This is a genomic window from Hymenobacter piscis, assembly GCF_018760735.1.
Lineage (GTDB): Bacteria > Bacteroidota > Bacteroidia > Cytophagales > Hymenobacteraceae > Hymenobacter > Hymenobacter piscis.
The window spans coordinates 56,453-171,795 of the sequence record NZ_JAHHZN010000010.1 but is presented as its reverse complement, the minus strand read 5'-3'; the positions used below and the strand labels follow the sequence as shown (position 1 = coordinate 171,795).

Here is a 115,343-nt window from a genome sequence, read left to right as displayed (position 1 = left end):
CCGGCTGCTGAACTCCTATCAAGCCATGCTCGACGCGCGGCGGCAGTACCAGCGCCAGCAGCAGGAGTGGCAGCACAACCTAGGCACCCTCGAACAGGAGGCCCGCGCCGCCACCGATACGGCCCAGCGGCTGAGCGCCACGCTATCCCCCGCCGCCCGCGCCACCCAGGCTGCCCGCGCCCAGTTGCGCCAGCAACAGTACCTGAGCTACCGCCAGGCCATCGAGCAGCAGGCCCCCCAAGAGATGCAGCGCCTCACCCAGCCCGTGCTGCTGCACGTCAACAAGTACCTGCGCCAGTACGGCGAGCAGCACGGCTACGCCCTCATCTTCGCCACCGGCGAGGCCGGCACGCTCGTCTACGGCCAACCCGGCCTTATGCCCATTGATCTGGCCGCTAGGCATAACCACATAGTTCAACAGACCTGAGAGTTGGGCTGGCCTAGCGGGCGCAGGCAAAGTGCTCCTACGCCGTAACCGGGTTGCGCTTGAGCAAGCGGCGCTTGTCCCAGCGGTCCAGCAGGGGGTGAATGAGGACGCTAACCAGGATGATAAGCGTGCCGGCGTAGAAGCCGGGGGAGAGTTTTTCTTCCTCAAAGCCCGATACGTGGAGCGTGTACATGAGCACGGCCAGCAGGATGCCGTACACGGGCTCCAGGTTGATGGTGAGGTTGACTACGAAGGCCGAAATGCGCTTCATCAGCTCCACCGAGGCCGAGAAGGCGTACACCGTGCACACGCCGGCCAACAGCAGCAGCCAGAGCCAGTCGTAGCCCGAAAGCGCCAGCTGCAGGCCCCGGCCGCCGGTGAAGTAGCGGCTGTACACCGGCAGAAACAGCGCGATGCTCAGACAGGCGCCCACCATTTCGTAGAGCGTGAGCCGCAGGGGCGGGTGCTGCTTCACGAGCTTGGAGTTGAGTACGCTGAACAGCGCCGACAGTCCCGCCGAAATAATGGCCACGCCCAGGCCCAGCAGTTGGTCAAGCTCGGCCTGCGAAACGATGTAGAGCCCCACCATGGTAAGCAGACCCAGCCCCACCTCGTAGCCGCGCACCTTGCGCCAGAGCACCAGCGGCTCCAGCAGGGAAGTCCAGAGGGCTAGCGTGGCCATGCCCGCCAGACTCACGCTCACCGACGAGAGGCGGGCCGAGAGGAAGAACGTAATCCAGTGCACGGCCACCAGCGCGCCCACGCCCAGCAGGCGCACCACGTCGGCCGCCGGAATGCGCCAGGGGCGCCGCCGGCCCACCAGCAGGGCCAGCAGCCCCAGGCTGGCCAGGGCCGTGCGCCAGAACACCAGCTCCACCGGCGGCACCGAAATCAGCTTGCCCAGAATGGCCGTAAAACCCCAGAGCAACACAATGAAATGCAGGCGTAAGTAGTCTTTCAAACGGTGAGATGGTGAGGTGGTGAAATGGGGAGTTTGACGTTTGGGCAGTCCTGGCGGCGCGACTGGCGCTGGTGTGCGGAGGTAGCAGGGAGGACAGATGTGCGCAACGGCTGGTTTGATGAAGACGGAAGTGTTGCAGTTGAAGCCCCGCGCATCAGGCGCCACCAGGCTTCTAAAACATCAACTCACTATTTCACCAGCTCACCACCTCACCTACTGCGGTATCACGCGGTACAGGATGCCGCCGATGAGGGTGAACACGATGCTCGGGACCCAGGCGGCGAGCAGGGGTGAGAGGGTGCCCACGGCGGCCAGGTTGCGGCTCAGAATCACGAAGATGATGAACACGAAGGCCAGCACGAAGCCCAGGGCAATCTGCCCGCCCACGCCGGCGCGGCTCTTGCGGGCGCTCATAATCACCCCAATCACCGTCAGGATAAACATGGCGTAGGGGTAGGCGAACCGCTCGTACTTCTCGCTCAGGTACACCTGGGTATCATCGGCGCCGCGGGCTACTTTCTGGTCGATGTAGCGGTTGAGCTCCGGCAAAGTCAGGGTTTCGGCCAGGCGGTAGGTGCTGGCGAAGTCCTTGGGGAAGAGGTTGAGGGTGGTGTCGCGGGCGGGCAGGCTCTTGAGGGTTTCCTTTTCGCCGGCAAACGTGCGCAGCAGCTGGGGCGTGAGGCGCCAGGCCTGCTTGGTCGAATCCCAGGTAATGGCTTCGGCCGTGAGGCGACGCTTGAGCAGGGTGCCCTCAATGGTTTCGAGCGCGAACTTGTAACCCACGTTGTTCACGTTGTCGTAGCTCTCCATGAACGCGTACTGCCGGGGCCCGATTTTAATGTGCACGTTGCGCCCGCTGTAGCGGTAGGGGTTCTTGATGTAGGCCTTCTCGAACTCGACCCGCGTTTTGTTGGCCATCGGAATCAGCCAGCCGGTCATGGCCATCGTGAGGGCGCCCAGAATGGCGCTGCCCATGATGTAGGGCAGCAGAAAACGCTTGAAGCTGATGCCCGAGGCCAGCATGGCCACCACCTCGGTGCGCGAGGCCAGCTGGGCCGTCACGAATACCACCGCAATGAACACGGTGATAGGGGAGAGCAGGTTGGCGAAGTACGGAAACAGGTTCAGGTAGTACTCCGAGATGATCTGCCAGGCCCCCAGATCGTGCTGAATGAAGTCGTCGTTTTTCTCCGTGAAGTCAATCACGCAGATAACCGACACGAGCAGCACCACCGTGAAGAAAAACGCGGTGAGAAACTTCCGGAGGATGTACTTATCGAGGATCTTCAATGGAGTTGTTAGTTGTTAGTTGTTAGTTGCCAGGCTGTTCTAGAAGCATCCGCGAAAACGGCCTGACAACTAACAACCAGCAACTGACAACTCATTACAGCCGCGTCATCAGCTTTTTCACCATCACGTCCTTCCACTCCCGGAAGGTGCCGGCCAGGATGTGCTGGCGGGCCTGTTTCACCAGCCAGAGGTAGAAGGTCAGGTTGTGAATGGAGGCAATCTGGGGGCCGAGCATTTCCTTGCTGTGGAAGAGGTGGCGCACGTAGCTGCGCGAGTAAAAGGTGCTCACGTAGCCGCCCAGCTCCGCGTCAATCGGCTCGAAGTCGTCGGCCCACTTGCGGGCGGCAATATTCATAATGCCCTGGGTGGTGAACAGCATGCCGTTGCGCGCGTTGCGGGTCGGCATCACGCAGTCGAACATGTCCACGCCCAACGCAATATTCTCCAGAATATTGGCCGGCGTGCCCACGCCCATCAGGTAGCGGGGCTTGTCCTGGGGCAGAATGTCGCAGACCAGCTCGGTCATTTCGTACATGAGCTCGGCCGGCTCGCCCACGCTCAGCCCCCCGATGGCGTTGCCCTCGCGGCCCTGCTCGGCAATGAATTCGGCCGACTTGATGCGCAGGTCCCGGAAGGTGGAGCCCTGCACAATCGGGAACAGGGTCTGGGAGTAGCCGTAGTGGCCCTCGGTGCTGTCGAAGCGGGCAATGCAGCGCTTGAGCCAGCGGTGGGTCATGTCAAGGGAGCGGGCGGCGTAGTCGTACTCGCAGGGCCAGGGCGTGCACTCATCGAAGGCCATGATGATGTCGGCCCCGATGGTACGCTGAATGTCCATCACGCCCTCGGGCGAGAACAAATGCTGGGAGCCATCAATGTGGGAGCGGAATTTTACGCCTTCCTCCTTGATTTTGCGCGTGCCCGAGAGCGAGTACACCTGGTAGCCGCCCGAGTCGGTGAGGATGGGCCGGTCCCAGCCGTTGAACTTATGCAGGCCGCCGGCTTTGCTGATGATGTCGAGGCCGGGGCGCAGGTAGAGGTGGTAGGTGTTGCCGAGGATAATCTGGGCGTTGATGTCGTCCTTCAGGTCGCGCTGCTGCACGGCTTTCACGGTGCCGGCCGTGCCCACGGGCATAAAAATGGGCGTTTCAATGGGGCCGTGGTCGGTGTGCACCACGCCGGCGCGGGCTTTGGAGTGCGGGTCAGTCGTGAGCAGGTCGAAGGTCATGCGGGGAGGCTAAGTTGTCAGTTGCCAGTTATCAGTTGTTGGTAGTCGGTTGGCAGATACCAAGGCAGTACCTGACAACGGACAACCAACAACTGACAACCGACAACTAATCCGGCTGCAAAGGTACTCCGAATGCCTACTTTTGCAGTCTGAAATACCCGCTGCCTTTGTCTTTCCCGCTTTCCCCGGCCATCTGGCTGCTGCTGGCCGCCGTGCTGGTGCAGCTCTGTTACGCGGCCTACTATTTTCTGCCCTTCGCCCGCCGCCCCGCGGAGCCCGCCGGGTCCGAGGCGGCCGGGCTCGACGGCGAGCCGGTGTCGGTGCTGGTGTGCGCCCACAACGAGCTGGACAACCTGCGCCAGCTGCTGCCCCTGCTGCTCCAGCAGGACTACCCGGCCGGCTTCGAAATCGTACTCATCGACGACCGTTCCACCGACGACACTTATCTGTACGCCCAGCAGCTGGTGCAGTATTATCCGCATGTGCGGCTGGTTTCCGTCACGCACACCCCAGAAGGGCTGGCCCCGAAGAAATACGCCCTCACCCTGGGTATCAAAACGGCCCGCCACGCCCGCCTGCTCTTCACCGACGCCGACTGCATCCCGGCCACCAATCAGTGGCTCCGGTACATGCAGCGCGGCTTTGCCCGGCCCGCCGACCTGGTGCTGGGCTACTCCGCCTACGCCGAGGAACCGGGCTTTCTGAATAAGTTGATCCGGTTTGAAACCTTACTTACGGGGGCACAGTATCTGTCTTTCGCCTGGCGCGGCCGGCCTTATATGGGCGTGGGCCGCAACCTGGCCTACACCCGGGCGGTCTTTCAGTCGACCAAGGGCTTTGCCTCCCATATCCGCAGCCTCAGCGGCGACGACGACCTGCTGGTGCAGGATGCCGTGGCGGCCGGGGCCCGGACGGCCGTGGTGGCCGAGCCGGGGGCGCATACGCTCAGCCAGCCGGCCACCAGCTGGGGCCAGTGGTGGCGGCAGAAACGCCGGCATCTCTCGGCCGGCCGCCAGTACCGCTTCACCGACCGGGTGCGCATCGGAACCTTCGTGGGGGCCAACCTTGTCTTTTACGCTACGGCCTGCGGGCTGCTGTTTTTTCGCGCCGATTGGATACCTTTGGCTACGGTCTGCCTCGTGCGTACCGGCGCTATGCTGGCCGTTTACCAGCAGCTCAACCGGCGGTTGGGCGAGCAGCTGCCCGCTGTCTGGCTCCCCGTTCTCGACGCGGTGTATTTTTTTTATTATCTCGCTCTGGGAATCTCCTTGTTCCTCTACCGTACGCTCCGATGGAAGTAAATAATCAGGAAAAACAGTTCTCCGCCAAAGCCAAGCACGACTTCAAGCTGATTCGTGCCGCCGTGGAGAACAACGACGAAAAAGCGTATGCCGAGCTGATGCACATCTACAAGAAGCCCGTGTATCACGTGGTGCTCAAGATGGTGCGTAACCCCGACGACGCCGAGGACCTCACCATCGAGGCCTTCGCCAAAGCCTTCCGCAACCTGCACAAGTTCAACCCCGAATTCGCCTTCAGTACCTGGCTCTTCCGCATCGCCACCAACAACTGCATTGACTTTATTCGCAAGAATAAAATCAAGACGATGTCGATTGACTCGGCCATCAAGATTGACAACGGCGACGAAATCACCATCGACTTCCGCGACCAGAACCTGAACCCGCAGGAGACGACCATCAAGAACCAGAAAATCGAAATCATGCAGCACGTGGTATCGCGGCTGCCCGACAAGTACCAGCGCCTCGTGACGCTGCGCTACTTCGATGAGCTGAGCTACGAGGAAATTGCCACCGAGCTCAAAGCCCCCCTCGGCACCGTGAAAGCCCAGCTGCACCGCGCCCGCGAGCTGCTCTATGACATGGTGAAAGGCAAAAAAGAAATTATTTAAGGTAAGGAGTTAACCATAAGTAGAACGTCATTCTGAGCAAAGCGAAGAATCTCGCGTGCTGGTGTTGCGCCAATAGCCCAATGTCAGCACGCGAGATTCTTCGCTTTGCTCAGAATGACGTTCTCTCCTCTTCTGTCCACCCCCATGAACCTGCTCGACCACTACTTCCCCCACCTCACCGACCACCAGCGCCAGCAGTTCCGGCAGCTTGAAACCGAGTTCCGGGGCTGGAACGAGCGCCTCAACCTCGTGGCCCGCACCGACGTGGACAACCTGGAGGAGCGCCACATCCTGCACTCCCTGGGCATTGCCAAGGTGGTGGAGTTTGCGCCCGGCTCCTCGGTGCTCGATGTGGGCACGGGGGGCGGGCTGCCGGGCCTGCCGCTGGCCATTCTGTTCCCGGAGGTGAAGTTTCACCTCGTGGACAGCATCGGCAAAAAGATTAAAGCCGTGCAGGAAATGGCCCAGGCCCTGCACCTGACCAACGTGACGGCCGAGCAGACCCGCGCCGAGCAGCTGCGCCCCAAGTACGACTACGTGGTGAGCCGCGCCGTGGCCCGCCTGGCCACCTTCCACACCTGGATTGCCCACCGCTACAAGCCCCGCGCCGAAGCTGCCCCCCACAGCGGCCTCTACTACCTCAAAGGCGGCGACCTGACTGAAGAAATTGCCGAATCCGGCCTCAAAGCCCAAGTTATAGATTTAAGCAGCTTTTTCGCGGAGGAATTCTTCGAGACGAAGAAGGTGGTGGTAGTGACGGTGTAGGAATTAAAGCGCTTTCTAAAGGACCGTTTATAAAGCGTTATAAGGGAATTGCTGACCTTCGCGGGCATGAAGCTTACCCGCTACTTGTTAATGTTGCCGCTGCTTGCCTGTACAGCCACCGACACTTGGCAGTCCTTCGCAATAGATAAACGACTTACCGTAGAGCTGCCGGTTCAGGCCACAGAGCTAAATGTGGCCCAGATGCTCCCCGCTGGCCAAGCTCCCACACACACCCAGACATGGGTGGCGCGGGCGTCGGAAGGACTATGCGTAGTAATGCGAATTCCTTTCGTGAATGTCGAAGTAATTAGACAAGGTGACACAACGCAGCATCGGCTTTTTTATGATAGTGTAGTCAAGGGGGCATTGGCAGATGAAAACCAGGCTCACCTACTCAAGCGCACTTCCTTCCAAATAGCTGGTGGCATTGGCATCGAGATTAAGTATACAGCATTAGATGCGCACACAGGCCATCGTAGAGTGCGTTACATGCGCAGTCTTGTTTTGGATTCTATCGGCTATAATCTTCTTTTCCGGCCTGCTAACCTCTCCGACAGTTTAGGCTTAGTTGACCACGCCCAGCGCCGACGCTTCTTCAATTCCATCACGATAAATCCATAGCCTTTTTATTCGCTCCTCTATCGATGCGGAAGTGAGAAAGGCCCTTAATAGACTTGGCTGTCCACTCTAACAAACGTTCAGTGAAAGGGTGATTTAAACAGCCCCCATATTCTACATATGGTACGATAAGGGTCCGGTTATCAGACCCTAACCGGCCTCTGAACACCACTTTCACAGTGGTTCTGCCAGCTACTGACATTGCATTGGAGGCCGCTGGCCCTTCCAACTTAGAAAAACTGCAGTTCCCCCCTCACCCCGGCACCTCGCTCGTGAGGAACTCCACGGCGCGGCGCTCCGAGTAGTATTCCCCGTCCGGGGCGCCCTCGGCGAAGCCCACGTGGCCGCCGTCGGTGGGGGTTTCCAGGAACACGTAGGGGCTGGCGGCGGCCACGTCGCGGGGGAAGCAGCTGGCGGGCAGGAAGGGGTCGTTCTGGGCGTTGACCAGCAGCGTGGGCACCCGGATGCCGCTCAGGTACTGGCCGGAGCTGGCGTGGGCGTAATAGGCATCGGCCGATTCGAAGCCGTGCATGGGGGCCGTGAACCGGTCGTCGAACTCCGGAAAGCCCGTGAGCTCGTCGAGGTTGGTGAGGTCAACCTGGCCGGGGAGGAGGGCGGCTTTCTGGCGCATCTTCTCCCGCAGCGTTTTCATGAAGCGGTTGAGGTAGAGGCGGTTTTCGAGGCGGGCAATGTGGTGGGAGCTGGCCCGCAGGTCGGTGGGCACGGAGAACACGGCGGCGCGCTGCACCTGCGGGGGTACCCGGGCGGCGTTTTCGCCCAGGTACTTGAGCGTCACGTTGCCGCCGGCCGAAAAGCCCGTCAGGAAGACCCGCCGGTAGCGGCCCGGGCCCAGGGCGTAGCGCACCACAAAATCGAGGTCGGCGGTGTCGCCGAGGTGGTAGGAGCGGAGCAGGCGGTTCATTTCGCCGCTGCAGCTGCGGTAGTTCCAGGCCAGGGCATCGAGGCCGGCCTGGTTGAGGGCCCGCACCATGCCCCGCACGTAGGGCCGGCCGGCGTCGCCCTCCAGTCCGTGCGAGACGATGGCCAGCGTATCGGTGGGCTGCCCGTCGGGCCGCGCCGACCAGTCGAGGTCGAGGAAGTCGCCGTCTTCGGTTTCCACCCGTTCGCGCCGGTAAAGCACGTCGGGCACGGTGCGCCAGAGGCTGGGCACGATGGTTTGCAGGTGGCCGTTGAAAAGGTAGAACGGCGGCTGGTAGGCGGAAGCGGCAACGAGGGGCATGGCAGAGGCAGCAAAAGCGGGGCCGCGGGCGAAACAAACGGCCGGTAAGCAAATTACGGCAAAAAATGGTAGGCATGCCGAGCGAATTGACCCGCGCCTGGGCACCGCAGTGGCGGTCCGGGCCAGGACGAACCACCCCCGCGGCGCCGGGGAAGGCCGTTTTCGCGGGTTATTCCACCCGGCGCGGGCTCATTGCTGAAAAGCGTTTGCGAATTAGCGGCAAAGCCTTACCTTTGCACTCCCCAATTGAACTGAATTCGAGCAGAAGACCATTTTCATACCCCATGGCAAACCATAAATCGGCCCTCAAGCGCATCCGTTCCAACGAAGCTAAGCGCGTACTGAACCGTTACCAGGCAAAATCTACCCGCACCGCTATCAAGAAGCTGCGCGCCACCACCGATGCTTCGGCCGCTCAGGAGCTGCTCCAGAAAGTGTCGTCGATGCTGGACCGTCTGGCCAAGAAGAACATCATCCACAAGAACAAAGCCGCTAACAACAAGTCGAAGCTGGCCAAGTTCGTGAAGTCGCTGGCTGCGTAAGTAGCTAACCGGCTATCTGCTCTTGTATAAGGTGAGGCCCGGTGCGCAAGCATCGGGCCTTGCTGCGTTCCGGCCCGGGCAGCGCGCACACCAGCAAACCGGATAATGCGCCGGAGCGCTTGACTTATTGCTCGGGGCTGGTATCTTGGCCGGCAGTAGCCCGCTATTTCCTTCGTATTCTATTCCCGCCTATGAGACACCGTTACGCCTTGTTAACGAGCCTGCTGCTGACGGGCGCGTATGCCGCAACCGGCCAGGACTGGCGGCCTTTCCGCGCCAACGGCGACGTGCACGCCTTCACCCTGCAACGCGCCGCGGCAATGACCGACACCGTGCTGACGCTCCGCCTCGACTCGGCCGGGGTGCGGGGGGCGGATTCGGTGTACTTTTTCAACCGCGTGATGCGGCCCGCGGCGGGCCCGGGGGAGCGGTGGCGCAAGTCGCGCAACAACCAGTTTGGGGCCCACCTGCGCTACGAGGCCGCGACGAGGGTCTATTGGCTGGAATGGGCGGCCGAAGCCGGCGCCCCGGCCCGGAGCGTACCGTTGCCCGTTTTTCAGAAAACCGGCACCACCTTCACCGGCAGCACCGGTCCAACGGCCACCGTGGTCAGCCGGGCCACGCGCCTGCTTGACGGGCAGCCGGATTCGGTGGTAACGCTGCGCGCCGGTGCGGAAACCTACGAGGTGAGTAAGAGCTACGGGCTGGTGGCCGGCCCGGGCGGTGCGGGCGCGAACCTGACTCTGGCCCGGCAGCCCGCGGCGGCGGGCCAGAGCTACTACAACCCCCTGCTGGTAGCCGATTTCCGGCCCGGCGACGAATTCGGCTACTACGGCGAAACGGCTATTTATCCCAACACGCTGGTCTGCGAAACCACCCACCTGCTCCAGCGCGTGGTCAGCCGCCAGGAAACGCCCGATAGCCTGATTTTGGTGGTGCGCTACCAGGTGCGTACGCAGGCTTCGGGGGCGCCGGGCTGCCCGCCGGCGGGTGTGCGGTGGTCGGTGCCGACTACGGCGCGGCTGGCGGCTTCGCGGCGCACCGGGCAGTGGGCGCCGGGCTCCGGCGGGGCAGTGGGGCCCGCGCCGGAAGTGCCGCTGCTGGCCTACGAGTGGGCCGCAACCGGCGGCCCGGCCGGCAGCGTGCGCATGGGGCATCCCGTCGTGGCCGGTCGCCAGAGTAGCGGGGGCTGTGGCGCTACTGTGCCACTGCGCACCCAAACCCTGTGGCCGGCGCGCACCGGCAGCTCCGATACCTACCTGCCCTACGCGCTCGACCAGCCGCCGGTGAATGAGCTACTCGGCTCCGGCACGGGCGTAGTGCAGAATCAGCAGCTGGAGCTGGTGTATTTCCGCCGGAGCAATGGCGTTACCACCCTCAGCTGCGGCACCCGGCAACCTTTCGATCTGCTGCTATCGGCCCCGGGCAGCCAGGCGGCGGGCGGTGCCCGGCTCTACCCGAATCCGGCCGCGGCTACTACTACCCTGGAACTGCCGGCGCCAACCGGCGCGGCCGGGCGGCTGGTGCTGCTCACGGCTACCGGGCAAACCCTCAGGACCCGGTTGTTGCCCGTGGGCACGGCCCGCCTGGCAGTGGAGCTGGCGGGGCTGCCGGCTGGCCTGTACCTGGTGCGGGTGGAGCAGCCCGGCCGCCCGGCCGTGCTGCTGCGGCTGCACCACGCGGAGTAGGCGCAAAAAAAGGCCCGCCGGAACCTGGTTCCGGCGGGCCTTTTTAGCGGTTGGTAAGGGGCGGGTTAGGCCACGCTCACTTTCACCATGTTGGTTTTGCCTTTCTCGTTGATGGGCATGGAGGCCGTGTTGATAAACACGTCGCCCTTCTTGAGGTGGCCGGAGGCGGTGAGGGCGTACTTGATGTCCGACACGGTGCTGTCGGTGCTCACCATGCGGTCGTAGTAGAAGCCGCGCACGCCCCAGATCAGGCTCAGGGCCGTGAGCAGGGGGCGGTTGTCGGTGAAGATAAAGATGTCGGCCTTGGGGCGGTACTTGGCAATCTGGAAGGCCGTGTAGCCGCGGTGGGTCATACCGGTAATGGCCCGGGCCTTGGTGTTTTTGGCCAGGTGGCAGGCCGCCGACAGCACGCTGTCGACCATGAAGGTGGGGGCTTCGGGGTCGATGGGGAACCAGTGGTTGTAGAGGCTCGGCAGCTGGGTTTCCACGCTGCGGATGGTGGCCACCATGGAGCGGATCACCTCGGCGGGGTAGGCCCCCACGGCGGTTTCGGCGGACAGCATCACGGCATCGGCCCCGTCGATGACGGCGTTGGCCACGTCGCTGGTTTCGGCGCGGGTGGGGCGGGGAGCGGTAATCATGCTCTCCATCATCTGGGTGGCCACAATCACCGGGGTCCCGATCTTGTTGCACTTCTCCACGATGCGCTTCTGGGCCATGGGCACCTGCTCCATCGAGACTTCCACGCCCAGATCACCCCGGGCCACCATTACGGCGTCGGTGAGGGCAATGATTTCGTCGAGGTTTTTGAGGCCCTCGGGCGTTTCGATTTTGGCGATAACGCGGGTGGTTTTGCCGCTTTCGGCAATCAGGCTCTTGATGAAGCGGATGTCCTCGGCGCGGCGGGCGAAGGAAAGGGCAATCCAGTCCACGTCGTTTTCGAGGCCGAACTTGAGGTCCTCAATGTCCTTCTCCGTCATCGACGGGGCCGATACTTCGGAATCGGGCAGGTTGATGCCCTTGCGGGGCTTCACGGTGCCGCCGTAAATCACTTCCACGTCCACTTCCTGCTCGCGGTCGGTGGCCAGCACGCGCAGCTCAATCTTGCCGTCGTCGATCAGGATCATGTCGCCGGGCTTCACGTCGCGGGCCAGACCCATATAAATGGTGCTCAGGCGGGTGGCGGTGCTGGTTTCCTTTTCCCCGCACACGAGCTTGATTTTGTCGCCGGCCTTGATTTCGACCTGGCCGCCTTCCACCTCGCCGAGGCGGATTTTGGGGCCCTGCAGATCCTGGAGCAGGCCCACGTTCATGCGCAGGTCCTTGTTGAGGCGGCGCACGGTGTGAATCACGGAGAGGTGGTCTTCGTGGGAGCCGTGGGAGAAGTTGAGGCGGAACACGTCCACGCCTTCGCGCATGAGCATACCCAGCTTCTCGTAGGTGTTGGAGGCGGGCCCCACGGTGGCAATGATTTTGGTTTTATTGAAATGCGGAGTGGCTTCCATGTTGGGGTAGTAGGGTCAGAAATTTCGTGAGCAAGGAGTTCAGCAAAAAGCATCCTGAGCGGGCCGGGCCCTTCAAACGGCCCCTCAGTAGCGGGCCGGAGCCAACAATACGGGGAACGGCAGGGACACGACGCTCAGGATAGCGGCTGGTTTACGGTTTCAAAAGAGCAGATTTTCTTTGAATTTAAGGTCATTGGGGTCGAATTGACTCACCAGCTGCACCTGGGGCAGGGCCGTGAGCTGCTGGATAAGCTCCTCGGCGGGGGGCAGGCCGGCCCCGTTGTTGATTTGCAGCAGGTAGTCGTACTCCTTGATGTCGGGGGCCAGGAAGGGTTTCTTCAGAGCCGAGGGGTCGACGCTGCGGTTGCGCAGCAGGCGCAGGGTGTGGTACTCGGTGGCGTGCAGGTAGTTGCTGATGACGAGGCGGCCCTTGTGCAGCAGGTCGTACATCAGGTCGGGCTGCTTTACCAGGCGCAGGTGCAGGGCCCGGTTCAGCACCCAGGCCAGGGTATGCTCCCGGGTGGAGGAAACGAGCCCGAACAGGTCGAAGTCGCAGCTGTAGTCCACGTCCAGGGTGAAGGTTTTCATGGGCGGCGCAGAAGGAGGGAAAACGCAAAAATAGAACCTGGGCCGGCCCCGCGAAACCGACCGGGTCATAATATTGTACCCGGAAGAATAGGACTGGGAAGTTTGACAATGTTAGCGAAGATGGTGTTATTTGTGCCGAGTTTTCCTTAAACCCCCACGGAAATGTCTGAAATTGCAGAGAAAGTAAAAGCCATCATCATTGATAAACTCGGCGTTGAGGCTTCGGAAGTAACGCCGGAGGCGTCGTTCACCAACGACCTGGGTGCCGACTCGCTCGATACCGTTGAGCTGATCATGGAGTTCGAAAAAGAGTTCAACGTGTCTATCCCCGACGACCAGGCTGAGAACATCGGCACCGTGGGTCAGGCTATCAGCTACCTCGAAGAGCACGCCAAATAGTTGTTAGTGTTTGGTTGTCAGTTGTTAGTGTTTGGCCGTTACAGCCTTGTAACGGCTGACAACTACCCCCTGACAACTGACAACTAAACCCTAAAACTGCTTACCGGCCGGCCTGCCGCCGGCCGTTTTGCTTTTCTACCCTTTCCATTTTTTCGCTTCTCGAGCCAGCCTATGTCTCTTCGGAGAGTTGTCGTGACCGGCCTGGGTGCCATTACCCCCGTCGGCAAAACCGCCCCCGCCTATTGGGAGGGCCTCGCCGCCGGCCGCAGTGGCGCCGCGCCCATCACCCGTTTCGATGCCAGCAAGTTTAAAACCCGCTTTGCCTGCGAAGTAAAGGACTACAATCCCGATGACTACTTCGACCGCAAGGAGGGCCGGAAAATGGACATCTTCACCCAGTTCGCCCTTATTGCCGCCAACGAGGCCATCGAGGACGCCCGCCTCAACGAGGAAGGCATCGACAAGGACCGGGTGGGCGTTATCTGGGGCTCCGGCATCGGGGGACTGACCTCCCTGCAGGCCGAGTGCATTGCCTTCGCCAACGGCGACGGTACGCCCCGCTTCAACCCCTTCTTTATTCCGAAAATGATTGCCGACAGCGCGTCGGGCAACATTTCCATTCGCCACAAATTCCGTGGCCCGAATTTCGTGACGACCTCGGCCTGCGCCTCCTCGTCCGACTCCATCATTTCCGCCTTCAACTACATCCGCCTCAACATGGCCGATGTGATGGTAACCGGCGGCTCCGAAGCGGCCATCACCGAGTCGGGCGTGGGCGGCTTCAACGCCCTCAAGGCCATGAGTGAGCGCAACGACGCGCCCGAGCTGGCCTCCCGCCCCTACGACAAGGAGCGCGACGGTTTCGTGCTGGGCGAAGGCGCGGCCTCCCTCATTCTGGAGGAGTACGAGCACGCCAAGGCCCGGGGCGCCAAAATCTACGCCGAGCTGATCGGCGGGGGCATGTCGGCCGATGCCTACCACATCACGGCCCCCGACCCCGAGGGCAACGGCGTGGTGCTGGTGATGCAGAACGCTTTGCGCGACGCCGGCATTTCGCCCGCCGACGTGGACTACATCAACACCCACGGCACCAGCACTCCGCTGGGCGACGGGGCCGAGGTGAAAGCCATCCAGAAAGTGTTCGGGGAGCACGCCTACGACCTGAACATCAGCTCCACTAAAAGCATGACCGGCCACCTGCTGGGCGCTGCCGGCGCCATTGAGGCCGTGGCCTGCATCATGGCCATGCAGCACGGCGTGGTGCCGCCCACCATCAACCACGTCACCGACGACCCCGAGCTGGACCCCAAGCTGAACTTCACGTTCAACGAGGCCCAGCCGCGCGAAGTGAACGTGGCCATGAGCAATACCTTCGGGTTCGGCGGCCACAACACGTCGGTCATTTTCCGTAAAATCGACTCGTAATGTGGAAAATGTGAGTGAATGGGAGCAATGTGAAAAAACGGCTAATTCGTCACTGCTGATAGTCCGGTAACCACATTTCTCCCATTCAGCATATTCAAACACATTTCTCCCATTTTGAAAAAAATGCCCAAGCCCGGTCAGCCCCTGCCGTTATTCGGTTTTTTCCGCCGTCTGCTGGGCCGGGACCGGGCTTTCCGGCAAGCCATTACCACCCTCACGGGCCGCGGCCCCGACAACGTGTACCTGTACCGGCTGGCTTTCACCCATTCCTCGGTGGTGCGCCAGCAGGGCGAGCAGGCCCGCCACCAGAGCAACGAGCGGCTGGAATTCCTCGGCGACGCGGTGCTGGGCACGGCCGTGGCCGAGTACCTGTTCCGCAAGTTCCCCTACGAGCAGGAGGGCTTCCTGACGGAGATGCGCAGCCGCATCGTGAACCGGGAAAGCCTCAACGCCATTGCCCTCAAAATCGGGCTCGATAAGCTGGTGCAGCTGGATGCGGCCCAGGGCCGGGCGGCCCGGTCGCGCTCCGTCAACGGCAACGCCCTGGAGGCGTTGGTGGGGGCCGTCTACCTCGACCACGGCTACAAAACGGCCCGCAAGTTCGTGCTCAGCCGCCTGCTCAAGCCCTACGTGGACGTGAAGGCCATGACCCAGACGACCACCAACTTCAAGAGCAAGCTCATTGAATGGGCCCAGCGCAACGGCAAAAACCTGCGCTACGAGCTCACCGGCGAAGCCCGCCCCGGCGGCGTGATGGAATTCTCCGCCACCGTAATCGTGGATGAAAGCGCCGTGGCCACCGGCATGGGCCTCTCGAAAAAGCAAGCCGAGCAGCTGGCCGCCGAACGGGCGCTGGAGGTGCTGGGGGTGTAGGAGCGACACTGCGAAACTACTGCGTCCTCCGCGCGCTACCATCGTCTCAACGATGGTAGCGCGCGGAGGACGCAGTAGTTTCGCAGAAGTAACCCAATCCGGGGAAATGGAGTTGTTTTGCAGAACGAACCCTTCCTGATCTGAACCCATGCGAATAGCCGGCGCCGCCCTCAACCAGATTCCCTTCGACTGGACCCACAACCTGCGCACGATTCAGACGGCCATCGAGCAGGCCAAAGCCGCCGGCGTAGAGCTGCTGTGTCTGCCGGAGCTGTGCCTGACCGGCTACGGCTGCGAAGACCTGTTTCTGAGCGACTGGCTGCCCGAAGCGGCCCTGGCCCACCTGCAAACCATCCGGCCCTGGACCCAGGGCATCTGCGTGGTGGTGGGGTTGCCGGTGCGCCTGAGCGGGCGCACCTACAACACGGCCGCCGTGCTGCGCGACGGGCAGATTCTGGGCTTCGCGGCCAAGCAGTTTCTGGCCAACGACGGGGTGCATTACGAGCCCCGCTTCTTCCACCCCTGGCCGGCCGGCGAAACCACCACGGTGCAGTGGGAAGGGGAGGAGTGGACCCTGGGGGATATGATTTTCGAGCACCAGGGCGTGAAGTTCGGGTTTGAAATCTGCGAGGACGCCTGGCGGCCCGACGACGTGCGGCCCGCCTGCCGCCTCGTGGGCCGGGTAGATCTGATTGTGAACCCTTCGGCCTCGCACTTCGCCATGAGCAAGACCGACGTGCGCTACCACCTCGTTACGGAGGCCTCGCGCACGTTTCGCTGCACCTACCTCTACGCCAACCTGCTGGGCAACGAGGCCGGCCGCATCATCTACGACGGCGAAATTCTGGTGGCCCGCAACGGTCACCTGCTGCTGCGCAACCAGCTCATGAGCTTCAAGGAAGTGGACCTGGAATACGTGGACGTGGATTTCGGTATTGAGCTGGTCCCCGCTGAAACCATTGCCACCCTGCCCGCGCCCGACGAATATCTGGAGCTGAACCAGGCCCTGAGTCTGGCCCTGTTCGACTACCTGCGCAAGGCCCGCAGCCGGGGCTTCGTGCTCAGCCTCAGCGGCGGGGCCGACTCCTGCATGTGCGCCGTGGCGGTGGCCGAAATGGTGCGCCTGGGCACCGCCGAGCTGGGCACGGCCGAGTTCATGCGCCGCGCCGGGTGCTTCACGGCCGCCGACATCGGGGAAATAACCGGCGCGCCCGAAACTGCACCGGAGCACCGTGAACTGGTAGCGGCCGACGGCTCACCCAGCCCGGCGCCGGCCGGCAATCTGCCCGGGGCCAGCACCGAAGCGGTTTCCGGAAACCAGCGCGCGGTGAACCGCCGCCTCACCGGCCGACTGCTGACCTGCGCCTACCAGGGCACCGTGAACTCCTCCGACGATACGTTTAACTCGGCCCGGGAGCTGGCCGACGACCTCGGGGCGGTGTTTCACAGCTGGGACATCAACGAGGAAGTGAGCGGCTACGTGGGCAAGATCGAGCACGCCCTGGGCCGGGAGCTGGCCTGGCAGACCGACGACCTGGCCCTCCAGAACATTCAGGCCCGGGTGCGCGCTCCGGCCATCTGGATGCTGGCCAACGTGCAGAACTGCCTGCTGATGACCACCTCCAACCGCTCGGAGGCCAGCGTGGGCTACTGCACCATGGACGGCGACACGGCCGGCTCCATTTCGCCCATTGCCGGCGTAGACAAGTTTTTCGTGAAGCAGTGGCTGCGCTGGGCCGAACACGAGCGGCACTACCCCGGTCTGCACCGGGTAAATGCCCTGCAGCCCACCGCCGAGCTGCGCCCCCTTGCAGACAAGCAGACCGATGAGCGGGATCTGATGCCCTACGAGCTGCTCAACCGCATCGAGCGCCTGGCCTTCTACGACCGGCTGGCCCCCGCCCAGGTGCTGGCCACCCTGCGCCACCAGGACCCCGCTGCCGACCCCGAGCAGCTCAAGGCCTACGTGAAGCGCTTTTTCAGCCTCTGGAGCCGCAACCAGTGGAAGCGCGAACGGTACGCCCCCGCCTTCCACCTCGACGACTACAACGTGGACCCCCGCTCCTGGCTGCGTTTCCCCATCCTGAGCGGCGGCTACACCCAAGAGCTGGCGACGTTGTAAGGTGACGTTCTGACGGGTGCCTCACCCCCCGGCCCCCTCTCCAGGGAGAGAGGGGGAGCCTGACGAGTTGTCGGCTAACAAACGCAAGGTGCGGAGTGGCCGCATAGCGGCTTTCGGTTCGTAGGAGAAAAAGTAACGGGGTGTAAGCGCCGCGTAGCGGTGCCTGAATCATTGGCCATTGCGGGCACCGCTACGCGGCGCATCCGTTTAGAAAGCCTGGTTGCTACAGACCGAAGGCTGCTACGCGGCCACTCCGCAACTTGTATGAGCGAATAACTCTGGTAGTGGCTCCCCCTCTCCCCCTGGAGAGGGGGCCGGGGGGGGAGGCACCCCTGTAGCGCCGCCAACAGCTAAAATCCGGTACTTTCGTGGTCTAACTTTGATGAATCCGTGACGGCAACCAGTCTCAATCAGCTATACCAGGAGCGCGAGGCCTACCGGCTGCCGCTGTACTCGGCCCGGCAGGTGGCCCGCCTGACGGGGCTTTCGGCCTCCACGGTGCAGGCCTGGACCCACGCCGACGACCACGAAGCCCTGGTACAGGCGGCCAGTCCGGAGGGGTTGTCGTTTCTGAATCTGGTGGAAGTACACGTGCTGGCCGCCATCCGCCACCAGCACGGCATTCCGCTCCAGCGGGTGCGCCACGCCGTGCAGTTCGTGCGCCAGGAACTGCAGGCTGAATTTCCGCTGGCCCAGCACCAGTTTGAAACCGACGGCGTGGACCTGTTCGTGCGGGCGCTGGAAGACGACAATCTGCTCATCAACGCCTCCCGCCGGGGCCAGATTACCATCCGCCAGCTGGTGGAAGCTTACCTGCGCCGCATTGAGCGGGCCGCCGACGGCTTCCCGCTGCGCCTGTTTCCGGTGTACGCCAGCAACCCCGGTTTCGTGCCCAGCGGGTTGCCCGCCCACATCGTGGTGGACCCCACCGTGGCCTTCGGGCGGCCGGTGCTCACCGAAACCTACGTGCCCGTGGACGTGGTGGTGGACCAGTACCGGGCCGGCGACGCGGTGCGCGACATTGCCCGTAATTTCAACCTCCCGGCCCCGGCCGTGGAAGAAGCCATCCGGTATGAACTCGGCGCCTGAGCCCGTATTTTTCCTCGACCGCACCCTCGACACCACTTTAGTGCGCGAGGCCCTGCAAGCCCAGCCCGACACGTTTCTGCGCCACGCCGACCTGTTCGAGCCTACCACCCCCGATGCCGAGTGGCTGCCGGCCGTTACGGCCCGCGCCGGCTTCGTGCTGACCCAGGAGCGGCGCCTGCACTACAACCCTCTGGAGCTGCGGGCCCTGCTGGCCAGCGGCAGCGGCACCTTCATTCTCGTAGCCAAGGGCCTGACCGGGACCGGCGTGGCCGAGTGCCTGGTGAGGGCTCTGCCCCGGCTGCGCCGCTTCGTGGGCCGGCACCCGCGGCCTTTCGTAGCCAAAGTGTACGTGGACGGCAGCGTACAGCTGGTCAGCCCCCCCTCGTCCGAGGCAAAGGAGGCGCCTGGCAAGGGTGACAAGTAACCCAGGTTACGAGCTAGCCGCGCTGCGGCTGCCAAGCGTTATAAATACAGAGTCGTAAGTTTATTAAGCTGTATTTCAATCGGTTGAAAGATAATCGGAAGGGCCGGCGCAAGTTTAGTGGCCGTATCGGACCTTAGTCTGTGTGACCCGGGTAGCTGCGGTAGCGGCTGGCGCTGGTCACGTGCCGTTTCTCGCCTTTTGCTTTTCCGGGTGCATCCTCTTCCGCTGCCTACGCTTCATCCGGCCTCTCTACCGGGGCCACCGCCTTCTCCTCCGCCGGCCTTGGCGACTGCGGCGGAAACTGAGCTGGTGGCCCAGCTTCAGCAGGGGAGTGAGGCGGCCTTTCGCACGCTGGTGGAGCGGTACCAGAACCGGGTGTACCGCACCGTGCTGGCGTTGCTTCGCTCCCCCGAGGAAGCCGAGGACGTGGCCCAGGAGGTCTTCGTGGAAGTGTACCAGACCATTGGCCGTTTCCGGGGCGAGGCCGGCCTCACCACCTGGCTCTACCGGCTGGCCACCTCCCGGGCCCTGAAAAACCGGCGGCGGGCCCGGGCCCAAAAGCGGTTCGCCTACTTCACCAGTCTGTTGGGTTTGGGGAACGGGCAGCTACCCGAGCCCGCCGACGAGCAGCACCCGCAGGCCCGGCTGGAAGGCCGGGAGCAGGTGGCCCTCCTGGTGGCGCAGATTGCCTGCCTGCCCGGGCCGCAGCAGGTGGCTTTCACCCTGCGTCACGAGCAGGAGCTGAGCTACGAGGAAATAGCGGCCGTGCTCCAAACCACGGTGCCCGCCGTCGAATCCCTGCTGTTCCGCGCCCGCAAAACGCTCCGCACTCACCTTCAGTCCACCCTGCGCCATGTCTGATGCAACGAACCGCCCCGGGGCGGAGGAGGAATGGGAAAACTTGCTGCGCCAGTGGCGTACCCCGCCCGATGCCCGGCCCCGCCCGTACTTATACCGCCGGATCCGGGCCCGGCTCCGCCCCGAAACCGCGGCCCCGCGCCTGCCCGTGCCCACCTGGCTGCGCTGGCCCGCCTACGCCGTGATGCTGGGCATGTTGCTGCTGCTCAGCGGCGATGAGGCGGCCGTGCGGTCAGCGGGACTGCCCCAGCAGGAGAGTACCGCGCAGTCGGAACACCTCCCCGCAGTTAAGTAACCGTGCCCGCCCGGCCGCTGAATAATGGGGCGTTGCCGCGCCGGAAGCACATTGTCTGAGTACCTTTGATTTCTTCTCACCCTTTACCTTGCCATTGCTATGCTGAGTGCCGTTCTCTGGAATCCTGACCCCATCCTGGCCCACCTGGGGCCGCTCACGCTGCGCTGGTACGGCCTGCTGTTCATGTCGGGCTTCGTGGTCGGGACGTTTATTCTGGGCCACGTGTATAAGTCCGAGAAGGTGTCGCCGCGCTGGGTGGATGTGATTACGATTTACGTGCTGCTGGGCACCGTGATTGGCGCGCGCCTGGGTCACGTATTTTTCTACGACTGGGCCCAGTATAAAGACAACCTGCTGAGCATTTTCAAAATCTGGGAAGGCGGGCTGGCTTCGCACGGGGCCACCATCGGCATCATCTTCGCCGTGTGGCTCTTCAGCCGCAACAACAAGTTCGACGTGCTCTGGACCCTCGACCGGATTGTGTTGGTCGTGGCCGTGGGCGGGGCCCTGATCCGGATGGGCAACCTGATGAACTCCGAAATTGTGGGCCACCCCACCACGGCGCCCTGGGCCTTCACCTTCCCCCGCGACTACGAGCACCTGGTGAAAGCCACCGCCGACCAGTCCGTGCCGCCCGGCTCGGCCGTGGTGCAGTACCAGCGCCAGCCCGGCCAGGACGCGCAGGTAACGGCCCAGCCCGCCGGCGCTACCGTGCCCGCCGGCTCCCTGGTGGCCGTGCCGCGCCACCCCACCCAGATTTACGAGTCGCTGTTCTGCGTCTTTCTGTTCGTGCTGCTGTACTCGATGTGGAACCGCACCAAGGAGCGCACCCCGCGCGGGCAGCTGTTCGGGTTGTTCGTGGTGCTGCTGTTCTCCTTCCGCTTCTTCATCGAGTTCTTTAAGGAAGATCAGGTGGCCTTCGAGCAGGGCATGCAGTTCAACATGGGCCAGCTGTTGAGCATTCCGCTGGTATTCGTGGGCCTCTACGTGTTCTGGCGCGCCGGCAAGAATCCCAACAACCCCTACGGCTACGCCCCCCGCGACCTGGCCGAATACGAAGCCGCCGAAGCCGCTGCTAAAGCCGCGAAGTAAGGTTTTAGCTTCAATTGAGAGGTACTGGCAACCCAAGATTGAACGGTAGCCGTAGAGCGGCTTGCGGTTTATAGCAAAGCCGGGCCGTGGGGTAAGCGCCGCGTAGCGGTGCCCGAAACGCCCGCCATTTCGGGCACCGCTACGCGGCGCATCCGTTCGGTGAGCCAGCCGTGCTACAAACCGAAGGCCGCTCTGCGGCCGCACTACAATTCCGATTCGCCACCAAAAAAGAAGGCCCCGCACTCAACCGAGTGCGGGGCCTTCTTCGTTTTTTTAGCTAACAGCTAGTAATTGCGGTTGACGGCGTTGAGGTCTTCGAAGGCCGATTTGAGGCGGGTGATGAAGGTTTTTTCGCCTTCGCGCAGCCACACGCGGGGGTCGTAGTACTTCTTGTTGGGCGAGTCTTCGCCGGTGGGGTTGCCGATCTGGGCCTGCAGGAAGGCTTCGTTCTTCTTGTAGTAGTCCTTGATGCCGTCCCAGAAGGCCCACTGCAGATCGGTGTCGATGTTCATCTTGATGGCCCCGTAGCCGATGGCCTCGCGGATTTCCTCCTGCGTGGAGCCCGAGCCGCCGTGGAACACGAAGTTGATGGGCAGCTTGGCGTCGAGGCGGTACTTCTCTTTCACGAACTCCTGGGAGTTGTGCAGGATTTTCGGCTGCAACTTCACGTTGCCGGGCTTGTACACGCCGTGCACGTTGCCGAACGCGGCCGCCACCGTAAAGCGCGGGCTGATTTTGCTCAGCTCCTCGTAGGCGTAGGCCACTTCCGAAGGCTGGGTGTAGAGTTTGCTCGAGTCCACGTCGGAGTTGTCCACGCCGTCTTCCTCGCCGCCGGTTACGCCCAGCTCGATTTCCAGAGTCATGCCCATTTTGGCCATGCGCGCCAGGTATTTCTGGCAGATTTCCACGTTCTCCTCGATGGGCTCCTCCGAGAGGTCGAGCATGTGGGAGGAGTACAGGGGCTGGCCGTACTGGGCGAAGTGCTTCTCGCCGGCGTCAAGCAGGCCGTCGATCCAGGGCAGGAGCTTTTTGGCGGCGTGGTCGGTGTGCAGAATCACGGGCACGCCGTAAGCCTCGGCCATCAGGTGCACGTGCTGGGCGCCCGAAACAGCGCCGGCAATGCTGGCCTGCTGCTTATCGTTGGGCAGGCCCTTACCGGCGAAGAACTGCGCGCCCCCGTTGGAGAACTGAATGATAACGGGCGAGTTCAGGTCGCGGGCGGCTTCGAGCACGGCGTTTACCGTGTCGGTGCCGGTCACGTTCACGGCGGGCAGGGCGTAGCCGTGCTGCTTGGCGTGTTCGAAGAGCTGCTGCACTTCGTCGCCGTGCAGAACGCCGGCGCGCAGGCCGGTGAGGGTGGTTTGATCAGCCATGTGCTGGTGAATGAGGGTTGGGGCGCCAGTCGGGAAAGGGCCGCGCCGGGTTTCAGATTCTTAGCCCAAACTTACTGAAAAGAAGCAGGCCGGTCTACTTATCAGGGTTGGAACAATGGCCGGCCGCCGCAAAACCGGGCTGCCGGCCGGCTTGGTTATTCAAACAGATACTGGTACAGGTCGCCCTGCTCGCTGCTGATGTAGAGTGTCTGGTTGCTGGTGAACACGGCGCCCTCGGTCTGGCCGGCCCCTTTGAGGGAGATGCGGCGCGGGGTGGCCCGGAGGATTTCGGCCAGGCTGCTGCCCTCAAACACGAACATTTCCTGGCGGGCCAGCAGCACCAGCCGACGGCCGTCGGGGCTGAGGGCGGCATCCGTCACCTGGCCCGGAATAGCGAGCTTGGTGAGCAGCTTGGCCGTGTAGGAGCCGGCCTGGTCGGGCACGGTGTACACTTTGCTGGTTTGCTCGCGGGCGCGGTCCTTGGTGAACAGGTACACCTGCCCCTCGTGCCAGAGCGTGGCCTCGCAGTCGAAATTCCGCTCGTCCTTCTGGGGCGGAAACTCCCGCTGGTCGGGGTACTTGAGGTTGATTTCCTGGACGATTTGCGGGTTGAGCGGGTTGAGGCGGTGGATGACCAGGTTCTGGCGGTCGTTGTTGTTGTTGCCCACGTCGCCGATGTACACGTTGCCGGAGTTGTCGCGGGTGATGCTTTCCCAGTCGCGGCTTTTCACCGGCACGTCAATCTGGCTCAGAATCTGGCCCGTGGTGGCGCTGATCTTGTAGAGAATGGCCGGGTTGCCGTCGTCGCCGTGGGTGTAGAAGGTGCCGGGCTGGTCGGCCAGGGCGAGGCCGGAGCTTTCGGGCACGTTGTCGAGCCGGGCTACCTTGGTCAGGTTGGCAATGTCGCCGCCCTTCTTCTTTTTGCCTTTCTTCTCCTTCTTGCCGCCTTGCTGGCCCGAATCGGTGGCAGACTGGTCGGCGTTGGGAGTAGTCTGGGCCTCGGAGCAGCTGCTGCACAGAGTGGCCGCCAGCACGGCGGTAAAAAACAAATGACGCATGAAGAGAACGGAATCGGGCGGAAAAAAAGCTGCCGGAGCCGGGCGGCGGGGCAGCAACACGTCTTCTTCTACGAGTGGGGAATGAGGGAGTTGGTGATTTGGGGAATGCGTGAAGTGGGGAATGAGTGAAGTAGTGAATGAGTGAATGAGGGAGTTGGTGAATGAGTGAAGTGGGGAATGGCTAGATGACTGTTCGACCATCCACTCATTCGCTACTTCACTCATTCACCAACTCACTCATTCCCCTCACGGCACGGGGTCGGGGCCGTGGGGGCCCCAGGGGTGGCAGCGGCTGATGCGACGCAAAGCCAGCCGGCCGCCGCGCCAGGGGCCATACTTGGTGACGGCTTCCACGGCGTAGGCCGAGCAGGTGGGCACGAAGCGGCAGCTGGGCGGCGTAAGGGGCGAAAGCAGGTGGCGGTACACCCAGAGCAGGCCCAGCAGCAGCTGGCGGAACAGGTAGGTTAGCATGACAATGTAAAGGTAGGGGCCGTAGGTAGGTTCCCGCCCAGGGCGCGGTGTTTTCGCGGAAGGCGCAGTGTCGCTCTTTGAACAGCACTGCGCCTTCCGCAAAAACACCGCGCCCTCTGCCGGAAATGACGTCAGAACACAATTCCGTACCTTCGCCGGTACCATTTCCCACCCCATTCCAATCCGTATGCGCACCAACCACTGGGCCAAAGCCCTGCTGCTAACGCTGCTGCTGCCCCTCACGGCCCACGCCGACGAGGGTATGTGGCTCCCGCTCTTCATCAAGCGCCTCAACCAGGCCGACATGCAGAAGAAGGGCCTCAAGCTGACGGCCGAAGAAATTTACGACGTCAACAACGCCTCCCTCAAGGATGCCGTGGTCCAGCTCGGGGGCTTCTGCACCGGCGAGTTCGTGAGCAGCCAGGGCCTGATGCTCACCAACCACCACTGCGGCTACGACGCGCTGCAAAGCCACAGCACGCCCCAGAACAACATCCTGCAGGACGGCTTCTTCGCCGCCACCAAGGCCGAGGAAAAGAAGAACCCCGGCCTGTTCGTGGATATTCTGGTGCGCATGGAAGACGTGACGGCCAAAATGACCGAGGGCCTCACGGCTAGCACGCCCGAAGCCGAGCGCCTGGCCACCATCCAGCAGCGCCAGCGCGAACTGGCCGACAACGCCAAGGAAAACGGCCAGTACGTGGCCTACGTGCGCGACATGTTCGGGGGCAACGAGTACTACCTGTTCATCTACCAGCGCTTCGGCGACGTGCGCCTGGTGGGCGCTCCGCCGGAAGCCGTGGGCAAGTTCGGGGGCGACACCGATAACTGGATGTGGCCCCGCCACACCGGCGACTTCTCGATGTTCCGCGTGTACGCCGACAAGAACAACAAGCCCACCGCCGGCCCCCAGGACGGCAACGTGCCCTACGTGCCCAAGAAGCACCTGCCCGTGGCCCTGCAGGGCGTGAGCGAAGGCGACTTCGCCATGGTGTTCGGCTTCCCCGGCCGCACCCAGCGCTTTCTGCCCGCCGCCGGCCTCCAACTCACCCTCGACCAGACCAACCCGGCCCGCATCAAGCTGCGCGATACCCGACTCAAGCTCTGGAAGGCCGACATGGACAAAAACCCCGCCCTGCGCCTGCAGTACGCCAGCAAGTACGCCAACATTGCCAACTACTGGAAGTACTTCATCGGTCAGAATGAGGGCATGAACCGCCTCAAAACCGTGGATGCCAAGAAAGCCGAGGAGGCCTCCCTGCTGCAGTGGATTGCCCAGGACCAGAGCCGGGGCCAGCAGTACGGCGCGGCCCTCAACGACATCAACCAGGCCTACGCCGGCATCCGCCAGTACAACCTGAGCACCCAGTACGTGAACGAAGGCGCCTTCGGCACCGAAATCATTACCCTGGCCGCCCGCATGATGCCCCTGGCCACCGCCCTCAAAAGCAACGATAAAGCGGCCATCAGCAAGGCCACCGAGGGCCTGGGCGAATCGGTGAAGGACTACTTCAAGGATTACAGCGCCCCCACCGACCAGAAGGTGTTTGCCGCCCTGCTGGGCCTCTACATGCAGGACGTGCCCCAGGACCAGCAGCCCGACGTGTTCCAGCTGGTGCAGAAGCAGTACGGCGGCTCCATGAGCAAGTACGCCGACTACGTGTTCAGCAACTCCTTCCTGACCTCGGAGGCCAAGGTCAACGCCTTCCTGGCCAACCCTTCCCTGGCCAGGCTGGAAGCCGACCCGGCCTACAAAACCTACCAGTCCATCTACACGAACTACGTGCAGACCATTCTGCCCAAGCTCCAGGCGGCACAGGCCGGCCTGGGCCGGGCCAACCGCCTGTACGTAGCCGCGCTGCGCGAGAAGAACACCCAGAAAGTGTACTCGCCCGACGCCAACTCCACCATCCGGCTGAGCTACGGCACCGTGCGCCCCTACGACGGCCGCGACGCCGTGCACTACGACTACAAAACCACCGCCCAGGGCATTCTGGAGAAGGAAGACGCCTCCAACCCCGAGTTCGTGGTGCCCCAAAAGGAGCTGGAGCTGCTCAAGATGAAGGACTACGGCCGCTACGCCGACAAGCAGGGCAACCTGCCGGTGGCCTTCATCACCGATAACGACATCACCGGCGGCAACTCCGGCTCGCCCGTCATCAACGGCCGCGGGGAGCTGATCGGGGTGGCCTTCGACGGCAACTGGGAAGCCATGACCGGCGACCTGGCCTACGACCCCGACCTCAAGCGCTGCATCAACGTGGACATCCGCTACGTGCTCTGGTGCATTGAGAAGCTGGGCGGCGCCAAGCACATCGTCGATGAAATGACGCTGGTCAACGGCGCGCCCAACCCCGGCATCGGCCCCGCCTCGGCCATCACCGGCACCATGAACGCCGACATGGGCGACGTGGAAAAGATGAAGGTGAAAACCGACAAGGGCGGCAAAACCAAAATCAAGCGCAAAAAGGATAAGGACGCGGCCAAGCGGTAGCTTCAGGGGCCTTTTTCCGGTTCTCCAAGCCCCCGCTGCCACCCGGCAGCGGGGGCTTTTTTTATCCCGCCTGCCCGCTCCGGCTCGTTGCCCGGTGCTTTTGGGGGGCTCGTTCAGGTGGGGGCTTGCGGGAATGTGGGGTAGTTGCTATATTCCATGCTGTCAACTTATTATCCCTTATTTATGAGAAAACTATACGTGGTGATGGCCCTGTGGCTGGGCGCCTGCTCAGCCGCCCACGCCCAGGGGCCCGGCCTCTGGGGTGCCCGCTCGGCCGCCCTGGGCCAGATGGGCAGCGTGCTGGCCGACGACGGCTGGGCCGGCGCCGCCAACGTGGCCGTGCTGGGGCAGCTGGCCCAGCCAACCGTGGGCGTGGGGGCCGAAAACCGCTACCTGCTGCCCGCCCTCAACACCGCCTCCCTGGTGGTGGCCGTGCCCATCGGGTACCGGCGGGCCGAAGCTACGCCGGCAGCAACTCCGGCGGCGGGCGGCGCGGCCGGGGCGGAGGCGCCGCGCTACGGCACGGTGGGCTTCTCGGCCCGGCGGTTCGGGGGCAAGCTGTACGCGGAGCAGCAATTGGGCCTGGGCTACGGCTACCAGCTGGGCACGGTGCGGGTGGGGGCGCGGGTAGAGGTGCTGCAAACCAGCATCCAGGGCCTGGGCAGCCGCCGCGCGGTGGCCGCTTCCCTGGGCGGGCAGGCCGAGCTGATTCCGCGCCGCCTCACCTTCGGGGCCACGCTCTACAACCTCAACCAGGCCCGCCTCGCCGATTACCAGGATGAGCGCCTGCCCACCGTGCTGCGGGCCGGCCTGGCCTGGCGGGCCGCCGAAAAAGTGCTGCTGCTCGTCGAAACCGAAAAGGACGTGGAGCAGGACGCCGACTTCAAAGCCGGCCTCGAATACCAGCCCCTGCCGGCCCTGGCGCTGCGGGCGGGCCTGAGCACCCTCACCAGCCAGCTCACCGGCGGCGTGGGCCTGCGCACCGGCCCCTTCCGCATCGACTACGCCGCCGGCTGGCACGAAACCCTGGGCCTGAGTCAGCAGCTGAGCGCCGCCTACGTGTGGGCCAAACCCGGCCAGCCATGAGGGCCCGGGAACTGTGGCCCGGACTTCCGTCCGCAGCCCGCGCACTTGCTTCTATCTTGAAAAGAGGGCTGCAGACTAGCGTCCGGGCCACCGCCACCGTCTGCCTGCTACTGCTGCTGGCCGGAACCACGCAGGCCCAGGACTACCCGCGGCCCCCGGTGCCCGACCTGGACCGGCTGACCCAGGAGCTGTTTGCCGAAATCCAGAGCGACCAGGTGCCCTACGAGGACCTCTACGAAACCCTGCTGCTCTACTACCAGACGCCCCTCAACCTCAACGCCGCCACCCGCGACGAGCTGCGGAGCCTGCTGCTGCTCTCCGAAACCCAGATTACCCACCTGCTCGACCACCGCCAGCTCAACGGCCCGCTGCTGAGCCTCTACGAACTGCAAAGCATTGAGGGCTTCGATGTGCGCACCATCTACCGCGTGGCGCCCTTCGTGTCGGTACTCAACGCTGACCCCAACGCGGCGCGAGGCAACCTGTGGCAGCGCATCCGGCAGGAGGAAAACAACGCCCTGTTTCTGCGCTACGAGCGCACCGTGCAGGGCCGCCCCGGCTACGGCCCCGCCGACACCACCCGCACCGGCCGCCCCGCCACCCGCTACCTGGGTTCGCCCGACAAGCTGCTGCTGCGCTACCGCGTGAGCCGGAGCCGGGATTTCAGCCTGGGCTTCACGGCCGAAAAGGACGCCGGCGAGCAGCTCACCTGGGACCCTACTACCCGCCGCTACGGGGCCGATTTCTACTCCGCCCACCTCGTGGTGCAGGAGCGGGGCCGCCTCAAAACCCTGGCCCTGGGCGATTATCAGCTGCAATTCGGGCAGGGGCTGCTCTTGTCGTCGGGGTTTGTGGTGGGCAAGGGGGCCGAAACCATTACCACCCTGCGCCGCAGCTCGGTGGGGGTGCGGCCGTATGCCTCGGTGCTGGAAAACTCGTTTTTCCGGGGCGCGGCGGCCACGGTGGCTCTTACGCCCACGGTGCGGGTCACGGCTTTTGGTTCGCGCCGGCGCGTGGATGCCTCCCGGCAGCAGGCCCGGGATTCGCTGGCCGATTTCAGCGAGTTTACTTCCGGCCTGCTGCTGAGCGGCCTGCACCGCACCCCCACTGAGCTGGCCAACCGGGCCGCCCTGCAGGAAACCGTGCTCGGGGGCCACGCCCAGTACACCAGTCCCGGCGGCGACCTGCAAGCGGGCCTGACGGCCGTCAACACCCGGTTCGATAAGCCCCTGCAGCGCCGCGACGAGTTGTATAATAAGTACGAGCTGCGGGGCGACCATAACCTGGCCCTGGGCGCGCACTACAGCTACGTGTGGCGCAACCTGCTGCTGTTCGGCGAAACGGCCCGCAGCTCGGGCGGCGGCCTGGGCACCGTGAACGGGCTGCTGGCCAGCCTCGCGCCCACCGTGGATGTGTCGGTGCTGCACCGCGCCTACGCCCGCGACTTCCACACGCTTTACGGCAACGCCTTCGGGGAGAATTCGCGCAACATCAACGAAAGCGGGCTCTACCTGGGCCTGAAGGTGCGGCCCATGTCCGGCTGGGAGGTGTCGGCCTACTACGACCGGTTCCGGTTTCCGTGGCTGCGCTACCGGGCCGGGGCCCCCGGCGCGGGCCACGACTGGCTGCTGCGCCTGACCTTCAGCCCCGGCAAAACCAGCCTGCTCTACGCCCAGCTGCGCCAGCGCACCAAGCCCTACGATGCCGATACCCTGCGCCCCGCCCCGCTGCCCGTGCCCACCCGCCGCCGCAGCCTGCTGCTCTACTACGACAGCAGCCCGCTGCCCGCGCTGAGTCTGCGCACCCGGGTGCAGGGCACCGAGTACCGCGAAGACGGCGGCCCCGCCCGCCACGGCTACGTGCTGGCCCAGGACGTGACCGTGCAGCCCCTGCGCCGCCTGCGCCTCTCGGCCCGCTACGCCCTCTTCGACACCGACGACTACGACACCCGCCAGTACGTGTTCGAACAGGACGTGCTTTACGCCTTCTCCGTGCCGGTGCTCTCCGGCCGGGGCACCCGCACCTACGTGCTGGCCCAGCTCGACCTCAACCGCCACCTCACGCTCTGGCTCCGCTACGCCGATACCCACTACCGCCACCAGACCACCATCGGCTCCGGCCTCGACGAAATCCAGGGCAACCGCCGCTCCGACGTAAAAGCCCAGCTGCGGTACCGGTTTTAGAACTTAGAGCTGAGAAATTAGAGCTTAGAAGTTAGAAAGCGTACGTCATCCTGAGCGGAGCGAAGGACCTTATCACAGTAGCACGACAATCGTTTCAATGAGTCGTTAGTACGTAACAAGGTCCTTCGCTCTGCTCAGGATGACGTACGCTTTCTAACTTCTAAGCTCTAATTTCTCAGCTCTAAGTTCTAATCCCTACTCCTTCACCAGCCGGACAATGGCCGGGCCGGTATTGGTGGTCAGGTGCAGGGTATAGATGCCGCTGCGCAGGGCGCGCAGGTCGAGGGGAAGTTGCAGCTGTCCGACGGTTTTGAGGAGTGTGCGGGCGTAAACCACGCGGCCCACGGCATCGAGCACGCGCAGCTGCATGCTGCCGCGCTGAGGCGTGTCGATGGTGAGCTGGAAGAGGCCGGAGCTGGGGTTGGGGGCCACCGTGACGGCGGATTGAAGGGCGGCCGCACCCGCGCTGGTAATGCCGGCTACCGTCTGGCAGCTCACGTTGGAGTAGGCCGAGGGGCCGACGGTGTTCACGGCCCGCACCCGGTAGCAGTACTGGCCGTTGGCCGTAACGTTATCGGTGTAGAAGGTGGTGTTGGCGGGCAGGGTGGCAATGCGCGCGAAGGCGGTGCTGCCCCCGCTGGACCGCTCCACCTCGAAGCCCGTTTCGTTGTCGGCCTTATCTACCCAGAGCAGGTCGAGGGCGGCGGTAGCGGGCTTGGTGGCGGGGGCCAGGGCCGTGAGCGAAACCGGGGGTTCCGGCAGGGCATTCAGGGTGCAGAGCTCCAGGGTCCAGCCCCGGAAAGTGCCGCCGTTGTTGGCGTTGTTATCGGCAATGGTGAGCGTCCAGTTGCCGGTGGCCGGGGCGCCCAGCAGGTCGGCGAAGGAGGTGGCCGGGCGCACCGTGGCGCCCGCCGTCACGGGGCAGGTAAGGGCCGCCGCCGCCCCGTCATCGAAGCTGACCCGCAACGTGCCCGACCCCGCGCACTGGCGCGGGTACACCACCACGCGCCGGCCGGCGGGGTTGGTCAGGGAAATTTCCAGGTCGCTGAGCTCGTCGTGAGTCAGGTCCAGGTCGCGGATGCGGATATTCGAGACGCGGTTGGCATCGGTTACGCTGATAACCGAGGTCAGAATGGGCCTGGTGCCGGCCGGAATAGGCTGGGGCAGGCTGGCGCCCGCGAATGTCCGGCACACCTGCGCATCCGTCAGGAACGATACCACAGCCGAGTACGGCCCGGCTCCGCAGGCACTCAGGGCCCGTACCCGCCCGTAGTAGGTGGTGGCGGGCAGGAGTTCCCGGAGGGGCGTGAAGCTGGTGCCTGGCACGTTGCTGGAGGTCTGGAGGCCAGCTGTGAAGGCGGCATTGGTGGCCAGCTGCACCTCGTAGCCGGTGGCGTTGGCAACGGCGCTCCACGTCAGGCGGGGCCGCAGCCCGGTGGTGGTACCCGCTGTGGGCGCCGTCAGGGCCGGAGCCTGGGTGGCGCTGGGCCGGATGGTGAGCGGTACTTCCAGGGTGCGGATGGTGCCGCCGCTGGTGCCCGTCAGGACCAGCGTGTAGGAGCCCGCCGCCGTGCCCGCCGCCGCGCTGATGGTGGCCGTGGTACCCGCCCCGGCCGCTACCGTGGCGCTGGCAAAGCTGACCGTGACGCCGGCCGGCAGGTTGGGCGCCGTGAGCGTAACCGGCCCGCTAAAGCCCTGCAACTGACCTACGGTCAGGGCCAGCGTGCCCCCCGCGCTGCCGGCGCAGAACGAGAGCGAGCCGGCCGTCCCGCCCGGACCCTGGAGGTAGAACGTGGGGCCGGTGGGGACTTCGATGGTGAAATTCTGGTCCGATACGTCGAAGAAAATGCCCCCGCTGGCCTGCACCCGCAGGCGGGCCCGGGTGGTGGCGGCCACGCCGGCGGGCAGGGTCAGGGTCTGGCTGCCGTCGTTGGGGGTGGCCGCCAGCAGGGTGGTGGGGTAGGTCAGGCCCCCGTCGGTGGAGAGCAGCAGGTCCACGGTGGCGGCGCTGATGGGGGCCTGGGTGGTGTTGGCCACGCTCCAGGAAACCTGCTGGGGGGCGTCGGCCACCCAGGTGGTGGCCGTGTTGGGAGAAGTCACCACGAAGGGCCCGGTGTTGGCCACGGCCACTACCTGCACGGAGTCGTAGGCGGTGCCCCCGCCCCCGGCCCGGTTGTCGCGGGCCACGAGGCGGAAAATCAGGCGGCGGCCGTAGGTGGGCAGCCGCTCGCCAATGGTCTGGGTGTTGCTGAGCACGTTGGCCAGGCGGGGAAACGTGCGGCTGGGGCTGGGCGTGGGGGGAAAGGAGCGGAAGAGCGGGGCGTCGCCCACGGGCGCGTTCGGCCCGCCGGCCGGCCCCCGGTTGTACTGCTCCCAGACGTAGGTCAGGGCGTCGGCGTTGGCGTCGGTGGCGGAGCCCGTCAGCACGAAGGGCGTACCCAGGGGAATGGCGTAGCTGCGGCCGGCATTCACTACCGGCGGAGTGTTGCCGGTGGGCGTACTCACGGCGCAGTTCCCGTCGCCGGTAATGTGGGCCACCATCTGGTCGAGGCTGCGGGAGTGGAAGTAAGCGTCGGAGCTGGGCTGGATGTTGTCGGCCCCGCAGATGCCCGCGTAGGCCATGATGGTGGTGCCCGAGCCCGGCTCGTAAGCCGAGCCCGGCTCGCGGTTACCGCCCCCGCAGGCCCCGGTCTGGCTGTTGAAGGTGTGGTCGGCCCCGAACTGGTGGCCCATTTCGTGGGCTACGTAGTCCACGTCGAAGGCGTCGCCCACGGGCTGGTTGAGGCCCGTGACGCCCTTGGCTTTGCCTTCGATGCACACGGCGGGCCGCTGGGCAATGCCCCCGCCCCCGGTGCTGAACACGTGGCCGATGTCGTAGTTGGCCGGCCCGATGAGCTGGTCCACGGTCGTCTGGTTTTCCTCCAGCATGGCCTCCCCGTCGTCGTTGGAGTAGGGGTCGGTGTCCGGGTCGAGGAATACCAGCGCGTCGTTGTTGGCCACCAGCACCAGGCGCACGGCCAGCTCCCGCTCGTAAATGCCGCTCACCCGGTTGATGGAGGTGGTGATGGCGGCCAGGGCGCCGGCCCGGGTGCCGCCGTGGAAGGCTGCGTACTCGCCGGTGCAGGCCAGGGCCAGGCGGTAGGTGCGCAGGGTGGCACCGTGAGCGGCCGCCCGCGCGGCCGGCGGCCGCAGCTCGTCGGCCAGCCTGGCCTCGGCCGGGGCCGCTACGGCGCACACGAAGGGCGGCCGGTGCATGGCTTGGCGCTCAAACACGAGGTGGGTGGCGCTGCCCGGCGCGGCCGGGTCGATGTAGACCGTGGAGCCGGGGGCCAGAATCTGGGCGTGGAACCCGGCGGGCGTGATGTCCAGGCGGGCGGTGGCCGTGGGGTCGTCGAGGCCCTGGGCCCGGTAGGTGCGCAGGGCGGGGTAGCGGGCGGCCAGGGCCGGGGCCAGCACCGGCACCTGCTCCACCCGGAAGCGCTGGGAGCGGCCATCGGGCAGGGGCAGGCTGATAACGGGGGCCAGCGCCCGGGCAGCAGGGGCCGCCCGTTCCGCCGGGGCGTTGCCCAGCACGTCGCGCACGGCGGCCAGCTGAAACTCCACGGCCCGGTAGTAAGTCAGGGCCGGGGCCGCGGGCCGGGCCGCGGTAGACAGCGCCGCCGCTTCGGACCAGAGCACGCGCTGGGCCCGGGCCGACAGCCCGGGGGCCGCCGCCAGGGTCAGCACCGTTAGCCAGGGCCGCAAACCCCGGAAAATCAACGTAGAAAATACTCGCATGCGCAGTAGAAGAAAAGCTGGAAACCCATCCGGAGAACCCACTCGCCGGGGAGTCGGATTAGAAACCCCAAGATAGACGTTTTGCCAGTTCGGCCGATATTCCGGCGGCGGCGAAGCAACCGGAGGGCAGGTACCGTACGTCCGCCCGTACCTGCCCTGTCAAGCGGCCCCCGACGGCGCACCCAGTGACCGGAAATGCCCGTTTCACTCGAGGAGAAACGGGCATTTCCGGTCACTGGGTGCGTCGGGCCAGCTGCTTCAGGCGTCGGTTTTGAGCAGCACGAGCTGAGCTTTGTCGGCGGCACTCACTTTGCGGCGGAACTCCAGGTAGGCCGGGTACTCGGAGGCGCTGAAGCGGGTGCGCGGCATTTCCAGCCGCCGGATGTAGCGCAGGGTGCCGTCGGGCAGGGCCTGGAGCTGGCTGGAGTAGGTGCCGAAGGCAGTAGTGAGCTGCACCGGAGCGGGCAGCTGCTCGGGCCGGAGGCTGGCGGGCAGGTGCAGCTGAATGGTGTCGAGCTGGGTGAAAGCGTAGTCGAGCCGCACCTCCGACTGGCGCGCCCCCACCGAGGCGGCCGGCACGGGCAGGCGGCTGAGCAGGTTGGGCGTCAGGAACACGCGCCGGCCGCTGGGCGGGGCTAGGCCGGGCAGGGTCAGGGCGAGGGTTTCGGTGAGGCCGGGCACGGCCGCCGTGGGAGCCAGGGGCTGAAACGAGACCTTGTTGAGGGTGAAGTTGGGCAGGGCCAGGCGGTTGCCGATGTACTTCTTCTGCTCGCTCAGCTCCAGGCCGGGCAGGCCCGCCACCCCGTCGTACTCGAGGCCGGTACGCAGGGTGCGCAGGGTGGCCGTGGCGTTGCCGCTGGCGTCCAGAAACACGTCGGCGTGCCGCTCGCGGCGGTTTTCGGCGGCGCCGTAGCGGGGCGTCGGAATCAGCCGGCCGCCTTCGGGCAGCAGCAGCAGGGCGTGGCGGTTGCCCGTGAAGCCGCCCATGTAGCCGAAGGGGTTGGTCTGGCTGGTGCACTCCAGCCACACGGTATCGGCGGGGGCCTGCTGGGTGAGGGGCACGCACAGCACCACGTGGTTGAACTGGGAGCTGGGGAAAGCGGTGCGGATGTCCTGCTCATCGGAGCCGGCGCGCACCAGGGCCGCGTGGGCCCGGATGCCGGCCGCCCCCAGCAGGGCCTGGCAGTAGTTGGTCAGGGCCTTACAGTCGCCGTAGCCGTTGGCCGCCACTGCCGAAGCCGGGAAGGTCTGCCAGCCGCCCAGCCCCAGCTGCACCGAGATGTAGCGGGTGTTGGCCTGCAGAAACTTGTACACCTTCCGGATGCGGGCCCGCTCGTCGGTTTCGCCCTGCACCAGGGCCTGCATGCCGGCCACCAGGGCCGGGGGCAGGTCGGCGCGGCCGGCGTTGAGCTCGTAGGTCCAGCGGCTGAGGTCTTCCCAGCTGCGGAGCTGGCCGGCGTGGCCCTGCACCTCAAACTCGGAAGGGGCCGTGTACACGCTCGGCGTCCGCTCGCCCACGGCCGGGCCGTCGGGCTCCTCCTCCAGGGCCGGCAGGTTGCGCACTTCCCAGGCGTAGACTTCCTGGGTGCCCTGGGTGGTTTTGGCCTGGGCCGCGCCGGCCGGCAGCTGCCGCTCCTGGTAGCGCAGGGCCAGGCCGGCCGGCATCGTGACCCGGAACGAGGCCTGCTCCACGCTGAGCTGCTCCACCGGCTGGGGTCGCCAGGTGGAGTAAAACAGCGGGTTAGCCGACACCACCTCGTACTCGAACTCCACCGTGTAGGGGTAGGTGGGCTGGCTCAGGTCGGCCACCCGGCCCCGGGCGTCGGTGGCCAGGCTGAAGCCGTCGGAGAGGCTGATATCGCGGATGTCCTGGCTGCGGAGCTGGCGCAGTTGCCGGCCGGTGGCGTCGTACACGGCCCCGCGGAAGTAGCTGATGGTGTTCAGGGAGCTGTAGTACACCAGCTCCGAGGCCCAGCGGCTGCCGGCTTCGTCGAGAATGGTGACGGCCCGGCGGGTGGTTTCCACCGTGCGCCCCACCGATTTCACCACCAGGGCTTCCTGCTGCTGGCGCACCACGGCGTGGGCGTTTTCGCGCAGGGCGGCCGGCAAATCGGCTACGGCGTACCTGGGGGCGGGACCGGCGCCGGCCGGCCGGGGCGCGGCCGCGGCGGCCAGCACCAGCAGCAGCACGCGGAAGGAGGAGGAGGAGAGCAGCGCGGCCATTACACTTTCTTCTTGAGTACCAGCTGTTCGCTCTGCTTGGCCATCATGCGGGCGAAAAACTCGCGCAGGTAGGCGTATTCCTCGGCCGAGTACACGGGCCGGCTCAGGCTCATGCGGCTCACAATCTGCAGGCCCAGGGGGCCTTGCTGCACGCCGTAGGTGAAGCGGCCGCCCCCCTCGGGCAGCTCCATCACCAACCCCTTGGGCAGCTCTTCCGGCTCGTAGCCGGCAGGCAGGGTCAGGGATACCATCACGGTTTCATCGAACTTGGCCCCGAAATCCACCGGGAAGCGGCGGTTTTCGTGCAGAAAGGGGTTTTTGTCGGTGCCGAAGTCGCGCAGGGGGTTGAGGTAGATGGTACCGGCCGGGGCCTCGCCGCCGGCGCTGGCAAACTCATAGTCCAGGGTGAGGGGTTTGTGCAGGGCGTCGCGCTCCTTGAAGGTGTACTGGGGAATGTTCCAGCCTTCGTGGTTGGTGGCCAGCTCCTCGATGTACTTCTTCTCGCCCAGCTTGCGCAGCTTCTCGCGCTGCATCAGGGCCAGGTAGCCGCCGTGCTCCTGGTGCACCTTGCCGCTGACGCCGCCCTTCTCGTCCACGGTCAGGTTGATCTGGCGGTAGGACAGGAACCGGTCGTTGGGCGCCAGCTCAATCCAGCGCGACTCCTGGCCCCGGGGCAGAATCAGGCGGGCCGTGCCGTTGAGGCAGTGGTAGGGCAGCAGGCCGCAGGGCGCCAGCTCTTCGGTGGCGTCGACCAGCATCTCCTTGCCCCCGGGCAGGGCCACGTGGGCCAGCACGTAGTTGAAGCGGCTGCTCAGGGGCACGTTGGTTTGCAGGCGGCCGTGGCCGCGGGTGCTCAGCACCACGGGGTTGGCCGTGAAGCCGGCCTCGCGCAGGGCCGCAATCAGCAGCAGGTTTACATCGGCCGCGGAGCCGCTTTTCTGGTCGTAGGCGCGGCGGATGGAGCTGCCGGCCACCACGCCGTTGTTGCCGTTGTGCCTGACGCTGCGCCGCACCAGGTCGTGGATGGCGGCCACGCGGGCGGCGGGGTCGGTGGTGTTGGCCAGCAGGGGCGTGAGCTGCTCCTTGAGGAAGCCACCCCGGTTGAGCTGCCCGCCGAAGTTGTCGTCGTTGAGCAGCTCTTCGTCAATTTTGGTCCAGGAGCCGGCTACCGGCTTGTAGGCTTCGTTGGGCCATTTGGTGCCGGCCAGCTCGAAGTCGATTTTGGACAGGTAGTCGGCGGTGGTGGTCATGTAGGGCTCCTCGCGCAGGGCGGGTACGTCCTTCATGGCCCAGCGGTAGTTGGTCACGCGCGGGGTAACTACCTCCGAGCCGCCCGACTCGCGCCCGCCGCCCACGCCCGGCGTCAGGGTCGACGACCAGCGGATGGTGTATTGGGTAACGGCATCGGCCTTCTCCTGCACCTCCAGCGGCTCGTAGCCCTGCATGAGCATGTTGTAATCAAAGTACTCCGGAATGGCGGCCCGGTACTCGCTCCAGCGCACCGGAACATCCGACTGAAAGGTCCAGTCCTGGAAGTTAAAGACGAACTCGGAGGCCACCGTGTAGGCGTATTCCACCACCGAGCCGACCCGCACGTTGGGCAGGGTAAATTTGCGCACGCTCACGTTGGGGCTGCTTTCCTCGCGGAAAATGGCGTCGGCGTTGAGCTTTTCCTTGACCACCTGCCCGTTCACCAGGTTATAGGTAAAGCCTTTCAGGCCCGTGAGCTTTTCCTCGCGGTTGGCCTTGTGGTAGAGCGGGACCTGCACGGTGGCGTAGTCGTAGCCCGATTTCTTGAGGATTTTCACGCGGGTCACGCGCTCAAAAATTACCCGGAAGCCCCCTTCGGCGTAATCGAAGCGGGAGCGCCCGAAGTCGCAGAGCACCACGGCGGGGGCGGCGCTGTCGGCCAGGAAGTTCTGGCTGGTCAGGTCCCGCTCGTCAATCTTGCCGAACCTGATGGGGTCGGCCTGGGCCTGGGCCAGGGAAATGGAAGCGCCGCTGCAGATACCGGCCAGCAGCCACCGGCGGAGTAGGAGTGTACTCATAGCAAAATGAGAAGGGATAGAAAAAAGAATTCAAAGGAAAAATGCTATTCTCGCCTTGGTGCGCGGAACGCGTAAAAAACAAGCAGGATAGAAAATAGCAATGCTAAGCCGGAGCGTCGGAACCGAAATATCCTGTTTTTTTCGACAAGCTGCAACGACGCCAGCCGGTTTTAAGGCCGCTGAATAACGAGCGGCTCCGTCAGTTTGGCCAGGGCCTGGGAGTAAAACTCCCGCAGGCCCGCGTATTCCGAGGCCGAGTAGTAGGTTTTCGTTAGCTGAAGCCGGGCCACAACCGTGAGCTTATCGGGGCCCGTGCGGGTGATGTGGTAGAAAAAGCGCCCGGCGTTGGCCGGCAGCGCCAGCTGCACATTGGCGGGCAGCTCGGCGGCCACGTAGCCGGGGGGCAGGGTCAGCTCCAGGGTGCATTCCGTGCGCGGGGCCGTGGCCAGATCGACCGGATAGCGGCGCTCGGCGGCCCGGAACGGGTTGCTCAGAGCCAGGAGCTGCTGCATGGGGCGCAGGTAAAGCGTCGGGGCCGGGGCCGGACCGCCCGGCAGGTGGGCCTGCACGCCCAGCGCCACCGGGCGGCCCGGGGCTTCCTGGGCCAGCACCTCGGCCTTATTGATTTCCCAGTCGGGGTGGGTTTGCTGCCAGTGCCTGCGCAGCTCGGGCAGGGGAAGCCGGAATTCCGCCGCCGCGTACCCACCGTATTCCTGGCGGATGTCGCCGCGCAGGCTGCCATCGGGGGCCAGGGCAAGTTGGGCCTGGGTGTAGAGAAGGTGCGGAGTGGCAGTTGTCAGGTTGACCCACCGGCCCGCGGGGCCCAGCAGGCGGCCCTGGCCGTTGAGGCAGTTGGCGGGCAGCAGGGCGGGCGGCAGGCTGGCGTCGGTGGCATCGAGGAGCAGTTGCTGGCCGTCGGGCAGGGCCACGTGGGCCACCACGTAGTTGAACTGGGTGACGACGGGCAGCTCCGTCTGGATTTTACCGTGGGAGCGGGTGCTCAGCAGCAGGGGCTGGGCCTCCAGGCCGGCGGCGCGCAGGGCGGCCACCAGCAGCAGGTTGACCTCGGCCGCGCTGCCCTGGCGCAGTTCCACCACTTTCTTGGCCGGGTGGCGGGCGTGCAGGCCGGTCGTGCCGTTGTGGCCCACGGCCGCCAGCACCTGCTCCCGCACGGCCGCGGCCCGGGCGGCCGGGTCGGGGAGGGTGCGCAGGGGGGCGGCGGCCGTGCTCAGGGGGGTGGTGGCCCGCAGGTACTGGCCGAAGCCTTCCTCTTCCAGTAGCTCTTTTTCAATTTCGGCCCAGCTGCCCGCAATAAACTGCGGCGCCTGCTGCTCGCTGAACTGAATGCGCTCCAGCTCAAAATCCACCCGGCTCAGGTAGTCGCGCTCCGTAGTCATGAACGGCTCGGTATGGAACGCGGGCAGGTTTTTCAGCACCCACCGGCGCGTGAGGGCCTTGGTATCGATAGTATAGGTGCTATTGCTGCCCGTTGGTAAATTCCCATTCAGGCTATGCATGTTCTCCCGATACAGAGTGGTGTAGGGCTTGGTGCCGGTTTCATTTACGTCGAAGGGCCAGTAAGTCCGGCTCAACTCTTTGTAGCGGTAAAAACTGGGAATACTGGTGCGATACTCACTCCAGCGCACGGGAATAGCCCCCTGGAACTGCCAGTCCTGAAGGTTGAAGAGAAAGGGGGAGATGAGCACGTAGGTGAACTCCACGATGGAGCCCTCGCGCACGTTGGGCAGGGTGAAGGCGTACTCATCCAGCCGCTCGTCTACCTTGCGGCTGAACACGGCCTCGGTGCGCAGCGGCTCCTTGCTGAGCGTGCCATTGGTGAGGTTGTAAGTGAAGCCCTTGAGCTGGCGGATCTGCTCCCGGCTGCCTTTCTGATCGTGGTAGAGCAGCACCCGCACGGTGGCGTGCTCGTAGCCGGCCTGGCGGCGGATCAGCAGGCGGGCCGTGCGCTCAAACCGGAGCTCGAAGCCCTCGGTTTTGCCCTGGATGGTCGACTGGCCAAAGTCGCAGAGCACTTCGGCGGCGGCGGAATTGGGGGTGGGTACGGCCAGCAGGGCGGCGGCCTCCCGGGCATCGAGCCTGCCAAAGCGGAGAGGAGCGTCCTGGGCCTGGGCCGTGAGGGTCAGCAGCCAGCCAGTGCATAAGGCCAGCGCCCACGCCGGCAGAGAGTTAAAAGAAGCCACGGAAATAAAGAAAGTAAAGTCGGCCCGCATGAGCGGGCAGGATACCATTCAGGTCGAAAGATACGGTCTTCCGCGGGTAAGACAAAAGCCGGCCCGCGACCGGGCCGGGCGGCCCGGTTTGCCCGTAAGCCCGTCGGTACCGAAGCGCGCGGCTTACGCCGTCCGGGCCCGGCGCCGGCGCAGCACCAGCAGATACCCCAGGCCCGTCAGGACGCTGAGCGCGCTCAGGCCGTGCACGAAGGGCAGGCGGGCGGGCTCGTTGGCAAACACCCAGCCCGCCAGCAGAGCCCCCAGCCCGATACCGGCTTCCAGGGCAATGTACATGGTGGCCACGGCCCGGCCGCGCCGCTCGGGGTGGCTCAGGTCCACCGTCCAGGCGTAGAGCGTGGGCGAGTTCAGGCCCGTGCCCAGCCCGAACAGCACGGCCCCGGCCAGAAATACCGGGGCCGACTGCGCCAGCGCCAGCACCGTCAGCGCCGCCACAATCACCAGCGCGGAGCCGATGAGCACCGGCACGCGGCCGTAGCGGTCGGAAGTGCGCCCGGCCAGCAGCCGCACCACCAGCGAAGCCCCGGTGTAGCAGGTGTAGAACAGGCCCTTGTCTTCGCCGAGCAACCCCAGCACCCGGCTTTGGTCGGGGATGACGGTGAGCACCGCCCCGAACGGGAACAGGCACAGCAGCGTGACCAGGGCCGGGGCCAGCACCCGGGGCTCAAACACTTCGTCCCAGCTCTCAATGCGCAGCAGCCGCCAGCTAAAGCGCTGCCGCTGGGCCCGGGGCAGGGTTTCCGTCATGGTGCCCTGCACGATCAGGCTCAGCAGGGCCAGGCCCGAGGAGCAGTAGAACATGGTGTTGAGGGAGAAATGCAGGGCCAGCCAGGAACCCAGCATGGGGCCGGCGGCCATGCCCACCGAGCCCGCCACGCCCAGCAGGCCCATGGCCTCGCCGCGCCGTTCGAGCGGAATGATATCGGCAATGAAGGCGGCCGTGCCGGTGGGCTTGAAGCCGGTGCTGAAGCCGTGGAGCAGCCGCAGGCCCATGAACGCGGCCACGGTGGCCGTAAACGGGTAAAAGAAGCCGCAGATAAAGCAGACCAGGGACCCGAACACCATCACCGGAATCCGCCCCACGGTGTCGGCCAGCTTGCCCGAGAAGGGGCGCGAGAGGCCGGCCGTGAGCGTGAACAGGGCAATGATGAAGCCCTTGTACTCGCCCCCGCCCAACCGGGTGAGGTAGTCGGGCAGCTCGGGCAGGAGCATGTTGAAGCTCATGAAAAACAGGAGCGACGACAAACACATCAGCCAGAAGCCGAGGGTGTACACGCGGGCCGGAGCGGGGGAGGTGGTAAGGGGCATTGCGGCCGCAAAGGTAACCCGGCCAAGCCCGCCCGCCCGCATCCGGGGGCGGATTAATCTCGCCACTCCGCCCCGAGGGCCGGGGCCTTGCCGGGAAGCCGGAACGAGCCGCGGGAAGGGGCATCACGTTGCAAACCGAAGGCGGGGTAGCGGGCTTTACGCGGCCTGCTGAGTAGCTAACCGGAATAGCGGAACAATCAGCTGACGGCCAGTGCGCCGTTGGCAGTAGCGCGAACTTTGCAGTTCGTGTCCCCGCGCCGTTCAAACGATTCTAACGGCGCAGTAGCGCGAACTACAAAGTTCGCGCTACTGCCAGCAGCCAGCCAAGCCTCTGGCTCCCTTAGATACCTTCCTCCGGGGCCACCACCGAGTCCATGACTTCGCCCGGATTGGGGGCGGCCGGCTCCGGCGTTACCTCGGGGGCGGCGGCGGCGGAATCCGGCTCGTCCACCTGCACGGTGTCGGGCTGGATGTCGAAGAGGGTGGGGGCGGCGGCTTCCAGGTTTTCGTCGGTGTTATCGACGTCGGCATCAGCGGCGGGCCGCTCCTGGCGCAGCGGCACTTCTTCGAACCACTGCCGGGAGTAGCGCTGCACCGCCACGGCCCCCACCCCGATGAGGGCCAGTACCAGCAGCACCAGCGCCACCCGGGTCCATTGCAGCCGCCAGGCCGGCGCCGTAACCCGGGGCCGCCCTGTGGGCCGGGCCGGGGCGGCGGCGGTTGGGGCCGCAACCGGCCGCGCTGCTGCCGGGGCCGGAGTAGCGGGCCCGGCCGCGGGCACACCAGCCGCCGGGCGGGGGGCGGCCGGCGGGGTCTGGAGCTGCTGCACCTGTTGGCCCAGCTGCTGCATGCGTGCCTCCAGCTCCCGGTTGCGCACTTCGGCCTCGGCCCGGGCGGCTTCGATGGCGGCGGCCAGGCGGTTCTTCTCCCGGGTTTCGGCCGTGAGGCGGGCCTGGAGGGCCGCTACTTCGGTGGCGGCGGAAGGCGTAGCGGCCAGCTGCTGGCGAAGCTGGGTAATGCTCTGCTCCCGGGCCGCTTCGCGGGCCTCCATAGCGCGGCGCTGCTGCTGCAATTCGTCCAGCATCTGGCGGCGCAGCTGCTCCAGTCGGTGCTGCTCCGCCGCCCCGCTGGCCGGGGGCGGCCCGGTGCCGTAGGGCGGGTCGGCGGGCACGTCTTCGGCCCCGAGCCAGCCCCAGAGCTGCCGGGCTTTCTGCTCCCAGAAACCCGCCGGCTCGTGTTCGTAACTGGTTTCGGCCGCCGGGTCTTCCTCGGTCAGGCTCCCGGTCCAGCGGTGCAGGGCCGGGGCCGTCAGCCCCGCCTCAGCGCCTTGTGCCCGCAGTTCTTCGGCCAGCTGCGCGGGGGGCACTACCGCCCAGCCCTGCGCGTCAGCAGCCGCCGCATCTGCCGAATCCAGCGGCACGATAAAGCCGGCAATGGCGGCGGCGGGCACGGGTGGCAGTTCCGGCCACGTGCCCAGCCACCGGGCCAGGGCCGCCTGCTGGCCCGGCAGCGTGCCGGCCGAAGCCGAGGGTGGGCGCAGGATAGCCACCCGGCCCGGCAGCACCACCACGGCCGGCAGCACTTCGGCTTCTGTGTCCAGGTTGGCCAGCAGCAGCCCCGCGGCCCCGTCGGCTGCCAGCGCGTCGCCGAGAGCCGCGAACCAGTGGGCGGTGGCGGTATCGGGGAAGGGGGCGAAGGAGAGGCGGTGGAGCATGGGCAGAACGGGGAAGTGCCGCGCCAGCCCCGGCAGGACCCAGCGTAGCCGGCCGGCAAAATACGAACCCGGGCCCGAACCCCGTTGGCCTGGTACCGGGCGGCATAGGCCACGCCCGCTCCCGGTACGTTCTGCCCGCCGGCGAGCCTGCCAAAACGGCCGCCCCGCCACCCCGGCCCGAAGTGTGCCGTACACCCGGCCTATGGCTCGTTCTGATTCGTTCTTCTCCACTATTTCCGCCAAAAAGCCCCGTTCCGACGGCAAGCCCGCCCTTTCGGTGCGGGAGCGGTTTTCGGCCCTCAAAAACCTGCCGGCCTTCCTGCGCCTGATCTGGCAGACCAGCCCCGCCCTGACGCTGGGCAACGTGGGCCTGCGCCTGCTGCGCGCCGCCCTGCCCGTGGCCATGCTCTACGTGGGCCAGCTCATCCTCGACGCGGTGGTGGCCCTCAGCCGGCAGCCGGCCCCGGAGCGGGTGCTCACGCCGGTGCTCACGCTCATTGCGCTGGAATTCGGCCTCGCCATTCTCTCCGACGCCCTGGGCCGGGGCGTGGCCCTGCTCGATTCGCTGCTCGGCGACCTGTTCGCCAACCAGACTTCCATCCGGTTGATGGAGCACGCCGCCGAACTCGACCTCGACCAGTTCGAGGACAGCACCTTCTACGACAAGCTGGAGCGGGCCCGCCGTCAGACGCTGTCCCGCACCGTGCTCATGTCGCAGGTGCTCAGCCAAGCCCAGGATGCCATTACGATGGGATTTCTGGCCGTGGGCTTGGTGGCGTTCAACCCCGGGCTGCTGCTGCTGTTGCTGGTGGCCGTGGTGCCGGCCTTCCTGGGCGAGTCGCACTTCAATGAGCGCAGCTACTCGCTGGTGCACGGCTGGACGCCCGAGCGCCGGGAGCTGGACTACCTGCGCCAGACCGGGGCTTCCGACGATACGGCCAAGGAGGTGAAAATCTTCGGCCTGGCCGGCTTCCTTACCGACCGGTTCCGCACCCTCTCCGACGATTTTTACGCCAAGAACAAGGCTCTCGTGGTGAAGCGCGCTGGCTGGGGCACGTTCTTCGCGGCGGTGGGCGCGGCGGGCTACTACGCGGCCTACGTGTACATCATCCTGCAAACCGTGGCCGGGCGCGTCAGCATCGGCCAGCTCACGTTTCTGGCCGGCTCGTTTGCCCGCATGCGGGGGCTGCTCGAAGGCATTCTGAGCCGCTTCAGCTCGGTGGCCGAGGGCGCGCTCTACCTCCAGGATTTCTTCGACTTTTTCCGCCTCCAGCCCCGCATCCGCCGCGACGAAAGCCAGCCGGTGCGGCCCTTCCCCAGCCCCATCCGGGAAGGCTTCGTGTTCGAAAACGTGGGCTTCCGGTACCGCAACGCCGAGAAGTGGGCCCTGCGTAACCTCAACTTCACGCTGCGGGCCGGCGAGAAGCTGGCCCTGGTAGGCGAGAACGGGGCCGGCAAAACGACCCTCGTCAAGCTGCTCTCCCGCCTCTACGACCCCACCGAGGGCCGCATCCTGCTCGACGGATACGACCTGCGCGAGTACGACCCCCGGGAGCTGCGTCAGGAAATCGGGGTGATTTTCCAGGATTTCGTGCGCTTCCAGCTCCCGGCCGGTCAGAACCTGGCCGTGGGCCGCATCGAGCAGCAGCACAACCGCCCCCGCATCGAGCAGGCCGCGGCCCAGAGTCTGGCCGATTCCGTGATTGCCAAGCTGCCCGAGGGCTACGACCAGATGATTGGCCGCCGCTTCAACGGGGGCGTGGATTTGAGCGGGGGCGAGTGGCAGAAAATTGCCCTCGGCCGCGCCTACATGCGCGACGCCCAGCTGCTCATCCTCGACGAGCCCACCGCCGCCCTCGACGCCCGCGCCGAGTACGAGGTCTTCCAGCGCTTCAAGGACCTGACCCTGGGCAAAACGGCCGTCCTCATCAGCCACCGCTTCAGTACCGTGCGCATGGCCGACCGCATCCTGGTCATCGAAAACGGGCAGTTTCAGGAGATAGGCAGCCACGAGGAGCTGCTGGACCAAGGCGGCCGCTACGCCGAGCTCTTCAAGCTCCAGGCCGCCGGGTATCGGTAGTAGAAGTGGTGCAGAGTGGCGTGCAACTGTTCCGGCTACGCGTGTCTCTTGACGGGCATAACCTAACTGAAAATAGTATGCGAACCAGGGCGATATGGATAGGGGCCGCATTGATGCTGAGCGGGGGATTACCCAGCTGTGAGAAGCCATATTGTGATGGCCGTTATCTGGATGTAGAAGGCCTGTCTCTGGTAGCGCGCACCCGGAGTACGCAGCCGGTAGCAGCCAATGAGGCCGTATATTCCCTGGAGTTGCAGTTAGGAGTCGTCTTGCAAACCAGAGGCTATGGAACGAATATGCCACGGGGGGGATTCAACGCTCTTGCTGATTGTCGTCCACCAGACTACACGGAGTTGGGTGATTCATTGCTGATCACCAGTCGCTTTGATTATGATGGGCAGCACCCGGCGGGCACGCCTCTCAATGACCTGCTGACAGGGCCACTCCTGGCCGGTAGAACGCCGTTTCAGCCGTACGAATTGGAGCAAGGGCCTTTTATGTTTTTACAACGACCAACCGCTTCCGGACCGCAGCAATTTCGGGTATACTACCGCCAGACAAATGGGGAAACGTACACTGCGGAGACGGTGGTTATAAACTTACTGCGCTAACCATGATAATCATTTGATTACAAGGGGTATTGCAAGCCGGTTAAGTATGCCGTCCCATGTCGGCCGGGCGGGCGGGCGGCCCGGTTTCGTTCAACGAGGAAGCGCGGATACGCGTCTCTACAGCAGGTATCTGCGATTCGCGAAACCGCTATATTCAGGTTCAGTGCTGGTTGGCAGTTTTGGGGCTCCGCGACCCGCCTGAACGCCAAGACCAAAACGTTAGCAGTAAATTTAAAATGACAGAAGAACTAAAGAAATACGAATCGACAATCAAGAAGAAGCATAGTGTCTCTTGGTCTCCCAAGTATGATGAAGAATTTAGGACGGACCTTAATCGGATTGTCTTTATACCAATTGTCGTAAAGACTTTCGAAAAACTTGGTTGGGATTTAGTGTATCAGGACGAAAAATCTGCCGAAGCAAAAATAAAGAGAGACTTGTGGCAATGGGGACAGAAAATTACTGTAACCTTTGACTACGGCAAGGTAAAAGTGAAAAGCGTATCTCTTGGAAACGAATTCTGGGATATTGGAAGAAATTCAAAAAGGGTCAAGCTCTTTATCTATGCATTCCAACAGACCGAAAAAGAGTTTGACATAGAAGCCTTAACAGAGTTAGAACAACAGACAGAAAAGGCAAATAATTGGGATGATTACGAAATCCCTGAAAGCTTACCCACGCCAAAAAAACGAAGAGAACCGAAATTGTGGATTCCGATTGTTGGAGGATTGCTTACAGCCCTTTTACTTGGATATGTTGTCGCTATACTCTCTGTAAAAGGAATTTATGTAATAGGGCTTTTTGAGGTTGGTGTTGCCCTTGCAATTGGATTTGCTTTTAAGTTTTTGATTAAGGCAAGCAACTTCACCAATTACGACATTCTAAACTATACGCTTATTGGAATGGTAGTTCTCGTTTACGGTTCTAATCAATATTTTCAATATCATATAATATTGCAAGAAATTAATTACGAGGCGATTGGATTCTTTGAATTTTTAAAGCTTCGACTAGAAGCGGGCTTAACAATCAAGTCTCTAAATACTGGATGGATAGGATTGGTTATAAGCTGGATTTTCCAACTCGGTTTCACCTATGCAATTGGGATGTTGCGACTAGCTTCAAATTTAACTTCATATCAGTTGGAAAGGGTTCCTATGAAAGTAGTAGATTTTGCTTTCTACCACTTTGTCAAGGATAAGTCTGAGAATCAAGTGCGTTCAGAGCTTTCTAAAATGGGCTGGACGGAAGAGCAAGACCAAAATGAAGTATTTGAATCAATTGGTGCACTACAAGGAGCGACTGAATTAAATAGAATGGAATAAAAATACTACTGGCAACAGCACCTACCCAAAAGGCGGGGTCTCGTGTTCCAAAGACAGTTTTGTGGTAAAAGTCTCACCCTTCGGGTAGCTGCAAAACGTTAGCAATGCTATTCAAAAGCAAGTGCGCCTAACCTCTCGTGCATGACTCCCACGTTCCACTTCCTGCCCAGCCTCGCGGCCGAATCTGACCAGCTGTTACTGGCGGGGCTGCTGCAGCAACTGTTTCCCGATACGACCGTGGCCGAGTGGCTCGCTGACCTGCGCTACCAGCAGCAGCGCCAGCCGGTGCAGGCCTGGCTGGTGGAACACGCCGGGCAGTTGGTGGGCTGTAAGCTGGGCTACGAGCGTCAGCCGGGGCACTATTACAGCTGGCTGGGCGGCGTGCGGCCGGCGTTCCGGGGGCGGGGGCTGGCCGCCGGGCTGCTGGGCCGCCAGCACGCCTGGGCCCGGGAGCAGGGCTACCGCGCCGTGCGCACCCATACCTACAATCGCTGGCGCGCCATGCTGCTGCTCAACCTGCGCCACGGCTTCGACATCATCGGGACGGTGCAGGGCCCGCGCGGCCTCACCATCGTGCTCGAAAAGCAGTTGGCAGCGGAATAAGTACGGACGGGTGCCCGGCAGCCATTACAGGCCGCGTACCCGCCGCCGGGCAGGGCGCGTTAAAAAAGACCAGATTTTTTGCCCTGACAGTCAGTCGATAAGCCCGCTGAGTTTCGTAGCTTAGGTAGTACGACTCACTTAGTTTTTCAGGGCTTATGAAATGGACGTTTACGTTGGCGGCGGGAGCGAGTCTGCTGCTGTCGGGTTGCCTGATGTCGCGGGAGGCGCGGGTGGAATCAGACTACAGTTACGCCGGGCAGTTCCGGCGCTACCGCACCTACGAGTTCATCAGTGGTGACGGCATCAATTCCGATACCAGCCGCCTGGGGGCGGCCGTGCGCGACGCCATCCGTACCCGCCTGAAGGTGCAGGGCTACCACGCCGCCCGCCGCCGCCCCGATCTGCTGGTGAACTTCCGTCTCTTCGAGGGCGACATGCACTTCCGCGGCTACTCCCAGGACGATTTCACGACCTGGGTCAAGAACGGCAGCACCGAGGAGGACGATACGCCCAAGGAAAACCGCAAGGGCTACCAGCCCGTGCGCCTGCTGCTCGCCGAAGGCACGCTGCTGGTAACGCTCATCGACAACCGCACCAACCGGGCCGTCTGGAACGGTTACGCGTCCGGCGTAAGCGTGCCGGCCGGTCCTCAGGGCGAAGTAGTGCTGCGCCGGTCCGTGCGCTCCATCTTCGATCAGTACCACGTCTTCACGGCCGGCTACCTCAACGGCCAGAACAACGGGGGCACCGATTACGAGGATTAGTGGAAGCTAAACGATGTAGAGACGCGACCCTTCGCGTCTCGGCACGGAACGGCAGGCAGTGGGGCGAATAAACAACATCAGCAACGCCGAGACGCGAAGGGTCGCGTTTCTACATCGTTCAGTGGATATCCGCAATCGGTAGTTGGAAAAACACGCCGGCTGGCCGTTGGCACAGTCAGGGCGTGTTCCGTTCCCGAATAAGTTCGGCAGCCACGCTGATGGCAATTTCCTCCGGGGTGCGGCTGTGAATGGCCAGCCCGATGGGGGCGTGCAGGCGGGCCAGGGTGGCCTCCGGCACGCCCTCGGCGCGCAGGCTGGCCAGCAGCTCCGCAATCTTGCTGGCGCTGCCCATCACGCCCAGGTAGCGCACCGGCAGCGGCAGCAGCCGGCGCAGGGCCAGCAGGTCGGAGCGGTAGCCGAAGGTCATCAGAATAACGTAGTGGTGGGGCCCGGGGCTGATTTCCTGCTCCAGCGCGTCGTAGTGCACAATGCGCTTGTGGTGGGCGAAGGGGTTGTAGAGGTGGGTATTGAGGCCGGGGCGGTCATCGAGCACCGTTAGCTCGAACTCCAGGGAGGCCAGCACCCGCGAAAGCGCCAGGGCCACGTGCCCGCCGCCCACAATGGTCACCTGGTCGCGGAAGCCCAGCGGCTCGGTGTAGTGCCAGTCGGGGCCCAGGTGCAGGGCGGGGGCAGCCGGTTCGGGGTCGAGCACCTGGAGGCGGTGGGCGGCCGAGAGCCGGAGCCGGCCCGGCTGGTGGGTGCGCAGCCGCTGCTGGAGCTCCAGCGTCAGGGGCAGGTCGGCGGGGCGCAGGGGCAGCACCAGAATCCACTGCTCGCCCGAGCAGATCAGGCCCGAGCGGTCGGCCGGGGCTTCGCGGCGGTGTACCTGATGGCGCACCTCGGGCGGGGCTTCGGGCAGCCGCAGCAGGGCCCGGGCTTTTTCCACGAATTTGTGCTCCATGATGCCGCCCCCGACGGAGCCGGCCAAGCTGACTGCCGTCACGCTCATCTTGAAGCCCTGCCGCCCCGGGCTGCTGCCCACGCTGTTGAGCACGCACAGCAGGGCCACCGGAATGCCCGCCCGCAGGCTGGCCGCGGCGTGTTGCCAGACGAGCAGGTCGCGCGGGGCCGGGGGGGAGGCAGTGAGGATATCCACGGGAGAATAACTAAGCGTAACGGGCAGTAGTTCTTGCCCCGGCAATATAGTAGGAATTAAATGTTTAATTGACTTCTGCGGTTGTTCTTTTGTCCGCTGTTGCCCCCCAATATTAAAGCCAGGCCGCGCTCAGGGCGTAATAGACGGCCATGATGCCCGAGAACAGGGCGCTGGCCACGAAGCGCCACTCCGGGGCCACCCGGTTCTGGATGTAGTAGTTCACCAGCAGGGCCACGGGCGCGTTGAGCAGGAAGGAGCGGGTGGCCAGGGGCAGCAGTGCCAGGGTAATCTGCTCGGGGTGGCCGCTGCACAGGCGCAGGAACAGGAAGTGGCGGGCAATCCAGAGGGGGTTGAAGTACACCAGCGACAGGGCCGCCCGGCCCCACTTGCGGCCCCGGCCGGCCCCGGGCGAGGACGGCAGGCGGCGGTCAATCCAGCGGAAGTAGGCGGGCACCTCCACCGAGTACAGCAGGCCCCCAATGAGGGCCATACCCAGCAGACGGGTCCAAGAGAATTCGTGGAGCAGCAGGGCGGCCACGGTGTCGCCGGCGGCGTAAATCAGGAAGCCACGGAGCGTGTCGCGGAGCTGGGTGGGGTGGGTGAGTGGCAAGCGGGGTGGGATGGTCGTAAATTCGGGGGGGCAAAAGTACGGGAACCTGGGCCGGCGTCATAGGAGCGGCCTAACAAATCGGCCCGCGCCCGTTTAACTCCTTCCCCAAAGTCCTGCGCTGCTGTAACAAGAAAAGAGGCTGAAGCTACGGGAGCTTCAGCCTCTTTTCTTGTTACAGAAATACTTTATAATCTCATTGTTTTCGATAAAAGAAAATCAACTATTGGCTTCATGTGCTCGTTTCTGGATACTGAATGCCTGTGTTAATAGCCATTCAACAGAAACCATTTCCATAAATGAGCGGAAAAAATAATGCTCAGACATGTTAAACTGCTTGACTTTACTATCGGGGTCAACTGATTTGAATTCGAACGCCCAGTTAGGATGATTAGAGCGCTGAACGGTGAAGCCATTAGCTAAGGAAATTCTCTCAATGACAGAAAAATCTATAAATATAATTATAATTAATTCTCCTTGTAAAAAACTCCAATATGTATTTGGATTGTTAAATATTATGGAAAATGGAGTGTACCCTTGCTCTGTAAACTTAGCTGCATTTAAATAAAATGCGAATGGTATAGTTAGATTTGAGGCCTTTATAATATTTCCCAAAGTTGATTCTGTAAATTCTGTGAATGTCGCTAAGAAAACAACACCATCTTCTACTTTACTGTAAGAATAAGTTTGGTTGTAGGCCTTTGCAATAACCTTGTTAAGGTTCTTGGTGTAATTTATTTCATGCGAGCTGGGCTCAATTCTGCGTATTTTTCCATTTATGCCATAAAGCTCATCCGCAGTATCATTGCTTAAGTAGTCAAATATTTTTTTGGTGTTTGCTTCTTGTCTTTGAATTCGGAGGTTGTCATTATTGCTTGTCTTTGACTCAACAACTAACGGTCCTTCTGGTGTAATCAAGATTAAATCTGCATACTTCAGTGTAGATGTAATGTCATTAAAAATGGCAATGATTCCATTTTTAAATGCATATCTCATATATTGCTTCTCTTTTTTAATGCCGGATTTTTCGGATATAAATCCTGGAGATTCTTTGAAATTTTGCGGTTTTATATCGAATTTATGCAAAAATGTAAATGCAATACCATCTCCAATGCTTTTATAAATTTTTAGAATAAATCTGTATTCATCAATATTGTATTTTGAATTCTTTGTATTTTCCTTTGCTTTCAAAGAATCATCTTTGCTAAGTCTGTTTACAGGATCTTTTCTAAGTTTATTTAATTCTGAAACTATGCTTTTAGCTTTTCTTATATTGTTTTCTACATAGATTATTCGCTTTATTAATATTTCTTGTAGAATGAGCCATTTGTTTATACTTTTATAAGGTGACTTTCTGGCTTCGTGGAGCATGGCAAGAAGCTGTAAAATGCTCTTTTTGTACAGATAAATCATAAGGTTTATGAAAATTAATTGCAGTTGAAGTTTAGTGCGCTATGTAACTTAAGAATGAACCATAAATAAAAAGCGAAGACACACAACCCTAAAATTAACCTTGAAATTTGACTTACTCGCTCAGTGGCTTTTGTCAGTAAAACTGCATTTTTAGCGTAAGTGAATCATAACAATCCACACCGTGCCACTACCGCCCCTTCCCCCGTCCCCACAAACTCCGGGTACAGATTCACCAGCACCTTTTCCGGCGTCATCGGCGCGGAGAAAGCAATGGTGGAATTCGGGTTGAAGGCCCGCACTGCGTCGCGGAGGGCGAAGTAGGCGCCGATGCCGTACATGAGCGGGGGCTCGCCCACGGCTTTGGAGCGCAGCACCGCCCGCGGGTGGCCCGGCGTATCGAGGAAATGCACGTCGAGCACCGGGGGCACCGAGTACAGGTCCGGGATTTTGTAGGCGTTGAGCGAGTTGCTCAGCAGGCGGCCTTCGTCGTTGTAGACCAGCTCTTCCAGGGTCATCCAGCCGATGCCCTGCACCGCGCCGCCCTCAATCTGGCCCAGATCCACCTGGGGGTTGAGGCTCTGGCCGAAGTCGTGGGCAATCTGCACCGCGTCCACGGTGTAGGTGCCGCGCAGGCAGTCCACCGTCACGGTGGTCAGGGCCGTGCCGTACACGTGGTAGGCGAAGGGGTAGCCCTGGTTGGTGGTGGCGTCGAAGTGGAGGTCGGGGGTGGCGTAGTGGGCGCTTTCGCTCAGACTCACCCGCTGCCAGTAGGCCGCCGACACCAGCTTCTCCCAGGTCGAATCGGCGGGTTTGCCGGCGGCCAGCACCTGTTCGTTTTCGATGTGCATGCCCTCGTAGTCCAGGCTTAGCTCGGTGGAGGCCAGGCGCAGGATTCGCTCCCGCAGGGCCCGGCAGGCCAGCTCGGTGGCCTTGCCGTTGAGGTCGGCGGTGGCGGAGGCGGCCGAGGGGGAGGTGTTGGCCACGCGGGTGGTGTTGGTGCTTTCCACCTTGATGCGATGCAAGCCGATACCCAGGGTGCGGGCGGCCACCTGGGCAATTTTGGTGTTCACACCCTGGCCCATTTCCACCGCCCCGGTGCTCACGCCCACCGAGCCGTCGGTGTAGATGTGGACCAGGGCCCGGGCCTGGTTCATGGCCGTTTTGGTGAACGAGATGCCGAAGCAGATGGGCATCACGGCCAGGCCCTGCTTGTGACGGGTATGCGTGCGGTTGAACTCGTCCACGGCCCGGCGGCGGGCCGGCAAATCGAAGCGCTGGGCGGCCGTATCCCAGGCTTGCCCGGCGTGGCAGAGCTCGGCCGGCTGGCGGTAGGGAAACAGGTCGCCCTCGCGCAGCAGGTTGCGGCGCTGAATGTCGGTGGTGGGCACGCCCAGGCGCTCGGCCGCGCAGGCCAGGGCCGACTCTATCACGAACATGCCCTGGGGCCCGCCGAAGCCCCGGAAGGCGGTGTTGGGGGGCAGGTTGGTGCGGCAGCTGTAGGCCGTGGCCGTCACGTTCGGGATGAAGTAGGTATTGGTGCAGTGGAAGAGGGTGCGCTCCAGCACGGCCGGCGAAAGGTCGGCGGCGGCCCCGCCGTTCTGGTAGAACGTGGCTTCGTAGGCCACAATCTTCAGGTCGGCATCGAGCCCGATTTTGAAGTCGGACGAGTAGGGGTGGCGCTTGCCGGTCATGCGCATGTCGGCCATGCGGTCGAGCACCAGCTTCACCGGGCGGCGGGTCAGGAAGGCGCCCAGGGCGGCCAGCGCGCCCCAGGGCGTGGCCTGGTCTTCCTTGCCCCCGAAACCGCCCCCAAGGCGGGTCACGTCCACTTCCACCTGGTGCATGCCCAGGCCCAGCACGTGGGCCGTGTGGCGCTGCACGGCCGTGGGTCCCTGGGTGGAGGACACGATGCGCACCCCGCCCATTTCCGTCGGGAAGGCGTAGGCGCCCTGGGTTTCGATGTACAGGTGCTCCTGCCCGCCCGACTCGGCCACACCCTCGAACACGTGGGCGCACCCGGCCCAGGCCGCTTCGGAATCCCCGATCCGGAAGGTGCGCGGGGGCACCAGCAGCTCGCCCTGGGCGGCAGCCACCCGCGGGTCGGTGATGACGGGCAGCGGCTCTACCTCCACCCGCACGTGGGCCAGGGCGGCGTGGGCGGCGTGCTCCGATTCGGCCAGCACCAGGGCCACCGGCTGGCCCCGGAAGTGCACGTGGCCCTCGGCCAGCAGGGGCTCATCGGGCACGATGCCGCCAATCTGGTTGGTGCCGGGAATGTCGGCGGCCAGGATGATGCGCACCACCCCGGGCAGCGCCAGGGCCGCCGAGGCATCCACGGCCAGCAGCCGCCCGTGGGCCAGCGGCGACTCCACCACGGCCGCGTACAGGGTGCCGTGCTGCTCGGGCACGTCGTCGAGGTACTGCGATTCGCCGCGCACGTGGCGGATGGGGTCGAGGTGGTTCACGGGGGAAAGTGACTGAGTGAATGAGCGAATGAGGGAAGCGACCGGGTGGCGGCAGAGAAGCGGCCCTTCGCGTCTCGTTGTTACTGAGGTTGTTTTAGCCGGGGCAGTTGCGGCCGTTCAACGACGCGACGCGAAGGGGCGCGTCTCTACAGCCGTTCAATCGGTGAGCAGGCGTAGTTCCAGCAGGTGAGCTTCCAGCAGCTGGCGCAGCAGCAGACGCTTGTACTGCGCAGTGCCGCGCACGTCGCTGATGGGGCTGATTTCCTGCTGGGCCGCTTCCTGGGCGCGGCGCAGGGTTTGCTGGGTCAGGGGCTGGCCTACCAGGGCGGCGGCGGCTTTGGGCAGCAACATCGGTACGGGCCCCACGCCCCCGGCCGAGAGGCGGGCGGCCTGCACCACCCCATCTTCCAGACGCAGCCAGGCGGCGGTGTTCACGCTGGCAATATCGAGGTGGGTGCGCTTGGATACCTTCTCGAAGTTGAAATAATCGGAATCGGCGGCGGGGGCCGGGAAGCGGATTTCGGTCACCTGCTCGTCGGCGGTTTTGGCCAGTTGCTTGTAGCCGAGGTAGAGGTCGGCCAGGGGCAGGGTGCGGCGCTGGCCGGCGGCGTCTGCCAGCTCGATTTCGGCCCCCAGGGCCAGGAATAGGATGGTCAGGTCGCCGATGGGGGAGGCGTTGATGAAGTTGCCGGCCACGGTGCCCATCTGGCGGATGGGCGTGCTGCTGACCAGCTTCAGAAACCGCGGCAGCGCCGGCAGCACCGCCAGCATCACGTCCGATTCCAGCAGCTGCTGGGCCGTGGTGGCCGCCCCCAGCCGGATAACGTCGCCCTCGCGCCGAATGCCGCGCAGGTGGGTTTGGTCGAACACCAGCTCGACGGGCGTGGCCCGCACGCGCTCGGGCTGTTGAACCAGCAAATCGGTGCCGCCGCCCAGGATGCGGGCGCGGGCGGCGGCCGGGGCATCGAGCGGGTTAAGGGCGGGCATGGCGGGCGGGGTGGGGGCTTCGGAGCCGCCGGTAGCGGCGGCCGCGGCCGCGTCGCGCAGGGCTTGCAGGCGGGCGGGCATGGCGGCGAAGTAGGCGGGCACGAACTGCTGATCGGCCAGCCAGCGGACGGCCTCGGTGGCGGGGCGGGCGCTGAGCTGCCCGTGCAGGTGGGCGGCGGCGCGCTCCAGGCTCTTGTAGCCGGTGCAGCGGCAGATGTTACCATCGATGGAGGCCCGCACCGAATCGGGGGTGCTGGGGCGGGCGCTCAGGGCGTGGCCCGTGAGGCTCATCACGAAGCCCACCGTGCAGAACCCGCACTGGGAGCCGTTTTCCTGCACAATGGCCTGCTGCACCGGCGTGAGCGTGCCCCGGGCCGCGTTGATGCCCTCCACCGTGACGACGTGCTTGCCGTGGGCGTTGCCCAGCGGAGTCAGGCAGGAGGTCATCGACTGGTACTGCACTACAGCGTCCCCGGCGGCCGGCAGCTCGCCCACCAGCACGGTGCAGGCCCCGCAGTCGCCCTCCCGGCAGCCGATTTTGGTGCCTTTCAGGTGCTGGTGGTAGCGCACGAAATCGAGCAGGGTGCTGCCAGCGGGCTGGTCGGTGCGGATGAGCTGGTCGTTGAGGTAAAACTGGAGCATGAGCGGGGCGTTTGGGCCGGAAACGAACAGGGAAGTTACGGGATTTTCCGGGCCGGGCGTAACAATCCGGTAACCTGCGGGCGGTGGTTGTGGCGGTTCCGCCTGTACAGACAACCGCCGCCCGTAGCCCGTCGGGCGCGGGTGGGCCCGCCAAAAAAAAAGCTTCTGCCCTCGTCCCCGCCCTGGTGTCCGCCAGTGGAGTGGCCGTCCAGGAGTTAAGGAGCCGCAGCGGCAAAGCCGGGAGCCAGATTCGGCCCGCCCGGCCGCCCGCCCGGCCGCGGCCATCGAACGAAACCCACCCCCGGCCGGTTAAGGGCGCACGATGAGGCTTGGTAAAACCCGGTCAGCAAAGCCGTATCTTGGCGCGGAAGAGCCGCCGGCCGGCGAAATCGACGATAACACCGGTGGAGGCGCGGTTTACGCGGCACCCCCCCCAATGCTACTCTCCCCCCTATGAGCAAACCCTTGAAATTTACCAACGTCCAGCGGTCCACGTTTTTCGCCACGGTGCGGGAGCGGGCCGACGCCTATTTCAAGGAGCGCAACCTCTCGCGCCACGCCAACGGGGCCATGTGGGCCAAAACCATTTTCTTCCTGACGGCTTTCGTGGTCACCTACGGCCTGATTATGTCGAACCAGTTCAGCGTGCCCGTGATGGCCGGGCTGGCGGCGGTGCTGGGGGCCATTTGTGCCTTTATAGGCTTCAACGTGTGCCACGACGCCATGCACGGCTCGTTTTCGGCCAACAAGCACGTCAACAAGGGCCTCGGCCTGGTGTTTAACCTGATCGGGGCCAGCCCTTACGTCTGGAACATCACCCACAACGTGGTGCACCACACCTACACCAACATTGCCGGCCACGACGAGGATATTGAAGTGGCCCCTGGCCTGATCCGGCTCGATGAGCAGGAGCCGGTGCGCTGGATTCAGCAGTTTCAGCACTGGTACGCGTTTCCGGTGTACGGGCTGGCTTCCCTCTCCTGGGTGCTGCGCAAGGACTACGTGAAGTTTTTCCAGCCCAAAATCGGGCAGCAGGTGGCCAACCACCCGCGGCGGGAGTATTTCAACCTGTTCTTCTACAAGGCTATCTACTACGTGCTGTTCATTGTGCTGCCGCTGGTGGTGCTCGATATCACGTGGTGGCAGTTCATTATCGGGTTTGTGGGCATGCACTTCGTGGAAGGGCTGGTGCTGGGCCTCGTGTTTCAGCTGGCCCACGTGGTGGAGGGCACGGCTTTTCCGCTGCCCAACGAGCAGGGCGACATGCAGGAAGCCTGGGCCGTGCACCAGATGCGCACCACGGCCAACTTCTCGCCCAACAGCCGCCTGGCCAGCTTCCTGTGCGGGGGCCTCAACCGGCAGATTGAGCACCACCTGTTTCCCAAGGTCTGCCACATTCACTACCCCGCCCTGGCCAACATCCTGCGCGAAACGGCTCACGAATTCGGGGTGCCCTACCTGGAAAACGAAACCTTCCTCGGGGCGCTCAAATCGCACCAGCGGATGCTGCGCCGGTTGGGCGCCGAGGCCTACGCCGAAGCCCACGCGGCGCGTCCCCGGGTGGCGGCGTAGGGTAGAATTTTCAGATACACCAGAACGGTCATGCTTCGCTCCGCTCAGGATGACCGTTCTGGTTTTGAGGGCAGCTCTTTAGCTGTCGGGCGAAAAGGCTACTTTCGGCCCGGTTTTGGCCTTTCGGCCGGCCGTCTGATTTCTTTCCTTTTTTTCTGCCTGAGCTGCATGACTATCTTTTTCTCACTTCGCAAGGGGCTGGCGCTGACAGGTGGCGCGGCGCTGCTGTTTTCGGCTTCCTGCACCGCCCCGCGGGCTATTGTGAGCACGGGCAAAGTAACGCCCCGGGGCGAGTTCCGGGTGGGCGGCAACCTGGCCTTCAACCTGCCCACCGAAACCATCGGCAAGGCCGGGGCCACCCTCAAATCGGCCGCCGAGAACCTGGCCGGCAAGGATACGGTGGGCTACAACCAGACGGTGGAAAACCTGCAGGTGGCCGCCATTGCCTACGCCCTGGACCCGGTGCGGCCGTCGTCGGACCTGTACGTGCGCTACGGGGTGGTGGAGCGCTTTGACGTGGGCTACAAGTACGCCTTCGGCTCCCACGTCTTCGATGCCATGTACCAGTTCCTGGGGCCCACCGGCACGCCCGAAAACCCGGGCAGCCGCCAGGCCGGGGCCACGTACGGCAGCATCGGGCTGCAGTACGCCACCCAGCGCTCCAAACTGCCCGACATTCCCTTCATCAGCGACATCAACACCCTGCTCGACTTCCGGGCCAGCCGCCACGACCTGCTGGTGCCACTGGTGTTCAGCCAGTCGTTGGGGGCGGAGGAGGAAATCGGGGCTATTTCCTACGGGCTGGTGTACGCCCACACGTTTCTGCGCTACGGCATTACGCCGGGCGAGCTTTACAACGGGCCCGGCAGCCGGGTGCCGGCGCTGCCCACCACGCGCCGCAACTTCAGCTCCTTCGGGGCCTTTTTCAACGCCAAGCTGGGCTACCGCTACGCCTACGTGATTCCGGCCCTCTCGGTGTACTACCAGAACTACGGCGAGTTTGCGCTGCTCAACAACCGCACCGCCAAACTCAGCGGCCTGACCTTTATCCCGAGCCTGGGCCTGCAATTCCGCATCCCCGGCACGCGGCGGTGAGGGGGTGATGGGGTGAGGAGGTAATGGGGTAATGGGGTGAGGAGGTGATGGGGTGAGGAGGTGAGGAGGTGAGGAGGTAAAAGGGAACGTCATCCTGAGCGGAGCGAAGGAGCTTATCACGCGTGAACGACCATCGTACCAACGACTCGTTGCAACGCGACAGGATTCTTCGCTCCGCTCAGGATGACGTTCCTTTTCACTTCATCACCTCCTCACCTCCTCACCCCATTCGCCAATTTTTCCTGCACCTCTGCCAGGCGGGCCTGCTTTTCGGCTTCGCGGCGGGCGGTGGCGGTGGGCGTCCAGTAGCGGTGGGTGCTCAGAAAGCGTACTTGTAGCTTCAGCCAGGCAGTTTCGTCGGGCATCAGGTGGCGCAGGGTCAGCTCCTCAAACAGGCGCTGGCTGACGGGCCAGAAGTCGGCGGGGCGGCCGAGGTAGTCCAGGTCGGCGTCGCAGAGGATGCGGGCCAGGGCAGAGTCGCCGGGATTCTGGGGCATTTGGGTGGCCATGATGAGCTGGCAGATGAGCCCGATCTGGTCCGGGGCGTAGCCGAAGTCGGGCAGTACCCGCCGGGCCAGGGCGCAGCTGGCCGCCTCGTGGCCCTGGTAGGTGGTCAGGAAACCCGCATCGTGGTAGAGCGCGGCCGTGCGCAGCAGCTGCCGGGTTTCCGGATCGGTAATGCCCTCGGCCGCCGCCAGCGAGAGGGCCTGCTCCGTCACGTCGAGGGTGTGGTCCAGGCCGTGGTAGAACAGGGTGGGCGAGAGGTGCCGCCGGAGCTGGTCGAGCACGTAGGTTTCGGCGCGAAGGCAATCCATTGCGTTGGCTGAGGGCTGTTGGCGGGCAGCTGCTGACTGCCCGGGTCCGGGGGGAATTGGGGAGCGGAAAGGTAAGTGGTTGGTTTGAGTAGTGGGCGCCCCCGGGTTTTCGCTGGGGCGGGCCTTGGGGTTTGCCTGCTGCAATCTGTAACTTGCCGCCCACCAGCAGCAGCGAATAGCGAGCAGCTCCTAGCGTAACAACATGACCTTACTCGCCCGTTGGCAGCAATTACTGGGGATCCGGCCGGAGGAAGGCCGCACGGTGGGACTGTTCTTTCTGCACAATTTCCTGCTCGGCATCGGCACCATTCTGGTGTACGTGGCGGCCAACGTGATTCTGCTCGAAAACCACCCCGAAACCAGCCTGCCCCTGGCCTACGGGGCGGCGGCCCTGGCCATGATGGCCGCCGGCCAGGCGTACGCCCACTTCGAGCACCGCCTGGGGTTGCAGACCGTGGCCGTGCGGGTGCTGGGGGCCGTGGTGGTGCTCATGCTCGTGATTGGCGTACTGGTGGCCCTGGGCCAGTCGGTAGGGGCGGCGGTGGCCATCATGACGGGTTACCGGGTGATTTACCTGCTCACCAACCTGGAGTTCTGGGGCGTGTCGGCGGTGGTGTTCGATGTGCGCCAGGGCCGCCGTCTGTTCAGCGTCATCAGCTCCGGCGACATGCCCGCCAAGGCCCTGGGCGCGGTGCTGGCCGTGCTGGTGCATCACCACGCGGAGCTGCTGTGGCTGCTGCTGCTGGCCTTTGGGGCTTACGTGGGGGCGCTGCTGGTGCTGCGCGCCACCGGCCGCGAGCACGCGGTGGAAGTGCGCTCGGCCGCCCGGGCCGCGCGTCAGCAGGCCGTGGCGGCCCCGCTGCAACGGTGGCTGGGCAGCAGCCGGCTGGTGCTCACCATGTGCCTGAGCCTGCTGGTAGTGGCGGCCGTGACCACCGGCATCGAGTACGCCTTCTTCATCAACGTGAAGGAGCGGTTCCACGACCAGGCCCTGGTGATGCGCTACGTGGGCACCGTGCTCACGCTCACCTACCTGCTGGCCATGCTCATGAAGCTGGTGGTGACGGGCAAGGCCCTCGACCGGCTGGGCGTGCGGCCGGTGCTGCTGGCCCTGCCCCTGGTGTTGCTGTCCGGCCTCGGGTTTTTCGGGCTGGGCGGGGCCACGGGACCGGGCGGGCTCATGCTCTACGTCTGCGGGCTGTTTCTGGTGCAGGAAGTGCTGCGCCGCGCCTTCTTCGACCCCGTGTTTCTGGTTCTGTTTCAGCCCCTGCCCGCCGAGGAGCGCCTGCAGGCCCATACCCTGGTCAAGGGCCTATATGAGCCCCTGGGCATGGGCCTGGCCGGGCTGCTGCTCTGGCTGACGCCGGCGGCCAGTCTGGGATTCACGGTGAGCTGGATGGCGGGGCTGCTGGTGGTGGCCGGCGGACTGCTCTACCGCACCTACCAGCACTACCTCAGCGAGCTGCACCACGCCGTGAGCCCGCGCTTCGGTGGCCCCGAACCGGCCGCTCCGGCGGAAACGCCAGCCGCGGCCGCCGGGGTTAGTACGGGCCGGGCTGCCGCTGCGGTAACCGAGGCCGACGTGCAGGCCCTGGTGGAGGCCCTGGCCGACAAAACCACCCGGGCCGCGGCCACGGAGCAGCTGCGCGACCTGGGCGCGGCGGCCCTGCCCGTGCTCATCGAAACGCTGCGTACCCATGCCAACCCGGCCGTGGTGCGGCGGGTGGCGACCCTCTGCGGCTCCCTGCCCCAGGCCGCCAGCCGGCGCGCCCTGTTGGAGCTGGCCCGGCAGCCCGACCTGACCAAACGGGAAGCCGCCCTGCGCGCCCTGCGCCACCGGGCCCCCGACCCGGCCGAGACCCCGGAGCTGCGGGAGCTGGTGCAGCAGGAGCTGCTGCTGGCCCGGGAGCTGCTGCACGGCCGCGCCCGGAATACGCTGCCCGCCCTGGATGCGGCTCTGAGCTACGAGCTGCAGCGGGTGCAACGCCGGTTGTTCGGGCTGCTGCTGCTGCTGTATCCGCCCCGCCCCATCCTGGATGCCCAGCGCCACGTGGCCCACGCGGCCCGGGAGCGGCAGGCCAACGCCCTCGAAATCCTCGACAACCTCATCGACCGGCCCACTTACCAGGGCCTGCAAACCCTGCTCGAAGTGGGGGCCGCCGCCGCCAAAGCCGCCCGCTTCGACCGGCTGCTGCCCGCCGCCCCGGCGCCCGCGCCCTTGCTGGCCACCATTCTGGAGCGGGGAGAGGCCGGCTTCTCCGACTGGACCGTGAGCCGGGCCCTGGACCAGTGGCCGGCGGCCGATATCCGCATGAGCCGGCTGGAACCCCACCTGGCCTCGGGCAGTCCGCTGGTGCAGGAAAGTGCCCGGTCCGCGCTGGCCCGCTGGGCCGACGCCCGCCCGACTGCCTACCAGGCCGTTCTCGTTCCCCAACCTTCCCTGGCTCATCACCTGCTTATGCACCACGCCGCCGCCGCCCACGTTTCCGCCGCCGACCGGGTGGCCGTTCTCCAGCAAACCGCCCTGTTCGCCGAAACGCCGGCCAACGTGCTCAGCGCCATCGTGCCCATCATGCAGGAGGTGGAATTCGGGGCCGGCGAGTCGATTTTCGCCAAGGGTGATTTGGGTACGTCGCTGTTCATCGTGCACGCGGGCGAAGTGGGCATCTTCACCGGCTCCCGCCAGCTGGCCACCTTCCGGGCGGGCGACTTTTTCGGGGAGCTGGCCCTGCTCGATGCCGAGCCCCGCTCCGCCGCCGCCGTGGCCCAGACGCCCACCCGCGCCTTCCGCCTCGACCAGGAAGACTTCTACGACGTGATGGAAGAGCGCCCCGAAGTGCTCCGCAACATCCTGCGCGTGCTCTGCCAGCGCCTGCGCCGGCAGAACGAAACGGGAGAGGTGAAATAGTGAGATAGTGAAATGGTGAGTTGATGTTCGGGAAACCTGCTGGCGAAATCCGCGAAATCCGCGCAACCAGCACAATCAGGTCTATCGAACATCAACTCACCATTTCACTATCTCACTATTTCACATCCCGCTACGCGACTACCTCGTAGATCATCACGGGTTCGGACTTGTTCTTGAGCACGACTTCGTGCAGGGGGCGGCACTGGAACGACTCCCGGAGGCGCTCGTAGATGGCCTCGGTGATGATGATCTGGCCGGGCTCGGCGGCGGCCTGCAGGCGCTGGCTTACGTTCACGTTGTCGCCGATGACGGTGTAATCGAGGCGTTTGAGGGAGGCCGAGCCGATATTGCCCGACACCATTTCGCCGGTGTTGATGCCGATGCTGACCTGGGGCTGGTAGGGGCGGCCGTCGGGCAGCACGTCGTGGTTGGCCTGCACGGCGGCGCGGGCGGCCAGGGCCGCGTCCACGGCCCGGTCGAGGTGGTAGTCGTCGCGGAACACGGCCATGATGGCGTCGCCCATAAACTTATCGATGTAGCCGCCCTGGGCAATGATTTCCTTCACCATCTGGTCGAAGTAGCGGTTGAGCATGGTCACGATATCGGTGGGCGGCAGCACCTCCGAGAGCGACGTGAAGCCGCAGATATCGATGAAGACCACCGTGGCGTCTACCGTTTCGCTGGCCATGAGCGTGTTCTTGAACTCGGGCCGGCCCACAAAGTTGAGCACCGTTTCATCCACGTACATGCGCAGGATGTTGTTTTCCTGGATGGCGCGCAGCGTCTGGCGGAGCTGCTGCACGTGGCGGGCCGTTTTGTCCATGGTCAGCTCCAGGTCCTGGAAATCCACGGGCTTGGTCACGAAATCGAAGGCCCCGCGGTTCATGGCCGTGCGGATGTTGTGCATGTCGCCGTAGGCCGATACCATCACGGTTTTGAGCACCGGGTTGGCTTCCTGCAGGCGGCTGAGCAGCTCCAGCCCGTCCATCACGGGCATGTTGATGTCGGAGAGGATGATGTCGAGGTCGGGCCGCTCCCGGACGGTTTCCAGGGCCTGCCGGCCGTCGTGGGCGAAGACGAACTCGTACACGTTCTCGCGGATTTTGCGGCGGAATTTCTGCTTGATGAGCAGTTCCAGGTCGGCCTCATCGTCTACTACCAGAATCTTAGTTGTCATGGTCGGTGAGGTGGAGCAACTTCTCCTTCAGGGCGGAGAAGTCAACGGGTTTGGTTAGAAAATCATTGGCGCCGAGCTCCAGGGCCTGCTGGCGGCTGGTCTCGTCGCCGTAAGCGGTAATCATCATCACCTGGGGCGGGGCGGGGGGCGGGGGCGCATCGTACTCCTGCCGGATCTGGCGCAGCAGCTCCAGCCCGCTCATGCCGGGCATATTGATATCGGACAGAATCAGGACCACTTCCGAGGCGTGGGCGTGCAGGTACTCCAGGGCTTCCTCGCCCGAGTAGGCGAAGGAAAACGAGAACACCCCGCTCCGGATTTCGCGCCGGAACCGCTGCTCGAACAGGGCCCGCACGTCGGCCTCATCGTCCACTACCAGTATTTTCATGCGCTAAAGGTATTCAGTTGTCGGTTGTTGGTTGTTAGTTGTTGGTTGTTAGTTGTCGGTTGTTGATTGAAAGAAGGTCATGCCGAGCGGAGTCGAGCCGAGCAGTGACCATCAGCTTCTGACCTCAGCCCGGGAGCTGCTCCGGCAAGCGCCGCACGACGTTCTGGCGGCGGCGCACTCAGGCCGGCAGCACAATGATAAACTCGGTGCCTTTGCCTTCCTCGGTTTCGAGGGTCAGGGTGCCGTTGTGGCCCTTGGTGATGATGTCGTAGCTGAGTGAGAGGCCCAGGCCGGTGCCTTCGCCGGTGGGTTTGGTAGTGAAAAAGGGCTGGAAGATTTTCTGGCGCACGGCTTCGGGAATGCCCGTGCCGTTGTCGCGCACGCGCACTTCCACGCCGCCGCCGGGCAGGGCCCGGGTGCGCACGCTCACGGTGGGCACGTAGCCCTCGGGCTGCTGCTGGCGGCGTTTCTGCACGGCGTAAAAGGCGTTGGTAAACAGGTTGAGCAGCACCCGGCCCAGGTCCTGGCCCACGGCCTCGATGGGGGGCAGCTCGGGGTCGAAATCGGTGGTGAGGGTGGCGTTGAAGGATTTGTCCTTGGCCCGCAGGCCGTGGTAGGCCAGGCGCAGGTACTCGTCGGCGAGCAGGTTAAGCTGGGTGGGCTGCCGCTCGCCGGTACTGGCCCGGGAGTGCTCCAGCATGCCGCGCACGATGCTGGCCGCCCGCTGCCCGTGGTGGGTGATTTTGGTCAGGTTCTGACGCAAATCGCGCAGCAGCTCGGCCTCCAGCCCCGGGTCGCGGTCGGGGCGCTGCTGCTCCTCCTCCAGCTCCGTGAGCAGCTCGGTGCTCACGTCGGAGAAGTTGGTCACGAAGTTGAGCGGGTTCTGGATTTCGTGGGCGATGCCGGCCGTGAGCTCGCCCAGGCTGGCCATTTTTTCGGACTGAATCAGCTGGTCCTGGGTTACTTTGAGCTCCTTGAGGGCTTCGCGCAGCTCCTCGGTCTGGAGCGTCAGAGAGGCGGTGCGTTCCGTCACCAGGTGTTCGAGCTCCTGATTGTAGGCCTCAATCTTGCGCTTGGCTTCCTCTTCGGTTTCGCGCTCGAGGCGCTCCTTGTCCAGGTGTTTTTTCTGGTTGCGGGCGATGAGCACGAAGGTAAACAGCCAGATAAAGGCAAAGCCCTTGGAGTTTTCGAACGCATCATCGTACTCTTTCAGGAGCCGCAGGCTGATGAAGGTGGAAACCAGCTCGATGAAGGAGTAGAGCAGGTAGGGCGCCAGGGCCAGCAGCAGGGTGCGGGCCGGGCGGTACTGCTGCACCCGCACCAGTACCAGGGCGATGGTGCTCATCAGAAAGAGCAGGTAGAGCTCGTCGAGCTGATCGGTTTTCCAGCCGATGATCTGCGAAAACACGAACAGCACCACCCCCGGCACCCAGACGTAGCCCAGCAGCCGGCTCAGGTGAGGGGCCCGCGCGGGCAAATCGAGGAAGTTGCGCAGCGCCCGCACCACAAACAGGGCCATCAGGATGCTGATAAATACTGAGCCGTTCAGGTTCATAGCGCGGAAGAGGGGAGGCCGGAGAGACGGGGCGCGGGCGTAACGAAACCCAAGTATATCTATTTCCCGGAATCTTTCGGCGTGTCAGCACTAAAGAGGCGGGGCAGCGGAATGGACAAATATACCACGGGGTTGCGGGTGCTGCGGGCGGATTTCTGCTTGTCGCGCGTTACCAGAATGCCGGTCATTTCGCCCACGCGGCCCACCAGGGTAGGGAGCGTAATCTGCACGTTGAGCATCTTCTGGGGCGGCGGCGCAGGCGCGGGCGACGACGCAGGCGTCTTCGTCTGGGCCGCCGCCGGGAGCCCGCCCAGCAGCAGCCCCGCGGCCAGGAGTAACAGGAATCGGCAGAGAGGCATAGCGATAAGCGGAAGAAAGGTAGCCGGGGGTAAAGATGCGAGGATAAATGGGTTTCCCCGCGCCCGGAGCCTACCTGCGGCAGCCGGCGCCCCCGTTGGGTCAGATGCTTTTTGCCCCGGAAGCGTTGCCTTCGGGGCCGGAGCCGTTACCTTAGGCCGACCATGACCTACTCCGCTCTTTTCCGGGCCGCCGTGCTGACGGCGGCGGCCGGCGGCCTGCTGCCGGCCTGCGCCCCGCGCCCGGGGGTGTCGGCTGCCGCCGCCCCGCCCGCCGCCAACCAGTTTACCCTCGACAGCACCCTGCGCCGCATTGCCACCCTCCAGGATGAGCGCCGCACGGCCGCCCTGCTGCCCTACCTGGGCCAGCCCGCGGCCCGCTACCGGGGAGCTGCCGCCCAAGCCCTGGCCTCGGTTCAGGACCAGGCCGCCACACCCCGCCTGCTGCTGCTGCTGCAGGAGGAGCCCGAGGCCCGCATCCGGCAGCTGGCCGCCTACGCCCTGGGCCAGACGGCCGACTCCACCGCCGAAACCGGCCTGCGCCAGCACCTGCTGGCCGAGCCCGATGCCACTGCCCGCCGCTACGTGCTCGAGGCCCTGGGCCGCTGCACGTCCCGCGCCGGCCTGGCGGCCCTCACCCGGCTGCCGCCCGCCCTGGCCGCCGATACGGCCGCTCTCAGCGGCCAGGCCTGGGGCCTGTACCGCGCCGGCCTGCGGGGCCTGACTTCCGAGGCCGCCGTGGCCCGGCTGGTGCAGCTGCTGGCCGCCCCTAACCCGGCCAGTGCCCGGCTGGCGGCGGCCAACGCCCTGGCCCGCACCCGGGGCCTGAACCTAGGGCCCTACGCCGCCGCCCTCACCGCCGCCGCCCGCCAGGATGCCCACTACGCCGTGCGCAGCGGGGCTACCCAGGCCCTGGGCAAGGCCGCCACCGAGCCCACCGTGCCCGCCACCCTGGCCGCCCTGGCCCGCCGCGACCCCGACTACCGGGTGCGCATCAGCGCCCTGCGGGCCATGACGGCCGCCATGTACGCCCCGGTGAAGGAAGCCGCCTGGGCCGCTCTCACCGACGATAATGATCAGGTGGCCCTCACGGCCGCCGAGTTCTTTCTGGCCCACGCCGCCGATGAGCCGGGGCCGGTGCTGCTGGAAAAAGCCAACCGCCTGGCCCAGTGGCGGGTGCGGGCTACTCTGCTGGCTGCCGCCCTGCGCCAGACCGGTCCTGGCCGGGAGGCCATCCGGGGGGCGGTGCAGGAGCGCTACGCAGCCTCCACCAACGCGTATGAGAAAGGGTACCTGCTGAAAGCGCTGGGCGAAGATCCGGCCGCCTTCGATTTCGTGCAGCAGGCCACCTTTGCCCCCGGCCAGCCCGTGGTGGTGGGCACCTACGGCCTGGAAGCCCTGGTGGCCCTGCGCAACCGCCCCGATTTTCCGGCCGCCCGCCAGCCCGATTTCGCGCTGGCCCTGCGCCGGGCCGTGCTCAGCGGCGACGTGGCCCAGATGGGAATTGCCGCCGAAGCCATCCGCGACCCCAAGCTGGAGCTGCGCCGTCTGCTGCCCAAGGCCGATTTCCTGGAAACCGCCCGCCAGCAGCTCACCCTGCCCCGCGACCTGGAAGCCTGGCAGTCGGTGCAGCAGACCATCGATTACCTGCAGCAGCGCCCGCCCACGCCGGTGCCGGTAGCGCCCGCCGCCACCCACCCCATTCCCTGGGACGTGGTGACGAGCATTCCGGCTGGGCAGCGCGCCGTGGTGCACACCAGCAAGGGCGACGTGGTGTTTCACCTGCTGGTGAATGAGGCGCCCGGCTCGGTGGCCAGCTTCGTGCAGCTCATCCGCCAGGGCTTCTACGACGGCAAGAACTTCCACCGCGTGGTGCCCAACTTCGTGGCCCAGGGCGGCTGCCCCCGCGGCGACGGCTGGGGCAGCTCCGACTACAACCTGCGCTCCGAATTTGCCGACCTGCACTACGGCGAGGGCGCCGTGGGCCTGGCTTCCGCCGGCAAGGACACCGAGAGCTGCCAGTGGTTTATCACCCATGCCCCCACGCCCCACCTCGACGGCCGCTACACCATCTTCGCCCAGGTAGTGCAGGGCCTGGACGTGGTCAGTCGCCTCGAAATCGGGGACCGGATCGAGAAAGTGGAGCTGCTAAAGTAGGGGTGGGGCGGCGGGCTGCCCAGAGTGGAATGTAGAGCCACCATATTTTGTGTCTCATCGTTGAACAGTCCCTCTCATCGTTACTGCCCCCCCATCCTGCAAAGGCACTGTTCAACGACGAGGCACAAAGTATGGTGTCTCTACCTCCCGGGTACCCCACTCGCCAAAAAAAAGCTGCCCCGATGCACAGCACCGGGGCAGCTTTTCGTGCTTCAGCTAACAGCTAACAGCTAACAGCTAACAGCTAACAGCTAACAGCGTTATCTACTGGTCGTCGCGGCCGTGGGCCTGGGCGGGGGGCGTGGTGGCTTCTACGGCCGAAAACGCTTCCAGAATCTTGTAGGTGTGCGAGGCGCCCTTGGGTACTACCCAGGAGTTGCCCTGCTCCAGCACAACCATCTGGCCTTCCAGGTGCAGCTCGGCGCGGCCTTTGAGTACGTAGCCTACCGTTTCGTAGGCGCTGGTTGAGGGCTCCTTGGGCTCGCCGGGCTGCTCGTTTTCCCAGAGGCGCATGGAAACGTGCACGCCGGAAGCCAGGTATTTTTCGCCCTCGGGGCCTTTGGGCGAGTGTTGGGAATCTACTTTGGTGATGGTGGTATCAGCCATGATCAGGAATCAGAAGAAGGATGAGAAATAAACGAATCTTCCCCCGCTAACGCAGCCACCCGGCCCGGGGTTACCGGGGGCGGGGCCGCCAAACTTTCGGCCCCGCTCCCGGTTAGAACCCGTCCGGGGCGGCGTATCTTCCGCCGCCCTGCCGGGCCCCGCGCCTTTTTCTGCTTATGTCCGCCTACGATTCCGATTTCCTGCACCTGCTGGCCCAGGCCCACCGCGACACGGCCGCGCCCCTGCCCGCGGCCGGCTTTTGCCAACTCGCCGACCAATTACTGGACCTGCTTTTCCCCGAGCGGGCCGCCCGCCCCCTGCGCGATGCCGACGCCATTGCCGCCACCCTGCGCCTGCTCCAGGACGACCTCACGGACCTGTTGCGGGCCGTTGCCGCGCCTGAGCAGGCCGTTGCGCTGGCCCGCTCCTCCATGCAGGCGCTGCCGGCTTTGCGCGCCACGCTGCTGCTGGATGCGGCCGCCATCGTGGCCGCCGACCCGGCCGCCCAGGGCCTGGCCGAGGTGGTGAGCACCTACCCGGGCTTCTACGCCATTGCCATGCACCGCTTCGCCCACGGCCTGCACCAGCGCGGCGTGCCCCGGGTGCCGCGCCTGCTGAGCGAATACGCCCACCAGCGCACCGGCGTCGATATTCATCCCGGGGCCCGCATCGGCCCCTCGTTCTGCATTGACCACGGCACGGGCCTGGTTATCGGGGAAACCTGCGTAATCGGGGCCGGGGTGAAGATATTTCAGGGCGTGACGCTCGGGGCGCTCAGCGTGGCCAAGCACCTGCAGGGCATCAAGCGCCACCCCACCATTGAGGACCACGTGGTGATTTACGCCGGGGCCACCATCTTGGGCGGCAGCACCACCGTGGGCAGCCACAGCATCATTGGCGGCAACGTCTGGCTCACCGAGAGCGTACCCTCGCACTCCCGGGTCTACCACCAGGCCCAGATTCACGTCACCCGCTCCCAGGATCCCACCGAAAACATCATGTTTTCTATTTGAGGAGGTAGGAGTCAGGAGCCAGAATGTAAAACGGTATGCTGGCTCCTGACTCCTATCTCCTAACTTCCCGATTTCCAAACTTCTCAACTACCCATGAAAGCCAATTCCATTCTCGACACTATCGGCAACACGCCGCTGCTGCGCCTTAACAAGCTTTTCGCCCACCGCCCCGACGTGGAGGTGTGGATGAAGCTGGAGCGGGCCAACCCCGGCGGCAGCATCAAGGACCGCATCGCCCTGAGCATGATTGAGCAGGCCGAAAAAGACGGCACCCTGAGCCCCGACAGCGTTATCATCGAGCCGACTTCGGGCAATACCGGCGTAGGGCTGGCCATGGTGGCCGCCGTGAAAGGGTACCAGATTACGCTGGTGATGCCCGAGAGCATGAGCATTGAGCGCCGCCGCCTGATGGCCGCTTACGGAGCCAACCTGGAGCTCACGCCCCGCGAGAAAGGCATGAAGGGCGCCATCGAGAAAGCCCACGAGCTGACCCAGGCCAACCCCAAGGCCTGGATGCCCATGCAGTTCGATAACCCGGCCAACATTCAGGCCCACGTGACGCACACGGCCGAGGAAATCCTGCGCGACGCCCCCGAGGGCTTCGACTATTACATCACCGGCGTGGGTACCGGCGGCCACCTTACGGGCGTAGCCGAAGTGCTCAAGCCCAAATTCCCCAACCTGCAGGTATTCGCCGTGGAGCCCGAGCTCTCGCCCGTTATCAGCGGCGGCGCCCCCGGCCCGCACCCCATCCAGGGCATCGGGGCCGGCTTCATCCCCGACAACCTGCACACGGCCGTGCTCGACGGCACCATCCAGGTCAGCCAGCAGGAGGCCTCCGACATGGCCCGGCGGGCTGCCCGGGAGGAAGGCATCTTCGTGGGTATCTCCTCCGGGGCGTCCCTGGCCGCCGTAGCCAAGAAGCTCGACGAGGTGCCCCAGGGCGGGCGTATCCTCACCTTCTGCTACGATACCGGGGAGCGGTACCTTTCCGTGGAGGGTTTGTTCGCCTAACTGCTGCGGCACTTCCCGCCAGGCCAGAAAAGCCGTTGTTCCGCACGGGAGCAGCGGCTTTTTTGCACCTGATGACCGGCATCGTTAGCCGGTAACAGGGCCGTAAAACAAAAAAGCCTGACCGGGCGGGTCAGGCTTTTTGTAACGGGAGTGGAGAATATCGGAGTCGAACCGATGACCTCTTGCATGCCATGCAAGCGCTCTAGCCAGCTGAGCTAATCCCCCGTAAGCGTAGTACACGTTCCGCCGGGTAAGCGGAGCGGGAGTGGAGAATATCGGAGTCGAACCGATGACCTCTTGCATGCCATGCAAGCGCTCTAGCCAGCTGAGCTAATCCCCCCGGTGGTACTGAAAAACCATTCGCCGGTTGCGTTTGGTCTGGCAAAAGTACGGCGCCTTTTCGAATCCGCAAGCCCTGCGCAAAAAAAAAGTGGGCTGACGATGCCGCCAGCCCACTTTTAAGCAGCTAAGTGGTTGAAGCTTAGTTGAAGATGTAACGCAGACCTACCTGCATCTGCCAGCGCGAGCCCAATGAACCGTTGTTGCGGAAGAAGGTATCGGCCAGGGGCTGCCCCGGCGTTACCGTATTGTCGGTTGTATTGAGCGAGGGGTTCACCTGGTAGGGGAAGGTAAAAGCGGGCCGACCCTGGCTGTCGTAACCGGCGAAGCGGAGTGGGTTCGTGCGGTTGGTCGAGCGGACAGTGCCCCAGTTCTTGCTGAGCAGGTTGCCCACGTTGAAGATATCGAGACTGAATTGCAGCGTATTCTTCGACTCGCCGATGTTGGTGAATACATCCTGGAGCAGTTTCACGTCGAGCTGGCGAAACCAGGGAGCCACGGCGCCGTTGCGCTCGGCGTAGCTGCCCCGGCGCGCGCTCAGGTACTTGTCCTGGCTGATGAAGTTATCCAGGTCGGCCCACTGCTGGGCGGCGGTGTAGCGGCCCCCGCCCTGTCCGCTGGAAAGCACAATGTCGTTGAGCACAATCTCGCTCTGGTCACGCGGAATGTACATCAGATCATTTGAGGTCTGCCCGTCGCCGTTCATGTCGCCAGAGTACACGTAGGAGAAGCGGTAAGCAGGCGAGGCGTCGTACACAAACGAAATGGCCGTGGCCAGGTGGTTGATGTACTCGCGGCGGTAGGAGGCGGAGAGCAGGACGCGGTGCTGCTGCAGGAAGTTGGAATAGCTCAGCACGTTCTCGTTCGGGTCGCCCGATATCTGCCGGTCGCGCCAGATGGACTGGGCAATGGAGCCGCCGTCGTTAACCGAGCGGGCATCGGAGTAGGTGTACGAAGCCGAAGCGTATAGCCCGTTGCTGAACGACTTCTGGAGCTGGCCGGTGATGGCGTAGGAGTACCCTTTGCGGGTGTTACGCATCTCGATGGCATCCGTGATAACCGGATTACTGGCCGAAACTCCGCCCTGGCCGGTGAAAATCCGGTTATCGGCCCTCAGGGCCACCAGCCCCGTAGTAGGATCTGGGGCGCCGAGGGAGTAGAAAATCGGCCGGGTGTCGGCGCCGGCGGCATTGCCCTGGGCCTGGGGTAGGTTTACGTTGGCGTGGTAAGTGGCATTGATATCCTTGGTGTACAGGCCTTCGAGCGAGGCGATGATGCCGCCGGGCAGGGCCTGATCGACGGCCAGATTGGTGCGCCAGACCTGGGGAAACTTGAAGTCGGGGGCGGTAACGGCCAGGTTGTAGCTGGTGTTGGCCGCGGCGTTTACCGGGCGGTAGGCATTCACGTCGGGCGAGAAGGGGAAGCCCGAGGTAGAGGAGGAGGGGCCGCTGTTGTTGCGGTCGAAGGAACCGAACAGTACCCCGTTGTTGGAGGCCTGGTTGCTGATCCACACGAAGGGCACGCGGCCGGTGAAGATGCCCGTGCCCCCGCGCAGCTGGGTGGTCTTATCGTTCAGCACGTCCCAGTTGAAGCCTACCCGAGGCGAGAACAGCACCGTTTTCTTGGGTACCTGCCCGCTATTGATGCGGACTCCGTCGCGGAAGGTCAGGTTGGCTACGGCCTCGTTCTGCGGTAGATCCGACGTGACGAAGGGCAGGTCGCCGCGCAGGCCCACCGTTACCTTCAGGTTGCTGAAGGGTGTCCATTCATCCTGAGCATACAGACCCAGCTGCACCGACCGGATTTCGGCGAAGGGAAAGCTGCCGTCAGGCTGCGTCGAATACTGGAGTTGATAACGCTGGGGGAAACCGATGGTGCTGGGCTGATTCGGGTCGACGGGCCGCGGAGTCGGTACACCGTCTACCAGCGTGTAGCCATTGTAGCCCGGCTGGCTGGGGTCGTTGGTGGTGCGGGCCGCCGAGTAGAAATCGGCGAGGGAGTTGAACTGGTAGGCCCCGAAGAAGTTGGGGGCGAACCCGTTCTGGAATTTGTAGAACTCGTTGTAGGTGCCCACCGTGACGTTGTGCTTGCCCAGGTAAGCCGTAAAGTTGTCCCCGATCTGGTACACGTCGGTATTGAGGATGTTGTTGGCCGAGAAAGGCTCGTACCCAAAGGACGTGAGCGTGTTCGAGGCATTGATGCGGGAGCCGGGAGCACTCAGGCCGGTGCCGTTGCCGATATCGACCAGGGGGAAGTTGCCGCCGCCGGGGCTTTCGCGGAAGTCGCGGAAGGCCGTGTAGCCCGCCGTCAGGTTGTTGGAGAAGCGGCTGCCAAAAGTGCTGTTCAACTCGGCGATGTACGAGTCGAGGTTGTTGTTGATGGTGTAGAAGGACGAGAAGAAGGGCAGCCCGAACCGGGAGGCCGAGCGGCCGTTGATGGAACCGGAGTTGCTTGGGTTCACATCCCGCAAGGAACGCAGGTAATTGTACTTCACGCTGAAGCGGTGCCCCTGGGCAATGTTCCAGTCGATTTTGGCCGTGGCCTTCTGGCTTTCCTGGCGCAGGTTGTAGCCTTCAAAGACGCCGGGATTGTAGCCGTACTGAGTTTGCAGGAAGTTGCGCAGCACGCTCAGCTCGTCGGCGGAAGCCTGCGACGTGTTGGAGTTGCCGCCGGGAGCCGGCGTCCCGTCGCGGTTGGCGATAAAGGTCGTGCCCGGGTCGCTACGCTTTTCGCGCTCGGCATTGACGAAAAAGAACAGTTTGTCCTTGATTACCGGGCCACCCAGGCGGAAGCCGTAGTTATCGAGGTTGAAGGGCGGAAACTTCTGATCCAGGTCGCCGGCTTTGCGGCCGATGAAGTCCTCATTGCGCAGGAAATAGTAGGCCGAGCCCGAGAACTTGTTGGAGCCCGAGCGCGTCACGGCGTTGATGCCCGCCCCGGTGAAGGAGCCCTGGCGCACGTCATAGGGCGCTATGCTGACCTGAATCTGCTCGATGGCGTCGATGGAGATAGGCTGGGCGTTGGTCTGCCCGCCGACCGTCGACGACAGGCCGAACGAGTTGTTGAAGAGGGCCCCGTCGATGGTGATATTGTTGAAGCCGCCGCTGCGGCCAGCAAAGTTCTGACCATTGGCCTGCGGGGTGAGGCGGGTAAAATCGCCGAAGGACCGGCTTAGCGTGGGTAGGCGCTCAATCTGTTCACGCTGCACGGTGGTGGCCGCCCCGGTCCGGCCCGAGTTAATGATCGGGTCCTGACGTCCCGTCACTACTACCTCGCTCAGGGTCTGCCCAGTTTCACTGAGGTTGATGTCGAGGCGCTGGTTCTGGCCCAGGGTGAGGAAGATGTTTTCCCGCACTGCCTCTTTGTAGCCCACAAACGTGATGCGCACGGTGTAAGGCCCGCCCACGCGCATGCCCTGAATGTTGAAACGCCCCTCCGAGTTAGTGGGCGCCACGTACTGCGTGTTGGTGGGCGTGTGCACCGCAATGACCGTGGCTCCGGGCAGACCTTCACCGGTCTTGTCGGTCACGATGCCACTCATGGCGGAGGTGGTATTGCCCTGGGCCCAGCTTACGTGCGCCGACGCGAGTGCCATAGGAACCAGCGCCATTGAAGCGTAAAGATGACGTTTCATAAAGGGGGGGATTGGTGAAAAAAGGAGCTTTTTTGGAAGGCAGAAAAGCGCCGCAAAAGTAGGATGCCGTATGCCGATCTATGTTATGGCAATATTAATACTATGGTTTTGCACTATTTATATAAAAACTCTAGTTGTCCGGCGACTGTGAATTATCGGTTAGTTTACTGTGTGGATAAATCGCCAGTGCTATTGCTGTTGTCACCGGTTAAGGGTTTTTGATATGTAAGCAGATGATTTATAGGGTTTTTCATGAGATATCGTTGCTCAGGCAAGGGGCAGTGCCACCAGGTATGTCGAACGTCGGCTAGGGCTATGGGCCCGTCGTGGTTCGTCTGCAGGATGGACTGCGAATAAGAGAATTACCATAGGTTTCGTGGCAGCTCCAATGCGTTATAAGGTACTGGGTTGAAGCCACTGCAACGGAATGCCATCTGCAAGCTCTGCGCGTAGGCTCCCAGCCGCAGTACAAGAAGCGGCTGGGAGCCCAACTCGACTGTTAAAGCGGGAATACGCTCTAAGGTAGTGCCAGGAGTGGCGGAGTGAGACGCCGGTAGCCTGTTGCTCCTTGAGTGGTCATGTAGTGTTGGCTGGAAGCGACTAGGCTAAAAAAAAGGGGCTGGCGATATCGCCAGCCCCTTTTTAATGAACCATGAGTTCGTCTAGTTGAAGATGTAACGCAAGCCCAGCTGGCCCTGCCAGCGCGAACCGAAGAACGACTCGCTGTAGCCGCGGTTGCCGTTGGCAGCAAACGTAGCGGGGAAGGAGATGGTCGGCTGTGCACCAGCGGCGGCTGACTCGACACGCAGGAGTTCCACTGCATTGTTGGCTACCGTGTACTGACGGCCCCAGTCCTTGTTGATCAGATTACCCACGTTCTGCACGTCGAAAGTAATCTGGAAGGTGTTTTTCTTGCCGCCAGCCAGGAAGTTAACATCCTGGGCAATGCGAATATCAACTTGGTTGGTCCAGGGCGTACGGCCGGCGAAACGCTCAGCGTACTGTCCGCGGTTGTTACGCAGGTAGGGGTCGTTGTTGATAAAGGCATCCAGTTGGTTCTGGATTTCCTCGATGCTACGCGTATCGGATGCGCCACTCTTCACGAGTTGAATTTCGGCGGGGTTACGAACATCGCGCGGGATGTAGATCAAATCGTTGGCAAAGGCTCCGTCGTTGTTGATGTCGCGGCCACCCTGGCCGTACACGTATGCAATAGGAGCACCTGCTAGGCCTTCGTAGATAACTGAAATGTTGGTTGAGAGCATGTCGCCGGCATACCGGAAGGTATACCCGCCCGTCAGGAGCACGCGGTGACGCTGGTCGTTGCGCGAGAAGCCCAGTTCGGGGTTATTAGGATCAAACTGCACTTGGTTGAACTGCCAGTTTGAGAGGGCCGTGCTGCTGGCGCCACTGTTCACTTCCTTCGACACCCCGTAGGTGTAGGAGGCCGACGTGTTGATGCCGCTGGCAAAGTTCTTCTGGAGCTGGCCCGTTACGTTGTAGCGGTAGCCTTTGCTCGTGTTGTCAAGCAGCAGTACGTTGGTATAAGCGGTGTTTATACGGCGGGCATTGGGATAGTACGGACGCTGGTCAGGACCAGCCAGGCGGTCGGTGGGCGCTGGCAAGTTGATGTTCCGATAAAAAATATCGTTGAGCGTCTTTGAGTAAATCCCCTCCACGGTGGCAATCACATCACCGGGCAGCCGGAAATCAACGGCCAAGTTAGTGCGCCACACCTGGGGCAGTTTGAAGTTTTTGTCCGTTACGTTGATTTCCGTAGTAGCCACGGGCTCGAACGGAGCCGTAGTGAATACAACCGGAATCTGAGCCGGGTCGGTTACCACGGGCACCGGACGGGTAGCAGAGGCGCGGGCGTCTACTGCGCCCTGAATCAGACCGCTGTTGGTAAAACCGTTGGAGATGAATACGAACGGTACCCGGCCGCTGAAGATACCCGTACCGCCGCGGAGCTGAACCTGGGCGTCGTTGTTTACGTCCCAGTTAAAGCCCAGACGCGGAGCAAACAGCAGTTGCCCCTGGGGAACGTTGTTGGTAGCGATGCTGGAGCCAAAGGTAGTAGTCACATCCTCCCGGAAACCAGGCTTGTCGAAGAAGAAAGGCGCATCCACACGCAAACCGGCAGTCAGACGCAGGTTTTCAGCAGGCGAGAATTCATCCTGAATATAGGCGCCAAACTGCATGGCACTGAACTTGGATTCACCGCCGTCAGCCGTAGCGTAGGCCGCCTGCAGACGGTTGGGCTTCTCATCCAGGAAGTCCTGTAGCGTATTGAACTGGTAATAGCCAACCCCGTTGTTGATGAACAGGTTGCGGAAGGAGAATATCTCGTTGTGCGTACCCAGCGTGAAAGTGTGTTTGCCAAAGGCGCGGGTAACGTTATCCGTAAACTCGAAAATGTCCTGATCGAGGGAGTTGAAGCCCGAGCTGCGCTGGGTGCCAAAGGTATAGCGGTTACCGGCTTCGTTGATTTCGAAGGTGGGGAACAACCGGCCGGGCACATCGCGCGTGTCGCGAATACGCTGGTAGCTCAGCAGCAGCTTGTTGGAGGTTTTGCCCAGGCGGCTGTTGAGTTCCAGTACCGAGCTATTTGTTTTGCTGCTGATGCGGTAGGAATTGCTACTATACTGCAACGACGTATTGGAGCGGCCAATAGCATCATCGAAAGCGTCGATGTAGTTGTGGCGGATGGTGAGCTGGTTGTTCGGGTTCAGGTTGAAGTCGAGACGACCAAAAATCCGGGTGCTCTCGGTGCGCAGGTTCTCGCTGCCGTAGTCGCCTACATTGTAGTTATACTTTTCCAGCGCACGGTCGGCAATGGTTTTGGCCACGTCCGGATCAAGCTGTGAAGCACCGGTACCAAGGTCGAAGCCCAGCGGAGAGCTGCGACGGTCGATTTCAGCGTTTACGAAGTAGAATATTTTATCCTTTACCACGGCACCACCTACCCGGGCACCGGTTTGGTAACGGTAGAATTCGGTGGCTTTGACCCGGGGTTCGGTCACGCTCTTGCCCACAAGCCGTTCGTTGCGGCCGAAGGCATACACGGAGGCCGACAGGTCGTTGGTACCTGAGCGGGTTACGGCATTTACGCCGCCACCCGTAAAGTTACCCAGCGTTACGTCGTAGGGCGCTACCACTACCTGGATTTCCTGGATAGCGTCAAGCGAGACAGGGGCAGTACCCGTCTGACCGCCTGGCGTGCCCGAACCGGAGAGGCCGAACACATCGTTGTTTACCGCACCATCAATCGTGATGTTATTGTAGCGGTTGTTGGCACCACCGATCGAGGAGCTACCACCACCGTTGGCCTGAGGCGAAAGACGGGTGAAGTCCGAAATGTTGCGGCTCAGCGTAGGCAGACGCTGGATCTGCTCGCGCGATACCGTGGTAGCGGCCCCGGTCCGGCCAGCGTTGATATTGCGGTCTTGCTCACCGGTAACGGTTACACCGGCCAGTACCTGCTCGGTTTCACTGAGGTTGATGTCGAGGCGCTGGTTCTGGCCCAGGGTGAGGAAGATGTTTTCCCGCACTGCCTCTTTGTAGCCCACAAACGTGATGCGCACGGTGTAAGGCCCGCCCACGCGCATGCCCTGAATGTTGAAACGCCCCTCCGAGTTAGTGGGCGCCACGTACTGCGTGTTGGTGGGCGTGTGCACCGCAATGACCGTGGCTCCGGGCAGACCTTCACCGGTCTTGTCGGTCACGATGCCACTCATGGCCGAAGTAGTTACCTGGGCCCAGCTTACGTGCGCCGACGCGAGTGCCATAGGAACCAGCGCCATTGAAGCGTAAAGATGACGTTTCATAAAGGGGGGGATTGGTGAAAAAAGGAGCTTTTTTGAAAGGCAGAAAAGCGCCGCAAAAGTACTCATCTGGTTTGCGGCCTACGTTACCGTAGTATTAACATTGCCAGGGGAGCTAGGGCGTTTCCCGCCGCAAATGTAAGGCGGAAATTCACAATCTGGGCCGTACGGCTTTAATGAATCGGCTCAGGTAGTAATCTGACTCCAGGGCGTTTTCGATAACGCCTAAGGAGCTGGAAGAGTGAATGAACTGCACACTCTCGGGGGAGGCCTCCGTGACCATGCCCACGTGGGTAATGGTGCTGCTGCCAGGGGAGGCCCCGAAAAATACCAAATCGCCGGGTTGCAGATCCTGGGGGCGAACGGGCGCCCCCCAGGCGGCCTGCTCGTTGCTGGAGCGCGGAATTTCTACCGCAATGGCCGCAAACGACTCGTAGAGCAGTCCCGAGCAGTCCATGCCCAGGCGGCTGGTGCCGCCGAACTTGTAGGGCGTGCCCTGGTAGGAGCGGGCCGTTTCAATCACCGAGGCCACCTTGCCCGACACGCTGGCGGGCACGGGCCGGCCGGCGGGGCGGCGGGCAATGGTCTTGGTTTTACCGGCCGCCGTGGACGTTTTTACCTTCGATTTGGCGGTGGGGCGGCTGGGGCCGCGCCGGCGCGCTTCGGCTTTAATGCGCGCCATATCCCGGGCCGAGTGGTACTTGCCGTTGTGGTAGTTCACCTTGCCGGCCCCGCAGGCCGTGAGCCAGCCGAGCAGCAGCAGTCCTAAAACCTGGGTCAGGGGCCGTGGCCAGTGCCCCGAATGCCGTACCTTCGTAACGTGTTCCCGCATCGGGGCAAAGATACGCGACGCTGTCGTTTTACTCATCTTCTGCATGGACTTTCAACTCCTGACTCCGGCTCTGGTAGCCGAATTTGAGGCCATCGTGGGCCCCGAACACGTGCTCACTGCCCAGCGGGCCGAGGCCGACGTGTACGCCAGCTACGGCCGCGACCATACCGAGGACCTGCATTTCGCCCCCGACGTGGTGGTGCGCCCCGCTAACGTGGAACAGATCAGCCAGATTGTGCGTCTCTGCCACGAAAACCACGTGCCCGTAACGGCCCGGGGCGCGGGCACCGGCCTGAGCGGGGGCGCCCTGCCGGTTCACCAGGGGGTGGTACTCAGCACCGAGCGGCTCAACCGCATCATCCAGATTGATGAGCGCAACCTCCAGGCCACGGTGGAGCCGGGCGTCATCAATGAGGTGTTTCAGAACGCGGTGAAGGAAGTGGGCCTGTTCTACCCGCCCGATCCGGCCAGCAAGGGCAGCTGCTTTCTGGGCGGCAACCTGGCTCACAGCAGCGGCGGGCCCAAGGCCGTGAAGTACGGCACCACCCGCGACTACGTGCTCAACCTGCAGGTGGTGCTGCCCACCGGCGACGTGATCTGGACGGCGGCCAACACGCTCAAAAACTCCACCGGTTACAACCTCACCCAGCTCATGGTGGGCTCCGAGGGCACGCTGGGCATCATCACGAAGGTGGTATTCCGGCTGCTGCCCTACCCCCAGCACAACATTCTGATGCTGGTACCTTTCCGCCACGAGGCCCAGGCCGCCGAGGCCGTGTCGGCCGTATTCCGGGCCGGCATTATTCCCTCGGGCATGGAGTTCATGGAGCGCGAGGCCATAGCCTGGTCGTCGGACTACCTGAAAATTCCGCTCACCCTGCCCGAGGACATCAGTGCCCACCTGCTCATCGAGCTCGACGGCCAGGACCTGGACGAGCTCTACAAGGAAGCCGAGCAGGTGTACGGGGTGCTGGAAAAGTATGACGTGGGCGAAATTCTGCTGGCCGACAACGCCACCCAGAAGGACGAGCTCTGGAAAATCCGGCGTAACATCGGCAATTCGGTGCGCTACAACTCCGTGTACAAGGAGGAAGACACCGTAGTGCCCCGGGCCGAGTTGCCCACCCTGCTCAGGGGTGTCAAGGAAATCGGGGCCCGCTACGGCTTCAAGAGCGTGTGCTACGGCCACGCCGGCGACGGCAACCTGCACGTGAACATCATCCGTGGCGACCTCGACGACGAGATGTGGAACGTGGGCCTGCGGGAGCCCATCCGCGAAATCTTCGAGCTCTGCGTGAAACTTGGGGGTACCATCAGCGGAGAACACGGCATCGGGCTGGTGCAGAAAGGCTACATCGGCATCGCCCTGCCCGACACCAACCTCAACCTGATGCGCGGCATCAAGCACGTCTTCGACCCCCACGGCATCATGAACCCCGGCAAAATCTGGATCACTGATTGACGCTGATTAATCGTGATTTCGCTGATTTTTTCTTTGTTCTGAAGGATTGATAAGGATAGTATAAAAGAAGAGGGCCGTTCCTAACAGGAACGGCCCTCTTCTTTTTATGCCTGCTGAAAAAATCAGCGAAATCACGCTTAATCAGCGTCAATCAGTGATTTATTGCTGGTTCTTGAGCTCGTCTTCGCCGCCGTAGGGCGTGCCGTCGTTCAGGTCGCCCTGCAGGCCACCGGCGCTGCTTTTACCGGCCTCGTGCCGGGCCTGGGCGGCGGAGCTGGCCTGGGCGGTGCCGGGCGCCCCGAGCGGCTCAGTGGTGGCAGCCGGGGTTGCTTCGGATGAAACCTGGCCTGCTACCTCATTGGCTTTGGCGATGTACTGGCGCTTGGCCTCGTCTTCGCTCGTGCCTTTGAGCTTGCTCCAGGCGTCCCACTGGCCCTGGGAGAGGCCCTCGGGGCCGTTGGGGTTGTCGGGCGTATCGTCGCCCACTTGTTCACCTTTGGCATCGTGGTCGCCCTCGGTCGCCTGCTTATAAAGGCCGTACAGTTCGGTCATGTGGGCGGCAGCCAGTTCGCCGGGTAGGTTGTCAACGCGGGCGGCGGCGGCTTCGAAATCTTGTTGGAGGCTCATCGTAATGTATGTGTGGAGGATGGTGAGATGGGAGGGAAGCGGAATCAGTGAGGTTTGTACTAGCGCAGGCCGGGTTTGGTTGCGAGGGTGGATTGTAGTTTTTTAGCAACCCAAGTCCTGATAGTTCGTACTTTTGCCCGCCTTATGTGTGGAATTTCCGGAGTATTCGCTTTTACCGATGCAGGCCGCAACTCGCTGGCTTCGCTACGTGCCTCAACCGACGCCATTGAAAGCCGCGGTCCTGATTCCCAGGGGCATTTTATGTTCGACCGGTGCGGCCTGGGCTTCCGGCGCCTGGCCATTCTTGACCTCTCGGCCGACGGCAACCAGCCCATGACCGACGAGTCGGGCCGCTACACCATCGTCTTCAACGGGGAAATCTTCAACTTCAAGGAGCTGCGCCAGAAGCTGGTGGCCAAGGGACACAAGTTTCATTCCCAGACCGATACGGAGGTGGTTCTGCACCTGTACATGGCCGAGGGGCGCACCTTCCTCAAGAAGCTTAACGGCTTCTTCGACTTCGCCATCTACGACAAGGAGGAGGATTCCCTGTTCCTGGCCCGCGACCGGATGGGGGAGAAGCCCCTGCTCGTGTACCGCGACGAGGACAAGCTGCTGTTCGGCTCCGAGATGAAGTCGCTGCTGGCCCTGGGCATTCCGCGCAAGCTCGATTACGTGTCGCTGAGCCACTACCTGCAGCTCAACTACATTCCCGGTCCGGCCACCATTTTCAAGGGCGTGAAGAAGGTGCTGCCCGGCCACTACCTCTACGTGAAGGGCCAGAAAGTCGTGCGCAAGCAGTGGTACAAGATTCCCTACGACGCCAAGAAGGCCAACAAAAACAAGCTCACCTACGAGCAGCAGCAGGCCAAGCTGGTGGAGGTGCTGGATGAAGCCACCGCCCGCCGCCTCGTGGCCGACGTGCCCGTGGGCGCCTTCCTGAGCGGGGGCATCGACTCCAGCGTTATCGTGGCCCTGGCCACGCGCCACACCCAGCACCTGAACACGTTCAGCATCGGTTTTGCCGACGAGCCCTTCTTCGACGAGACGAAGTACGCCAAGCTGGTGGCCGACCGCTACAAAACCAACCACACGGTTTTCTCGCTCCGCAACCAGGACCTCTACGACCACATCTTCGACGTCCTGAACTACCTCGACGAGCCGTTTGCCGATTCCTCGGCCCTGGCCGTGTACATTCTCAGCAAGCGCACCCGCGAAAAGGCCACCGTAGCCCTGAGCGGGGACGGGGCCGACGAGCTGTTTGCGGGCTACAACAAGCACATGGGCGAGTTCCAGGTGCGCCAGGGCGGCTTCAAGGCCGAAGCCGTGACGGGCCTGAACCTGCTCTGGGACGTGCTGCCCAAGTCGCGCAACTCCTACTTCGGCAACAAAATCCGGCAGTTCCAGCGCTTTTCCCGGGGCATGCTCAGCGGCCCCAAGGACCGCTACTGGGACTGGGCCACGTTTGCCTCCGAGAAAGATGCGCGCAACCTACTCAGCCCCGCCGCGCGCCGCAAAGTGGGCAGGAAGCTGGCCGATAAGCGCCGCCGCGACCTGCTGGCCGACCTGCACGCGGGCGGCGACCTGAACGAAGTGCTGCTCACCGATACCAAGCTGGTGCTGCCCTACGACATGCTGGCCAAGGTAGATCTGATGAGCATGGCCAACTCCCTGGAGGTGCGCCCGCCCTTCCTCGACCCCAACGTGGTACGCTTCGCCTTCTCGTTGCCCGTGAGCAGCAAGATTGACGCGAAGATGAAGAAGCGCATCGTGCAGGACGCCTTCCGGCCCATGCTGCCCGAGGAGCTCTATAAGCGCCCCAAGCACGGCTTCGAGGTGCCCCTGCTCAAGTGGTTCCGCGGCGAGCTGCGCCCCCTGATCGAGGACGACCTGCTCTCGGACGCCTACATTGAGGCCCAGGGCATTTTCGACGTGAACGCCATCCGCGCCCTGAAGAAACAGCTCTTCAGCAGCAGCCCCGGCGACGTGCACGCCCGCATCTGGGCCCTGATTGTATTTCAGTGGTGGTGGAAGAAGTGGATGGTAGCCTAACCCGCAGCAATCCGCTTTCCGGCTCGTATGTCTGATTCCGTCCGCACGCTTTCCATCATTATTCCGGTTTACAACGAGGCCGCTACCATTCACCTGATTCTGGATCAGATCCGGGCCGTAGAGCTGATCGGGGGCTTCACCAAGCAGGTTATCATCGTCAATGACTGCTCCCGGGATGGAACCGAACAGGCCATTGAGCAGTACCGCGCCCGGCACCCGCAACTGCCGGTGCAGTACTACCGGCACGCCGTCAACCAGGGCAAGGGCGCGGCCCTGCACACCGGCATCCGGGCCGCTACCGGCGACTACCTCGTTATTCAGGATGCCGACCTGGAGTATGACCCGGAGGAATACAACGTGCTGCTTCGGCCGGTGCTGCGCGGGGTGGCCGACGTGGTGTACGGCTCCCGCTTCATCGGCGGCAAGCCCCACCGCATCCTGTTCTTCTGGCACAGCGTGGGCAACCGCTGGCTGACCATGCTCTGCAACGCCTTCGCCAACCTCAACCTGACGGACATGGAAACGTGCTACAAACTGTTTCGGCGCGACATCGTACAGAGCCTGCGGCTGGAGGAGAAACGGTTTGGCTTCGAGCCGGAAGTAACGCTGAAAATGGCCCGCGTACCCAACGTGCGCATCTACGAGGTGGGCATCAGCTACTACGGCCGCACCTACGCCGAGGGCAAGAAAATTGGCTGGCGCGACGGATTCCGGGCCATTTACTGCATCCTCAAGTACGGTTTGCTGCAGTAGCGTACCTTTGCATTTACAAATCAGTATCAACTGAATTTTACCATATGAAAATTGCAGTAGTAGGAACCGGCTACGTGGGCCTGGTAACGGGCACCTGTTTCGCAGAAGTGGGCATTGAGGTGACCTGCATCGATATCGACCAGCGGAAGATTGACAATCTCCACCAGGGTATTCTGCCCATCTACGAGCCGGGCCTGGAGGAAATGGTGTCGCGCAACGTGGCGGCCGGCCGCCTGAACTTCTCCACCAAACTCAGCGAGGCCATCAAGGATTGCGACGTGGCCTTTATTGCCGTGGGCACGCCGCCCGGCGAAGATGGCTCGGCCGACCTGAAATACGTCCTGGCCGTGGCCCGGGAAATCGGGGAAAACATGAACAGCTACGGCGTTATCGTGACCAAGAGCACGGTGCCGGTGGGCACGGCGGCCAAGGTGCGCAAGGAAATCGAGGACGCGCTGGCCAAGCGCGGGGCCAGCATCGATTTCGACGTGGCTTCCAACCCCGAATTCCTCAAGGAAGGGGCCGCCATCGACGACTTCCTCAAGCCTGACCGCATCGTGGTAGGCGTGGCTTCCGAGCGTGCCGAGGAAGTGATGAGCCGCCTCTACAAGCCTTTTCTGCTTAACGGCCACCCGATTATCTTCATGGATATCCCGTCGGCTGAAATGACGAAGTACGCGGCCAATTCCATGCTGGCCACCAAGATTTCGTTTATGAACGACATTGCCAACCTCTGCGAAATCATGGGGGCTGATGTGAACATGGTGCGCAAGGGGATTGGCTCCGATGCCCGGATCGGGACCAAGTTCATTTACCCCGGCATCGGCTACGGTGGCTCCTGCTTCCCGAAGGATGTAAAGGCGCTGATCAAAACGGCCCAGGAAAACGGCTACCAGATGCAGGTGCTTCAGGCGGTGGAGAGCGTGAACGAAGCGCAGAAGGAGGTGCTGTTCGACAAGGTGAAAAATCACTTCGGCGGCGAGTTGCAGGGGAAGAAAATGGCCATCTGGGGCCTTTCGTTCAAGCCCAAGACGGATGATATGCGGGAGGCTCCCTCGCTGGTCATCATTGAGAAACTGCTGGCTGAGGGCTGCACCGTATCGGCCTACGACCCGGTAGCCATGGAAGAGGCCCGGCATTCGCTGGGTGATTCCATCACCTACGCCAAGGATCAGATGGAGGCGCTCATTGACGCCGATGCCCTGCTGATCGTGACGGAGTGGCCGGAGTTCCGGGTGCCCAACTTTGAGGTAGTCGGACGACTGATGAAGCAGAAGGCCATCTTTGACGGTCGCAACATCTATGATGCGGCGGAGCTGAAGCAGGCCGGGTTTGCCTACCACTGCATTGGTATCCGTACGGCCCATCAGGAGCCAGTAGCGTCGTAATTGTCAGGTATTCGTTGTCAGTTGTCAGCTAAGCTGATGACTGACAACGAATGCTATGCATTCGAGCCTAACAACTGACAACCAACAACTAGCAGCATGTCTGATAAAAAACGCGTACTTATTACCGGCGGGGCCGGTTTCCTGGGCTCTCACCTCTGTGACCGGTTTCTGAAGGAAGGTTACCACGTGATTGCCATGGATAACCTCATTACCGGGGACCTGGCCAACATCGAGCATCTTTTCGGTAAAGAGGATTTTGAATTCCACCACGCTGACGTGTCGAAGTTCGTGTTCGTGCCCGGCAAGCTGGACTACATCCTGCACTTTGCCTCGCCCGCCTCGCCCATCGACTACCTCAAGATTCCGATCCAGACCCTGAAGGTGGGTTCGCTCGGCACCCACAACCTGCTGGGGCTGGCCCGGGTGAAAGGGGCCCGCATGCTGATTGCCAGCACCTCGGAAGTATACGGCGACCCGGAAATTCACCCCCAGGTGGAGGAGTATTTCGGCAACGTAAACCCCGTCGGGCCCCGCGGCTGCTACGACGAGGCCAAACGGTTCCAGGAAGCCATAACGATGGCCTACCACAACCACCACGGCCTGGAGACGCGCATCGTACGCATCTTCAACACCTACGGTCCGCGCATGCGCCTCAACGACGGCCGCGTATTGCCGGCCTTCCTGAGCCAGGCTCTGCGCGGAGAAAATCTGACCGTATTCGGCGACGGGAGCCAGACCCGCTCGTTCTGCTACGTGGACGATCTGGTGGAAGGCATCTACCGCCTGCTGCTGAGCGACTATGCCCTGCCCGTGAACATCGGCAACCCCGATGAAATCACCATCAAGGAGTTCGGCGAAGAAATTGCCCGGCTTATGAACGTGGAGTTCCAGCCCACCTACCAGGAGCTGCCCCAGAACGACCCGATGAAGCGCAAGCCGGACATCACCAAGGCCAGGGAAATCCTGGGCTGGGCGCCCCAGGTAGACCGCGCCGAAGGTCTGCGTCGCACGCTGGAATACTTCAAGGAGCACATCAATGAAGTAACGGCTGGCAAGGTTGACAACACGCCGCGTAGCTTCTAGAGACACTCTCTCGTAAATAATTGCGCCCTCCGAAGTCCTGGCTTCGGGGGGCGTTTTTTTATTTCGGTGACAAGGCAGCGCATCGGTGTAAATAAATGCAGGCCAGTAAGTTGTCCTGGCTTCTGGGGTCGACTGGCCGGGCCAGGGCATGCCGGCAGGTCAGCCGGGATTTTTTCAGCCGCTTCAGTATCTTGGGGAAACCTAAGAATGGCAGGCTATGGCACGGGTAAAACTGGAAGCGGGCACGGGCATTGCCGGCTTCAGCGGGCGGATTGGTAATCTGGTGTTCCGGATGAGCGCCGAGGGAACGACGTACGTTCAGCAGGCTCCGGCCCCAGGGTCGGGGCCCGGCAGCGCGGCCCAGCAGCACTACCGCCGGCACTTTGGAGCGGCCGCGCGCTACGGGCGGGCCCAGCAGGCCAGTGCCGCGGGACGGGCCTATTACCAGCCGTTTGTGCGTCCGGCGCGCTTTGCCAGCGTGTACAGCGTGGCGCTGGCCGATTTTCTGAAGCCGCCCCAGATAGTGGCGGTGGAGGTGGGCGCCTACCGTGGGCAGGCGGGGGAGCAGCTGCGCATCCAAGCCCACGACCCCTACGGGGTGACGGCGGTGCGCCTCGTGCTGCGCGATGCGGCCGGGCGGGAGCTGGAGCAGGGTGAGGCCGAGCCGGAAGAAGGCGGGTGGTGGAGCTATACGACCATCTGTAGCCACCTGCCCGGGGCTGTCCGGCAGGTGGTGGTCACCGCCCGGGACCGGCCGGGCAATGCGGCTGAGCTGGTGGTTGACCTGGAATAATGCTAATAAATGATACTGCCGGCTCCGGAGCGCACAGTAGGGATAGCCTATAGCGAGCCTGTACACAGTGCGCTCCGACCCCGGCGGCAGGGCGGCGCAGCTATACCGGAAACGTGCTATTTTACGGCTGAAGGTCCGTTGGCCGGGGCGGACGGGCTCAGAGAGGTAGGTGCGAAGGGCATAGCGTAAGGGGCTGCGGTACGAATGAACCACTACCTTTATTGTCCCGGGCGCTGAGGCCGGTCCACCCAACCTGATTCCAGTTAATATGGCTGAATTCGCCGATCCGCACCTGATTACGTTTCCCAAGCTGGGCGAGCCGGGCATCGGCTACATCTCCGTTACGGAGCAGCAGCAGCAGCAGCTGGTACCCTTTGGGGTGCAGCGCATCTTCTGGACCTATTATACGCCCGAGAGCATTGTGCGCGGCCGCCACGCCCACCACCGCACCGAGCAGGTGCTCATTGCCGTGGCCGGGCGCATTACGGTTACTACCGAGCTGGCCGACGGTACGATAGAAGTATTCCGGCTCGAAGATCCGTACGTGGGCCTTTACGTACCGCCCCGGGCCTGGCATACCATGCAGTACTCGCACTCGGCCGTGCAGCTGGTGCTGGCTTCGGGACCCTACGAGGAAGCCGACTACATCCGCGACTACGACGAGTTCAGACGGATATGGGCGGCGCAGGATAGCGCGGCGAGCTAAGCCTGCTCTGTCGCCGGTGGCGGACTACTGATTTTCCAACGGGATATTACAGTGGATTAGCCGGTTGAGGTGCGTCCTTTTGTGCCTGCCGCCCGAACGGTTTTGTTCAACGTAGAGACGCGACCCTTCGCGTCTCTACACCCGGTCGATGGCCGCATGGGGCACAAGACTGCTAGGGAGAAAAAGCAATACCAGGATACGTATGCAGAACCAGATGACCCCGATTAACCCGGAGTGGGTGGAAAGCCGGGCGGAACTATTATTTCGGCACTCACCTACTCATTTTCTTCGGCATCTGCCAAGCGAGTACCAGCAGGAACGCTACGGAACCGGGGCTGCGGCGCGCTTCGGGAATGGGATAGGGGAGCAGGTGCTGGTGGCCACTGATGGGAGTAGCCAGTGGCTGGTGCAGCACCTGCCCTGGGACACGGCGTTCTTTGGCACGGATACCTACCGGCTGTTTACGGGCCTGTTCGGAGCCGCTGCCACGCCCGCTGCGCTGGCTACTGCCGTCCGCAACCTGCGCCGGAGCCTGGCCGCCCGGGGGGCTTACTACGCGTTCAGCGTGGTGCCGGCCGAGGATCTGGCCCTGCTCCAGGCCCTGACCAGCGGCGGCTGGCAGCTGATCGAAACCCGGCTTAACTTCTTTTGCCCCGTAGATGAGGCAAGGCTGCCCGCGCCCGCGCCCGTGCGCCGGGCCCGGCCCGACGAAGCGGCCCACATCGGCCGCATTGCCGCCGCCGCCCGTAACCCCTACGACCGGTTCCACGCCGACCCCTGGTTTGGGGAGGCCCGCGCCGATGCGCTGCTGGCCCGCTACGCCGAAGCCGCCACGGAGGGCAGCTACGCCGATGCGGTGCTGGTACCCGACGTGCCGGACCTGCCCATCGATTCCTTTCTGGCCATCGGGGACACACCGGCCGAGGCGGGCGTGGCGGGCAGCGGCTCGTCGCGGGTGCTGCTGACGGCCGTGGGCCCGGCGAACCGGGGCTGGCACCGCAAACTGGTGGCCGAAACCGTGCGCCGGGCCGCCTCGCGGGCGTTACCGCAGGTGCTGATGACCACGCAGGCCACCAACGGAGCCGTGTTCCGCACCTGCGAGCAGCTGGGTTTCCGGCTGGGCAGCACCAGCCACGTGGTAGCTTGCAGCGGGAATTAGTAGCTTTGATGCCGGAGGAGCCACACCGGTTGGCTGTTTCCCTGGCCCACGAAACCGGCCGATACGGTATGATTCAGGCTAGTCGGCCGTTCCAAACAGAAGCTATAATTCAATGCAGGTTCCGTTTCTTTCCTTTCAGCCCCAGCACGCGCCCATTCGCGAGGAAATCATGGCCGCCGTCGGGCGGGTGTACGACTCGTACTGGTACGTGCTGGGGGAGGAGGTAACGCGTTTTGAACGGGCGTATAGTGACTTCAACCAGGTAGCGCACACGGTAGGCGTGGCCAACGGCCTGGATGCCCTGGTGCTGGCTCTGCGGGCCCTGGGCATCGGCCCCGGCGACGAAGTGCTGGTGCCCTCCAACACCTACATCGCCACCTGGCTGGCCGTGACGCAGGTGGGGGCCACGCCCGTGCCCGTGGAGCCCGACCCGGCTACCAGCAACCTCGACCCCGCCCGCCTGGAAGCGGCTCTCACGGCGCGCACCCGGGCCATTATGCCGGTGCACCTGTACGGGCAGGCCTGCGCGATGGGACCGATTATGGCCCTGGCCCGGCGGCACAACCTGCTGGTGGTGGAAGACAATGCCCAGGCCCAGGGAGCAGCCTTCGAGGGGCAGCTGACCGGTAGTTTCGGGCAGATCAACGCCACGAGCTTCTATCCGGGCAAAAACCTCGGGGCCCTGGGCGATGCCGGAGCCGTCACGACTAACGATGCCGGGCTGGCCCAGCAAGTGCGGGTGCTGCGCAACTACGGCTCCCAGCAGAAATACTACAACGAGGTGGTGGGCTACAACTCCCGCCTCGATGAGCTGCAGGCGGCCGTGCTCCAGGTGAAGCTGCGGTACCTGGCGGAGTGGACGCGCCAGCGCCAGCAGGTGGCGAGCTGGTACGACGAGCACCTGGCCGATATTGCCGGGCTGCGCTTGCCCGCCGTGGCCACCGGGGCCACCCACGTGTACCACCTCTACGTGGTACATACCCCCGTGCGCGACGCGTTGCAGCAGCACCTCACGGCCCGGGGCATCGGTACCATGATTCACTATCCGGTGCCACCCCACCGCCAGCAGGCGTACGCAGCCCTGCAGCTGCCGGCCGGATCCCTACCCATTGCCGAGCAGCTGGCGGCCACCTGTCTGAGCCTGCCTATGTTCCCGGGCATGACGGAGGTCCAGGTAGCCGCCGTCGCGGCCGGCATCCGCAGTTTTGCCGGCCGGTAAGGCCGGAGCGGTTTCCTGCGGAGCGCGCCAAGGTCCGAACCGTCTTCCTGTGGTCTGAATGCCTGAACGCTTTCCCGAGAAGAATGAAGCTGCCTGCCAGGTTGGCTTTTTTACGATTTTATAAACCTGAGTGCAACGAAGAACCCGAGCAGGGCTGTACCGTGGCAACTCAGATGGGATAAGGTCCTTCGCTGCGCTCAGGATGACGAACTTTTCAACTTTCCAAACAGCTTCAATAGCTATTGTCCGATGCCCAAGCTATCCGTAATCATTCCCTGTTATTACAACGAGGATAATATCCCGGTGACGATGCGCGAGCTGGTAGCGAACGAGGCCGGCTTTCCGGCGGAAGTCAGCTTCGAGTATGTGCTAGTCAACGATGGCTCGGGCGACGATACCCTCGGCGCGCTACACCGGGCCCAGGCCGCTTACCCGGGCCGGATCCGGGTGGTGGACCTGGCCGGCAACGTGGGTTCTTACAACGCCATCGTGGCCGGTATGGCCCAGGCCACGGGCGACTGCCTGGCCATCATCACGGCCGACCTGCAGGATCCGCCGGCGCTGCTGGTACAGATGTACGCCTACTGGCAGCAGGGCTTCAAGCTGGTTATCGGTAACCGCCAGGACCGGGAGGAAACCGGCCTGCAACAGCTTTTCGCCCGGGCCTTCCACGTGCTGATGAAGAAAATCGCGCTGCCCAACATTCCCGACGGAGGCTTCGATTTCGTGTTTTTTGACCGGCAGGTAGCCGAGCACATTATCGAACTGCAGGAGCGCAACAGCAACCTGTTCTACCTGATGGTCTGGCTGGGCTACCCCTACGTGAACATTCCCTACGTGCGCCGTAAGCGCGAAATCGGTAAGTCGCGCTGGACGCTCAAAAAGAAAGCCAAGCTGTTTATTGACTCCATTCTGGCTTTCTCCTTTTTCCCCATCCGCGCCATTTCGGTGGTGGGGTTGGTGCTGGGTCTTTTTGCGTTTGGCTACGGCCTCTACATTATCGGGCTGCGCCTTTTCGGCAGCCAGGAGCCGGAGGGCTGGTCGGCCCTGATGGTCGTACTGCTATTCGTGTCCGCCTTCCAGATGACGGCCCTGGGCGTAATCGGCGAGTACGTCTGGCGCGGCCTGGATGCAGCCCGCAAGCGGCCTTTGTACGTGGTGAAACAGGTGTATGCCAATCAGACAGAAGGCAGCGCAGTGCAGTAATATTCCGACTGCGTCAGCTTGCCTATAGCTACTACCGGCAGCAATCCAGACCGGCCTTCGGCTTCAGCTTTTGAGTTCTACGCCTGAGTCGGGGGAAGTAGCCTTAGCAAAATTTTTCTTACACATGGCTACCCCTTTATCCGGGTAGTACAGTATTTCCGCTTCGCGCATCACCTTACCCTCACGCAAGGTTGCCGATTGCCTTTGCGCACCAAGATTCCGCACCGCAGCTTAGTGCTTATACTTAGAAGATGTTATGGACCCATAAGCGAGCTTAGCGGGGATGGAACGTACTTGCCGTGCCTATCCAAGCGACGTCACGAACGACGAATGGGCTTTTTTACTTCCGTATCTCCGTATCTGTTATTGGTGCGGGAAGATGCTGGCCAGCAGTAATACCCGCTTCGGGAGTTGTTTCATGCCTTGCGCTACGTGGCGCGCACGAATTGCACATGGCGGTTTCTGCCCCACGATTAGCTGCCTTAGGCTACATGCTACCAACAATAGACCCTGCGCGGATCTTAGAAGCCCTGACTGAAAACTTACGCCAGGCATTAAGCTTGAGCGAAACGTGTGCTGCGAACCCAAGTGCCGTGATTTTGAATTCGTGCACGCTGCAGAGCATGCCTAAGAGCAGGCCTCGGGTGGGCTACGATGGGGCCAAAAGGCGCAAAAGCAGTAAATCCTCATGGCCGTCGACACGCTGGGTACCTATTATTCGCTGTCATCAAGCTCACCAATAAACACAAGAATTGCACCCCAATACACAAGATACAGCTCTTGCTCCTACTTTGTTCAAAAATTCGATAATGCCTTTGATACCGGCGCTGCTATTGCACAAGGCGCTTAGTTAACCTGCTTATATGGAATGCCAAGCGCTCCTTGTTGACAGAAACAGCCTTGGCATAGTAGTAAAGTTGTGCCAGCTTGTTTCCCTCTACTCCTTTTAGTTCGCTCTTCTCAAAATAGAGGTGCTCTAAGTAAGCTTCAAAGAACCGGGCGTAATGCTTAGGCATCATTGCCCGGTACTGCTGGTTTTCAAAAATACGCTTTTGATTTTGTGCTAACGACCGATGCGTTATATGTGTTAGGCTCGTGGCATGTCGGCGATAAACGGACATGATGCAGGGTAAATAATAAATAAGGCCTGTGCGCGTAGCCAAAAGCTGAAGGGTATAATCACCGCTGTGTACACCCGAAAACCAAGCGGGCAATGGCAAAGTCAAAGCGGCTTTTACAAATAGCATTGATGCACTAGGGATAAACCAGTGGTGGGCTACCAGCTTGTCCTGAGTGATACTACCTTCTGTTGAAGGTAGTACATGTGGAAATTGGCTGCTAAATACATAGTTATTCGTTGTACCGTCATCCGACAACACTTGTGCGTCATGGGCACAAAGAGTGCATTCCGGATGTGCCCGCAACGCCTCTACCTGCCGTTGCAGTTTGTGAGGGTCAGTCCAATAATCATCTCCTTCCAAAAAAGCAATATAGGTGCCGGTACAGGCATCCATAGTAGCCATCAGGTTTCTCATCACTCCCAAGTTATGTTCCGGTAGTAACACCCGGATTCGGTCTGGGTAGCGCTTCTGATAATCCAGCGCAATCTGACGGGTATTATCGGTAGAGCAATCCTCCCCGATAACGAGCTCTACATCAAACTCAGTTCGCTGCATCAAAACAGACTCAATAGCTTGAGCCAGATAGCTTTCGTGATTGTATGAAATACAACAAACACTTACTGCTAATGCAGACATATGAAATTTTGAATATGTTCCGACAAAACTACAAGCATGGTGATAAACTTGCAAGAAAATTCTTGCGCGTCGCCCCAACGCCTGATTGCCTACTTCAAGCCGATTCAGCAATTGGCAGGAGGTCAACGCAATAATGCGTGTCTACCACTTCGTGGAACGGCGCTGACGAAGCGGTGTAGAGATGTTTTGATAGGCTCAACATGACGTTCTTTCTGATGCTTGGCTGCGTTTGGCAGGATACTTAAGAAGCTGTAGTCCCACATCCAACTCAACAACTTGCTCATTGCAGAGCAACGCGTCCAATACCTTGAAAGGGACTCACTATAGCATCTTTACCTGCTCGGGGGGGATCAAAGCCAATCACATCAACTTGCTAAGCAATGACTCTGTTCTAACCATTTTACAGCACCAAGCAATAGCTTCATTAACCTTGCGGGAGCCCTACAAACTGTTAAAACGGGTGTCTGTACTGGATGGGCCACGGCCCGTAAGTATGGGGGGGAAGTAGTATCTAACACAAAACCCGTAACTTTGCCCGACCCTGAAACTTGAAAACTGCAGACTCTGCAACGAGTTTATGGCCTTCTGCCTTTCAGTTTTTAAGCAGGCACTTTCCTTATGAACACCGGAATCATCAGCTATTCATTTAATAGCATTCGCTATTATCTGACTTCAACCCAGAAGTACAAAGCCATCTGGATGTTTGGCTTGGTCCTGTTTTCTTCCTTTCTGGATGTCTTCGGCTTGGCGGCTCTGGTGCCGGTTATTATGGTGGCGGCGGAACCTGGTGCGGTACAGAAAAGCAACTATTTTTTTCCAATATATCAGCTCTTGGGCTTTGAGTCGGAAAAAAACTTCCTGCTTTTTCTAATGGCCGCCATTTTCTTGTTTTTCTTGTTCAAGAATTTGTTCACGACCTGGGTGAACTATTTGCAGACACGCTTCACCGCGGATATCGGTCTGAAAATTATTGATAGTCAGCTATCCAAATACCTAAACTTTTCCTACTGGAAATTCAGTGACACCGGTTCGGCTGCCCTTATGAATGCGGCGTTACAAGTGCCGGGTGTGTACGTGAGCGGTATTCTGCGGCCGCTGTTTATCTTCTTTTCAGAAGTAGCGGTTATTGCGGTTATTGTTGTCAGCATCGTCATTTATAAGCCGCTGCTGCTGGCTATCTTGGGGGTCGTCTTGGTGCCCACTACTTGGTTCATGTATCGGCTGCTCCGGACCCGGACCCAAGAAATAGGGCACCGGGTTAATACCCTAAGGCCGTTCTCTTTCAGCATCCTAAGTGACCTGTTTATAGGTTTTATTGAGCTCAAGCTCGCCAATAAACAGCAGGATTTTCGCCGAAAACTAATTGACAACCAGGAAGAAATGCAAAAGCTGGATGCGGAAGGCTACCTCTACAGCTTACTACCTATCAAGATGATTGAGATGGTCGCCATTCTAGGTGTACTCACCATCTTCGTCTACGCACTGTTCTTCTCGGAAAACTCTACTGATCTGATTGCGCTGGTTGGTCTGTTTGCTGCTGCTGCCTACCGTCTTATGCCTTCTGTGAATAGAATGCTACAGGCGCTGTTTCAGCTCAAGCAGGCCCAATACACCATCGAAATCATTAACTCCGAGAGCGACGCAGAGTATATCATACCGCAGCATCCGGAGCAGTTGCCGCTCATCTTCAATCATTCTCTCTCATTCGATGCTATTTCCTACAGCTTTCCCGGTGCTACCCAGCGCACACTGAAGGGGATTCAGCTCGACATTAAAAAGGGTGAGAAGATAGGATTTATTGGAAGCTCCGGTTCTGGCAAAACCACTCTGATGAATATCCTGCTCCGGTTTTATCTGGAGCAGGAGGGGCATATCCTTGTCGATGGTAAACCCCTGACACCTCAGTATTTACTGGCTTGGTATAAAATTATTGGCTACGTGAAGCAGGATACGTTCTTAATGGAAGCTTCCATCAGGGACAATATCACGCTCGGCGACACGGAGGTGGATGAGTTGCGGATGAAGTATGCAATTGAGCAGGCTTCCTTGACCGATTTTGTCGATAGTCTACCTGATGGATTAAACACCCATATCGGTGAGCGAGGCTCGAAACTGTCGGGCGGACAGCGACAGCGCATTGGTATTGCTCGCGCACTTTATAAACGCACGGAAGTACTTGTTCTGGACGAAGCCACCAGCGCCCTGGACAACGAGACTGAGCGGGAAGTAAACGAAGCCATCAGCAAACTGTCCAACACCGATATTACCATCCTAATCATTGCTCACCGTATCACCACGCTTCGTGAGTGCGACCGGATTTATGAGTTGAGCCAGGGAGAAGTAATTGCCACGCACCAATACCAGGATCTGGTCCGTCAGATCGTACAGCAGTAAATAGGTTACCTCAAGAGGTAAAAATGCAATTGAAAACCTATTTCCACACTTATGGGCATTGATGTTACGAAGTCGTATTTGCCTCCCTTGGAGGAGTACGTGGGCTACTTGGCTGGTATCTGGGAACGGGCATATCTGACTAATTCCGGGCCATTAGTGTTGGAACTGGAGCGTAGCCTCAAAGAATATCTGGGGGTAAAGAACTTGCTCTTCGTTAATAACGGCACAATAGCGCTGCAGATAGCTTTGAAAGCGCTAGACCTGAAAGGGGAGATTTTGACCACTCCCTTTTCGTACGTGGCCACTACTTCCAGCATCATGTGGGAAGGCAGCGTGCCCGTATTCGTAGACATCGACCCCAAGACGCTGTGCATCGACGCATCGCTGCTGGAAGCGGCCATTACTCCAAAAACAGTAGCCATTATGGCCACGCACGTATATGGCAATCCGTGTGATGTTGAAGCGATTGAGGCGTTGGCCAAGCGCCACAACCTGCGAGTGATATATGATGCCGCTCATGCCTTTGGCGTAACCTATAAGGATAATTCGGTTCTGAATCACGGCGATATTTCCACTCTGAGTTTCCATGCTACTAAGCTGTTTCATACGGTGGAGGGCGGTGCTATCATTACCAACGACGACGAGCTAGCGCACCGTATCAGCTATATGCGCAACTTTGGCCACAACGGACCGGAAGCATTCTGGGGCGTGGGGATAAATGGCAAAAGCTCGGAGTTTCATGCGGCTATGGGCTTGTGCGTGCTGCCAAAGGTAGATGAGCTGATCCTTCGTCGGCGCGAGCTGAGCGAGCGGTACGACGCGCACCTAGTCAGTACCGGCGTGCGCCGACCCCGCATTCAGGAGCACACAACCCGCTATAACTACTCCTATTATCCAACGGTGATGCCTTCAGAAGAGGTACTGCTAGCCGTGCGCGACGCCTTGAACGCGGCCGATATCATTCCCCGGCGCTACTTTTACCCCTCGCTGAATACGCTGGAATATACGGGCCACCAGCCGGCCCCGGTATCAGAAGAAATTTCGACGCGGGTCCTGTGCTTACCTCTGTATTACGAACTGACCGATGAGGAAGTGGATACCATCTGCGCCATTCTTAAATCGGCGCTACAAGCATGATACTGCTAAGTAACGACGGCAAAGCATACGTTTCCATTCACCCCTGATTTTCCTGAAATTCTAATAAAATAGCGATATGTTGGTAGTAGGTGCCCGGGGCCACGCGGTAGAAGTTCTTGAATGCCTGCCGCAACTACTGCCTACGGAGCTTTTTTTCTTCGACGACGTAACGCCAGGTCTTGATTCTGAGCTATTTGGACAGTTTTTGGTGTTGCAGAGCTTAGGCGAAGTTGCCCGACTATTTGAGCAGGATCCGGCCTTTGTGCTAGGATTGGGGGGCGGTAAGCTGCGCAAGGCTCTCGCGCAAAAAATGATCAGCCTGGGTGGGGTGCTCACTTCGGTTATTGCCCCTAATGCCCAGGTTGGCCGCTTTGATGTAACGCTGGGAGCCGGCCTGAATGTGATGCACCACGCCCTCATATCGAATGCTACCCACATAGGGGAAGGTACACTGGTAAATGCCGGCGCCGCGGTGCACCACAACGTAACGATCGGTAGCTACTGCGAAATATCACCTGGGGCGTGTATTCTCGGGGGAAGCAAGTTGCACGATCTGGTGCTGGTGGGGGCTAATGCTACCGTTCTACCCCGAGTAGTGGTAGGTGAAGGCGCCCGCATCGGAGCCGGAGCGGTGGTTATTCAGGATGTGCCGGCCGGAGCCACGGTAGTGGGCGTGCCGGGTCGGGTGGTACGGCAGGGCAGTACCGATGAATAATGGTGAACTTACTGCTCCGGTTGTTTTTAAAATTCTTGCCTTATGCCCACGTCAAGTGTCTGCTGTATCAAGTACAAGCACGAAAATTTTCTGACCCCAGTCATCGAATCGACTCTAATGCAAAAAACGGATTTCTCGGTTGGGGTAGTTATCGGTGAAGATTGCACTACAGATTCTACTCGTCATATTGCCCTAGATGTTCAGCGTCGCTATCCAAGTTGCATTCGGATATTGCTGCCGGAAACAAAAATTGGGGTAATGGGTACCTACTGAGTAGCCTAGAGCCTTGTAAAGGTACTCGTATTGCCTTGCTGAAAGGGGATTATTACTGGAGCATTCCCAATAAATTACAGTAACAGGTTGATATTCTGGAAAGCCATTTGGGCAGCACTACATGTATCCATGACGCGGAGGAATTTATGGACGGTAACTTTAGTCGCGTTATCGATTACATGCGGGGTGATAATGTCGGCTACTCAGAACCACAGAATTGTTGTCCGTAACCGGAAGCAGATATTTGAAACCGACCATTCTAAGCAAATGATTGATGTCCGGTATCATTATCGTTTTAACGAATTTTTGGAAGGTTTACACTTTGATTAAAGCAAATAGCTTAAAGAAGCCGAAAATATATGGAGTAGTTACCATAGCTATTATAAAGCTATTTATTTGGTGAGTTCCAGCCGCACAATAAGTCATTTGGAACAACTAGTATACCAGTTGTATAAAAAGCAAACAAAGAATCATTAGTGAGGTGACCTTAGTTACTATTAAAACGACACCTGATACTTCAGCCTGACTGCAAGTGTATGAAAACAGCCCAGCAAGAACGTGGTATAACGGTACTGATTTGTACCTACAACAGCACGTCCCGCATAAAAGAAACCCTGCGGGCACTGGTTCGCCAGAATTTCGATCCGGCTATATTTTCTGTTGAAGTTCTGCTGGTCGATAACGCTTCTACAGATAACACATCTGAGGTAGCTGCCGCCGAATTTAAGGCGTTGAATTTCCCTTTTCGCTACCAACTGCTACATGAGGCAAAGAGCGGTAAGAGCAATGCACTGGACTTGGGTTTTGCCACAGCACGTTACGAATACGTATGCATTGTGGATGATGATAACTGGCTCGAAGACAACTACCTCGCGCTAGCTTGGGAGGTAATGGAAGCCGATAAACAGATTGGTGCATTGGGTGGGATAGGCCGCCCGGTGTGCGAAATAACGCCCCCAACATGGTTTCCCGATTTCGCTGTTATCTACGCGGCCGATAAGCAAGCCGATAAGCAAGGGGATATTACGCGTCACCCCAGCTACGTGTACGGCGCAGGGTGTGTGGTGCGCAAGGAGGCATGGGAGAAAATCCATAAGGCCGGCTTCAAGTCGATGCTCATGGGCCGGCACGGCGACAAACTTACCTCCGGCGAAGACAATGAAATGTGCTACGCCTTTGTGCTGGCTGGTTACAAAATCTGGTACGATGAGCGCCTGCGGTTCCAGCATTTTATCCCGGCCCAGCGTCTGACCTGGAATTATGTGGAGCGCATCTTCGCGGGAAACGCCGAGTCGGAGGCCACTTTGCGTCCGTATCTGGATTACATCCGGGCTATGAAGGGTGACTCGGCGGGTGACAAGCCGCTGATTTGGTTGAGAAATGCCAGATTCTCCCTGCAATACGCAATGGTGGCAATGAATAAAATGCTCAAGAACAATGAACGCTTCCGGGAGGGAGAATCCTCGGCTATCCGAGCCCGCTTTTACTGGCAGCAGTTCAAATTTCTAGTAAAGAAAGAGCTTAGCGGCGACAAAAGCTACGCATTGATAGGAGCCTTTATAGCTCGTCTGCACAAGCTGGACAAATAGAGAGAGAGGCAACGGGGGGGCTTACGGGCTAAGCTCTTTGGATACTTGCAAACATCCTGATTTTCCAAGCAGGGTGAGTTTTTACTTTTGACTTTCACGAAGTGAACGGAATAACTTTTCTTATCTGCACGCATAATGGGGCCATGCGCCTAGCTGATGCGCTACGTCATATAGCAGCTCAGCAGGTGAGTGACGCCATAGCGTGGGAGGTTTTGGTAATCAGCAATGCCTCTTCGGATAATACGGTTGAGGTCGCCCACGGCCTGCGCGAAACACTGCGTATTCAGGTGCCGTTTCGCGTGCTGGAAGAGCCGGTAGCCGGTAAGGAAAACGCGCTGATCCGGGGCTTCAATGAGGCGGCTTACGAAAATATTGTCATCATCGACGACGACAACTGGATAGCGCCTAATTACCTGATGCTGGTAGATGAGATAATGAGCGCACATCCGGAAATCGGGATACTGGGCGCCCATGCCGAAGGTATGTTTGAGGTGCCACCTCCTGCCTGGTTTGAGACGTTCCAGGCGGTGTATGCTGTAGGACCCCAGAACGGTGGGAAAAGTGGGCCACTGCCGCCCCACGAAGGCTATCTGTACGGGGCTGGTTCAGTTGTGCGTAAATCGGCATGGCAAAAGTTGCTGGATCACGGCTTTCGCTTTACTACTTCCACTAAGCGTGGCAAGATCATCGTGAGCGGCGAAGACGTGGAACTAGGGGATGCCATGCAACTAGCGGGCTACCAACTGTGGTATGATGACCGGCTGCGCTTCAAGCACTTCATGTTTAAAGAGCGTCTGACCTGGAGTTATCTATTGCGGATAGGGCAGGGCACTGCTTCTTCCCAGCTGACGAGCATCGTGTACTATTTCGTCTTCCGCCATCCAGAGCTAACGGAAGGGAAGTTTCGTCAGCTGTACAATAAACGCTTGGTATGGCTGGTTATGCAGATGGCTAAGCAGCCTGGCAACCTATGGAATGCGGCGTTTCGCCGGCAGCAGGAAGACATGCCCAGTAATTTTGAGACACTTCGGCTGTTCTATAATTTTCAAACCTCGGTGAGACAGCGCGAAGAAGCAGTACGCGTGTTTCATCAGATCAGTGAACTGCGTAATCGACTTGCTGGTAAATAATTCACCTGATTTCAGTAGAAACTATGGAAGATACATCTCTACTACACACAGAACTTGAGAGCATGCACATTGCAATAGCTTTTGATGAAAACTATATAACACCAGTTTATGTGCTACTTGCATCTATTTTCGAAAATAATGCAAATGAATCAATACTCATTCACGCTATCGTGACCGGAGTGACCGATAAACAAAAGATTGAGTTAAAAGAATATACATTTAAATTTGGCAGCTCAATTTATTTCTATGGTCTTGAGGAGGGCTTTGCTAATGATTTTGCTCTGCCAAAATCATTATGGTGGACACCATCTGTGTACTACAGAATAATGTTTCCAACTCTATTGCCGATTCAGGTCGATAAATTTCTATACCTGGATACTGATATTGTTATTATTGGCAAATTAAGGACCCTGTATGAGGAGGATGTTAAGAATGTTACTATAGCTGCAGCATGTGACTTTGTAGATGCAAGGCCTGAGCTTGGAATTATGAAGCCTAATAGTTACTTTAATTCAGGCGTAATGCTGGTTAACAGGCGTAGTTGGGTTGAAAAAAATATTGCAGAAAAATGTATAGACTTTATCAAAAATAATCCAGAGAAACTGCTTTATGTAGATCAGGATGCTTTGAATGCAGTGCTGATAAACGATTGGAATAGATTGGATTATAGATTTAATTTTATGTTTCAGGAAAAACACGCGCTTATTCCCATGAGGGAGGCAAGGAAGCAATTAGAGAATGTTGTTGTGTTGCATTTTACCACCCAGCATAAGCCATGGTCGGTCCTGAATAGAAATCGTTTCAGATTTCTTTATTTCAAATATCTTAAAAAGATACCAAGGAAGTATCGGAATCGATATAACGACTTTTCTTGGAACAGACATAGAATTCGGGAAACAATTGAAATAAGGCTGAGCGAATGGTCGGTAGATTATTCAACTCTAGTGTCAGGCTGGCGAAGGAAGTGAGGTGGGAGAAAAGATTTATATCAGTTTCGTGAACGGTGTATCCATTTGTAAAAACGCATACTTGCGTTTCGGCGTTGAACCAAGACGTGACAACGGCGCGGGTATTGAGACGCACATTTACGTCTCAACATCAGACGGATACACTGTTCACGAAGCCTCTATAGTGATTTCATGAAATATACATATTGATATTCTTAGCCTTAGGATGCATAATGTATGATATAATGTGCCGTCTGTGAAACCTTTGTAGTTCATGTTGAAGAAATTGGTTGATCTTGTAACAGCTAAGCTGTCCAGAGCGCTGCCAGTTTGGGAGGCGAGTGATGTAACTGTAGTTTCTGCTGAAGCTGCTGCCCATCACTATACCCTGCCAGGTAATATCGAATCAATGGCAAAGGAGGTTGCTGATCATTATAGAAAAATGGTCAACACTGCGCCAAAGTCGATAGCTGCTTTACATTTGTATACGGTTGCCCATGCCCACGTTTCCTGGCATGGGGCTGTATTCAATAACCTTCGACTTTTCAAACCGGAGATGTCTCCGGACACCGATGGCTTCTTCAGGAACAGCTTTCTGCTGAATCAATGGCTGCGGCCGAAGCGAATTCGCCGCTATGAGCAAGCCGCATTGGTTTATGATATCTGGTCGGCTCAGAACTATTATCATTGGCTCGTTGAATCATTGCCTCGGTTACTGGTTTTACGCAAATACTATCCAACCGTAGGATTGCTAATACCCGATCCAGCACCTTCCTTTATCAAAGCGACTGCCTCACTCCTAGGGTTTGAGAATTTCATCCCGGTTAAAAAAAACGAGATAGCACAAGTCAGCTCCCTGATCATTCCGGAGAAAAGGCCTTATCTGGAGATGGCGCTCAAGGACACCAGTAGGCAGTATGAATTCAGTTTGATCAGGGTACGTGACGAATTAATGCGTCAGTTTAATAAGCCCAGCGGTTTGCCGCACCGGCGTATTTATGTCTCGCGTGCGAAGCAGTCGGTACGCCGGGTTTCCAATGAGGCGGCAGTTGAGCAGGTACTGAGCAAGTACAAATTCGAGACGGTCTTTTTTGAAGATCTGAGCTTTCAGCAGCAGGTGGAGCTGATGGGCGAAACCGCAGTATTGGTGGGGCTACATGGCGCTAACCTGACCAACCTGATGTTTCTGCAGGCAGGCGCAAAAGTCGTGGAGCTTATCAATCTTGACTCAGAGAAATACTTGTTTTATTTTTTCCTGGCGTCATATTTTAATATTTCTTACTACGCTGCGCCCTGTCGCTCGGCTACTGGTGATGTGAACAACCAGGTAGACGTGGTGGTGAATTCAGAGGAGTTGGAGTCAGTAATCGTTGCAGCGCTTTCTGGACAGAGCGTCACGGGCTTTGCCTAGTAGTTGATACTAGCTTATGCTGAGCTGTTTAAGAGCGGGAGCAAGCAACGAGTGGAAGTAGGAACCAAGGTAAGAGAGCGTTTCAGCAGGACGCCGTACCTTTGCGGTATTATGTTCATTTCTGAGGTTCCCCTTGTTTCTGTGATTATCCCCGTGTACAATGCCGGGGACTACTTGCGTCCCGCCATCGAGAGCATTCTGCAGCAGACGTTTCAGGATTTCGAGCTGATCATCGTCGACGACTGCTCCCGGGACGAGAGCCTGGCCGTGGCCCGCAGTTACCAGACTGACCCGCGCGTGCGGGTGCTGGCCAACGAGCGAAACCGGGGGCGTTCCTTTGCCGACAACTACGGGGCCGAGTACGCCCGCGGCAAGTACATTGCCAAGATGGACGCCGACGACATTGCCCTGCCGCACCGGCTGCAGGCGCAAGTCGATTTTCTGGAGCAAAACCCCACGGTGGGTCTCACCAGCAGCTTCCTGCAATGCTTTGGCGAGTCGGACATCGTGTACGAGTACCCGCTGTCGGCCGACGCAGTGCGCAGCTTTCTGTTGTTCAACATGCCGGTGGCTAATCCCACAGCCTTTTTCCGCCGCTCCCTGCTGCAGGAGCACGGCCTGCGCTACGACGACACGATTCAGGACACGTTCGGCGAAGACTACGAGTTTATTGCCCGCCTGGCCCAGGTCACCGACATCGTCAACCAGCCCGACATTCTGCTGCACTACCGCACCCTGCCCCAGACGCTCAAGGCCGACGTGCACGCCCGGCGCAACGCCAAGAGCAACCAGATCCGGGAGCGGCAGTTGGGGGTGTTCGGTATTCCGTTCTGCGCGCGGGAACTACACGTGCATAACACCATCTCCTATTTCCCGTTTGTGCTGGGCGACATCACCCTGGCCGAAGTGCACGCCTGGCTCTGGAAGATTCACACCTTCAACCAGACGCGCCGCTACGCCGACCCCGCCGCCATGCTGCGTTGCGTGGCCGAGCGCTGGTTTCTGACCTGCTATCTGAACCCCGACCGCCGCACGAACGGGTGGGTGGAATATCATCGCCAGCCGCTGGCGCGCCACTATCAGCCCCGCCGGATGGTACAGGCAAAGTTCCTGATCAAAAACTACTTCATGCGTTTTTTTAAATAATATTCTGCCAATACGTAGTGATCAAACTTGCTTAATACCTCGTGCAGTTTACGCTGGCAGAGCGTCGTGTTTTGTGAAGAGAAATAGTTGATACAAAATTGTATCTGAACTTTGGGAGGCTTTGAAACTTAATAATAGTTTGGTTTTGTCTATTATTAAGTCAAATGGTATTTTTCAGCAACACGCAAAAAATGGATAAATTTGTAAAGTCAGAAGAAGAAGAGGTTCGTTCAATGGTTGTGTATATTTATAACAGCTTTGATGATCCACTTTTCAAAGGAATTTTATTGCCTTTTATGGAGCATGCTGCTTCTAAACAGCCTGATCTTCGCTTTCATCTTATCACCTACGAACAGCAAGACTGGCCACTTAATTCGACTCAACGGGCGGAGATACACCAGTCATTAAGCAAGTATAATACAAAATGGTATCCACTTGTATGGCATTCAGGTAAATTTAAAATTATAAAAAAAGCATACGATCTGCTGGTCGGTTTTATTTTAGTGCTTAAGTTGAGAATATTCGGAAATGTCAGTAGTATCGGCGGTTTAGGTACTATCTCAGGATCCTTCGCTTTTATTATAGCTAAGCTGCTAGGGCTGAAATTCTATGGTTTCTGGCATGAGCCACACAGCGAATTTATGCGTGATTTTAATATTTGGCCCACCAGCGGACTTGCATATAGAGGGCTGAACTATATGGAAAAAATATCAGGTCGTTACGCTGATGTCTTAACTACAGGTACTGATCATATGATTCACCGTCTACGGGCATCTGGAAGTAAAGCCACCATATTTAGATTGCCAAGTTGCGTCAATGAAAACCGTTTTCAATTCACGCAAGAGGGGCGGGACCGGATAAGGAAAGTGCTACCTATTTCAGCTGATGACACTCCTGTTGTACTGTACTTAGGTAAATTTGGAGGTATATATTATGATCAGGAAATTGGATTTTTATTTGCTGAACTGCATAAGCTTAATGCTAATTTATTTTTCCTTATTGTTTCACCAGATCCTGTTGCTCATATTAGTGAGGTAATGGCAGTAGCTGGGGTTCCCTCTACTCATTATAGTATTAAGCGGAGTCCATATCATGAAGTACAAGACTATATATCAGCCGCTGACTTTGGTATAGTAGCTATTCCAGCCTTACCGGCTCAGAAATATCGTTCGCCTATCAAAGTTGGCGAGTATTTATGCTGTGGACTTCCGTATTTAGTGTGTCGTGGCGTATCGGAAGATGATGTAGTAGCAGATGATTTTAAAGTTGGTGTTACGGTATCTGATTTTTCGGAGTCCGAGATTCGTAGGGCTTATCCCATGATTGAAGAATTTTTGAGCGAGGATAAATTTTTATTGAGAGAACGTTGCCGTGAAGCAGGTATTCACTATAGGGGTATTAGTCAGTATTTGCCTGTAGCTGAAAAGATATTTGCACATGTTCCTGTTACTTAGAAATTACTAAATATTTTGTATTTGCGAATTCGTGATGGGTTTATGAGCAAGTATATGCTGTGAAGTGCTTCGTGGCGTAGGATTGCAACCATGGTGAGCAAGGGAATAAACAGACAGTTTACAGAATCGACGTATGTTCATTTCTGAGGTTCCTCTTGTTTCCGTGATTATCCCCGTGTACAATGCCGGGGACTACTTGCGTCCCGCCATCGAGAGCATTCTGCAGCAGACGTTTCAGGATTTCGAGCTGATCATCGTCGACGACTGCTCCCGGGACGAGAGCCTGGCCGTGGCCCGCAGTTACCAGACTGACCCGCGCGTGCGGGTGCTGGCCAACGAGCGAAACCGGGGGCGTTCCTTTGCCGACAACTACGGGGCCGAGTACGCCCGCGGCAAGTACATTGCCAAGATGGACGCCGACGACATTGCCCTGCCGCACCGGCTGCAGGCGCAAGTCGATTTTCTGGAGCAAAACCCCACGGTGGGTCTCACCAGCAGCTTCCTGCAATGCTTTGGCGAGTCGGACATCGTGTACGAGTACCCGCTGTCGGCCGACGCAGTGCGCAGCTTTCTGTTGTTCAACATGCCGGTGGCTAATCCCACAGCCTTTTTCCGCCGCTCCCTGCTGCAGGAGCACGGCCTGCGCTACGACGACACGATTCAGGACACGTTCGGCGAAGACTACGAGTTTATTGCCCGCCTGGCCCAGGTCACCGACATCGTCAACCAGCCCGACATTCTGCTGCACTACCGCACCCTGCCCCAGACGCTCAAGGCCGACGTGCACGCCCGGCGCAACGCCAAGAGCAACCAGATCCGGGAGCGGCAGTTGGGGGTGTTCGGTATTCCGTTCTGCGCGCGGGAACTACACGTGCATAACACCATCTCCTATTTCCCGTTTGTGCTGGGCGACATCACCCTGGCCGAAGTGCACGCCTGGCTCTGGAAGATTCACACCTTCAACCAGACGCGCCGCTACGCCGACCCCGCCGCCATGCTGCGTTGCGTGGCCGAGCGCTGGTTTCTGACCTGCTATCTGAACCCCGACCGCCGCACGAACGGGTGGGTGGAATATCATCGCCAGCCGCTGGCGCGCCACTATCAGCCCCGCCGGATGGTACAGGCAAAGTTCCTGATCAAAAACTACTTCATGCCTAAAAAAAGCAAGGCACTAAAATCATGAGCAACTCTTCTACAGTTTCGCGCAAAAACATTCTCTTACTAATTCCGCAACTTTCTTATGGCGGAGCGGAGCGAGTATTTCATGATCACGCAAAACAACTGGCCTATCATCACAACGTTATTGAGTGTGTATTTGATAGCAGAACGGATGTTGCTTTTCCTACTGCTAATAAATTAGTAGGGCTGGATGTGGCTGCTGGAGCGAGTATACTAGGAAAAATATGGAGCTTTGTAGGCCGTATAAAACGTATGAAGCAATTGAAATCAGAATACAAAATTGATGTATGTATCAGTCACTTAGAAGGAGCAGACTATCTCAATATTCTTAGTAAAGGCCGTGAGCAGGTTATACTATGTATTCATAATTCCAAGCAGCATGATCCTAATATTACGGGAAAATTAGGGTGGCTTCGTCGGCGTGTACTGATGCCACTGCTTTACCGAACTGCAGACTACATTGTACCCGTTAGTCGCGACTTGCGTCAGGAACTTATTGATTTTCTTAAATTGCCTCAGTCAAAAGTCGTTACAATTAATAATTTCTTTGATGTTGAAGGTATTCGCATTCGGAGCAGAGAGCCGCTCTCGGCAGTTGAACAGAATTTATTTGAGCAGCATACTGTAATGATAACCTCAGGTCGCTTGGCTCTTGAAAAAAACCAGACAGCCTTATTAGATGTGTTGATTAATATGCATGCAAGCGGACACCAGAATGTCAAGCTTGCTATTTTGGGGGATGGACCATTGCGTTCAGATCTTTTGCTGCGTTGTCAGGAACTGGGCTTACGGAGTTGGCAGGTATGGTCTGGTACACCGCTGACATCGGAGTTTGATGTGTACTTTTTTGGTTTTCAGAGCAATCCATTTCAGTACATCGCGCGTGCTGCTTTGTCGCTACTATCGTCGTCTACTGAAGGTTTTCCAATGGCGTTGTGTGAGGCAATGGCCTGCGGTGTGCCAGTGGTATCGACGGATTGCCCGACAGGGCCCCGGGAGATTCTAGCTCCCCATACTCCGGCTACGCAATATGCTGTTAATGCTGAATGGGCCGAGTTTGGAGTATTGCTTCCTCTGCTCGGTGCCGGCCCTGTTCTAGCCCAAAATGCTTCGCTATGGGCTAATGCGCTTTCCAGTTTGCTGAATGATTCCATTCAACGTACAAACTACGCTACTCAGGCGCAGTCTAGGGTGCAGGATTTTGCGCCCAGCAAAATTATGAAGCGGTGGGAAGCACTGCTTGCTTCCACAACTTCCAGCAATCTGTTTTAGCTGTAACGCCCCGTTTGATGAGTCCACTATCCCAAGTAAAAATCCTGAACTGTCGAAATAACTCGCTGCTGCCCAATTCGACTCAGATCGTGGTAGAGCGGCAGGCGCACCAGCGTCTGGCCAAAACGCTCGGCGTGGGGCAGTTGCCGGCCATCGTGCCGGGGGGCGTAATAGGGGCTGCGGTGCAGGGGTAAGTAGTGGAAAACGGCCAGAATGTGGCGTTGGCGCAGGAAAGCCAGCAGGGCGTCGCGTTCCGCTTCGGAGCGGCAGAGCAGGGCAAACAGGTGCCAGTTGGGCTGACTGCCCGCCACCGGGGGCAGCAGCCCGAAGAACCCCGCGGCCGCCAGCGGAGCCAGGGCCGACTGGTACGTTTCCCAGAGATGCTGGCGCTGCTGCTGAATCCGGTGGCGGCTTTCGAGCTGGGCCCACAGATAGGCGGCGTTCAGCTCAGAGGGCAGAAAAGACGAGCCCACGTCTACCCACTCGTAGCGGGCGGCCTCGCCCCGGGCGAAGGCGGCGCGGTTGGTGCCCTTCTCCCAGATGATTTCGGCCCGGGCGGCCAGGGCCGGATCATTTACGGCCAGCAGACCGCCCTCGCCCGCGCTCAGGTTTTTGGTTTCGTGGAAGGAGAAAGCCGCCAGATGGCCGAAGGTGCCCAGGGGGCGCCCCTCGAAACGGGCCTCAATGGCCTGGGCGGCATCTTCCACCACCCACAGGGTATGGCGGCGGGCCAGCGCCAGCAGGGCCGGCATATCGCAGGGCTGACCGCCGTAGTGCACCGGCACGATGGCGCGGGTGCGCGGGGTGATGAGGGCTTCCAGCTGGGTGACATCCAGGTTGGGATGGTCGGGGCGGCTGTCGGCAAAGACGATGCGGGCCCCGCGCAGCACGAAGGCGTTGGCCGTGGAGGTGAACGTGTAGCTGGGCACGATGACTTCGTCGCCGGGCTGAATATCGAGCAGCAGAGCGGCCATTTCGAGCGCGTCGGTGCCGCTGGTCGTCAGCAGGGCTTTGGCCATACCGTAGTGCTGCTCGAAAAACTGCTGGCAGCGCCGGGTAAAGAGTCCGTTGCCCGAGAGCTTACCGGCCGCCACGGCCTGGCGGATGTACTCCAGCTCCGGCCCGGCCAGGCAGGGGCGGTTGAAGGGAATGAAGTCGGGGGGCAGGGGGGAGGGAATCATGCCGGGTCGGTGGTTTCGGCCAGCACGTAGAGCGGGCGGTTCCGGACGCCCTCGAAGGTTTTGCCCACGTACAGACCCACGATGCCGAGCACCGCGATAATGATGCCCGAAAACAGGCTGATGCTTACCATCAGGCTGGCGTAACCCGGCACGGTAATCTGCCCCAGCAGGTAGCGGCCCAGCATCAACAGCCCCAGCAGAAAGGCCCCGCCCGAGAGCAGCAGTCCGAAGTACACGGCCAGGCGCAGGGGCTTATCGGAGTAGGTGAGCAGAATGTCGAGGGCCAGGCGGAGGCGGCGGACCAGGGAGTAAGACGAGGGCCGGGTGCCCGCCCCGTGGGCCACCGGCAGGCTGGTCTGCCGGAAGCCGGCCCAGCGAACCATGGTGGGGAAGTAGCGGGTGCTTTCCCGCAGCTGGAGCAGGGCCTCAATCAGGCGGCGGTGGTAGATTCCGAAGTTGCCTACCGCCGGATCCTGGGGCTCGCCCGTGAGGTAAGCCAGCACCCGGTAGAAAGCGCGGCTCCCACCCCGGACCAGGGCCGAATCGGTGCGGGCCCCGCGCCGGGCCAGCACGGCCTCGTAGCCTTCCTGCGCCCGGGCCAGCAGGCGCGGAATTTCCTCGGGCTGGTCCTGCAGGTCGCAGTCCATCACCACCACCCACTCGCCCCGGCTGGCGTCGAGGCCGGCGGTGAGGGCGTGGTGCTGGCCAAAATTGCGCGACAGGCGCCGGCCCCGCACCCGGGCATCGAGGGCGGCCAGCTGCCGGATAGCGGGCCAGTCGGCCGGGTCAGGACTCCCGTCGTCAACCAGCACCACCTCGTAGGCGGGCGTGAGGGCCGCCAGGACCGGGTGCAGGCGCCCGAGCAGCACCGGCAGCACGGAGCCGGCCCGGTACACGGGAATGACCACGGAAAGCAGGAGTGGGGCAGCAGACATAAGGGGGAGGGAGAGAGGCGTCAAATATACGCAGGCGGCCGGGGTGGGGCGGGCCGGCCTATTGCCGTACCTTTGCCGGGCGGGCCGGCATCAGCGGGCTCCCCTTTCTATGCGCATTCTGTTTCTGGTTCCGTACCCGCCCGGCCGGGCTCCCTCCCAGCGTTTCCGTTTCGAGCAGTACCTGGAACTGCTCACGCAGGCTGGTCACCACTGGAAAATGGCCCCGTTTATTTCGGTAGCTACCTGGGATATTCTCTACAAACCCGGTCACGCCCTGGCCAAAGCCACGGGCATTCTGGGGGGATTTCTGCGCCGCCTGCTGTTGCTGGCCAGCGTGCCGGGCTATGATTTCGTGTTCGTGCACCGCGAAGCCTCGCCCATCGGTCCGCCCGTGTTTGAGTGGCTGATTGCGAAAGTGTTCCGCAAAAAGATCATCTATGATTTCGACGATGCCATCTGGCTGGCCAACACGTCGGAGGCCAATAAAATTGTGGCGGGTATTAAGTGGCACCAGAAGGTGGACAGCATCTGCCGCTGGGCCCACAAGGTAAGCTGCGGCAACGCCTACCTGCGCGACTACGCCCGCCGGTTCAACCCCAACGCCCTCGTCAACCCCACCACCATCGATACCGAGCACCTGCACAACCAGGTGCGGGACCAGCAGCAGCCGGGCCGGCTGGTGATTGGCTGGACGGGGACGCACTCCACCCTGAAATATCTGGAGCAGGTGGTGCCCGTGCTGGCCCGGCTGGAGCAGGAATTCGATTTTGAATTCCGGGTGATTTCCAACCAGCCCCCGCAACTGCCCCTGCGCAGCCTGGTGTTTCAGCCCTGGCGCAAGGAAACCGAAATTGCGGACCTGCTGGGCTTTCACGTGGGCCTGATGCCGCTGGAAGACGACCGGTGGGCCAAGGGCAAGTGCGCCTTTAAGGCACTACAGTACATGGCCCTGGGGGAGCCGGCGCTGGTGTCGCCGGTGGGCATGAACACGGAAGTAGTCACCGACGGCTACAACGGGTACGTATGCGCCACGCTGCCGGAGTGGGAGGCCGCGCTGCGGCGGCTGCTGCAAAATCCGACGCTGAGGGCGGAACTCGGCCAAAAAGCCCGGCAGACCATTGTCAGCCGTTACTCGGTAGCGGCCAACTGGCCGAACTTTCTGGCCTTGTTCAGCTGAGAGCCGGGCGGGTTGTTGAAAGTACGCAGGTTTGCTGTTAACCACAGCTAGAAGGATCCCCTTACCTTTGTGGTTGGAATTGTCACATCCGCATAGAACTCAAACCACTGGAGAAGGGTTTTTTACTCGTTCTTACCGCTCTTTTTAAGGAACAGGACGGCTATGCACCTTTTTAACTCTATTGTTTTGCCCACTGAAAGCAACATACATACTGAGCATCATAAGATGAGGTCAACTACACGAAGCAAAAAGTACTGGTGGATTTGGGCAGGCCTGATAGCGTTGGTAGGGGCCGTAGCTTTCATTAGCTACTTCAACGTGGACCGGACGCTGACGCAGGAAGACCGGCAATACGTTCAGGCGTTCCTGCCGGGAGTACCAGCAGATGTGGCTCCGACTTTATCTTATGAAGAACAGATTGAGTTGATAAAACGGGCTCAAGCGGCGGTCCATGCCCATACTACGGGCTGGAACGGAATACCGGAAGGGCAACCTCGCGAGCCAAAGCAGCTATTCCTTAGTCGTGATGGGTTGTGCTATGACCGGAGCAGAGTATTAGAAAAAATATTCACTTATCTGGGCTTTACAAATCGTCATTTAGCAATGTTTCAACGGCGAGAGGGCCAGCCCGCAGTAGCAACATTGGTGTCATCGAACGTGCCTAGTCACGCCATTTCGGAGGTGTTGACAAAAAAAGGATGGCTTTTAGTTGACTCCAATGTGCTCTGGGTAAGTCTGGATAAGAAGGGAATGCCAGTATCCATGCCTCAGTTGCAGAAAGCTCATAAGTTAGGGAAAAAGCATCAATGGGCTGCTCACCCAATTGGTTCCGACAGCGTATTCTATCAGAATCAGTGCATTCCAGTATATGGATTGTATTCCCGGCACGGACGTTTCTACCCACCTTATGTATCAGGTATTCCAGATTATCGGATTCAGGCCTTGTGGGATAATTTTGAGTAAATGCGTTCTATACAGGCACTTTAAGGTGGTCTTAAGTTGCATATAGTCGGGAAGTTGTTGATAAATTATACGCTTCCCTATTTGATATGCTATTGGTAGGTGTAGGGTAAGCGGTGTATTTAAATCTGAGAGGATCCATAAAATCCAAGGTCTGATGGGGCCGGTGGATACCATAGTCATGTTGCAACTCGTCCACTAACTGATACCCATGGGTCAGCGAGTGAAGTGGGCGGATGTCGCGAGCAGCTCGCGGCGAAACGAGAAGTTGAAGCGTTCAATGTAGGCATGTTGAGTCGGCTTACCAGATTGAATCAAATGCAGAGTAATGGCCTGTAGATTAAATTGTTAAATCAATTCGACGCTGATGAACTCAGGGCCATTGTGCAACTGCATAGGGTGGTCATGGCACTTGACTGAGAGCGTGAGCACCTGCACAACAGGATTGGTAGGTAAGGAGAGTCATTTCCACGCCTAGGCTCGCGGTTGTAATCGTAGAGGACATTTAATAGCCTGGAGCCGTTGTCCATCAGCCAATATGTCGCTCGTAAAGTTGAGATACCAGCCTACGTTGGCTGCCTCGGGCACAACTGTAGCAGTTTCGCAAACTGTAGAAACGCGTATTCGTGTCTCTACAGTTTGTGAAATCGTGCATACGAGGCGGTCGACAAGACGTAAATAAGCGTCTTTACCGCAGCTGGTTTGCACCGTTCAAAAAACCGCTATAAGGGCTGCTTGACGCACGCTGGTACACGATTTTTCAGGTGTCAAGAAAGGTTAAGCGCCAGTGCCCGGTAATATGTAGCGTCCGTTTACGATTGATAAATAGTCCGTTTTTGCGCAAGTGCTGGTATAGCTTTCAGAACCTCCGACCCGGATGCTGTTCACTCAATGCCCACAGGGTCTGCAGTGAGGTGATGAGCACTTGGAGTGGCAGGAGCAAAATCCGCATTTTGCCTCAAAAAAAGCAGCAGTATGACCGACCCCATAGGATGCCACATTACCTCACGTTGGACTACCGCCCTTTCTATTTCGTTTCGTAGTCGTCAGGTAATGAGATTCATGCCTTATTCTACTCACTACTGGCGCTCGATCTGGGGATGTGTACAGGAGGAGGTTACTATTATAACATGATTATAATCAGCGAAGCGCGAGTTGCTTACGTTTTTTGCTACGGGTGGTTGAGTCAGCTCTATATTGCATGATATAAAGTGCAGATAGATAAAAAGGCATCATGGGTATTTTGTAGCGAACTAGTGTTCCAAAATTACCACTATTGACACCTACTCCAATGGAAAATATTATAGAAAATATGAAACAAAAAGTCAGGATAGGTTCAGATGCGATTAGCTTGATACTTTTCAAAAATCCAGATTTATAGAACAATTTAATAGTTAGGAACAAGAATAAAGAGGCTTCCATGGCAGACAGCAGCATAATAGGGTTGCGAGCCTCGAATAGAAATGGTCTAAAAATTGTAACTACAACGGCTTGAGGAGCTACTTTGACAATTGATCCTATGCTGCCGTCAAGTTTTCCGATATCATACAGTGATCCTTGGCGCGTTACAGCCCTGCGCATGAGATAATCCTGATTTATGCGGCTTCGCTCTGCAATGTTTTCTAGATCATATTCCGCATCACCAGCTGTTATATTAGTTACCCCTACATAAGCAGCTCCTAGGCCAGCTGTAATGAAGATAGGTAATAAGGAAATTCTCAAGAATTTGGATTTTATTTTATTATTATTTTCAATAAAAATCCACAGCATACAAGGTCCAATAAACGATAATAATATATACACCTTTACTGAAGCAATGATGAATGCACCAGCTGTTCCTAAGAATATTGCTGTTACGATATTCTTGCGAATAACTAAGCCGTGATAAAATCCATAGAATGCCCATCCTAATGCTCCCATACATAAAGAGTCCTTCATCAGGCCTGATCCCCAGAAAAACACAGAAGGCAGGAAAAAGATAGCAAAGGCAAATTTTCGGTAAGCTAATGGATAAATTCGAATGAATGTTGTATACATAGCCCACATTCCACAAAAACTCAGGCATGCAAAAAATAGTCCTATTACGGTGTATGTATTAAAGCAAAGAATGGAAAAAAACGAGGCTACTTGAACAACGAAGTATTCAGTAGGTGAATTATACCACACCATTTGCTGAGAATATTTTAACATGTCAGCATCGAGTGCTGGTTGGGCGGTCAGTATCTTGATGCCAGTTGATGACGAAGTAGTTAAAGCCTCGTATACAACTTTTGTATGATTATAGTAATTAAACGTGTCGCCGCCGCTGTAATAAAACTGATAAATAAGGCCCAGCGAAATGGCACCCAGAAATTTTACGGATAAGGCGGGGATGAAATATTTCCGGGTTAATGGATTGGTAAACCGCTTGCGCAGGGCGAAGGCCAGGCCGTAAAACAGGCCCAGGTAGAGGGGAGTGAGAAAAAGGTCCTTCAGTTCCATGCGTGGGGTAGGCTATTTGGCGTTCAGATAAGCCTTGGCTTCCCGATACTGTTCCGATTTGCGGTCCGATTTATTTAGCACTACCGTGTAGTACCGACGGGCGGCCGTCGCGTCGCGGGCCTTATCGGCCAGGCGGGCTAACGCCAGGTTGGCGAATACGTAGAAGCCGTACTTGGTTTCGCCATTCAATTCAGCAAAGACGATGCACCGCTGGTAGTATTCCTTGGCTTTCGTCAAATCCTTGTACTTATTCTGCATCAGAAAAGCCAGGAAGTAGGTGGCATACCGGCCACTGTTGGCCTCGTAGCCGGGCAGGCCCCGATTGAGCTTGTCGAGGATGTCCCGGCTGGTTCGCTCACACTCGTCGAACCTTCCCTCCCGGAAGCAGGCATTGGCGTAGATGCGCTGAAAGTAGCCGTTTTCGGGGTAAGTAGTAGCCAGGTAGCGTGCTACGGGCATGGCCTGCTCCGGCTTGTCTTCCTCATTAAGCAGAATGCGCATTA

88 protein-coding genes and 2 tRNA genes (2 of these 90 running past the window's edge) are annotated in these 115,343 nt (G+C 60.8%); 52 read left to right on the top strand and 38 right to left on the bottom strand.

Features of this window, described 5'->3' with window-relative positions; all coding sequences use genetic code 11:
• Positions 1 to 427, top strand: partial view of an OmpH family outer membrane protein gene (locus KLP40_RS12720; protein WP_317196772.1) — the 3' portion only. The gene continues 11 nt to the left of window position 1, outside the view; 427 of the gene's 438 nt are visible here — the last part of the coding sequence; its start codon lies off the left edge, out of view; the stop codon is at positions 425 to 427.
• 37 nt (positions 428 to 464) lie between these two features.
• Here KLP40_RS12720 and KLP40_RS12715 read toward each other — a convergent pair whose 3' ends face one another.
• The 3 genes from KLP40_RS12715 to tgt all read right to left on the bottom strand — a co-directional run bounded on the left by KLP40_RS12715 (position 465) and on the right by tgt (position 3,903).
• Entirely contained in the window at positions 465 to 1,388 is a 924-nt protein-coding gene (locus KLP40_RS12715; RefSeq protein WP_215594160.1) for a DMT family transporter, read from the bottom strand.
• A 213-nt stretch (positions 1,389 to 1,601) separates the two neighbouring features.
• A complete protein-coding gene (locus KLP40_RS12710) occupies positions 1,602 to 2,678 on the bottom strand; it encodes an LptF/LptG family permease (protein ID WP_215594159.1) in 1,077 nt (358 codons plus the stop codon).
• A gap of 94 nt (positions 2,679 to 2,772) precedes the next feature.
• The gene (gene tgt / locus KLP40_RS12705; RefSeq protein ID WP_215594158.1) at positions 2,773 to 3,903 is read right to left on the bottom strand and encodes a tRNA guanosine(34) transglycosylase Tgt; all 1,131 of its coding nucleotides are present in this window, start codon (positions 3,901 to 3,903) and stop codon (positions 2,773 to 2,775) included.
• Between the two features lie 167 nt (positions 3,904 to 4,070).
• Here tgt and KLP40_RS12700 point away from each other — a divergent pair, with 167 nt between their 5' ends.
• The 4 genes from KLP40_RS12700 (at position 4,071) to KLP40_RS12685 (ending at position 7,198) form a co-directional block, all read left to right on the top strand.
• Entirely contained in the window at positions 4,071 to 5,204 is a 1,134-nt protein-coding gene (locus KLP40_RS12700) for a glycosyltransferase (protein ID WP_215594157.1), read from the top strand.
• Positions 5,195 to 5,812 carry an RNA polymerase sigma factor gene (locus KLP40_RS12695; RefSeq protein ID WP_215594156.1) on the top strand — a complete coding sequence of 206 codons (618 nt, stop codon included), beginning with the start codon at positions 5,195 to 5,197 and terminating at the stop codon, positions 5,810 to 5,812. The genes KLP40_RS12700 and KLP40_RS12695 overlap by 10 nt, the downstream gene beginning before the upstream one ends.
• Before the next feature lie 144 nt (positions 5,813 to 5,956).
• Positions 5,957 to 6,577 carry a 16S rRNA (guanine(527)-N(7))-methyltransferase RsmG gene (gene rsmG, locus KLP40_RS12690; RefSeq protein WP_215594155.1) on the top strand — a complete coding sequence of 207 codons (621 nt, stop codon included), beginning with the start codon at positions 5,957 to 5,959 and terminating at the stop codon, positions 6,575 to 6,577.
• A 66-nt stretch (positions 6,578 to 6,643) separates the two neighbouring features.
• Complete coding sequence (locus KLP40_RS12685; RefSeq protein ID WP_215594154.1) at positions 6,644 to 7,198, top strand: hypothetical protein; 555 nt, start codon at positions 6,644 to 6,646, stop codon at positions 7,196 to 7,198.
• A 250-nt stretch (positions 7,199 to 7,448) separates the two neighbouring features.
• Here the strand turns inward: KLP40_RS12685 and KLP40_RS12680 are convergent, their stop codons facing one another.
• On the bottom strand, positions 7,449 to 8,435 hold the full coding sequence (locus tag KLP40_RS12680; protein WP_215594153.1) for a YheT family hydrolase: 987 nt from the start codon (positions 8,433 to 8,435) through the stop codon (positions 7,449 to 7,451).
• Between the two features lie 284 nt (positions 8,436 to 8,719).
• Here KLP40_RS12680 and rpsT point away from each other — a divergent pair, with 284 nt between their 5' ends.
• Positions 8,720 to 8,977, top strand: coding sequence for a 30S ribosomal protein S20 (rpsT, locus tag KLP40_RS12675; RefSeq protein ID WP_088843362.1), 258 nt, complete (start codon positions 8,720 to 8,722; stop codon positions 8,975 to 8,977).
• Between the two features lie 191 nt (positions 8,978 to 9,168).
• Positions 9,169 to 10,665: a T9SS type A sorting domain-containing protein gene (locus tag KLP40_RS12670; protein WP_215594152.1), complete on the top strand. Its 1,497-nt coding sequence runs from the start codon at positions 9,169 to 9,171 to the stop codon at positions 10,663 to 10,665.
• A 65-nt stretch (positions 10,666 to 10,730) separates the two neighbouring features.
• Here KLP40_RS12670 and pyk read toward each other — a convergent pair whose 3' ends face one another.
• Together pyk and KLP40_RS12660 are read right to left on the bottom strand one after the other, a co-directional pair.
• Positions 10,731 to 12,170 (bottom strand): pyruvate kinase, encoded by a 1,440-nt coding sequence (pyk, locus tag KLP40_RS12665; RefSeq protein WP_215594151.1) that lies wholly within the window; start codon positions 12,168 to 12,170, stop codon positions 10,731 to 10,733.
• A 159-nt stretch (positions 12,171 to 12,329) separates the two neighbouring features.
• Positions 12,330 to 12,758: an IPExxxVDY family protein gene (locus tag KLP40_RS12660; protein WP_215594150.1), complete on the bottom strand. Its 429-nt coding sequence runs from the start codon at positions 12,756 to 12,758 to the stop codon at positions 12,330 to 12,332.
• 162 nt (positions 12,759 to 12,920) lie between these two features.
• Here KLP40_RS12660 and KLP40_RS12655 point away from each other — a divergent pair, with 162 nt between their 5' ends.
• From KLP40_RS12655 to lgt, 9 genes are all read left to right on the top strand, one after another.
• The gene (locus tag KLP40_RS12655; protein WP_019948606.1) at positions 12,921 to 13,157 is read left to right on the top strand and encodes an acyl carrier protein; all 237 of its coding nucleotides are present in this window, start codon (positions 12,921 to 12,923) and stop codon (positions 13,155 to 13,157) included.
• A 171-nt stretch (positions 13,158 to 13,328) separates the two neighbouring features.
• Positions 13,329 to 14,582, top strand: a complete 1,254-nt coding sequence (gene fabF, locus KLP40_RS12650; RefSeq protein WP_215594149.1) for a beta-ketoacyl-ACP synthase II — start codon at positions 13,329 to 13,331, stop codon at positions 14,580 to 14,582.
• Positions 14,583 to 14,705: 123 nt separating this feature from the next.
• Positions 14,706 to 15,455 (top strand): ribonuclease III, encoded by a 750-nt coding sequence (gene rnc, locus KLP40_RS12645; protein ID WP_215594148.1) that lies wholly within the window; start codon positions 14,706 to 14,708, stop codon positions 15,453 to 15,455.
• 148 nt (positions 15,456 to 15,603) lie between these two features.
• Positions 15,604 to 17,577, top strand: coding sequence for an NAD(+) synthase (gene nadE / locus KLP40_RS12640; RefSeq protein WP_215594147.1), 1,974 nt, complete (start codon positions 15,604 to 15,606; stop codon positions 17,575 to 17,577).
• A 390-nt stretch (positions 17,578 to 17,967) separates the two neighbouring features.
• Positions 17,968 to 18,666 carry a DUF433 domain-containing protein gene (locus tag KLP40_RS21545; protein ID WP_215594146.1) on the top strand — a complete coding sequence of 233 codons (699 nt, stop codon included), beginning with the start codon at positions 17,968 to 17,970 and terminating at the stop codon, positions 18,664 to 18,666.
• Positions 18,650 to 19,090, top strand: coding sequence for a PIN-like domain-containing protein (locus KLP40_RS12630; RefSeq protein WP_215594145.1), 441 nt, complete (start codon positions 18,650 to 18,652; stop codon positions 19,088 to 19,090). The genes KLP40_RS21545 and KLP40_RS12630 overlap by 17 nt, the downstream gene beginning before the upstream one ends.
• A gap of 282 nt (positions 19,091 to 19,372) precedes the next feature.
• On the top strand, positions 19,373 to 19,951 hold the full coding sequence (locus KLP40_RS12625; RefSeq protein ID WP_215594144.1) for an RNA polymerase sigma factor: 579 nt from the start codon (positions 19,373 to 19,375) through the stop codon (positions 19,949 to 19,951).
• On the top strand, positions 19,944 to 20,243 hold the full coding sequence (locus KLP40_RS12620) for a hypothetical protein (RefSeq protein WP_215594143.1): 300 nt from the start codon (positions 19,944 to 19,946) through the stop codon (positions 20,241 to 20,243). Before KLP40_RS12625 ends, KLP40_RS12620 begins: the two co-directional genes overlap by 8 nt.
• 99 nt (positions 20,244 to 20,342) lie before the next feature.
• Positions 20,343 to 21,335: a prolipoprotein diacylglyceryl transferase gene (gene lgt, locus KLP40_RS12615; RefSeq protein ID WP_215594142.1), complete on the top strand. Its 993-nt coding sequence runs from the start codon at positions 20,343 to 20,345 to the stop codon at positions 21,333 to 21,335.
• Between the two features lie 284 nt (positions 21,336 to 21,619).
• Here the strand turns inward: lgt and fbaA are convergent, their stop codons facing one another.
• The 3 genes from fbaA to yidD form a co-directional block, all read right to left on the bottom strand.
• Positions 21,620 to 22,708 (bottom strand): class II fructose-bisphosphate aldolase, encoded by a 1,089-nt coding sequence (fbaA, locus tag KLP40_RS12610; protein ID WP_215594141.1) that lies wholly within the window; start codon positions 22,706 to 22,708, stop codon positions 21,620 to 21,622.
• A gap of 155 nt (positions 22,709 to 22,863) precedes the next feature.
• Positions 22,864 to 23,766 (bottom strand): esterase-like activity of phytase family protein, encoded by a 903-nt coding sequence (locus KLP40_RS12605; protein ID WP_215594140.1) that lies wholly within the window; start codon positions 23,764 to 23,766, stop codon positions 22,864 to 22,866.
• Positions 23,767 to 24,012: 246 nt separating this feature from the next.
• Positions 24,013 to 24,237, bottom strand: coding sequence for a membrane protein insertion efficiency factor YidD (yidD, locus tag KLP40_RS12600; protein WP_215594139.1), 225 nt, complete (start codon positions 24,235 to 24,237; stop codon positions 24,013 to 24,015).
• A 187-nt stretch (positions 24,238 to 24,424) separates the two neighbouring features.
• Between yidD and KLP40_RS12595 the strand changes: the two genes are divergently transcribed.
• The 3 genes from KLP40_RS12595 to KLP40_RS12585 all read left to right on the top strand — a co-directional run bounded on the left by KLP40_RS12595 (position 24,425) and on the right by KLP40_RS12585 (position 30,000).
• Entirely contained in the window at positions 24,425 to 26,731 is a 2,307-nt protein-coding gene (locus KLP40_RS12595) for a S46 family peptidase (protein ID WP_215594138.1), read from the top strand.
• 183 nt (positions 26,732 to 26,914) lie between these two features.
• The gene (locus tag KLP40_RS12590) at positions 26,915 to 27,817 is read left to right on the top strand and encodes a hypothetical protein (RefSeq protein WP_215594137.1); all 903 of its coding nucleotides are present in this window, start codon (positions 26,915 to 26,917) and stop codon (positions 27,815 to 27,817) included.
• 56 nt (positions 27,818 to 27,873) lie between these two features.
• Positions 27,874 to 30,000 carry a helix-hairpin-helix domain-containing protein gene (locus KLP40_RS12585; RefSeq protein WP_246558811.1) on the top strand — a complete coding sequence of 709 codons (2,127 nt, stop codon included), beginning with the start codon at positions 27,874 to 27,876 and terminating at the stop codon, positions 29,998 to 30,000.
• A gap of 195 nt (positions 30,001 to 30,195) precedes the next feature.
• On the opposite strand, the gene KLP40_RS21425 is transcribed toward KLP40_RS12585, so the two are convergent.
• The 6 genes from KLP40_RS21425 to KLP40_RS12555 form a co-directional block, all read right to left on the bottom strand.
• Positions 30,196 to 33,777, bottom strand: a complete 3,582-nt coding sequence (locus tag KLP40_RS21425; protein WP_215594135.1) for a reprolysin-like metallopeptidase — start codon at positions 33,775 to 33,777, stop codon at positions 30,196 to 30,198.
• 258 nt (positions 33,778 to 34,035) lie between these two features.
• Positions 34,036 to 36,000 carry a DUF3857 domain-containing protein gene (locus tag KLP40_RS12575; RefSeq protein WP_215594134.1) on the bottom strand — a complete coding sequence of 655 codons (1,965 nt, stop codon included), beginning with the start codon at positions 35,998 to 36,000 and terminating at the stop codon, positions 34,036 to 34,038.
• Complete coding sequence (locus KLP40_RS12570; protein WP_215594133.1) at positions 36,000 to 38,048, bottom strand: DUF3857 domain-containing protein; 2,049 nt, start codon at positions 38,046 to 38,048, stop codon at positions 36,000 to 36,002. Before KLP40_RS12570 ends, KLP40_RS12575 begins: the two co-directional genes overlap by 1 nt.
• 170 nt (positions 38,049 to 38,218) lie before the next feature.
• Entirely contained in the window at positions 38,219 to 40,249 is a 2,031-nt protein-coding gene (locus KLP40_RS12565; RefSeq protein ID WP_215594132.1) for a DUF3857 domain-containing protein, read from the bottom strand.
• Positions 40,250 to 40,402: 153 nt separating this feature from the next.
• Complete coding sequence (locus tag KLP40_RS12560; RefSeq protein ID WP_246558809.1) at positions 40,403 to 41,605, bottom strand: MFS transporter; 1,203 nt, start codon at positions 41,603 to 41,605, stop codon at positions 40,403 to 40,405.
• A 340-nt stretch (positions 41,606 to 41,945) separates the two neighbouring features.
• Positions 41,946 to 43,319: a hypothetical protein gene (locus KLP40_RS12555; RefSeq protein ID WP_215594131.1), complete on the bottom strand. Its 1,374-nt coding sequence runs from the start codon at positions 43,317 to 43,319 to the stop codon at positions 41,946 to 41,948.
• A 202-nt stretch (positions 43,320 to 43,521) separates the two neighbouring features.
• Here KLP40_RS12555 and KLP40_RS12550 point away from each other — a divergent pair, with 202 nt between their 5' ends.
• From KLP40_RS12550 to KLP40_RS12535, 4 genes are all read left to right on the top strand, one after another.
• Positions 43,522 to 45,399 (top strand): ABC transporter ATP-binding protein, encoded by a 1,878-nt coding sequence (locus KLP40_RS12550; RefSeq protein WP_215594130.1) that lies wholly within the window; start codon positions 43,522 to 43,524, stop codon positions 45,397 to 45,399.
• 847 nt (positions 45,400 to 46,246) lie between these two features.
• Positions 46,247 to 47,332, top strand: a complete 1,086-nt coding sequence (locus tag KLP40_RS12545) for a hypothetical protein (protein WP_215594129.1) — start codon at positions 46,247 to 46,249, stop codon at positions 47,330 to 47,332.
• Between the two features lie 141 nt (positions 47,333 to 47,473).
• A complete protein-coding gene (locus KLP40_RS12540) occupies positions 47,474 to 47,935 on the top strand; it encodes a GNAT family N-acetyltransferase (RefSeq protein WP_215594128.1) in 462 nt (153 codons plus the stop codon).
• Positions 47,936 to 48,090: 155 nt separating this feature from the next.
• Positions 48,091 to 48,699 carry a DUF4136 domain-containing protein gene (locus KLP40_RS12535; protein WP_215594127.1) on the top strand — a complete coding sequence of 203 codons (609 nt, stop codon included), beginning with the start codon at positions 48,091 to 48,093 and terminating at the stop codon, positions 48,697 to 48,699.
• Between the two features lie 175 nt (positions 48,700 to 48,874).
• Here KLP40_RS12535 and KLP40_RS12530 read toward each other — a convergent pair whose 3' ends face one another.
• The 5 genes from KLP40_RS12530 to KLP40_RS12510 all read right to left on the bottom strand — a co-directional run bounded on the left by KLP40_RS12530 (position 48,875) and on the right by KLP40_RS12510 (position 55,969).
• Positions 48,875 to 49,855 carry an XdhC family protein gene (locus KLP40_RS12530; protein ID WP_215594126.1) on the bottom strand — a complete coding sequence of 327 codons (981 nt, stop codon included), beginning with the start codon at positions 49,853 to 49,855 and terminating at the stop codon, positions 48,875 to 48,877.
• 112 nt (positions 49,856 to 49,967) lie between these two features.
• The gene (locus KLP40_RS12525) at positions 49,968 to 50,465 is read right to left on the bottom strand and encodes a hypothetical protein (RefSeq protein WP_215594125.1); all 498 of its coding nucleotides are present in this window, start codon (positions 50,463 to 50,465) and stop codon (positions 49,968 to 49,970) included.
• A 216-nt stretch (positions 50,466 to 50,681) separates the two neighbouring features.
• Positions 50,682 to 51,833 (bottom strand): hypothetical protein, encoded by a 1,152-nt coding sequence (locus tag KLP40_RS12520; protein ID WP_215594124.1) that lies wholly within the window; start codon positions 51,831 to 51,833, stop codon positions 50,682 to 50,684.
• Positions 51,834 to 52,039: 206 nt separating this feature from the next.
• On the bottom strand, positions 52,040 to 54,340 hold the full coding sequence (locus tag KLP40_RS12515; protein ID WP_215594123.1) for a xanthine dehydrogenase molybdopterin binding subunit: 2,301 nt from the start codon (positions 54,338 to 54,340) through the stop codon (positions 52,040 to 52,042).
• A 156-nt stretch (positions 54,341 to 54,496) separates the two neighbouring features.
• Entirely contained in the window at positions 54,497 to 55,969 is a 1,473-nt protein-coding gene (locus tag KLP40_RS12510; RefSeq protein ID WP_215594122.1) for an FAD binding domain-containing protein, read from the bottom strand.
• 453 nt (positions 55,970 to 56,422) lie between these two features.
• On the opposite strand from KLP40_RS12510, the gene KLP40_RS12505 reads away from it, so the two are divergent.
• Positions 56,423 to 57,541 (top strand): fatty acid desaturase family protein, encoded by a 1,119-nt coding sequence (locus KLP40_RS12505; RefSeq protein WP_215594121.1) that lies wholly within the window; start codon positions 56,423 to 56,425, stop codon positions 57,539 to 57,541.
• A 168-nt stretch (positions 57,542 to 57,709) separates the two neighbouring features.
• Positions 57,710 to 58,636: a hypothetical protein gene (locus tag KLP40_RS12500; protein WP_215594120.1), complete on the top strand. Its 927-nt coding sequence runs from the start codon at positions 57,710 to 57,712 to the stop codon at positions 58,634 to 58,636.
• Positions 58,637 to 58,848: 212 nt separating this feature from the next.
• Here the strand turns inward: KLP40_RS12500 and KLP40_RS12495 are convergent, their stop codons facing one another.
• Complete coding sequence (locus KLP40_RS12495) at positions 58,849 to 59,451, bottom strand: HD domain-containing protein (RefSeq protein WP_215594119.1); 603 nt, start codon at positions 59,449 to 59,451, stop codon at positions 58,849 to 58,851.
• A 202-nt stretch (positions 59,452 to 59,653) separates the two neighbouring features.
• Between KLP40_RS12495 and KLP40_RS12490 the strand changes: the two genes are divergently transcribed.
• Positions 59,654 to 62,359 (top strand): cyclic nucleotide-binding domain-containing protein, encoded by a 2,706-nt coding sequence (locus KLP40_RS12490; RefSeq protein WP_215594118.1) that lies wholly within the window; start codon positions 59,654 to 59,656, stop codon positions 62,357 to 62,359.
• 130 nt (positions 62,360 to 62,489) lie between these two features.
• Here KLP40_RS12490 and KLP40_RS12485 read toward each other — a convergent pair whose 3' ends face one another.
• The 4 genes from KLP40_RS12485 to KLP40_RS12470 form a co-directional block, all read right to left on the bottom strand.
• Positions 62,490 to 63,536 (bottom strand): adenylate/guanylate cyclase domain-containing protein, encoded by a 1,047-nt coding sequence (locus KLP40_RS12485; protein WP_215594117.1) that lies wholly within the window; start codon positions 63,534 to 63,536, stop codon positions 62,490 to 62,492.
• Complete coding sequence (locus KLP40_RS12480) at positions 63,526 to 63,924, bottom strand: response regulator (protein ID WP_215594116.1); 399 nt, start codon at positions 63,922 to 63,924, stop codon at positions 63,526 to 63,528. The genes KLP40_RS12485 and KLP40_RS12480 overlap by 11 nt, the downstream gene beginning before the upstream one ends.
• Positions 63,925 to 64,102: 178 nt before the next feature.
• Entirely contained in the window at positions 64,103 to 65,479 is a 1,377-nt protein-coding gene (locus KLP40_RS12475; protein ID WP_215594115.1) for a sensor histidine kinase, read from the bottom strand.
• A gap of 59 nt (positions 65,480 to 65,538) precedes the next feature.
• Entirely contained in the window at positions 65,539 to 65,838 is a 300-nt protein-coding gene (locus KLP40_RS12470; protein ID WP_215594114.1) for a hypothetical protein, read from the bottom strand.
• Positions 65,839 to 66,000: 162 nt separating this feature from the next.
• On the opposite strand from KLP40_RS12470, the gene KLP40_RS12465 reads away from it, so the two are divergent.
• Positions 66,001 to 67,992: a peptidylprolyl isomerase gene (locus KLP40_RS12465; RefSeq protein WP_215594113.1), complete on the top strand. Its 1,992-nt coding sequence runs from the start codon at positions 66,001 to 66,003 to the stop codon at positions 67,990 to 67,992.
• 264 nt (positions 67,993 to 68,256) lie between these two features.
• Here KLP40_RS12465 and KLP40_RS12460 read toward each other — a convergent pair whose 3' ends face one another.
• Positions 68,257 to 68,598 (bottom strand): cupin domain-containing protein, encoded by a 342-nt coding sequence (locus KLP40_RS12460; protein WP_215594112.1) that lies wholly within the window; start codon positions 68,596 to 68,598, stop codon positions 68,257 to 68,259.
• A gap of 176 nt (positions 68,599 to 68,774) precedes the next feature.
• On the opposite strand from KLP40_RS12460, the gene KLP40_RS12455 reads away from it, so the two are divergent.
• Together KLP40_RS12455 and cysK are read left to right on the top strand one after the other, a co-directional pair.
• The gene (locus KLP40_RS12455) at positions 68,775 to 69,611 is read left to right on the top strand and encodes a serine O-acetyltransferase (RefSeq protein ID WP_215594111.1); all 837 of its coding nucleotides are present in this window, start codon (positions 68,775 to 68,777) and stop codon (positions 69,609 to 69,611) included.
• A 93-nt stretch (positions 69,612 to 69,704) separates the two neighbouring features.
• A complete protein-coding gene (gene cysK, locus KLP40_RS12450; protein WP_215594110.1) occupies positions 69,705 to 70,625 on the top strand; it encodes a cysteine synthase A in 921 nt (306 codons plus the stop codon).
• A gap of 151 nt (positions 70,626 to 70,776) precedes the next feature.
• Here the strand turns inward: cysK and KLP40_RS12445 are convergent.
• From KLP40_RS12445 to KLP40_RS12425, 5 genes are all read right to left on the bottom strand, one after another.
• A tRNA-Ala gene (locus KLP40_RS12445) sits at positions 70,777 to 70,850 on the bottom strand.
• Positions 70,851 to 70,891: 41 nt separating this feature from the next.
• Positions 70,892 to 70,965 (bottom strand) — tRNA-Ala (locus KLP40_RS12440).
• A 141-nt stretch (positions 70,966 to 71,106) separates the two neighbouring features.
• Positions 71,107 to 74,598, bottom strand: coding sequence for a TonB-dependent receptor (locus KLP40_RS12435; protein WP_215594109.1), 3,492 nt, complete (start codon positions 74,596 to 74,598; stop codon positions 71,107 to 71,109).
• Positions 74,599 to 75,260: 662 nt separating this feature from the next.
• A complete protein-coding gene (locus tag KLP40_RS12430) occupies positions 75,261 to 78,425 on the bottom strand; it encodes a TonB-dependent receptor (protein WP_246558805.1) in 3,165 nt (1,054 codons plus the stop codon).
• A gap of 148 nt (positions 78,426 to 78,573) precedes the next feature.
• Positions 78,574 to 79,254, bottom strand: a complete 681-nt coding sequence (locus KLP40_RS12425) for a C40 family peptidase (protein WP_215594108.1) — start codon at positions 79,252 to 79,254, stop codon at positions 78,574 to 78,576.
• A gap of 43 nt (positions 79,255 to 79,297) precedes the next feature.
• Between KLP40_RS12425 and KLP40_RS12420 the strand changes: the two genes are divergently transcribed.
• Complete coding sequence (locus KLP40_RS12420; protein ID WP_215594107.1) at positions 79,298 to 80,716, top strand: FAD-binding oxidoreductase; 1,419 nt, start codon at positions 79,298 to 79,300, stop codon at positions 80,714 to 80,716.
• A gap of 159 nt (positions 80,717 to 80,875) precedes the next feature.
• Here KLP40_RS12420 and KLP40_RS12415 read toward each other — a convergent pair whose 3' ends face one another.
• Positions 80,876 to 81,343 (bottom strand): acyl-CoA-binding protein, encoded by a 468-nt coding sequence (locus KLP40_RS12415; RefSeq protein ID WP_215594106.1) that lies wholly within the window; start codon positions 81,341 to 81,343, stop codon positions 80,876 to 80,878.
• A gap of 144 nt (positions 81,344 to 81,487) precedes the next feature.
• On the opposite strand from KLP40_RS12415, the gene asnB reads away from it, so the two are divergent.
• From asnB to KLP40_RS12370, 9 genes are all read left to right on the top strand, one after another.
• The gene (asnB, locus tag KLP40_RS12410) at positions 81,488 to 83,395 is read left to right on the top strand and encodes an asparagine synthase (glutamine-hydrolyzing) (protein ID WP_215594105.1); all 1,908 of its coding nucleotides are present in this window, start codon (positions 81,488 to 81,490) and stop codon (positions 83,393 to 83,395) included.
• A gap of 27 nt (positions 83,396 to 83,422) precedes the next feature.
• Positions 83,423 to 84,148, top strand: coding sequence for a glycosyltransferase family 2 protein (locus tag KLP40_RS12405; RefSeq protein ID WP_215594104.1), 726 nt, complete (start codon positions 83,423 to 83,425; stop codon positions 84,146 to 84,148).
• A 44-nt stretch (positions 84,149 to 84,192) separates the two neighbouring features.
• Positions 84,193 to 85,536, top strand: coding sequence for a UDP-glucose dehydrogenase family protein (locus tag KLP40_RS12400; RefSeq protein WP_215594103.1), 1,344 nt, complete (start codon positions 84,193 to 84,195; stop codon positions 85,534 to 85,536).
• Between the two features lie 96 nt (positions 85,537 to 85,632).
• Positions 85,633 to 86,619, top strand: a complete 987-nt coding sequence (locus KLP40_RS12395; protein WP_215594102.1) for a UDP-glucuronic acid decarboxylase family protein — start codon at positions 85,633 to 85,635, stop codon at positions 86,617 to 86,619.
• Between the two features lie 217 nt (positions 86,620 to 86,836).
• The gene (locus tag KLP40_RS12390) at positions 86,837 to 87,412 is read left to right on the top strand and encodes a hypothetical protein (RefSeq protein ID WP_215594101.1); all 576 of its coding nucleotides are present in this window, start codon (positions 86,837 to 86,839) and stop codon (positions 87,410 to 87,412) included.
• Between the two features lie 268 nt (positions 87,413 to 87,680).
• The gene (locus KLP40_RS12385; RefSeq protein WP_215594100.1) at positions 87,681 to 88,118 is read left to right on the top strand and encodes a sugar 3,4-ketoisomerase; all 438 of its coding nucleotides are present in this window, start codon (positions 87,681 to 87,683) and stop codon (positions 88,116 to 88,118) included.
• A 202-nt stretch (positions 88,119 to 88,320) separates the two neighbouring features.
• Positions 88,321 to 89,277 (top strand): GNAT family protein, encoded by a 957-nt coding sequence (locus KLP40_RS12380; RefSeq protein ID WP_215594099.1) that lies wholly within the window; start codon positions 88,321 to 88,323, stop codon positions 89,275 to 89,277.
• Positions 89,278 to 89,389: 112 nt separating this feature from the next.
• A complete protein-coding gene (locus tag KLP40_RS12375; protein WP_215594098.1) occupies positions 89,390 to 90,496 on the top strand; it encodes a DegT/DnrJ/EryC1/StrS family aminotransferase in 1,107 nt (368 codons plus the stop codon).
• A 249-nt stretch (positions 90,497 to 90,745) separates the two neighbouring features.
• Complete coding sequence (locus KLP40_RS12370; protein ID WP_215594097.1) at positions 90,746 to 91,702, top strand: glycosyltransferase family 2 protein; 957 nt, start codon at positions 90,746 to 90,748, stop codon at positions 91,700 to 91,702.
• 830 nt (positions 91,703 to 92,532) lie between these two features.
• Here the strand turns inward: KLP40_RS12370 and KLP40_RS12365 are convergent.
• Positions 92,533 to 93,570 (bottom strand): glycosyltransferase, encoded by a 1,038-nt coding sequence (locus tag KLP40_RS12365; protein WP_215594096.1) that lies wholly within the window; start codon positions 93,568 to 93,570, stop codon positions 92,533 to 92,535.
• A gap of 507 nt (positions 93,571 to 94,077) precedes the next feature.
• Between KLP40_RS12365 and KLP40_RS12360 the strand changes: the two genes are divergently transcribed.
• The 11 genes from KLP40_RS12360 to KLP40_RS12310 all read left to right on the top strand — a co-directional run bounded on the left by KLP40_RS12360 (position 94,078) and on the right by KLP40_RS12310 (position 108,106).
• A complete protein-coding gene (locus KLP40_RS12360; protein WP_215594095.1) occupies positions 94,078 to 95,853 on the top strand; it encodes an ABC transporter ATP-binding protein in 1,776 nt (591 codons plus the stop codon).
• A 51-nt stretch (positions 95,854 to 95,904) separates the two neighbouring features.
• Complete coding sequence (locus tag KLP40_RS12355; protein ID WP_215594094.1) at positions 95,905 to 96,990, top strand: DegT/DnrJ/EryC1/StrS family aminotransferase; 1,086 nt, start codon at positions 95,905 to 95,907, stop codon at positions 96,988 to 96,990.
• A 76-nt stretch (positions 96,991 to 97,066) separates the two neighbouring features.
• The gene (locus tag KLP40_RS12350) at positions 97,067 to 97,705 is read left to right on the top strand and encodes a NeuD/PglB/VioB family sugar acetyltransferase (RefSeq protein ID WP_215594093.1); all 639 of its coding nucleotides are present in this window, start codon (positions 97,067 to 97,069) and stop codon (positions 97,703 to 97,705) included.
• A gap of 809 nt (positions 97,706 to 98,514) precedes the next feature.
• Positions 98,515 to 99,567 (top strand): glycosyltransferase, encoded by a 1,053-nt coding sequence (locus KLP40_RS12345; protein WP_215594092.1) that lies wholly within the window; start codon positions 98,515 to 98,517, stop codon positions 99,565 to 99,567.
• A gap of 101 nt (positions 99,568 to 99,668) precedes the next feature.
• The gene (locus tag KLP40_RS12340; protein ID WP_317196771.1) at positions 99,669 to 100,697 is read left to right on the top strand and encodes a glycosyltransferase; all 1,029 of its coding nucleotides are present in this window, start codon (positions 99,669 to 99,671) and stop codon (positions 100,695 to 100,697) included.
• A gap of 23 nt (positions 100,698 to 100,720) precedes the next feature.
• A complete protein-coding gene (locus KLP40_RS12335; protein ID WP_215594090.1) occupies positions 100,721 to 101,665 on the top strand; it encodes a glycosyltransferase family 8 protein in 945 nt (314 codons plus the stop codon).
• A 253-nt stretch (positions 101,666 to 101,918) separates the two neighbouring features.
• Positions 101,919 to 103,055 (top strand): glycosyltransferase family 61 protein, encoded by a 1,137-nt coding sequence (locus KLP40_RS12330; RefSeq protein ID WP_215594089.1) that lies wholly within the window; start codon positions 101,919 to 101,921, stop codon positions 103,053 to 103,055.
• A 141-nt stretch (positions 103,056 to 103,196) separates the two neighbouring features.
• Complete coding sequence (locus tag KLP40_RS12325; protein ID WP_215594088.1) at positions 103,197 to 104,201, top strand: glycosyltransferase family 2 protein; 1,005 nt, start codon at positions 103,197 to 103,199, stop codon at positions 104,199 to 104,201.
• 191 nt (positions 104,202 to 104,392) lie between these two features.
• A complete protein-coding gene (locus KLP40_RS12320) occupies positions 104,393 to 105,655 on the top strand; it encodes a glycosyltransferase family protein (protein ID WP_215594087.1) in 1,263 nt (420 codons plus the stop codon).
• 163 nt (positions 105,656 to 105,818) lie between these two features.
• Entirely contained in the window at positions 105,819 to 106,838 is a 1,020-nt protein-coding gene (locus tag KLP40_RS12315) for a glycosyltransferase family 2 protein (protein ID WP_215594086.1), read from the top strand.
• Positions 106,835 to 108,106 (top strand): glycosyltransferase, encoded by a 1,272-nt coding sequence (locus KLP40_RS12310; RefSeq protein WP_215594085.1) that lies wholly within the window; start codon positions 106,835 to 106,837, stop codon positions 108,104 to 108,106. The genes KLP40_RS12315 and KLP40_RS12310 overlap by 4 nt, the downstream gene beginning before the upstream one ends.
• A gap of 26 nt (positions 108,107 to 108,132) precedes the next feature.
• Here the strand turns inward: KLP40_RS12310 and rffA are convergent, their stop codons facing one another.
• The gene (gene rffA / locus KLP40_RS12305) at positions 108,133 to 109,287 is read right to left on the bottom strand and encodes a dTDP-4-amino-4,6-dideoxygalactose transaminase (RefSeq protein ID WP_215594084.1); all 1,155 of its coding nucleotides are present in this window, start codon (positions 109,285 to 109,287) and stop codon (positions 108,133 to 108,135) included.
• The gene (locus tag KLP40_RS12300; protein WP_215594083.1) at positions 109,284 to 110,222 is read right to left on the bottom strand and encodes a glycosyltransferase family 2 protein; all 939 of its coding nucleotides are present in this window, start codon (positions 110,220 to 110,222) and stop codon (positions 109,284 to 109,286) included. Before KLP40_RS12300 ends, rffA begins: the two co-directional genes overlap by 4 nt.
• A gap of 109 nt (positions 110,223 to 110,331) precedes the next feature.
• Between KLP40_RS12300 and KLP40_RS12295 the strand changes: the two genes are divergently transcribed.
• On the top strand, positions 110,332 to 111,399 hold the full coding sequence (locus KLP40_RS12295; RefSeq protein ID WP_215594082.1) for a glycosyltransferase family 4 protein: 1,068 nt from the start codon (positions 110,332 to 110,334) through the stop codon (positions 111,397 to 111,399).
• A gap of 162 nt (positions 111,400 to 111,561) precedes the next feature.
• A complete protein-coding gene (locus KLP40_RS12290) occupies positions 111,562 to 112,362 on the top strand; it encodes a hypothetical protein (RefSeq protein WP_215594081.1) in 801 nt (266 codons plus the stop codon).
• Between the two features lie 213 nt (positions 112,363 to 112,575).
• On the opposite strand, the gene KLP40_RS21650 is transcribed toward KLP40_RS12290, so the two are convergent.
• The 3 genes from KLP40_RS21650 to KLP40_RS12275 form a co-directional block, all read right to left on the bottom strand.
• Entirely contained in the window at positions 112,576 to 112,683 is a 108-nt protein-coding gene (locus tag KLP40_RS21650) for an integrase core domain-containing protein (RefSeq protein WP_394370035.1), read from the bottom strand.
• Between the two features lie 816 nt (positions 112,684 to 113,499).
• A complete protein-coding gene (locus tag KLP40_RS12280; protein ID WP_215594079.1) occupies positions 113,500 to 114,840 on the bottom strand; it encodes a hypothetical protein in 1,341 nt (446 codons plus the stop codon).
• Between the two features lie 12 nt (positions 114,841 to 114,852).
• On the bottom strand, positions 114,853 to 115,343 hold the end of the coding sequence (locus KLP40_RS12275) for a tol-pal system protein YbgF (RefSeq protein ID WP_215594078.1). Its footprint extends 763 nt past the window's final position; 491 of the gene's 1,254 nt are visible here — the last part of the coding sequence; its start codon lies off the right edge, out of view; it ends in the stop codon at positions 114,853 to 114,855.

Coding starts and splice junctions, on each gene's coding strand:
- tgt (WP_215594158.1), bottom strand. CDS start 3,903: ATGACCTTCGACCTGCTCACGACTGACCCGCACTCCAAAGCCCGCGCC.
- KLP40_RS12695 (WP_215594156.1), top strand. CDS start 5,195: ATGGAAGTAAATAATCAGGAAAAACAGTTCTCCGCCAAAGCCAAGCAC.
- rsmG (WP_215594155.1), top strand. CDS start 5,957: ATGAACCTGCTCGACCACTACTTCCCCCACCTCACCGACCACCAGCGC.
- KLP40_RS12685 (WP_215594154.1), top strand. CDS start 6,644: ATGAAGCTTACCCGCTACTTGTTAATGTTGCCGCTGCTTGCCTGTACA.
- KLP40_RS12680 (WP_215594153.1), bottom strand. CDS start 8,435: ATGCCCCTCGTTGCCGCTTCCGCCTACCAGCCGCCGTTCTACCTTTTC.
- rpsT (WP_088843362.1), top strand. CDS start 8,720: ATGGCAAACCATAAATCGGCCCTCAAGCGCATCCGTTCCAACGAAGCT.
- KLP40_RS12670 (WP_215594152.1), top strand. CDS start 9,169: ATGAGACACCGTTACGCCTTGTTAACGAGCCTGCTGCTGACGGGCGCG.
- pyk (WP_215594151.1), bottom strand. CDS start 12,170: ATGGAAGCCACTCCGCATTTCAATAAAACCAAAATCATTGCCACCGTG.
- KLP40_RS12660 (WP_215594150.1), bottom strand. CDS start 12,758: ATGAAAACCTTCACCCTGGACGTGGACTACAGCTGCGACTTCGACCTG.
- KLP40_RS12655 (WP_019948606.1), top strand. CDS start 12,921: ATGTCTGAAATTGCAGAGAAAGTAAAAGCCATCATCATTGATAAACTC.
- fabF (WP_215594149.1), top strand. CDS start 13,329: ATGTCTCTTCGGAGAGTTGTCGTGACCGGCCTGGGTGCCATTACCCCC.
- rnc (WP_215594148.1), top strand. CDS start 14,706: ATGCCCAAGCCCGGTCAGCCCCTGCCGTTATTCGGTTTTTTCCGCCGT.
- nadE (WP_215594147.1), top strand. CDS start 15,604: ATGCGAATAGCCGGCGCCGCCCTCAACCAGATTCCCTTCGACTGGACC.
- KLP40_RS12630 (WP_215594145.1), top strand. CDS start 18,650: ATGAACTCGGCGCCTGAGCCCGTATTTTTCCTCGACCGCACCCTCGAC.
- KLP40_RS12620 (WP_215594143.1), top strand. CDS start 19,944: ATGTCTGATGCAACGAACCGCCCCGGGGCGGAGGAGGAATGGGAAAAC.
- lgt (WP_215594142.1), top strand. CDS start 20,343: ATGCTGAGTGCCGTTCTCTGGAATCCTGACCCCATCCTGGCCCACCTG.
- fbaA (WP_215594141.1), bottom strand. CDS start 22,708: ATGGCTGATCAAACCACCCTCACCGGCCTGCGCGCCGGCGTTCTGCAC.
- KLP40_RS12605 (WP_215594140.1), bottom strand. CDS start 23,766: ATGCGTCATTTGTTTTTTACCGCCGTGCTGGCGGCCACTCTGTGCAGC.
- yidD (WP_215594139.1), bottom strand. CDS start 24,237: ATGCTAACCTACCTGTTCCGCCAGCTGCTGCTGGGCCTGCTCTGGGTG.
- KLP40_RS12595 (WP_215594138.1), top strand. CDS start 24,425: ATGCGCACCAACCACTGGGCCAAAGCCCTGCTGCTAACGCTGCTGCTG.
- KLP40_RS12590 (WP_215594137.1), top strand. CDS start 26,915: ATGAGAAAACTATACGTGGTGATGGCCCTGTGGCTGGGCGCCTGCTCA.
- KLP40_RS21425 (WP_215594135.1), bottom strand. CDS start 33,777: ATGCGAGTATTTTCTACGTTGATTTTCCGGGGTTTGCGGCCCTGGCTA.
- KLP40_RS12575 (WP_215594134.1), bottom strand. CDS start 36,000: ATGGCCGCGCTGCTCTCCTCCTCCTCCTTCCGCGTGCTGCTGCTGGTG.
- KLP40_RS12570 (WP_215594133.1), bottom strand. CDS start 38,048: ATGAGTACACTCCTACTCCGCCGGTGGCTGCTGGCCGGTATCTGCAGC.
- KLP40_RS12560 (WP_246558809.1), bottom strand. CDS start 41,605: ATGCCCCTTACCACCTCCCCCGCTCCGGCCCGCGTGTACACCCTCGGC.
- KLP40_RS12555 (WP_215594131.1), bottom strand. CDS start 43,319: ATGCTCCACCGCCTCTCCTTCGCCCCCTTCCCCGATACCGCCACCGCC.
- KLP40_RS12550 (WP_215594130.1), top strand. CDS start 43,522: ATGGCTCGTTCTGATTCGTTCTTCTCCACTATTTCCGCCAAAAAGCCC.
- KLP40_RS12545 (WP_215594129.1), top strand. CDS start 46,247: ATGACAGAAGAACTAAAGAAATACGAATCGACAATCAAGAAGAAGCAT.
- KLP40_RS12540 (WP_215594128.1), top strand. CDS start 47,474: ATGACTCCCACGTTCCACTTCCTGCCCAGCCTCGCGGCCGAATCTGAC.
- KLP40_RS12535 (WP_215594127.1), top strand. CDS start 48,091: ATGAAATGGACGTTTACGTTGGCGGCGGGAGCGAGTCTGCTGCTGTCG.
- KLP40_RS12520 (WP_215594124.1), bottom strand. CDS start 51,833: ATGCTCCACGAAGCCAGAAAGTCACCTTATAAAAGTATAAACAAATGG.
- KLP40_RS12510 (WP_215594122.1), bottom strand. CDS start 55,969: ATGCTCCAGTTTTACCTCAACGACCAGCTCATCCGCACCGACCAGCCC.
- KLP40_RS12505 (WP_215594121.1), top strand. CDS start 56,423: ATGAGCAAACCCTTGAAATTTACCAACGTCCAGCGGTCCACGTTTTTC.
- KLP40_RS12500 (WP_215594120.1), top strand. CDS start 57,710: ATGACTATCTTTTTCTCACTTCGCAAGGGGCTGGCGCTGACAGGTGGC.
- KLP40_RS12495 (WP_215594119.1), bottom strand. CDS start 59,451: ATGGATTGCCTTCGCGCCGAAACCTACGTGCTCGACCAGCTCCGGCGG.
- KLP40_RS12490 (WP_215594118.1), top strand. CDS start 59,654: ATGACCTTACTCGCCCGTTGGCAGCAATTACTGGGGATCCGGCCGGAG.
- KLP40_RS12485 (WP_215594117.1), bottom strand. CDS start 63,536: ATGACAACTAAGATTCTGGTAGTAGACGATGAGGCCGACCTGGAACTG.
- KLP40_RS12480 (WP_215594116.1), bottom strand. CDS start 63,924: ATGAAAATACTGGTAGTGGACGATGAGGCCGACGTGCGGGCCCTGTTC.
- KLP40_RS12475 (WP_215594115.1), bottom strand. CDS start 65,479: ATGAACCTGAACGGCTCAGTATTTATCAGCATCCTGATGGCCCTGTTT.
- KLP40_RS12470 (WP_215594114.1), bottom strand. CDS start 65,838: ATGCCTCTCTGCCGATTCCTGTTACTCCTGGCCGCGGGGCTGCTGCTG.
- KLP40_RS12465 (WP_215594113.1), top strand. CDS start 66,001: ATGACCTACTCCGCTCTTTTCCGGGCCGCCGTGCTGACGGCGGCGGCC.
- KLP40_RS12460 (WP_215594112.1), bottom strand. CDS start 68,598: ATGGCTGATACCACCATCACCAAAGTAGATTCCCAACACTCGCCCAAA.
- KLP40_RS12455 (WP_215594111.1), top strand. CDS start 68,775: ATGTCCGCCTACGATTCCGATTTCCTGCACCTGCTGGCCCAGGCCCAC.
- cysK (WP_215594110.1), top strand. CDS start 69,705: ATGAAAGCCAATTCCATTCTCGACACTATCGGCAACACGCCGCTGCTG.
- KLP40_RS12435 (WP_215594109.1), bottom strand. CDS start 74,598: ATGAAACGTCATCTTTACGCTTCAATGGCGCTGGTTCCTATGGCACTC.
- KLP40_RS12430 (WP_246558805.1), bottom strand. CDS start 78,425: ATGAAACGTCATCTTTACGCTTCAATGGCGCTGGTTCCTATGGCACTC.
- KLP40_RS12425 (WP_215594108.1), bottom strand. CDS start 79,254: ATGCGGGAACACGTTACGAAGGTACGGCATTCGGGGCACTGGCCACGG.
- KLP40_RS12420 (WP_215594107.1), top strand. CDS start 79,298: ATGGACTTTCAACTCCTGACTCCGGCTCTGGTAGCCGAATTTGAGGCC.
- KLP40_RS12415 (WP_215594106.1), bottom strand. CDS start 81,343: ATGAGCCTCCAACAAGATTTCGAAGCCGCCGCCGCCCGCGTTGACAAC.
- asnB (WP_215594105.1), top strand. CDS start 81,488: ATGTGTGGAATTTCCGGAGTATTCGCTTTTACCGATGCAGGCCGCAAC.
- KLP40_RS12405 (WP_215594104.1), top strand. CDS start 83,423: ATGTCTGATTCCGTCCGCACGCTTTCCATCATTATTCCGGTTTACAAC.
- KLP40_RS12400 (WP_215594103.1), top strand. CDS start 84,193: ATGAAAATTGCAGTAGTAGGAACCGGCTACGTGGGCCTGGTAACGGGC.
- KLP40_RS12395 (WP_215594102.1), top strand. CDS start 85,633: ATGTCTGATAAAAAACGCGTACTTATTACCGGCGGGGCCGGTTTCCTG.
- KLP40_RS12390 (WP_215594101.1), top strand. CDS start 86,837: ATGGCACGGGTAAAACTGGAAGCGGGCACGGGCATTGCCGGCTTCAGC.
- KLP40_RS12385 (WP_215594100.1), top strand. CDS start 87,681: ATGGCTGAATTCGCCGATCCGCACCTGATTACGTTTCCCAAGCTGGGC.
- KLP40_RS12380 (WP_215594099.1), top strand. CDS start 88,321: ATGCAGAACCAGATGACCCCGATTAACCCGGAGTGGGTGGAAAGCCGG.
- KLP40_RS12375 (WP_215594098.1), top strand. CDS start 89,390: ATGCAGGTTCCGTTTCTTTCCTTTCAGCCCCAGCACGCGCCCATTCGC.
- KLP40_RS12370 (WP_215594097.1), top strand. CDS start 90,746: ATGCCCAAGCTATCCGTAATCATTCCCTGTTATTACAACGAGGATAAT.
- KLP40_RS12360 (WP_215594095.1), top strand. CDS start 94,078: ATGAACACCGGAATCATCAGCTATTCATTTAATAGCATTCGCTATTAT.
- KLP40_RS12355 (WP_215594094.1), top strand. CDS start 95,905: ATGGGCATTGATGTTACGAAGTCGTATTTGCCTCCCTTGGAGGAGTAC.
- KLP40_RS12350 (WP_215594093.1), top strand. CDS start 97,067: ATGTTGGTAGTAGGTGCCCGGGGCCACGCGGTAGAAGTTCTTGAATGC.
- KLP40_RS12345 (WP_215594092.1), top strand. CDS start 98,515: ATGAAAACAGCCCAGCAAGAACGTGGTATAACGGTACTGATTTGTACC.
- KLP40_RS12335 (WP_215594090.1), top strand. CDS start 100,721: ATGGAAGATACATCTCTACTACACACAGAACTTGAGAGCATGCACATT.
- KLP40_RS12330 (WP_215594089.1), top strand. CDS start 101,919: ATGTTGAAGAAATTGGTTGATCTTGTAACAGCTAAGCTGTCCAGAGCG.
- KLP40_RS12320 (WP_215594087.1), top strand. CDS start 104,393: ATGGATAAATTTGTAAAGTCAGAAGAAGAAGAGGTTCGTTCAATGGTT.
- KLP40_RS12310 (WP_215594085.1), top strand. CDS start 106,835: ATGAGCAACTCTTCTACAGTTTCGCGCAAAAACATTCTCTTACTAATT.
- rffA (WP_215594084.1), bottom strand. CDS start 109,287: ATGATTCCCTCCCCCCTGCCCCCCGACTTCATTCCCTTCAACCGCCCC.
- KLP40_RS12300 (WP_215594083.1), bottom strand. CDS start 110,222: ATGTCTGCTGCCCCACTCCTGCTTTCCGTGGTCATTCCCGTGTACCGG.
- KLP40_RS12295 (WP_215594082.1), top strand. CDS start 110,332: ATGCGCATTCTGTTTCTGGTTCCGTACCCGCCCGGCCGGGCTCCCTCC.
- KLP40_RS12290 (WP_215594081.1), top strand. CDS start 111,562: ATGCACCTTTTTAACTCTATTGTTTTGCCCACTGAAAGCAACATACAT.
- KLP40_RS12280 (WP_215594079.1), bottom strand. CDS start 114,840: ATGGAACTGAAGGACCTTTTTCTCACTCCCCTCTACCTGGGCCTGTTT.